Genomic DNA, 115343 nt, shown 5'->3' with positions numbered 1-115343 from the left:
ATGCGGCAACAAACAGCTTGAAGCTCGCGCAAAATATTCAGCCTAAAATGGTCAGTGCATTAGGCACAAGAGACCGTGGCGTGAAGACAGCTGGTTTCTATGTGATTAAATATTCTAAGATGCCAAGTGTTCTCTTAGAAACTGGTTTTGTTTCCAGTCCAGTTGATTCAAATATTTTGAAATCTGCTACTTATAAAGATCGATTAGCGTCAGGTATTTCAAGCGGTGTTTCAGGCTATTTTAGATAAGAAAACATACAGATGAGGGGTGCCGAAGATACTCCTCTTAGGCTGCTCGAGAAACGACTCTCGGCAGCCTTTTTTCAAAAGTACATGAAGTGTTTCCTGGGTTCCAGGATGAAGGGTTCAAAACCAAGGAGGTTGACTTCATGCGTTCTTATATCAAATGTTTTGTTTTAATTGTGGTTTCACTATGTTTATATGCACCATCAGCATTTGCGCAGCACAATGTATCAAAGCTTGAGGGAAGTAATCGATATGAGGTGGCAGTTAACGCTGCAAAACGTGGCTGGTCGACAGCACCTACAGTTGTTTTAGTAGGCGGTGATGCTTATGCTGATGCGCTAAGTGCTGTGCCGTATGCCTTTCAGCAAGGAGCCCCAGTGCTGTTAACGAATACTAGCAGTCTTTCAGGTGCAACTAAGTCAGGTCTTCAGCAGTTGAAAACGAAGCGTGTCATCATTCTTGGCGGAACCGCAAGCATTTCTCAAAAAGTCGTAGCGCAGCTAAAAGCAATGAATCTATCCGTATCGCGAATACAAGGAAAGAATCGATATGAATTGGCGGCAAACGTTGCTAAGCAAATGAAGAGTGTTGATACAGCTGTGATTGTGAATGGTTCTGCTTATGCAGATGCTGTGGCGATTGCTCCATATGCTGCAAAACAGGGCTTTCCTATTTTATTAACCGATGCAAAAGGGCTGCGGCAGGAAACAGCCAATCTATTAAAAAGCAAAGCGGTGAAACGGACGATTGTGATTGGCGGGGAAACAAGTGTCAATCAAGCAGCCTATCAAAAGCTGCCATCACCCGCGAGAATCAGCGGAGCCAATCGGTATGAAGTGGCAGCCCGAATTGCTAAAACATACCCGATGAAGACAACCCAAACGTATATGAGTAACGGCTATGCATATGCCGATGCGGCAGCTGCGGCAAGTACGGCAGCCAAGCAAGGGCAAACCCTTCTTCTTACAGACGCTCAATCAGTGCCAGATGCGATTCGTCGTGTCATTGGGACTAAAAAGATTTCAACATTTACAGTGTTGGGCGGAACATCAACCATACGAACCAGTGTGATCACACAGCTGAAAAATCATGTGTTAGGTGAAACCATCTTTATTGATCCAGGTCATGGTGCGCAGGATGCTGGAGCGGTAGGAAATGGGCTGTTTGAAAAAAATGTTAATCTGGATGTTGCGTTAAAACTGCAAGCAAGGCTCAAACAAGCGGGTGCGCTGACGGTCATGTCTAGAACATCTGATACATTTGATTCCTTGCAAACACGTGTAAGCAAAGGATCACAGGCTGGTGCGGATGTGTTCATCAGCATCCATGCCAATGCAAATGATCATAGCGGTGCAAATGGAACAGAAACGTATTATGATGCGACGTATGCTTCGGCCAATAGTTTAAAGCTGGCACAAAAGGTACAGCCCCAGATGGTGAAAGCCCTTGGCACAAGAGATCGCGGTGTGAAGACAGCAGGATTCTACGTGATCAAGTATTCAAAAATGCCCAGCATCTTGCTTGAAACGGGGTTCGTAACCAGTCCGATTGATGCCAGTATATTAAAATCAACGACTGCCAAGGAGCGGCTGGCTTCAGGAATCGCAGCAGGTGTATCTCAATATTTTGAATAAAATAGATCGGATGAATGATATGTCAAGTTAAAAATACATTTCATTTCAGGTTATTTTTGTTATAATCGAAACATAGAGGGTGGATTTTTCACGTATTTGCCTTCCAATGACAGCAAATCGACAAATCATGAAGAGGTGACGATCTTGAAAAAATTAATCACAATGCCGTTTTTAGTTTTACTTCTAGGTGTAATGCTCACAGCATGCGGCACATCAAATCAGTCAAACGATAACAATACGGATAACAGCAAAAAAGAAACAACTGAAGCAGCAGATCAAAAGAAAGAAAATGCAACAGATGAAAAGGTGGAAGACAAGTCTGCAAGTGAAAAAGCAGATGATGAAAGCAAAGAAACAGCTGCTCAAACAGAAGACCAAGCAGGTCAATCTGATGAAGATGCAAAAGAAAGCTCAAGTAAGGAAATCACAAAAGAAGAAACGACAAATGATCAGTCAAAAGCTGAATCTAAAACAAAAAAAGAATCTACAACGAAGAAAAATGAAGTCACCAAAGAAGGCACATATGTCGGTTTGGCTGATGGACATACAATTGCTGTCAACATTGATGGAAAAGAAGTAGCCATTCAATTCGGAAATACATTTTCTAAACAAGTGAACAGCCTAAAAGAAGAATCAAAAGTGAAAGTAACTTATACAAAAGATGCAAACGGAACGCTTAGACTGAAGACGATCGAATCCGTAAAGGCAAAATAAAAAAAGACACGTAGACCCGCAGAAATGCGGGTCTTTTTTACGTTTAAAAGGGCATAACTTGATATAAGGGCACATTCTTAACACACTTTTACAAGACTTAACAGCCCATTTACATTTGCTTAATGTTGCTCTGCTAAACTGACTTTCATAGAACATCTCTTTACACAACAACTACTTTGAATGGTGAGGTGCAGGTCAGTGAGCGCAGAGAAAGCGATGAACCTTTACAGAGAATATGAAGTGAGACGAAACCACTCTTTTGCTTTAACAGAACATATGGTTCGATATTTATTTGCAAAACGTTTCATAGATGTCGTGTTCTCGTTCATCGGATTGATGTTGAGTACGCCAATCATTTTACTGTTTGCCCTTTTAATTAAGCTAGAAACACCAGGGCCAGCCTTTTATATGCAGGAAAGGGTCGGAAAAGACGGTGTCTACTTTAAATTATGGAAGCTCAGATCGATGAGAACCAACGCAGAAAGCGGAGGAGCGAAATGGGCGCAAAAAAATGACCCTCGTATCACCAAAGTGGGGGCATTCATCAGAAAAACAAGAATTGATGAACTGCCGCAATTTATCAACGTGTTAAAAGGAGAAATGAGTATTGTAGGTCCACGTCCTGAAAGACCAATGTTTACTGCCGAATTTAATCGGACGATTCCAGGCTTTACAAAAAGACTGACAGTGAAGCCGGGGCTGACTGGTCTTGCTCAAGTAAATGGGGGATATGAAATGAGTCCAAGTGAGAAATTATCACACGACTTACAGTATATTCAAAACTTGACATTTTCTCTCGACACGAAGATTATGGTAAAAACGTTAAAAGTCATCGTGACTGGTGACGGAGCCAGATAAGTAAAGTAGGGAAGAGAAATGGCAAGTATGAAAAATCGCCTGCTGGGCGGAGCAAAATGGACAAGCTTGTCCGCATTGATCATTACCATCATCCAAATTGCACAGTTCGCCTTTTTAGGAAACGTAATGTCACTGAAAGAATTTGGACTCGTTGGCATGATCACAACGGTCACAATATTTACACAGATTTTACTTGATCTAGGTATCGGTGCTGCGATCATTCAAAAGGAACAAACGACGGAACGTCAATTATCTACATTATATTGGATCAACTTGCTGACGGGAATTCTCTTGTTTTGTGTATTGATCCTCGCAAGTCCCTTGATTGCCGCCTTTTATGCCAGACCTGAGCTGGAAGGCTTGCTCAAGTTATTATCGATCATGTTTCTTATTGCACCAATTGGTCAGCAATACCAATATATGATGCAGAAAGATTTAGCCTTTAAAACCTTAAGTACGATTGAGACGATAGCGACGATCATTTCGCTGATTGTTCTACTGATTCTAGCCTTTTTTATTAATCCAATTGTGGCCTATGTGATCTCTCAAGTACTGCTTCAATCAGGAAAAGGACTCATGTATGCAGCGGCTTATTGGAAGAAGTGGCGCCCAGCACCCGTTTTCGCATTAGGGGAAGTGAAAGAGTTTTTCTCCTTCGGGGCTTTCCAGCTTGCGTCAAGACTAGTCAATCGGGCAGGCTCAAATATCGACATGATTTTAATAGGACGGTTTCTTGGAGCAGAAGCTTTAGGGATTTACAGCCTGGCTTATCAAATCGTCACAATCCCGGTGCTGAAAATTAACCCGATTGTGACGAGAGTGGCTTTCCCAGTTTTCGCAAAAAGTCAGCGTGATCATTCTAGGCTGCGTGAGGGCTTCCTCAGTATGACGAATATGCTCGCACTCATTAGTTTTCCACTCCTCATCGGTCTTGCTGCCGTATCAGATAGCTTTATAGAAGTGGTGTTTGGAGAGAAATGGCTAGTGGCGGTCCCGGTTTTGAATATTTTGTGCATTGTTGGTCTACTCCGTGTGCTGATGAATCCAAATGGTTCCATCCTTCTTGCAAAAGGAAGAGCTGACTTAGCTTTTTATTGGGATACAGGCATGCTCATCGTATATGGATGCGCCTTATATGCAGGAGTCCATACTGGCAGTCTATTGACTGTAGCTTGGGTCTACTCAGGGGTCAGCCTGCTGAACTTCATTGTCGGCAGGTGGCTGATGGCTTATGTCATTCAGCTAGATATGAAGTTGTATGTAAAATCACTCGTAAAGCCTGCTGTCATGACGCTGTTAATGGCCACCTGCGCAGTGACTGTTCATCAAGGGATGAAGCTGACATCAGCGGATATACTGCTTCAATTACTACTCACGATTGGTTTAAGTGCGGTTTTATATAGCTTGCTACTTGTCAAAATGTATCCGCAGATGGCAGGGAAATTATGGAGAAGAGGTCGTTCGTCATGAAGGTGCTATGGCTGACAAGTGTATATCCTAGTGAAAAACATCCAAGTGAAGGAGTCTTCCATGAAACGCAAGTGCAGGAGCTGGTCAAAAAAGGCGTAGAAGTGAGCGTGATTTGTCCTACTCCTGTCAATCCGCCCATCTTACGGATGCTTAAAGCTTCCTATCGTCAGAGAAAAGATCTTCCCGAGCAGGAAGTGAGGTGCGGCGTGCCGGTTTACAGACCGCCCTATACAGCGCTGCCTGGACAGCTAAAATGGGCTCAGCCGGGTAAACGAATCGCAGCTTCTGTCCTGCGCACAATGGAGCGTTATGAACTGTCACCGGATTTCATCCATGCGCACTTTGCCATGCCGTCTGGCGGCGCAGCAGCTGTGATCAAAAAGAAAGCAAACATCCCTTATCTTCTGACCTTACACGGCAGTGATGTGAACGTCTATCCAACCTATAGCCAAGGGGCGCTTGCAGCCTTTAAAGCAGCAGTAAAACAGGCGTCTGCTGTTCTCACAGTGAGTGAAGAGCTGGCAAAGAAAACACATGACATGACAGAGGTGGATGCACAATGTCTTCCGCTTGGAATTCCGCTCAAGTCATTTTCTAGAACACCAGAGGATCAAACAGCCATCAGAAAGCAGATCGGTTTACCGCTTCACGACAAGCTCGTCGTTTTTGTCGGCCGTTTAGTCAAAGAGAAAGGTTTGCTTGAATTAGCGGAAGCTGTCAGCGGGATGGAGGGTGTAAAAGCCGTCTTTGTCGGAAAAGGCCCCCTCGCAAAGGAGCTGGCCGAACGGGCGGGAGAATCCATTATACTCCCGGGGCAGGTGCCGAATGAACAAGTCAAACATTATTTAATGGCAGCTGACCTGTTTGCCCTTCCATCCTACAGTGAAGGAATGCCGACTGTCGTCCTTGAGGCGCTCGCTTTAAAACTGCCTGTCATCGCAACACGGGTTGGTGGTCTCCCATCACTATTTTCTACCTATCAACATCTGCTCATTGAACCGCGTTCAACGAGTCAGCTAAAAGAAGCGATTCACGCTTATCTTTATGAAAACAGATGGAACGAGCAAGTGAAGAACGATCTTCACCACATCGTCCATACAGATTATTCATCATCACATAATGCTACGCTCCTGATTCAGCAATATGAAAAGGTGCTGAATCAATCAACATCCACCGTTTAAACAGGATGAAATGTGCAAAGACTGATAGATAAACAGTTTGGAACGACCAATATGCTTTTACTGAGAGGATGAAACATGTTGAAGAAAATTGCTGTGATTGGAACAGGATATGTCGGGTTAGTATCGGGTACTTGTTTTGCTGATATCGGAAATCGCGTCATTTGTTGTGACATCGACGAATCAAAAATCAACAGCTTAAAAAGCGGTCTCGTTCCAATTTATGAACCGGGCTTAAAGGAATTGATTGAGAAGAATACAGAAGAGGGAAGATTGTGTTTTACAACCAATATTCCCGCTGCAATTCGAGAATCAGAGATTATTTATATTGCGGTAGGAACACCAATGACACCTCAGGGGGAAGCGGATTTAACATTCGTGAAAGCTGTGGCTCAAACGGTTGGGGAACACCTGAATGGCTACAAAATCATCGTGAATAAGAGCACAGTGCCAGTTGGAACAGGACGTCTTGTTCAAGCCATTGTTCAAAAGGCTTCACGCAGTAAATATCCATTTGACGTCGTCTCCAATCCAGAGTTTCTGCGGGAAGGTTCAGCTATTCAAGATACGATGAATATGGAGAGAGCGGTGATTGGCTCTACAAGTGCAGATGCATCCACGATCATTAAAAAATTGCATGATCCGTTTCAAACAGAAGTGGTTGAGACCAATCTAGAAAGTGCAGAAATGATTAAGTATGCGGCAAATGCCATGCTCGCCACAAAAATCTCATTCATCAATGACATTGCGAACATTTGCGAGAGAGTTGGTGCTGATGTGGAAAAAGTCAGCGAAGGCGTTGGGTTAGACAGCCGGATCGGGCATAAATTTTTAAAAGCAGGCATTGGATTTGGTGGTTCTTGTTTCCCAAAAGATACGATGGCTCTTCTCAAAATTGCCGAAACAGCTGGCTACCGGTTCAAGCTGATCGAATCTGTCATTGAAACAAACAACCACCAAAGAGCCCATCTTGTCAGCAAACTGATGAGTGTGTTCGGTGATATTAAAGGAAAAACGATTTCCGTTTTAGGGCTCGCATTTAAACCAAATACAAACGATATGCGTTCAGCACCAGCACTAGATATTATCCCAATGCTGAGAGAGCTCGGAGCTTTTGTCAAAGCCTATGATCCAATTGCTTATATAGAAGCAGAAAGAGAGCTTGGCCCGCAGGCGGTCTTCAGCAATGATCTCTATGAAACAGTGAAAGATACAGATGCTTGTCTCATCTTAACGGAATGGGATGACGTACAGAAGATGGATAAAGATCAGATCAAGCAGCTGCTTCGTTCTCCCATTTTAATTGATGGAAGGAATTTGTTTGATCCAGCAGAAATGAAAGAGAGAGGATTTATTTACCAGTCCATCGGCCGCCCAGGCGTATGGGAAACAGAATTGGTATCGAAGGCACAATAATAGGGGGAACTTGGATGAAGAAAGTATTGGTCACTGGGGGAAGTGGATTTATAGGATCTCATACGGTAGAGGCTTTATTAGAGAAAGGATATGAGCCTATCGTTCTTGATAACTTTTCAACTGGATCGAAGGAAAATATCGCTCATCTATCCGTACAATGCATTGAAGCAGATGTCACAAAATCAGAAACGGTCGATTTGATCAAACACATTGCACCAGATTATATCATTCATCTTGCAGCGCAAGTGAGTGTAGCCGTTTCGGTTCAACATTTCGTCTACGACGAAGAGGTCAATATTAAAGGCTCGCTGCATGTGATCAAAGCAGCGGCTGAAGCCGGGGTAGAGAAAGTGGTGTTTGCTTCATCGGCAGCAGTTTATGGAGACCCAGTCTATCTGCCGGTCGACACAGCTCATCCGCTACAGCCTGGTTCACCTTATGGCTTGTCGAAACTGACAGTTGAACGATACTTAGAGATGGCAAAATCACTCTATGATGTGGACTATTGTATTATGCGGTACAGCAATGTATATGGTCCGCGCCAAGACGCACTTGGTGAAGGCGGTGTTGTCTCAATTTTTTCTGATAAGTTTGCAAAACATGAGGCACCTTTCATCTTCGGAAACGGGGAACAAACAAGAGATTTCATCTATGTAGGCGATCTAGCCGCAGCGAATGTTGCAGCTTTAACAGCTCAATCAAACGTTTGTTTAAATATCTCATGTGGTCATTCCATCACGGTGAATGAGCTGTTTCAAACGATGAAGCGAGTCGCGAGATCAGATCTTGAACCGATTTATAAGCCTCAGCGCGCAGGAGATATTGTGCATAGTACATTGGAAAATGAGGAAACGAAACAAGTCTTAACATGGGAGCCTGTAGTGACTTTACAAGAAGGTTTGGCTCGCACCATTTCCTACTATGAACAGGAAGTAAAGGCTTAATCCCTCAAATCGGATGGGTTGCTTAGGAGGAAAATGGGTATGAGTGTGAAACAAACAGCATGGCAAATCATAATCGGATGTATTTTATTAATAGCAGGTATCGGGCTTGTACAAATGGCATCCGCACAGTCTATCGGGTTAAAGAAGATGGTGGTCATTCCGGTTTTGATTGTGGTGCTCATGGTGGCTGCTATATATATGAAGCTCTACATGAATGGTGAACACATATTCATGTCAGCCATTTACCTTTTAATTGCATTAACATTTCTCAATAATGCTTTTTTCTCTATTAGTGTTGGGTTCTTTAGTCTCTTTCTCTACCGCATCATGCTCTTGGCTGTCTTTGCTTTATTCATATGGCGGATGAGAGACAAAGGAACGTACATATCCCAGTGGCAGCAAATTCGTGTTAAAGGCATTCTTGGTTTTTTCGCTGCATGGTTTTTTTACGGGCTCATCTCACTGCTTTGGGCTCATTCGGTCACAGACGGCCTGAAATATATGTCTCTTCTTGCGATGGGAATGGGTTTTGTCTTTCTTGTGGTCATGTACATTCAGCGAATGGATCAGATCGTGACTTTTTATAGTATTTGGCTAGTCATGACTGTATTTGTGATGGGAATCGGGTTCTATAATCACTTGACCTTGAATCATTTACCGAATACCTCATTGTATCTTGGACCAGCGTACAAACAGCACTATCCTACGGCTGTCTTCTTTAACCAAAATGACTTTGCGACGTTTTTATCTATTAGCTTTTTCTTATATGTGGCGTGTATGCGCCAAATGAAAAATGGTTATATCAAAGCGTTCGGATTACTAGGAGCCATCTTAGCGCTGTATCTTATTTTGTTAACAGAATCGCGCGCCAGTTTGCTCGGCATATTAGCTGGAGCGGCAATCTATGTATGGTTACTGATGCCTCGCTTTTTAAAAAAGTGGTCCATCATGGCAGCAGGCGGGCTTGGTATCATCTGTATCGCCATTTTTTCAGCCAAAATCTATTCTGTCTTTGATGACTTGTTTCTCGCTTCTCAGGTCGCTCATTCTTTTAGCGAACCACTCCCGTCCAACATTGCCCGGGCGAATTTAATTAAAAACGCCTGGCATTTCTTTACGAATTCATACGGTTTCGGAGTCGGAGCGGGCAATGTGTCTTATTACTTAGCTCACTTTTCTATCTTTGATACAGATCAGGTCGTGGAAGTTCACAATTGGCTGCTAGAGGTGATGACGAATTTTGGGTTTGCCGTCATGCTAGGTTATATCTCAGTGTATGCCTATCTCATGTTCTCACTGTACAAACAATACCAATTGGCTGACACGAGATCAGCCAAGATGATCATTGAAGGTCTATTTGCTGCCATGCTGAGCTTTCTCGTCTCAAGTATCAGTCCGAGTTCGGTCTCGAATTTATATTTCCACTGGGTGTTTCTAGGTCTAGTGATCGCAGCGGTCAATATCATGAAAAATAAACAGCGCTTCAAGCCGTGGGCAAACGTGTGATGCTGAGTTTGTATGGCTACACTAGTGAAAAAGCAAATACGTCAATGTTGGGAGAATGAGCATGTCTGGTTTTATGTTAAGAATAGGGAAGCGAATGAAAAAATATATCGTCTGGCTTGTGCTGCTGCCTGTCGCATTAGCTGCTTTTGGTTTCTTTTTTGCCAAGGGGACAGTAGAACAGTCTAGTTACACAGCTGCTGTGACCTTGACGCTTGGGAAATATGACGACGGTGTGTATAACAATATGGAAGAAGTGACATCTCTATTAAAAAGTGATGCATTTCTGAATCAAGCACTCCGTGATGTAAAGGAAGAAGAAAGGCAGGATGTGAAAAATCGTTTGATTCTCACGAACCAGTCCGATACACAATTGCAGTTGTCGTTTACAGATGCTGATCAAGCTCGAGCTTTGGCGGTAGTGAAACAAGTGTCAGATACATTTTTAAAGCAGGACAAAGCCTTATTTACGAAAAGACAGCAAGTCATTGAAAGAAGACTATCCGCTCTTGAAGATGAATCTGTCAGCAATGACTCCAAAGTCGATAAAGAACGATTTTTATATGAATTGGAATCGACAAAGCTCGGGATGAAGCAGGCAAAGATTGTCGATCCTGCCCAAGTACTTGATGAAGGGAACAAAGGGATGTCAGCGAAAAAACGAGCACTGCTTGGACTTGTCATTGGCCTTAGCATCTCGCTTATGTTTGTGGTGTTACCTGAAGTGTTCAAAGAATCTTAATGATGAACTGGAGATGAGTCTTAGGTGAACAATCAACCGTTAGTATCAATTATTACACCGGCGTATAATGCGGAACGTTATTTAACGGATACAGTTCATTCCGTCCTTGCCCAAACCTATTCCAACTGGGAGCTGATCATTGCAGATGATTGCTCAACAGATGGCACAAGGAAGTTGTTAGGGGAATTAAGTCAGACGGACGACAGAATCAACGTCATTTATTTAGAGGAAAACGGGGGAGCCGCTATTGCTAGAAACACAGCCATCAAACAGGCGAAAGGCCGCTTTATCGCTTTTTTAGATAGCGATGATATGTGGAAACAGACAAAGCTCGAAAAGCAGGTCAAGTTTATGTTAGAAAATGATCATGCCTTTACTTTCACGGCATATGACATCATTTCAGAAAATGGAGAGCCGTTACAAAAAACCGTCACAGCGCCGGCTCAGTTGAACTACAATGAAGCTTTAAAAAATACGATTATCGGCTGTTTGACGGTGATGCTCGATCTTCAACAAGTAGGACACGTGGAAATGCCAAACATTCGAACAAGGCAGGACTTAGCCACATGGCTCTCTATTTTAAAAAAAGGATTTACTGCCTATGGAATGAGTGAGCCGCTCAGTGAATATCGCATCGTGGGAAACTCGATTTCTAGTAACAAGTGGAAAGCAGCGAAAAAAACATGGTTTGTCTATAGAGAAATTGAGCAGCTTCATTTTGTGAAAGCATCTTGGTGTTTTATGCACTATGCCACAAATGCTGTCAAAAAGCGTTTATAAACAGAAGGGAAAAAAGGTGATAAAGGTGAAAGCAGACTCGATCATACATGTGATTGTCGCAACGGGAGAATGGGGCCACGATGGCTTAAGGTACAGACGGCATCGACTGGCGGAATTTCTTGCATCTGATCCAGAAACGAAAGAGGTCATCTGGGTATGCCCATCTTCCACTCGTCATTCAACTCCCTTTCAGCCTATAACGGATCGAATGAAGCAAATGACCATTCCTGATGTGCTCAAGAGCAAGTTTTTTCGCTTTGGCCGTTATCAAGATATGTTTTATTTTCATAAATTATCTCCTCTTCTTGAGCATTTGCGTCAAGAAGAAAAGCAGGGCATAGCCGTCTGTTTATGGTATACGTTTCCGGGATTTCCGCTCTTATCTTCTTTATTTGAATGGAAACATATTGTGTATGATTGCAGTGACCTGTGGGGAGAGCCCATCAGCGGAAAAAACAACATTCTCTCTTATATGAGACAGCGAGTCATTGTAAAAGCTGAAAACCGCATTATTAAATATGCACACAGCATTACATGCTCTTCACAATACTTACATGATCAAATCAAAAAAAGGCTCATGGGTGAACCGAAAGATGTCTTTACAGTAGAAAATGGCGTCGAGTATGATGTGTTTGCAAAAAGCAACCTCCCTAGCAGGGAAGACGTGCTAGAGGGAAGAGAGGGAACGGTTCTTGGCTTTATAGGTGGGATCAAGCCGAAGCTCGATTTTGACATGATCGCTCAAGCTGCTCGCATGCAGCCAGATTGGACATTTTTATTTGTCGGTCCGGATGGAACGAATGGAGATCCATTTTTTCAGCATGCACTCAAACTGCCCAATGTCATATGGACAGGAGCAGTCGCACCAGAAGAAGTGCCTGCTTATATGAAATTAATTGATGTAGGGATGATGCCATACAAACAGTCTCCTTACAATCAAGCGGTTTTTCCGCTCAAGCTGTATGAATTTTTAGCTGCCGGAATCCCTGTTGTTGGTTTAAATCTTCCATCAACGGAAAGGCTAAAAGAGAATGATGTGTATGAATATGTAGAGGGCGAAGATCCAGCTCTCTTCGTCGAAGCCTGCCAGAAAGTGATCAGTAAAAAAGATGACATGACATGCAGACATCTAAGACAAAGCCGGGCAATGAAAAAAGATTGGCACGCACTGTTCACAAACATGGTGGAATTAACGAATATTAAAGAAAACGCATAATTCATTCAGGATTGTGCGTTTTTATTTGTTTCTTCTTCTTAGGGGGAGCTTGTGATCATCCTATATTCAATTGTATAATGGAAAGAGCGGCCAATATACAAAATACAGATTTCAATTTAGAAGGAGACTGACCTATGGATTACGAACGCGCCTTATTAGCGTTTTTTGTCTCTCTGGCTACAGTTTTAATTGTGACACCAATCGTCAAAAAGTTTGCAATTAAGATTGGTGCAGTGGACCAGCCGAATAAACGAAAAGTTCATGATAGAGTAATGCCTCGAATGGGCGGTTTGGCGATTTTTATTGGGGTAGCGGCTGGAGCACTAGCAGGCGGGCTGTTTCTACATAATAAAATTACAGCTATATCAGTTGGCGCTGTACTCATCGTCATTTTAGGTATATTTGATGATAAATATAATTTAAGTGCAAAATTTAAATTTCTTGTGCAAGTTCTCGTTGCTTGCTTAATCGTGAGCACGGGCTTAAAAATGGACTTTTTCTCTGTTCCTTTCTTAACAGATCGACTGGAGTTAGGATGGATGGCATATCCCCTGACTGTACTATGGATTGTTGGGATTACAAATGCGATCAATTTAATTGACGGATTAGATGGACTGGCTGCCGGAATTTCGGTTATCGGTTTAACCACGATTGCCGTCATGGCATTTTCTGCGGACAAGATCCTGATTCTTTCGTTATCTCTTGTCGTCATTGGCAGTACCATCGGTTTTCTTTTTTATAACTTCCATCCAGCAAAAATATTTATGGGTGATACAGGGTCGTTATTTTTAGGCTATATGATCTCGGTCCTGTCACTTTTAGGATTGTACAAAAGTGTTACTTTGTTTAGTGTTGTTGTCCCTGTAATTATTTTAGGTGTGCCTATTTTTGATACGACCTTTGCGATCATAAGACGAATATTGAATAAACAGCCTATCTCAGCACCTGACAAATCACACATCCATCATCGACTGATGGCCTTTGGCTTATCACATCGAATGGCAGTGATTGTGATTTACATGATTGGTTTAGTCTTCAGCTTAAGCGCGATTTTGCTGACAAGTGCCACCATTTGGCTGTCATTGATCATCATCTTTTTACTGGTCATGTTTATGCAAGTTATCGCTGAAGTCACTGGTTTGGTGAACGAAGAGTTTAAACCATTTACGAAATTCTACAAACGTATGGTCAAAAGACAATAAAAAACAGCCCGCTTCCAAGGAACGGGCTGTTTTCCTATTATTGTCCTGATGTGCTGGTCGAAGGGGCCTGGGTATCGGCTGACCCTGTTGCATCAGAAGATGAATCGGTTTGTGTATTTGTTTCAGTTGAGGACGATGACTCAGCAGGAAGCTTTAAATGCGTCCTTAACTCATTTTGCACCTCAGCCAAGTTGGTTTGATCTGGCTCAAAGAAGTATGTTCGATTTGGTCCTAAATAAAGGTCTGATCCTTTAATAGATAGTGTTTCAGTATCGTCTCCTTTGAAACCACTGTAAATTTGCTGTAGAGCAAGTCCTTCTGTGATGCGGAAGTTGGTTGTTATATGATCACTTACTTCTTTTGCGATATTATCCACGTTTGCAATGTTATGAGGTTTCGCCATTTGATCAATCATGGCACGTAAGATTTGTTTCTGACGATCGTTACGCCCGAAATCACCACGTGGATCTTGTTTTCTCATTCGCGCATAAGCAAGTGCCTCTTCCCCGTTTAAATGCATATTCCCTTTTTTAAAGTAAATCTTTTTCGATTTTTTGACGTCACTTTTTTCATTGAAGTCAAATGGAACGTCTATATCGATTCCCCCAACTTCATCAATGACATCCTTAAAACCGTCAAAGTCCACTGTTGCATATTTGTCAATTGGGATATGCAAGAATTGTTCGACAGTTTCAATCGTTTCGTCTTTACCGCCTTTAGCAAATGCCGCATTGATCTTTACTTTATTTCCCGTTGTGTCACTAGCAAGCTGTACTCGTGTGTCACGGGGGATACTGACCATTTTCATCGTTTTATCCTGAGGATTAATCGTTGCGACGATGAGTGAATCTGAACGGCCGTGATCACCATTTGTGGCGTAATCCTCTATACCAACAAATAGGACAGAGAAAGGTTTTTTCTTTATATCAATGACAGCATCACGGAGTTTCGATTTCTCCCCACGCTCTAATTCATCATAAGTTTTGTCAGCAGCTTGGAGTGTATTCACAATCTTATAAACTGCAAATCCGCCCATGCAGATGAAGAGAAGCAAAAATAAGACCAGAATCCGTTTGAAAATCTTTTTCTTCTTACTCTTTTTCTTTCGTACACGCACTTTTACTCGTTGTGCCATTCATCTGTCTCCTTTATCGGACCAACGTCCTTTTCTAAATAAATCAATTCGCCTTCTTTAGTAACACTCTTTCCATTAGTCAACTCAGTCATCCATTCAATGAACTGCTCTGTTTGTGTTTCTTCTACATACGTTTCAAAAATCACATCTTCTGCATAATGGATGTCTTTTAGCTGAAAAGATGAGGCTCTAAGCTCATTCTCTACCTTTCCAAGCCATGTATAATCTATTGTTGTGTGCATCGTACGCATTAAACAGCGTTCTACCATACCAACATGATTGATTGCTTCAGACACAGATTTTCCGTACGCGCGAATTAATCCACCGGCACCTAGCTTAATACCGCCGAAATAACGAGTGACGACAACAACTGTATCTTTCAGCTTGCGTTTTTTAAGCACTTCAAGCATGGGTACCCCTGCCGTACCGCTTGGTTCACCATCATCATTTGCTTTTTGAATCAGATCATGTTCACCGATCAAATAGGCGGAACAATTATGAGTGGCGTTCCAATGTTGTTTTTTTATGGATTGTATAAAGGCTTGTGCTTCTTCTTCTGAGACAGCACGTTGTATATGACAAATAAAACGTGATTTTTCAATGACGATCTCATGCTCGCCACGGCTTTTGACTGTGAGATAGCGGTTCAGCAAAAGACATACCCTCCTGACAAGCAAATTGTAAGGCTAGAGAAAATTTGCATTGGTTTTAGAATTTTAAAGCGTATTTTGTTATGATGATAGGAGCGGAAAAAGGGTCGTCATAAAAATTTCATGATTTATACGCATTCTTTCATTATAATTCGACATAAAATGCAGATCAATGACATTTATAATAAAAAAAGATGACATCACTGTTACGGGAGGGAAAAGCCATGACAACACCTAAAATGGATCCGAAGTTATTGGATTCAATCATCATGAAAATGCTAAGTACAGTTGATGGCAGTAAGGACGAAGTATTTAGAATCGGCGAACAGTCCCGTCAACAATATGAAAGCCTGGTAGAAGAGCTTAAGCAAATTAAACAGCAAGTCAACGAAGTCATTGATTTTGGGGATAAACTAGAAGTACATACGAGACATGCTAGAAATCGTTTATCTGAAGTCAGCAGAAACTTCAACAAATTCAGCGAAGAAGAAATACGAGAAGCCTATGAAAAAGCACATAACCTGCAAGTAGAATTGACCATGATCCAGCAGCGCGAAAAACAGCTGAGGGAAAGAAGAGATGATCTCGAAAGACGATTGTTAAGCTTACAAGACGTCATTGAACGTTCAGAAACGCTTGTGAGCCAGATCACGGTCGTCCTCAACTACTTGAACCAAGATTTACGTCAGGTCGGTGTTTTACTTGAAGATGCTCAGGCAAAACAAGATTTTGGACTAAGAATTATTGAAGCCCAGGAAGAAGAGCGCAAAAGGGTATCACGAGAAATCCATGATGGACCTGCTCAGATGCTGGCAAACGTGATGATGCGTTCAGAACTAATTGAACGAATTTTTAGAGACCGTGGAACAGAAGAAGGATTTAAAGAAATTAGAAGTCTAAGACAGAATGTGCGAAATGCACTGTACGAAGTGAGAAGAATCATTTATGATTTAAGACCGATGGCTTTAGATGATTTGGGTCTCATTCCGACACTTCGAAAATACTTAAACACAATTGAAGAATATGATGGAAAAACCAAAATTACGTTCCAGTGCATAGGTGATACAGAAAGCGAAAGAATTGCTTCTCAATTTGAAGTGGCACTATTTAGACTAGCTCAAGAAGCTGTCACAAACTCTTTAAAGCATTCTGAAGCTGAAGAAATCTCTGTGAAGGTTGAAGTGACGAAAGACTTTGTAACCTTAATTATCAAAGACGATGGAAAAGGCTTTGATATGAAGGATGTTAAAACAAATAAAAACAAATCCTTTGGGTTACTTGGTATGAAAGAGCGCGTAGACTTACTAGAAGGTAAAATGACCATAGACTCAAAAATAGGTCTAGGGACATTCGTCATGATTAGAGTACCGTTAACATTACAAAATAAAATTGTAAAATAGAGACAAAAGACATATTGACCATAAAGTTCAGGTGTAGAACAATAAACATGGGGAGGCGTAGCTTGTGACTAAAGTAAATATTGTAATTATCGATGACCACCAATTATTCCGTGAAGGTGTCAAACGGATTTTAGATTTTGAACCTACTTTTGAAGTAGTTGCAGAAGGAGACGACGGTGACGAAGCTGCACGTATCGTAGAACACTATCATCCGGATGTTGTCATTATGGACATTAATATGCCGAATGTAAATGGTGTGGAGGCTACAAAACAGCTAGTAGAGCTTTATCCCGAATCAAAAGTCATTATCCTATCTATTCATGACGATGAAAACTATGTGACACACGCATTAAAAACAGGAGCAAGAGGCTACTTGTTAAAAGAAATGGATGCAGATACCCTCATTGAAGCAGTAAAAGTAGTAGCTGACGGAGGCTCTTATTTACATCCGAAAGTCACTCATAACTTAGTAAATGAATTCCGACGCTTAGCAACAAGCGGCGTTTCAGCACATCCACAGCACGAGGTATATCCTGAAATTCGCAGACCACTTCATATCTTAACAAGACGTGAATGTGAAGTTCTTCAAATGTTAGCTGACGGAAAGAGCAACAGAGGTATTGGTGAGTCGCTCTTTATTAGTGAGAAAACAGTCAAAAACCACGTGAGTAACATTTTGCAAAAAATGAATGTAAATGACCGTACTCAAGCTGTTGTTGTAGCAATTAAAAACGGCTGGGTAGAAATGAGATAATGTTCCGGACAAGTACTCCTTTTTCGCCTGTTTTTAGTTCTCTCACATTCAAGTTAGAGAGCAATGATAGGCAGGTAAGGAGTCTTTTTCGGATATAGCGGGCTTGCCTATTGATTAGGCAAGCTTTTTTGATTAGTATTATAAATCTAGTGAAAAACAATGATCATTCTTTTTTAAAAAGCAACTTAACGGATAAGGAAGGTATTTAAGAATGAAAATAGCCGTTGTAACAGACAGTACTGCTTATATACCACAAGAACTACGTGATAAACATCATATTCATATGATCCCTCTGAATGTCATCTTTGGTACTGAATCATACCGTGAAGAAGTAGAAATGGATTGGAAGACATATTATGAAGAAGTCAAGAAACATAAAGATCTTCCAACAACCTCTCAACCTGCTTTCGGTGAACTTATAGAATTATATGAAAAACTTAGTGAAACATATGATGCTGTGATTAGTATACATCTGTCAAGCGGAATTAGTGGAACATACAATAGTGCGGCCTCAGCGAATGAACTAGTTGACGGAATCGACATTTATCCGTTTGATACAGAGACTAGCTGTATGGCGCAAGGTTTTTATGTGTTAGAAGCTGCTGAAAAAATCCAAGGTGGTGCTTCTCCAGAAGAAGTGATTTCCCATCTCAATTATCTGAAAGAAAATCAAAGAGCTTATTTTATGGTAGACGATTTAACTCATTTACAACGTGGCGGCAGATTAAATGGTGCTCAGGCTTTTATTGGAAGCCTCTTAAAGGTAAAGCCTATCTTGCATTTTGACAACAAGCTAATTGTCCCTTTTGAGAAGATTCGTACACGCAAAAAAGCCATTTCACGTATTTTTGAATTATTTGATGAAGATGCATCACGTGGTGTTCCAATGAGAGCAACTCTGATACATGGTAATAGAGAAGAAGAAGCAGATGAATTAATTGCGCACTTATTAGAAAAGTATCCTCATGTTGAATTTTATAAAAGCTACTTTGGTGCCGTGATTGGCACTCATCTAGGCGAAGGTTCTTTAGCACTTGGCTGGATCATCAGGTAGATATCAAAATCCCCTTTTCTCATGGAAAAGGGGATTTGTTTTTCTATTTTTACAATTAGACGAAAGGTCTTCTCTTTGTACATAATGGGTCAACATGAATGGAAAGGTAGTGCGTGAAATTGAATCTGGAAAAAGCAATGGAACTCAGTCACAAGCTACAATCAAGGCACCTTCTTCCTGTTGAATGTCAATGTACACAGTCCGAATTGGAGTGGCTGGAGAATCAAAGATTTATCCATAGAACACCTGCTGTCGATAGGGTGTCGAGTGGTTTGATCTGCTGCCGGTGCGGTGTATCAAACAAGCGCTACTTTGCCCTCTCTCCGTGTGAAACATGTAAAAAAGAATGTGTATACTGTAGATCCTGCATCATGCTGGGAAAAGTAAGTGAATGTGGCTTTCTCTACGAATGGACGGGTCCACAAAAGAAAGAAACAAGACAAGTTGAATTAACATGGCAGGGAGAGCTTTCTAAAGGGCAAAAGAGAGCGTCCGATAGGCTAGTAGAAGCAATCCAAAACAAATTTGATCTGCTCGTTTGGGCTGTTTGTGGTGCGGGGAAAACGGAGGTGCTTTTTCACGGAATAAAATATGCGTTAAATAACGGAATGAGTGTTTGTATTGCGACGCCTAGAACCGATGTTGTAATTGAGCTTGAACCTCGAATGAGAAAGGCATTTCAAGGACTGAATATAGCTGCACTTTATGGCGGGAGTTCTCAAAGATTTCAAATGGCACCGCTTATGATCGCTACAACTCATCAGCTAATGAGATATAAAAACGCTTTTGATGTCCTCATTGTAGACGAAGTCGATGCTTTTCCTTATTCAATGGATGAACGGCTTCAGTTTGCTGTTTTAAAATCAATGAAAAAAACAGGAGTTAGAATTTACTTAAGTGCCACACCATCTAAAAAAATGCAAAAGGATGTTGCTCGTAGACAATTAGAAGCGATCAAAATTCCTCTGCGCTTCCACCAAAAACCGTTGCCTGTCCCAACATTTCAATGGGTTGGAGATTGGAAAAAGAGATTAAAAAGAAATCGGCTTCCAGCATCTACAATGAACTGGCTGCATGAACATATCACAAAGAAAAAAAGAGTGTTACTCTTTGTTCCTTCTATTTCTACTATGAAGAAGGTAACTCATATTCTTCAAGTTCAAGATGTGAATGTACAGGGTGTTTCTGCGGATGATCAAGAAAGGAAGCAAAAAGTCCAGCATTTCAGAGATCATAGGTACGATGTATTGGTTACAACAACTATTCTAGAAAGAGGCGTTACCATCCAAGATGTTCAAGTGGGCGTATTAGGTGCGGAATCTCCTATTTTTACAGAAAGTGCACTTGTCCAAATTTCTGGTAGAGCAGGGAGACATCCAGATTTTTTTAACGGAGACGTGTACTTTTTTCATTTTGGTTTAACGAGAAGTATGAAACAAGCAAAGAAACATATCGTAAAAATGAATAATTCAGCTGAAAAAGAGTTTTCTGAAAAATAGTGTGGGTTCAACTAAATCATGGTACATTATATTCACAAAACACAAATGGCAGGAGAGACAAAATATGCTACTCAACGCAAAAGAAATACTACTTAAAGAAATTCTCTATCAATATCTCAACCAATTAAACATGATTTGTCATTGTGAAAAATGTATAGAAGATGTATTAGCCATTTCTCTAAATCAAGTGAAACCGCAATATATAACAGATATCGATAAAATATCCTACAGTAAATCCGAGATGGTGGATAAACAGAAAAATACGGCGATGCTCGTCATTCTGACAGAAGCTGCTTCAACGGTCACTACATATCCAAGGTGCGAAAATCATTTGCCGTTGAACAAAGAAAATCGTTGATTTGTCCAATTTGTGAGAGCCATTTTGTGGCTGCTTTTACATGGAAATCATTCCTACTATTAAATGAAGATCGTTTATGTGTAGCATGTAAGAACCACCTGATGAAGATTCAAGGTCCTACTTGTCCTAAATGCGGAAGAGCCCAATCAAATGATCAATTGTGTCAGGATTGTTCAAGGTGGAATAAACGACGGGATTTTGCTGAGATTCTTGTGATGAATCGATCTGTTTATGCTTACAACGACTTTATGAAAGATATTCTAGCTCGATTTAAATTTCGAGGTGATACGGCTTTAGCTGATCTATTTAAAAAAGATGTACAGTCAGCGTTTAAACGTTCTTTTTCAATCAAAGAACCGGTCCTTGTCCCAATTCCTTTGAGTAAAGAGAGATTAAAGGAAAGAGGATTCAATCAGTCAATGATGCTTGCTTCCATGATTGGCGGACCTATATTGGAGCCACTTATAAAAGTACATCAAAGTAAGCAGTCTAAGAAAAGAAAAAATGAACGTTTACATCAACAGAATTTGTTCCAATTAAGGCAGTCAAACCCGATCGTTCTAAAGGATGTCGTATTAATCGATGACATTTATACAACTGGGGCGACAGTCTATCATGCAGCAAAAATTTTAAAAGAAGCAGGCGCCAAAAGTGTTTCCTCTTTTACGTTGATTCGTAGTTAAAAATCATGACAATCAACCGATATTAAGAAAAGAAAATAACGTAAGGGGTTTTGGTTATGAATCAATTGGCAAACTGTCCACAATGTAATCAGTTATTTTTAAAAACCACCATCCAAACGGTTTGTAACAAATGCTTTGAAGAAGAAGAACGTTCTTTTGATATCGTTTATAAATTCTTGCGTAAGCAAAGTAATAGACAATCAACCATTGCTGAAATAGTAGACGCAACAGAAGTTGATGAAGAATTAATCCTGAAATTTATCCGTTTGAAAAGACTTCAAATTAGTCAATTCCCGAATATCAATTATCCTTGTGAAAGATGCGGCCAACCGATCAGGAAAAACAAGCTGTGTAGCCATTGTGAAAAGGATATAAAGACGCAAATCAGCCAAATGGACCAAGAAGAAGAGCGTAAAAGGGAGATTGAATCTAGGAAAAAAGACACCTATTATGCCATTAATCCTAAAAACGACTGATTCCCTAAACTAAGTTGCAGTTTGGTCGATAAAATGGATAGAATCAAGACAGACTGTAACGGAAAGCGAGAGGAATCCCGTGAAAATTAATCGATATGGAACACAACCAGTAAATCCTTACAAGAAAACATATGAGAAACAAACGTTGCAATCGAATCAAGCAAAATCAACTGACAAAGTCGAAATTTCTAAAAAGGCAATCGAAATGCAAAAGGTGCCGAATATCATGAAAGAACGTCAAGATAAAATAGACCAAATTAAAAAAAGCATTGAAGCCGGAACATATCAAGTAGATACAAAAGGCATTGCAGATAAAATGTTGAATTTTTATAAACAACAATAACAAAAGGGAGTAGCGTGAATGTCAGTAAAAATAATGATTGAAGAACTGCACCGTCTCTACGGATTACATGAACAGCTTCTAAAGCTGTCTAAGAATAAAACAGAAATGCTGAAAAATAACGAGATCGATGCTCTTTCAGAGGTTCTGAACCTTGAGCAAAAATATATTCAGGCCATTTCACAATTAGAAGAAAGGCGGATTGAAGCAGCAGTTCAATTTTTACAAAGTGATCAATCGCCGACAATCACCGCATGTATCGAAAAAGCTACAGGAACGGATCAAGAAGAGCTTATTTCGTTATATGAGAAGCTGAATGACATCATGGTGGAACTGAAAGATGTAAACGAACTGAACAAACAGCTTATTCAGCAGTCACTTCAATTTATTTCACTGACATTCGATCTTGTGAATCCTAACAAAGAAAATATGAATTACGGACAAAATGGTCTTGAGAGTTCAAAGCCTAAACAGCATAGGGCTTTGTTTGATTCAAAGGCGTAAACAAGGAGGATATCTATGGGTTCTACATTCATGGGACTAGAAACGGCAAAAAGAGGAATCACAGCCCAGCGTGCAGGGCTGTATGTCACATCAAACAACGTATCCAATGCAAATACTGATGGCTACTCAAGACAGAGAGTTACCTTTAAAGCAGAGAATCCTTACCCAGTGATTTCAGTTTATGATGGCAAGACATACGGCCAAATGGGGACAGGTGTCCAAGTTGGAACTGTTGAAAGAATTCGAGACAGCTTTTTAGATCTTCAGTATAGAGATCATAACAATAACTTGTCTTATTATGCGACGAAGTCTGATGCTCTTTCACAAATGGAAGGAGTGATGAATGATTTGACAGATGAAGGCTTAAATAGAGCCTTTGATAATCTCTGGAAATCATTACAAGTCTTATCAGAATCGAAAAATGCTGATACTGCTTCAGCCCGTACAGTTGTTAAGACAAGTGCTCAGGCTTTAGTAGATCAATTCCGCCTGCTAAATTCTTCTTTAACAACGATACAAAAGAATTTGAAAACTGAACTCGATTCAACGGCAAAAAATGTGAACACCCTATTAACTCAAATTGATGAAGTGAATAAACAGATTGCAACAGTTGAGCCAAATGGTTATCTTCCCAATGATCTTTATGATACGCGAGACGCTCTTATAGATCAGCTTTCCTCACTTGTTGATATTAAAGTGAGCTACAACCCTTCTGGAGGAAATGCTCTGGAAATTGCTGAAGGAACCGTTAACATCGACATTATCGGTGCTAATGGACAATCTGCTGGAACAATTTTAAATGGCATTACCAATGAAAAATCTGAATTGCAACTTTCCTATGATAATACGACAGGACTTGTTAACTCACTCCAATTTGGAACGACAACCATCGCAGCTGATCAATTACAAGTGAATGGTAAAGTAAAAGCACTTGTTGAGGCGTATGGCTACATGTCTAATGGAGCTGAAAAAGGCATGTACCCAGATATGCTTGCTGAGCTGGATGAAGTAGCAAAAGTATTTATGGATACTTTTAACGATGTCCATAAGCAAGGGTACACGTTAAATGGCACAAGTGGACAAGACTTTTTCGATATTGAGAATAACAATGATTTGAATAAAGGCTTGGCAGCACGTATCAAAGTGAGTGACGTGATTTTAGCATCGACAGATAACATTGCTGCATCTCTTAATCAAACGCAAGGTGATGGTTCGAATGCTACGAAATTAGCTAATATTCAAAACTTAAAGCTGCCAATCGGCGGAACTACCACAACGATTCAGGATTACTATCAGAATGTCATTGCCGAAATGGGGATACAAGCTAAAAAGAACATGACCCTTGAAAGCAGTTCAGCAGCTCTTGTGAATTCAGCCAATGAACGCAGGATGTCAACTAGTTCTGTATCTATTGATGAAGAAATGACGAACATGATCCAATTTCAGCATGCGTATAATGCAGCTGCAAGAATTATGACGTTACAAGACGAAGTATTAGATAAAATAATAAACGGCATGGGAGTCGTAGGAAGGTAGGGTAACTGATGCGAGTCACGCAAGGTATGATTTCTCAAAATTCACTTCGAAATATTAGTAAAAGTTATGAAAAACTCTCTAAAATTAATGAGCAGGCACAGTCTGGAAAACGTTTCACAAAAACGTCTGATGATCCTGTTGCAGCAGTGAAAAGTCTTCAGTATAGTACAGCCATGTTTCGAAATGAGCAATACCAAACTAATTTAAATGAGGCACGAAACTGGATTGATACATCTGAAACAAGTGTCACTGAAATAATTGATATCATGTCAAATATACGAGATAAAGTACTCGATGCGGCCAATGGAACAAAACAGCCAGAAGATTTAGCTGCTATCGGAGTGGAAATTGGTCAGATGAAGAATCAAATCATTGATGCAATGAACACGCAGATGTTAGGTAAGTTTGTTTTTAATGGGACGAATACAAATGTTAAACCAGTTGTAGAGAATGCAGATGGTACGTTTACATTTAACTTTGAAAACTATACAGATGCAAACGTGGTTCAATCGAACATTTCTGATGGAATCACATTAAATGTGAATTCAAATCCTCTTTCAGCTTTTGGTGGGCAATCTGCCAGTGGTCAAAATGTCATTGAAATGCTGACTGATTTAGAAAACTCATTAAAAAATGGAACGTTTACAAATTCTGATGATGCATTAGGAAATATCGATCAGTTTAAAGAAGTGATGAGTGCTGAGCGTTCAGATCTTGGGGCTAGATCCAATCGTATCGACTTAGTCGGGAGCCGTTTGACTTCGCAATTTGAAGTGCTGAAAAAGGCTAAATCAGATGCCGAAGATGTAGAAAGTGAGAAAGCCATTCTTGATCTTCTTCAACAAGAGACTGTAAATAGAGCTGCTTTAGCGACGACAGCTAAAGTGATTCAGCCATCCCTTGTCGATTTCTTAAGATAAGAAAAAGCATCCGTTGGGTGCTTTTTTGCATCATGGAGGTGAACCTATGCAAATCCCTAGATTGTTAATGGAGCAAACTTATGCAAAGCTGCAAATGTCGACAACCCCTTCCAGGCAAGAAGTAGAGCAGCCAAGAGCTGAGCTTGAGATTCAGCAGCCAAGAGCTGTCATGAATATCACAAGGACACCGTCGAAATTAACCATAGATCAAACCGAGGCATTTGCCGATATGGATATTAAGTCGATTTTTAGACGTTCAGAGGAATGGGCTGCGGAGGGGAAACGTGCGATTGGAGAAGGAATGGGGCGTAGAGCGGAAGAAGGAAGTGAACTCATCAAGATCGAGAATGGTGGGAATGCGATTGCTGAGTTTGCGAAAATCAATGGCAGTCCTCCAGCAAAACAATTCAACATCGGTGTGATTCCTTCATTTTTTAGTGTGAAAATTCACTATCAGCCATCTGAACTTAAAATTGATGTGGAGCCGCAAAAAGCTATTATAGAGGCAACACCTCATAAACCAATTGTTAACTACCAGCCAGGTAAAGTTCATATTGATATGTTACAATACCCAGAATTAAAAATAGAAGTTGACGAAACAGGTCAAAATGGTGATAAGGTATAGTTAAGAAAAATGAAAAAGGTCGTGAATTATGATCATTCAAACAAAATACCATGGTGAAGTGACGATTAAAGAGGAGCAAATCATTCACTTCTCTAATGGGATACCAGGATTTCTGGATCAAAAACAATTTGTCATTTTACCTTTATCAGAGGAATCCCCATTTTTAGTTCTCCAATCTTTGGAAAATGCGGAACTAGGCTTTATTGTCAGCAGCCCATTTTTGTTCTTCAATCAATATGAATTTGACTTAGAAGAATCGGTTGTAGACATTCTTGGGGTGGAAGATGCCAATGATGTGGAAGTCATGGTTATTTTAACAATGGGATCTTCTATTGAAAAAACGACAGCCAATTTAAGAGCGCCTATTATTGTAAATCGGAAAAACATGAAAGCCAAGCAGGTCATTTTGCATGATTCAGCCTATCATACAAAACATTTGCTAGAGGTGGCTTCCTCATGTTAGTTCTATCTCGTAAATTAAATCAATCGATTCAAATAGGCGACGATATTGAAGTCAAAATTATTGCGATCGAAGGCGATCAAGTAAAAGTCGGAATTGAGGCTCCTAAGCATATTGATATTCACAGGAAGGAAGTATACCTGTCTATTCAAGAAGAAAACAGCCGTGCTGCTAGCTTGTCCTTCGATCTACTTTCTCAATTATCCTCACAAAAAAAGTGAGGATTTTTTTATCCTATTTGTCGATCCTCCTCCGTGTGAAACCGTAGAAGTACACCATCTATATGAAACTTTAACAAATCGGTCCATCTATATTTAATTTAAAAATTCAAAGCCGATATAAAAGATAGATTAAAGCACAGGAGCTGAATAACTATGTCTGTTGGTAAGTTGACTTCGATAGAGCCACTGATTGATGCATTTCAAACCCGTGTTACGAATCATCAGAATGATAATGCAAACAACGATTTACAAGCAAATGGAAAAGTCGTTTCAAAAGAAGAAATTGAAAAAACGCTTCAAGGAGCAAATAAGCTGATTGAACCTACTCAATTTCATCTTCAATTTGAATTACATGAAAAACTCAATGAATATTATGTCAAAGTCGTAGATAACCAAACCGAAGAAGTCATTAGAGAGATTCCTTCCAAAGAATGGCTTGATTTCTATGCGGCAATGACAGAGATTGTCGGTTTATTTGTCGATAAAAGAATGTAATTGAAGGGAGAACATAAACCATGGTTAATCGAATTACTGGATTTTCTAATGTATTTGATATTGATGAAATCGTCTCAAAGTTAATGAAAACTGAGCAAGCACCACTTGATAAAATGACACGTCAGAAACAAACACTTGAATGGCAAAGAGACAGCTACCGCGAGGTCAATTCAAAGGTCAAAGAATTAGATGATTTGATCAACAGTTTAAACTTAACGCGTCCAAGTACATATGGCGCAAAAAAGGTGACAAGCTCAAATGAATCTGCTGTCACAGCAACTGGCTCAACAAATGCTTCTTCTGGCTCGATTAATGTGACCCAATTAGCGACAGCATCCGTATTCAAATCTTCTAGTCCATCTGGATTTACTGCTTCAAACGGTACGTTTACGTTTGAGGTGACGACACCAGATTCTACAACACCAAAAACAGTGACCATTAATACGACTGATACAGATACCCTTGATACAATCGTGACAAAATTGAACAGCTCTCAACTTGGTGTCACGGCTTATAAAGGCCAGATCTTTGATGGAACCAACTACGTAGATACGATCGCTCTGACTTCGCGTACGACTGGTGAAGGTGTCAGTATTAAGGCAGCGGATGGCAATTCCGCTTCATTTTTAACTCAACTAGGCTTCCAAGTGGATGGAGATAACAAATTAGTTGCCACCACTCAAGGACAGAAAGCGCAATACGAAATTAATGGTCTCAAAATGGAAAATAACAATAATACTTTCACGCAGGCTGGTATCACATATGAGCTGAAAGGAACAACAGATAAGCCTGTCAGCTTGAACGTTTCAACAGATGTCGATGCCATCTTTGATAAAATTAAACAATTTGTTGATAAATACAATGAACTTGTTGAACAGGTCAATGGTAAAGTGAATGAAAAACGAAACAGAGACTATTACCCATTAACGGCTGAAGAGAAAAAAGCCATGTCTGACAAAGAAGTCGAGCTATGGGAAACAACAGCTAAGTCGGGCTTGTTGAGAAGTGATTCTATTTTACGATCAGGTACTGCTAAATTAAGAAGTGATTTTTATGCCGAAATTACGACAAGCGATGCGAATAAAATTCAAATCACCCAAATCGGCATTACTACATCATCGAAATATAAAGATGGTGGAAAGCTTGAAATTAATGAAGAAAAACTAAGAAAAGCCATTGGAGAAGACCCACAAAAGGTCAGTCAAATGTTTATCTCTGGTTCTTTAAATGTCGATTCTAAAGATAAAGACAAAGCACAGCAGCAATATAAAGAACAAGGAATCATCTATCGTGTCAAAAATTCTTTAACAGCCTATACAAAGAGTATTCAAACAAAAGCTGGTAGTACAACAATGGAGCTAAAAGAATACGGACTTGGTAAGGACCTTGATTCTTTGACTCAACGAATGAGCACATTCCAAGATCGTTTAAAAATGGTGGAGGCTCGTTACTACAAAAAGTTTAACGCCATGGATAGTGCGATTCAAAAGCTAAACAACCAATCTGGCTATCTTTCTCAACTGCTTGGACAATAATTGGAGGTTTATAACATATGGCAATTCAGAACCCTTATGCCGCCTATCAGAAAAATTCTATTGAGACCGCAACACCGGCCGAGTTAACGCTTATGCTTTATGAAGGATGCTTAAAGTTTATTAGACTAGCAAAGCATGGCATTCAAAAAGAAGATGCTGAAATGAGAAACTTGAACCTGAAAAAGGCTCAAAACATCATCCAAGAATTAAATGTCACCTTAAATCGTACGTATGATGTATCAAAGAGCATGGCAAGTATGTATGACTACATCTATCGAAGACTGATTGAAGCCAATCTGCAAAATGACGAAGAGATCCTGAATGAAGTAGAGCAATATGTGACTGATTTCCGAGATGCTTGGAAGGAAGTCATTCAAACCGATCGAAAAGGGCGTCACCACTCTATTGGGGGATCTCTATGAGTATTGTGGACCAACTGCACGACCAAACGTTAAAAATGGCAGCGGAAATAGAGGCCAATCCGCAAAGCGAAACACTCGTTGAAGACTTTGATGCTTTTTTAGTTGAGAGAGACGAACTAATGAGAGATATTCAACATGAGCTTTCCGTTCAAGAAAAAGAGAAAATCAAAGAAATCATTCAAACAGATCAACTGATGGCCAAGCAATTAACGGAGATTCAAAATGGGATCAAGGCGGATATTCAAGCCATTCAACGTAAGAAAACAAAACAGCTGAATTATCAAAATCCGTATCAGCCCATGACAAGTGACGGCGTATACTACGATAAACGGAAATAAATAGGTGAGACCTGTGGCGTATCGTTCAGATGACTATATTTTATTAACCACATATTATGACCTTCTATATACGATAGAAGAGAGTCTAAAATATTTAGATGAAATTGAGAAGGATTTCGCTAAAACAGAAGGGGATCGGATCTTTAATGATCTGATCCATGCCTTCTTTCATTTAGAGACAACACACCCGCTTCTGCTTTCAATTATTGAAAATGAGCACTTTGCCAAGACGATTCGATCGTTTGACCAAATTTTTTTAAGTTTCGATATACTAGCTTTCTATACATTCCCTTCAAATCACTTCCAGTCATTCCTTACATCATATTTTATACCTGAATATAGAAAGTGGATGGATGAAATACATGCCTGTATGAGGCCGTATGTCATTCATTAATTTTTGTTCAATTCAGACCATTCGGAGGAATTTATGAGACTAAAAAATCAATTTTTATTTGGGCTTATTGTCATATGTATATTGTTTGTCAGTATTTTAGGATTTTCTAGCTTTATCTACTACAAAACAGATCAATCGTATAAAGCACTTCTCACCAAAGAAGTGAAGCTGTACCAGACCTCGCTGGAATTAGAAGCACTGCTGCAAAAACAGGAAGCACAAATTAAAACGTATGTGGTTGTGCAGGATAGGAAAGTCTCACAAAATATTGAAGATACCTATGTTGATATTAATAAAAAAACAGGTGATGCTTTAAAACTGAGTACAGTCAAACAAGCAAAAAAATTGTTAGAAAAGATTTCTCAGAAGAATGAGCTTTACTATGAATCCACGAAAAGGCTATTTATCTCATTGAATACTAACAATCAAAAAGAATTCAACACCCGCCTCAGTCAAGAATTACAACCTATCGAACAAGAAATACATACCTTTACAAAAGAATTTGCCCAAACACAATTGAAACAGCGGGATCAAAAAATCAGTCAGCTCAATGAAGAAAGTAACCAATTATTGCTGACACTCATTCTCGTTAGCGCAGCGATTATAGTCGGCTTTTTAGTCATTGGCACAAGGTTTGTTCATCGTATGACAAAACCGATTGTCTCTGTCACACATGCAGCAAGAAGAATGGCAGATGGTGACCTCACACTTGAAGAGATTGAAGTAACCTCTAAAAATGAAATTGGCCAGCTCGGTACGGCTTTTAACCAAATGACAGCTCATTTGCGTCAGCTCATCCTACAGGTGCAAAATGGATCAAGGCAATTAGCTGATTCTGCTGCGCAATTTGAAGAAACCATCAGTCAAACCATTTCGGCTAGTGAACAGACGTCTAGCTCGATTGAACAGGTCAGTGAAGCTTCACGTGAACAATCGGATGCAGTAGGAAAAGTAGCTTCGGCGATTCAAGAAGTCTCGACTGGTATGCATAATGCGGCTGAACATACGTCTGATGTTTCGGGTCACTCAATTTCAGTGACTGAAAAGGCTGAAGAGGGCGCATCCCTCATTCAACAATTTGTGAAACAAATGAGTTCTATTAAGGAATCTGTGAATGAACATCATTCTACAATGGCCAATGTACAAGTACAGTTTACCGGCATTCAAGACCTGCTGGGGAATATTCATGCCATTGCAGATCAGACAAATTTACTTGCTTTAAACGCAGCCATTGAAGCAGCAAGGGCTGGGGAACATGGACGAGGTTTTGCGGTTGTTGCAGATGAAGTCAGAAAGCTGGCGGAAGAATCAAGTCAGCTGACTGATCAAATTAGTCAGTTACTCGCCAACGTGAACAAAGATACTGAAAGATCGTCTCAATCTATGACGAAAGTGGAACGAGATGTAGCAGAAGGTGTGAAAGTATCGCAATTGTCTGAACAGAGCTTTCAAGAAATTCTGGAATCCATCCGTGATATCTCGATGAAAGCAGAGGAGCTTTCTGCCACGACAGAGCAAATCTCAGCTAGTACAGAAGAAATTTCTCAAACAATTGGTGTGATAGAAGAAGGAGCCAAGCGAAATTCTGAGGAAACAGAGTACATGTCGGCGGCTGTTGAAGAATCACTAGCGGCGAATGAGGAAATGAAAGCAGCTGCGGAAGATTTAAAATCTTTGTCTCAATCACTGAAAACATCTATTTCATCTTTCAAGATTTAACAGTGCGATGGTCTTTTTCAAGAATCAATCGAATATATATTCATCACCTATCAAGTAAAAGCTGAAGCACCGCAGGATTCGACAAATTTCAATAAAAATTCACATTTTTTTTACGTTTGAGCAGGAGAAAAGGAGGGAAAAGTAGAAATAAGTTTACATATCCTTAATTTTAAAGGAGGCGTTCTTTACATGAATTACAATGTCCGAGGAGAAAACATCGAAGTAACACCTGCACTAAGAGATCATGTCGAGAAAAAAATTGGAAAGTTGGAGCGTTATTTTGAGTCAGATGTTGATGCTTCAGTCAACGTGAACTTGAAATTTTACAACGATCAAGAATCTAAAGTTGAGGTTACCATTCCAATGACTGATCTAGCACTTCGAGCAGAGGTGCATAATGAGGATATGTACAATGCAGTAGACCTAGCAACCAGTAAATTAGAACGTCAAATTAGAAAACATAAAACGAAAGTGAACCGTAAATTCCGTGAGCAAGGTGCGAAAAAGCATTTATTTGCTGGAGGAAACGGTGCTTCCGAAGTAGCAGTTCAAGATGACGAAGAAATTGATGAAACAGAAATCGTCAGACAAAAACGCTTCAATCTAAAACCAATGGATAGCGAAGAGGCCATTCTCCAAATGAACATGTTAGGTCACAGTTTCTTTGTCTTCACAAATGCTGAGACAAATTTGACCAATGTGGTATACCGCCGAAATGACGGTAAATACGGACTCATTGAGCCGAACGCTTAATCATTCGTTCCTTTTGATCCGAAAATGACCTAAAAAAAGTAAACCCGTTCCCTTCATTAGGGGCGGGTTTTTTGTGCTAAATCATTGCAAATTCTTTGGAAATCAAGGAAGGTATGGTATGATAAATGCAGGTAAATATGGACCTGTCAAACTTTTGGACATGCCGAAAAATTGCATGAAATAGAGGAGCGTTATTATATGCTTGGAATCTTAAACAAAGTGTTTGATCCTACGAAACGTACGATCAGCCGATATGAAAAAAAGGCAAATGAAATCGAAGCTCTCGCTCAAGATTTCGAGAAATTATCTGACGAGGCTTTACGAAATAAAACGATCGAATTTAAAGAAAAACTTGAAAAAGGACAATCTGTAGACGACCTTTTGGTTGAAGCATTTGCAACGGTTCGTGAGGCTTCCCGCCGCGTGACAGGAATGTTCCCATTTAAGGTGCAGCTCATGGGGGGGATCGCCCTACATGAAGGGAATATCTCTGAGATGAAAACAGGTGAAGGGAAAACGTTGACATCAACGATGCCTGTTTATTTGAATGCTCTTTCTGGAAAAGGCGTCCACATTGTGACAGTCAACGAATATTTGGCAAGCCGTGATGCAGAGGAAATGGGCAAGATTTTCGAATTTCTTGGATTAACGGTTGGCTTGAACTTAAACAGTTTAGACAAAGATGAAAAAAGAGAAGCTTACGCTGCTGATATCACGTATTCAACAAACAATGAGCTTGGCTTTGATTATTTACGAGATAACATGGTGCTGTATAAAGAGCAAATGGTTCAAAGACCACTTCATTATGCCGTCATCGATGAAGTTGACTCCATCTTAATTGATGAAGCGAGAACACCTCTTATTATTTCTGGACAAGCTGCAAAATCGACGAAACTTTACGTACAAGCAAATGCCTTTGTTCGTACGTTAAAAATAGAAGACGATTTCACTTATGATATTAAAACAAAAAGTGTACAGCTGACTGAAAGCGGAATGACGAAGGCGGAAAAAGCATTCGGCATTGAGAACTTGTTTGATGTCAAACATGTCGCTCTTAACCACCATATCGCGCAGGCTCTTAAGGCACATGTTGCGATGCAAAAAGACGTTGATTATGTTGTGGAAGATGGTCAAGTCGTCATCGTTGACTCCTTCACAGGACGTTTAATGAAAGGACGTCGCTATAGTGAAGGTCTGCACCAAGCCATTGAAGCAAAAGAAGGTCTTGAAGTGCAGAATGAAAGCATGACACTTGCAACCATTACGTTCCAGAACTACTTCCGTATGTATGAAAAGCTATCTGGTATGACAGGTACAGCGAAAACGGAAGAAGAGGAATTCCGTAACATTTACAATATGCAGGTTGTCACAATCCCAACCAATAAACCGGTTGTGCGTGATGACAGACCTGATTTAATTTACCGCACGATGGATGGCAAATTTAAAGCAGTAGCTGAAGACGTCGCACAGCGTTATATGACAGGACAGCCGGTCCTTGTCGGAACTGTTGCGGTTGAGACATCTGAATTAATTTCAAAACTGCTTAAAAATAAAGGCATCCCACATCAAGTGTTAAACGCGAAAAACCATGAGCGTGAAGCACAAATTATTGAGGAAGCTGGACAAAAAGGTGCCGTCACAATTGCGACAAACATGGCGGGACGTGGAACAGACATCAAGCTTGGCGAAGGTGTGAAAGAACTAGGCGGTCTTGCTGTTATTGGGACAGAGCGTCATGAATCACGCCGTATTGATAACCAGCTCCGTGGTCGTTCTGGTCGTCAAGGAGACCCAGGGATTACTCAATTCTATCTCTCAATGGAAGATGAATTGATGCGCCGATTTGGTGCAGAGCGGACAATGGCGATGCTTGATCGCTTCGGCATGGATGACTCTACTCCAATTCAAAGTAAAATGGTCTCAAAAGCTGTTGAATCTTCTCAAAAACGTGTTGAGGGGAATAACTTTGATTCCCGTAAGCAGCTTCTGCAATATGATGATGTTCTTCGTCAACAGCGTGAAGTCATTTACAAACAGCGTTTTGAAGTCATCGATTCTGATAACTTGAAATCGATTGTGATCAATATGATTCAATCGTCTATTGAGCGGGCTGTTGGATCTTACACGCCGAAAGAAGAACTTCCAGAAGAATGGAAACTAGATGGTCTTGTTGAATTAATCAACACGAACTATTTAGATGAAGGTGCCATTTCGGTCAAAGATATCTTCGGTAAAGAAGCAGATGAGATCACCGAATTCATCATGGAGCGGATTAAAGAGAAATATGATGCAAAAGAAGAGACATTTGGCGATGAACAAATGCGTGAATTTGAAAAAGTCATCGTTCTTCGTGCAGTAGATTCGAAGTGGATGGATCATATCGATGCAATGGATCAGCTGCGTCAAGGAATCCATTTACGTGCATATGCACAAACCAATCCACTTCGTGAGTATCAAATGGAAGGATTTGCGATGTTTGAGCATATGGTCGCTTCAATTGAAGATGACGTCGCTAAATATGTGCTGAAATCAGAAATCCAAAACAACCTAGAACGTGAAGAAGTCGTTCAAGGACAAACAACTGCTCATCAACCTCAAGAAGGCGATGAGGAGAAAACAGTGAAGAAAAAGCCGGTGCGTAAAGTGGTGGATATCGGAAGAAACTCACCATGTCACTGCGGAAGCGGCAAGAAATATAAAAATTGTCATGGGAAGACAGAATAAGTAATGGAAAGAGGTGAAAACCTCTTTCTATTCATGTCAGCCCCCATACATCTATGAGGTGAAGGATATGGAATTAGTAGAAATTAGACAAGAGCTTGAAAATATGGCTAGCAGGCTAGCTGATTTTAGGGGGTCTCTTTGACCTAGAAACAAAAGAAGTCAAAATCGCAGAGCTTGAAGCGACGATGTCAGAGGCTGATTTTTGGAACGATCAGCAAAAGGCTCAAGGGGTAATCAATGAAGCCAATGCACTAAAGGATTCTGTGAACTCCTATCATGAACTCAGTGAATCGCATGAAGAACTACAAATGACACATGACTTATTAAAGGAAGATTATGACGAGGAGCTTCATGCAGAGCTTGAAAAAGAGCTGAAGAACTTAACGAAGCAGTTTAATGAATTTGAGCTACAGCTTCTTTTAAGCGAACCTTATGATAAAAACAATGCCATTCTTGAGCTTCACCCAGGTGCAGGTGGTACTGAATCACAGGACTGGGGATCGATGCTCCTCAGAATGTATACCCGCTGGGCAGAGCGCAGAGGCTTTAAGGTCGAAACACTTGATTACCTTCCTGGTGATGAAGCGGGAATTAAGTCTGTGACATTACTGATTAAAGGACATAACGCTTACGGTTACTTAAAAGCAGAAAAAGGTGTTCATCGTTTAGTCCGTATTTCTCCATTTGATTCATCTGGCCGTAGACACACCTCTTTCGTTTCCTGTGATGTCATGCCAGAATTTAATGAAGAAATTGATATCGATATTCGTACAGAGGATATTAAGGTGGATACGTATCGTGCAAGTGGTGCAGGGGGTCAGCACGTCAATACGACGGACTCTGCGGTTCGTATCACACACATCCCAACAAATGTCGTCGTGACGTGCCAAACGGAAAGATCCCAAATCAAAAACAGAGAACGTGCAATGAAAATGCTGAAATCTAAGCTTTATCAAAAACGGATCGAAGAACAGCAGGCGGAATTGGATGAAATTAGAGGAGAACAGAAAGAAATTGGCTGGGGAAGCCAAATTCGCTCGTATGTTTTCCACCCATATTCTCTTGTGAAAGACCATCGTACCAACACGGAGATGGGAAATGTTCAAGCGGTGATGGATGGAGATTTAGATTCCTTTATCGATGCGTATTTACGTTCAAAATTATCATAAAAACTCGGCTTCTTGCCGGGTTTTTTTAATTGTGAGAAAATATAATGAATATAAAGGAATACATATGCCATACTGACTCTATATCCTTTGTATGATGAAATTAGCAATTAAAGGGGGAAATAATTTGGGATTAAAACCATTACAAGAGACGTGGGATTTAGATGCCTTTTTTAAAGGAGGCAGTTCTTCACCAGAATTTAAGACATACCTGCAAAACATTCAGCAGCTATTAGATGAGTTACGACAAAAGGTAGATGCCTTTTCAAAAGAAGATACACAAATTGAAAAAAAGTTAACAGCTGTCCTTGAAACGTATGAAATCACATATAAAAAACTAGCGCAAGCAGGTTCATTTGTATCCTGTCTACAATCTCAAAATACAAAGGATATGAAGGCGGGCAGTCTCCGAGGGTCTATTGCCAAGCTGGAAGCTGAATTAGGAACCATTTTAGCAGGGTTTGATCAATCACTTGCTGAGATTCCTACTAGCCAGTGGGAAGAATTAATGGATTCAGCCGCTTTTTCAGATGTTCGTTACATATTAAATGAACGAAGAGAACATGTGAAAGATCAGCTGCCTGTTGAACAGGAAACACTCATTCAAAAACTAGCAGTAGATGGGTATCATGCGTGGGATGAACTTTATTCTAGCTTGGTGAACAAAATTACCATTCCATTTGAGCAAAATGGTGAAACACAAATGATCTCTGTAGGCCAAGCAGAAAATGCGATGGATGATTCAGATCGTGAAGTAAGAAAAGCCGTGTATCATAATTTAGAACATGCATGGACACAGGATGAACATTTGTTTGCAAGCACACTCAATCATCTCGCTGGTTTTCGTCTACAAGTATATGAAGCAAGAGGATGGGATCATATATTAAAAGAGCCCCTTGATATTTGCCGGATGAAACAAGAGACGCTCGATACAATGTGGTCTGTCATTGATGAACATAAACAGCCATTCATTGATTATTTACAACGTAAAGCTGACATGCTTGGGGTTGATAAACTAAGCTGGTTTGATGTGGGAGCGCCTATTGGAAGTGAGACAAAAACCTATTCTTATCAAGACGCAGCCGCTTTTATTATCAAGCATTTCGCAGGGTTTGGAAAAGAGCTTGCTGCTTTTACTGAAAAAGCTTTTAATGAACGCTGGGTAGAAGCTGAGAATCGCCCAAACAAACGAGTGGGCGGTTTCTGTACGAATTTCCCTGATAGCGGAGAATCACGTATTTTTATGACTTTCTCAGGGACTCCATCCAATGTAGCGACACTAGCACATGAGCTTGGTCATTCGTTCCATCAGGAAGTCATGCAGGATGTTCGGATGTTAAATCGTAAATATGCGATGAATGTAGCTGAAACTGCGTCGACATTCGCAGAAATGATTGTGGCAGATGCTTCATTAAAAGAGGCGGCCAATGAAGAAGAGCGTCTCAGTTTGTTAGAGGATAAGCTGCAGCGCAGTGTGGCATTCTTTATGAATATTCAATCACGCTTCTTATTTGAACAACGCTTTTATGAAGAGCGCAAACAAGGAGAAGTGCCAGCTGACCGCTTGAATGAGTTGATGGTAGAAGCACAGAAGGAAGCCTTTGGCGACTCTTTAGATGAATACCATCCGCATTTCTGGGCGTCTAAACTGCATTTCCATATTACAGGTGTCCCGTTTTATAACTTCCCTTACACCTTCGGGTACATGTTCTCTCTAGGTATTTACGCGAAAGCATTGCAGGCTGGGGCATCATTTGAAGAGAAATATATTGCGCTATTAAAAGATACAGCGTCAATGACTGTAGAAGATTTGGCATATAAGCACCTAGGTGTCGACCTGACTCAAAAAGCATTTTGGGAAGAGGCCATTTCACTGGCCGTGGCAGATGCTGAAGAGTTTTTAGAAGCGACGAAGGCATAAAAAATGAAAAGCTCCCATTACGGGAGCTTCAGCGTGTAGACAAACCCTCGCATTCGTTGTCAGTCCTGCGCTTCGGTGCTCACGAATGTCAAATTCGCTCCGCGCCGATGCTCGTCCTTCCTAGACTGCAAAGGTTTTCTATCACGCTGAAAAGAAGACAAAGGGCTAAAATCAAGTTCATTTTAGCCCTTTGTCAACAATCTGGCAGCTCCCATTACGGGAGCTTTTTTGCTGGTTTTACCCATTCCAGCATCGTCTGAACGATGTCTTTTTGTTGCGTGAGGACTGGAATGTCTGCAGGCTGATCCCCTTTTTGTTTGCCATACATCCCAAATTGAGCATGATTACCGCCTTTTATCTCATGATACACCGTTTGAGAAGGCAGTTGCTTTTTCGATTTTTTGATTTTTTCTCGTGTTGCGAGACCATCTTTTTCGCCTGAAATAGATAATACTTGCAAGGAAGCCTGTTTCAAATCATCTGATGCAGGATAGGAGGCAAGGAAAAAGAGGCCGTCCAGCTTGCTTTGATTTTTCTCTGCATACATAGCAGCAGCTGTTCCGCCTAGCGAATGTCCGCCAATGCACCAATGCTTGATGGCCGGATGACTTTTGAGGATATCGTCTGCTTTCTTCGTATTAAATATTGCGAAGGAAAATGGCATGTCTGGGATAAAGACCGAATAGCCTTTCTTCATCAGCGCATTCCCAAGATAGGCATACGCAAGAGGTTCAACTTTTGCCCCAGGATAGAGAATGATGCCAGTATCGCTTTTCGATGCTTCAAATGAATATACCCCGTTTTTATGATCGACCTGCTCAATGTTCATCTGCTTTTTTAACGCTTCCGATGGTCCATATGTAAAGCGGCTCCATGTATAGAAAGCACCAAAAGCTAAGATGATGAGTGCAAGTAATGTAATACCGGTGATCTTCAGTATTTTCTTCATCGTATGTCCCTTCTTTCTCATGTACATATTAAATATACCATCATTTACTCTTCTGCCAAACGGCAAGTACGCTGATCCGGCTGTGTGATAAAGTATTAATCCATTAGCACTGCATTTGGCTGTTATTTACAATCCGAATGAGAGGGCTTAAAATAGGTGTGCATTCAGAAGTAACGGAGGAAGAAAGAAATGAAGCAGGAACATTCTCAATTTTGGATTGAAGTGAAAAATTATTTACTCATTTTAATAGGATCAGCTATCGTAGCGGTTGGCTTTAATACGTTATTATTACCAAATCAGATTGCTGCTGGCGGTGTGAGCGGAATCAGTACCATTATGCAATCATTCGGCTTTGAAGCTGCATATGTTCAATGGGGTCTCAATATTCCGCTCTTTATTGCAGGCTTTTATTTATTAGGTGGAACATTTGGGGTAAAAACGCTCGTTGGTTCTGTTTTTTTACCTTTAATGGTGTTCTTAACAAGACACATTGCTCCTGTCACCCATGAAGCACTGCTCGCCGCAATATTTGGCGGTGTAGTGATTGGGATCGGAATTGGGCTCGTTTTCCTCGGCAATGGTTCAACGGGAGGAACGGCACTTGCGGCCAAAATCATCAATAAATATACAGGGCTGACGTTAGGTACTTGTTTAGCGATGATGGACGGTTTGATTGTTTTGGCGGCCATGACTGTTTTTGGGATTGAAGAAGGACTGTACGCTGTGATCGGAGTGTTCATTTCTAGTAAGACGATTGATGTCGTGCAGGCTGGCTTTAGTCACTCGAAGATGGCCATGATTATTACGGGTCATGAGGATGAGGTCAGACAGGCGGTGTTTGATCAAATTGATCGTGGTGTAACGAAGATTTCAGCAGTAGGTGGGTACACCGACCATGACCGGCCTATTTTAATGTGTGTTGTAGGGCAGTCACAATTCACAAAGTTGAAACAAGTGGTAAAAGCGATCGATGCATCAGCGTTTGTCATCGTCATGGATGCAAAAGAGGTGCTTGGTGAGGGTTTTAAAAGGGCGTAAACAAGGATATAATAACGTTGACCAAATGATTGTAAGGGAGGGAAATACATGAAAAAGAGCGGATTAACGCTTCTTTTTGTCGCTATGCTTTTTGTACTTGCGGCCTGTGTAGGAAATTCAAGCAGCAGTGACAAAGAAGGCAGTAAAAGTGCTTCAAATGTGAGCAGTGGTGAAGAGATTTATCAACAAAACTGTATTGGCTGTCATGGAAAAGACTTATCTGGCGGAGGCGGCCCAAGCCTGAAAGAAGTCGGGAAGAAATATAATGAAAGCCAAATTGCAGATATTGCCCAGAACGGTAAAGGATCTATGCCAAGCGGAATGGTAGATGAAAAACAAGCAAAAGAAGTCGCCAAGTGGCTTGCAGAGAAAAAATAAAACCTTTGTCTAATCGACAAGGTTTTTTTATTTTCTATTTGTAGAAAAAGACTTTTGGATAGTATGAAAACGTATTATATTAAATTTTATTTAAAAAATAAGGGTAAAAAGACACGTTTTTCGGTTTTTGTTGCTCTATTTACCTTTTATTTATAAGTTTTGAAATATAAATGTAATACCATTGCGTCGATTCATGACGTATAATTGGAGTTGTTGAAATTTAGACGATTCAATTTTTTCATCTTTTTGGATGAAAAGGACATAAATTGCTTGTGCGTATCGAATGGTATGTGCGTGACCATACATAACGTTTTTTGACGAGAAGTGTCAGAACATCATGATAAGCTGTTTGACAGCGAATAAGAAAAGATTAGGTGATTACATGATTGAAATGAAGGAAGTCTATAAGATCTATCCTAATGGCGTAAAGGCGATCAATGGAATCAATGTCTCTATCCATCCAGGAGAGTTTGTGTATGTTGTTGGTCCCAGTGGCGCTGGTAAATCCACGTTCATTAAAATGATGTATCGTGAAGAGAAACCAACAAAAGGGAAAATCTTAATTAATAACAAAGATTTAGGCTCGATGAAGGAAAAAGAAATTCCTTATGTGAGAAGAGAAATTGGCGTAGTATTCCAAGATTTCAAACTACTTCCAAGTCTTACGGTCTTTGAGAACGTGGCATTTGCTCTTGAAGTCATTGGTGAACAGCCAAGTATTATTAAGAAAAAAGTGCTTGAGGTACTTGATTTGGTGCAATTAAAGCACAAAGCTCGTCAATTTCCAGATCAGCTTTCCGGCGGTGAACAGCAGCGTGTATCGATCGCTCGTTCGATCGTCAATCATCCTGAGGTTGTCATTGCAGACGAACCGACAGGAAACCTTGATCCAGATACTTCATGGGAAATCATGAAGACACTCGAAGAGATTAATAACCGCGGAACAACAGTCGTCATGGCGACACACAACAAAGAGATTGTAAACAGCATGAAGAAACGCGTCATCGCGATCGAAGATGGAATGATTGTGCGTGACGAAGCAAGAGGGGAGTACGGAATTTATGATTAAAACTCTCTCGCGGCATTTACGTGAGAGCTTCCGTTCACTTGGAAGAAACACGTGGATGACATTTGCATCAATTAGTGCGGTCACTGTCACATTGATTTTAGTTGGGGTTTTTCTTGTTATTATGCTCAACTTGAATAACATGGCATCGAACGCTGAGAAAGAAGTAGAAGTAAAAGTTCTCATCGATTTAACTGCGAATCAAAAGCAGCAGGATGAATTAAAAGCAGAAATTGAGAAGATTCCTGAAATCAGTGATGTGAAATACTCATCCAAGGATGATGAACTAAAAGCACTGATTAAAAGCTTTGGTGAAAATGGACAATCTATGGGATTGGTTGATCAAGAAAATCCATTGAATGATGCGTTTATTGTGAAAACAACAGATCCCCACGATACACCAAAAGTAGCGAAGAAATTAGAAAACCTAAAAGGGACGTATAAAGTCACTTATGGAAAAGAAGAGGTCAGCCGACTCTTTAATGTTGTCGGAGTGGCGCGTAATGTCGGCATCGCACTTATTATTGGGCTTTTATTTACAGCGATGTTCTTGATTTCCAATACGATCAAAATTACGATTTTTGCTAGACGTAAAGAAATTGAGATTATGAAACTAGTAGGTGCAACGAACTGGTTTATCCGCTGGCCGTTCTTCATCGAAGGATTACTACTTGGTGTATTTGGCTCGATTATACCAATCGCTGTATTGCTTGGCACGTATCAATATGCTGTCGGCTGGGTGGCACCAAGGGTACAAGGTTCATTTATTTCAATGCTTCCATACAATCCGTTTGTCTATCAAGTATCACTGATCCTTCTATTGATCGGTGCCATTATCGGTGTGTGGGGAAGTTTAACGTCCATCCGTAAATTCTTGAAAGTATAAATCTATTTATATTGATGGCAGCACTCGAAGATTCTATAGAAGATGTGACCGGTTGATCCAATTCATCCGGTCGACTCTTCATGCAGGCAGTTGTCATGGGAGGGGAATATCGTTTTGAAAAGAAAGCTGATGATGGCTGGAATGGCAGCGTTTATTGGAACAACGTGGCTATACATTCCAGGGAACGAAAATCGTGCATTCGCATACGAAGACCTAGATCAAAAACGTCAACAAATTGAAGAGAAAACATCGAAGACTGAATCAACCTTGAAGAAAAAGAAATCAGAACTGGCAAAGCTTGAAAAGAAAGAATCAAAGCTCAAGCAAGAAATTGAAAAAATTGACCAAAAAGTAAGTGCCGCAACTGAAAAAGTCGCTGAAAAAGAAAAAGAGGTCAAACAGACGAAACAAGAGATCAAAAAACTAAAAAAAGAGATTGAAGTCATCAACGAGCGAATTGAAAAGAGAAAAGCGATTTTCAAAGATCGAATTCGTTCTATGCAAAAAAGTGGCGGTACAATCAACTATTTAGATGTGCTGCTAGGTGCTCGTAGCTTTAGTGATTTTGTCAGTCGTGTGGGAGCTGTTACAACCATCGTCGAAGCAGATAAAGACATGATTACAGAACACGAAAATGATTTGGAGCTAGTAGAGCAAAAAGAAGCAGAGCTAAATAAACAGCTAAGTGGACTTGAAACATCTTTGAAAGAGCTTGAAACGTTGAAAAAGGACCTATCTAAACAGCAAAAAGAAAAAGGAAAAGTCCTTGGTCATGTAACGGAAGAAAAAGAACATGCACATGATGAACTAGGAAAGCTTGAAAATGAACAAGAAATTTTAGCGAATCAAAAAGCGGCGGTAAAGTCTGAAGAGGCACGCCGTCAAAAAGAAGAAGCGAAGAAAGCAGAACAAGCAGCTGCTGAAAAAAATGCACCTGCACCAAGTGGAGGATCTGATCAAGTGTCAGATACACCAACAAGTAGCTCAGGTTTCATTAAACCAGCTGCAGGCCGTTTCTCATCAGGCTTTGGCGGACGTTCTGGCGGACAGCATTACGGATTAGATATCGCTGCAAAAGGCACTGTATCTGTCGTTGCAGCCGCATCTGGAACAGTCACGAACTCAAGCTACTCGTCGAGTTATGGGAACGTGGTGTTCATTACACATAACATCAATGGCCAAACGTATCAAACGGTATACGCTCATCTTTCAACAAGAAGTGTGTCAACAGGTCAAAGAGTCGAGCAAGGTCAATTCCTTGGATATATGGGCAACACAGGTCAGTCTTATGGCCAGCATCTTCATTTTGAAATTCATAAAGGATTATGGAATGGCGCGAAATCAAATGCAGTCAATCCAGCGCAATATATCCGCTGACAAAAAGCCGATAACAGCATGTTATCGGCTTTTTTCATGTAGATGAAATTAAAATAACAGCAGTAATCCGGCAATAATAGGTGTTAAAAGCACAGCGGATTTTAAGAGAGGTTTCGGCGCAAGGCGTGTAAATTTTGCCCCAATAAAAGCTCCTAATACGGTACCGATTAAGATCTGAACGAGCAGGATAAAGTCAACATAGCCTTCTGAAATATAACCAATTCCACCGCCAATAGAGATTGGAATAATCACTAGCATCGTTGTGCCAACAGCTTGTCTAATAGACAGCTTCAGCAAAATCAAAAGCCCCACTTGAATAAATGGTGCTGATCCGATACCGAACATCCCTGAAAGCATCCCTGATACAAGGCCTAATATAATGCCCCTGATCAGCAATTGGCGTGAAGAAAGCGGCTGCTGCTCAGCATCTTCTTTTAGGACAAACAATTTGATCATCATAAAAACAGCAGATAAAAAGAGCATACCAGCTGTTAAATAGTGCAGGCTATCCTCTGGAATAAAAGGAGCCACTTTTGCTCCGGCAAATGATGCAATACAAGCTAGTGCACCGACAATCAAACCTGATTTGAGCTGGATATTTCCTTCCCGGTAGTGGCTGTATGCACCAGATAAAGTCGTAAATGCCATAGCAGCTAAAGATGTCCCAAGTGCAGTATGGATTGGTACATCAAAGATTAACGTCAGCAATGCGATGACAAAACCAGCCCCGCCAGCTCCTACAAACCCTAGTAAAATTCCTAATAAAAGCATCGTCAATATAATATACATAGCGAAGACTCCTTCTCGATCGTAACAAAATAAAAATTACACCTAATGAAATGATTAGTCAAGCCTCCTTAGGAGAATGTCTTTACATGAAATCCCTTCTTCTGGCATATAATAACTCAGGTCATCAGGAAGAGTTGAAGAAGGAGGCCAAATATGAAAAAACAAATCGCATCCATCATGGCAAGTGTCATTCTCATCATCAGTGCAGGGGTTGTGACGCATAAAGAGGCGACTCAGGCGGAGTCACCGAAAGCGGCTGCTGCAGTGGCTGGACAAGCTCAATCAAGTGATCGAGCGAAGGAAAACGGAATGGAGAAAATTGAGAAAGCCTATGACCTCATTTCGAATGAATATGTAGAGGAAGTGGATCGTCAAAAGCTGCTTGAAGGTGCCATTCAAGGAATGCTTTCAACCTTAAATGATCCGTATTCAGTATACATGGACAAGCAAACCGCAAAGCAATTTTCGGATTCACTTGATTCCTCATTTGAAGGAATTGGGGCAGAAGTTGGAATGGATGAAGGAAAGATTATCATTGTCTCTGCCTTTAAAAAATCCCCTGCGGCAAAGGCGGGTCTGAAACCGAAAGATGAAATCATCAGCATTGACGGTGAGTCGATGAAAGAAAAAAGCCTAAACGATGCTGTACTGAAAATAAGAGGAAAAAAAGGAACGTCTGTCGCCTTGAAAATCAGACGAAATGGAATTGAAAAAGAGCTAACATTCCATATCAAACGAGAAGAAATCCCGCTTGAAACCGTAACGGCTTCAATGAAAGAGGTCAATGGTCATAAAACAGGCTATATTGCGATCTCTAGCTTCTCTGAAGATACGGCGAAGGATTTCACGGCAAGCTTGAATAAGCTCGAGAAAAAGGGCATGGAAGGCCTTGTGCTGGACGTGAGAGGAAATCCTGGCGGCTATCTACAAAGTGTGGAAGACATTTTAAAACATTTTATCACAAAGGATCAGCCATATATTCAAATTGCAGAACGGAATGGCGATCGAAAACGATATTTTTCAAAACGAAAAGAACAAAAACCATACCCAATCAATGTCTTAATTGATAAAGGAAGTGCATCTGCTTCTGAAATTCTGGCTGGTGCCATGAAAGAAGCAGGGAAGTATGAAGTGGTAGGTGACGTTTCCTTTGGTAAAGGGACTGTGCAGCAGGCGGTACCAATGGGAGATGGAAGTAACATTAAATTAACGCTGTATAAGTGGCTGACACCGAAAGGGAATTGGATTCACAAAAAAGGCGTTGTGCCGACCATTGCGATTCATCAACCAGATTACTTCACCGTTGGCCCGCTCCAGCTGAAAGAACCGCTTCAGCTTGATATGAACAATGAAGAAGTCAGACAAGCACAGACATTGTTAAAAGGGTTATCATTTGACCCTGGCAGAGTAGATGGATATTTTGACGAAGAAACGAAAAAGGCTGTACTCGCATTTCAAAGCACATACAATCTCGAAAAATCAGGCGTGATTGATTTAAAGACAGCGAAAATGATGAACAAGATGGTAGATGAAGTGAAATCTTATGAAAAGAATGATCTTCAGCTGCAAACTGCACTAAAAGCACTATATCTCAAAAAATAAAGAGGCGAATAAATGCCTCTTTTTTTTGGTTCATAAGTGTTACGAACATGTAATAATTTATTCTTAAAAATATATTATATCGAGAAATATATTCATTTATTTTACAAAAAACATAACATTCCTTCGAATTTACCCGATAACATATTTATATAAGAGACTTTCTGTTGATTTAAACATGTCATGAAAATGAAACTTTTGAAAGTTGTATGTTACATAAATAATTCTTACAATAAAAAGTAGCACTCATTTTAAATATTTTATTTTTTGCGGATATTCAGCTTAAGCATTGAGCTGTACCGAGGTTTGCGCTTTTCTTAAAAGAACTAGTAAATGGGGGTACACAATTGAAAAGGGCAAGTATTGTGAGAGAGAAAAAATATTACGAGTTGGTAGAGGAGCTTAAGAGTCGTACGAAAGATGTGACGTTTTCGGCTACAAAGGCATTAAGTCTACTCATGCTGTTAAGCAGGTACTTGGTCAATTACACAACGGTAGAATCAGTCGACGAGATCGATGAAGACTGTGCTGAGATATACTTCAATTATTTAATGGATAATCATAAGAGACTTGGTATAAACTTAACCGACATCAAGAGGTCCATGCAGCTTCTCGGCGGCATACTAGATGTAGATGTAAATCACTATTTAAAAGATTTTTCACTGTCGAATGTCACACTTTGGATGAATCAGGAGAAATAAACCTGATGTCAAGCATCGATTTATTTGATAGAATAAGAGAAAATGCTTGACTTGGGCGGTGAACGATAATGAGCTCGGAGTGGATGGGAGCCGGATTAAAAGCGGTCGGTCTGTTTTTAATCCATCCTCTTTTTTATTTTATGATATTAATCAGCCTATTATATGGCTACATCCGCGTAAAGCGGGAGAGAAAAGCGTTTCAAACAAGAATAGAAGATGTTTACGATGAACTGAAATTTACATATTCAAAGGGATGGGTTCCAGGAATTTGTCTATCGATCATATCTGTAGGCTTAGGGATTTCCCTTCCGCCTGGATTCATCGTGCTGATTGCAGCGATGACCATCGTTTTCTCTTTATTCTTTAAGGCGAGTGCGCTTTCGTCTGCATACACACTCGGTTTCAGTTTTATTGCGGCATTTGGACTGATGTCTGTTCAAGTGAGCCATTCTTGGCTGCCGCAGCTTTCAATGATGAATGCATCAGCCGTTGTGATCCTGTTAGGGCTACTGTTAATGACCGAAGGCATCTTAGCCTATCGAACGGCGCATTTACGTACATCGCCTGCAATGGTGATGAGTGCGAGAGGACTTTTGATCGGCCAGCAGCGAGCGAACCGTCTGTGGCTTCTACCACTTGTTTTGCTGATGCCGGCAGGTGAATGGACTTCTTCTCTGCCATGGTGGCCTGTGCTTCAAGTGCACGATCAAAGCTTTTCATTTATTGTGATCCCGTACATCATCGGCTTTGGCCAGCGTATTCAAGGATCGCTGCCAATTGTGAGTATTCAAATTACGTCACGACGTATTATGATGCTCGGTCTAGCTGTTGCTGCAGTAGGTGCGGCAAGTATTTGGTTTGAGCCGATTGCGTGGGGAGCTGTTGTTCTAGCGATTGCAGGAAGAGCCTTTTTATCATGGAAGCAGAGGGTGAATGACAACGCTGCACCATTCTTTTTCTCTAAGCGGAATCAAGGGCTTATGGTGCTTGGTATCATTCCGAATACCCCTGCGGCTGATTTAAAGCTTGAGATCGGAGAAATGATTACAAAGGTCAATGGAATCGAGATCAAAACCGTTTCAGAATTTTATGAAGCACTACAAACCAACCGTGCTCTGACAAAGCTCGAGATCATTGGTCTCAATGGTCAGACAAGATTTGAGAAACGCGCCTCTTACGAAGGGGAGCATCACCAGCTTGGTATCTTGTTTGTGAAGGACGATCCACAGCAAGAGCCAACGGCGATTTCATCTTAAAAAAAGCTGCTAGAGATGGCAGCTTTTTTCTTTTGGGCGCGTTTCTCTCCCATAGGATTCGCCCCATTCACGCATGGCAAAGATAATGGGCTTTAACGTATTTCCAAGAGAAGTCAGTGAATACTCGACACGAGGAGGAACTTCCTCATAGACTTCACGGTGAACAATCCCGTCTTGTTCAAGTTCTCGTAATTGCAACGTCAGGACACGCTGCGAAATTCTTGGCAGAAGCCGGCGTATTTCGTTGTAACGCTTTGGACCGCAAGTCAAATGATAAAGGATGACGCCTTTCCATTTCCCTCCGATGACATTTGTAGTGATAGACACGGGACAGCCATGATTCACAATACTGACTGGATTGGATGGTGCACTCATCTCAACATTCCTTTCTTAAACGAAAATGGTCATAAACGAACATGTTTGTACCTAACGAACAAAAATGTGCGTACTTGAATCAATGGAAGTTTTTCTTTTACCATAGAGATAGACATCACACATTCGGGTTGTTTGTTTTCCTATCATAACAATTTCTATGAGGGAATGGAAAGAAATTGGATTGTGGGAACACACCTGTTCATTAGAAAGGATGAATAACATGCGAGACAAAGAGCTATTAAAAAAAGAAATCATTGAGGCGTATGAATTCCGTCATGCGACAAAAGAGTTTGACCCAGCGAAAAAGATTCCAGAGGATGATTTTGCATTTATTTTAGAAACAGGAAGACTTTCTCCAAGCTCTGTAGGGTTTGAGCCTTGGAAGTTCCTCGTTGTTCAAAATGAAGCATTTAGAGAAAAATTAAAAGAGTATACATGGGGGGCGCAAAAGCAGCTTCCAACTGCCAGCCATTTTGTGATCATCTTGGCAAGAACAGATGCCCGCTATGATTCAGCATATGCAGAATACATCAACAAGCAAATCAAAGGAATGACAGACGAAACGTTTGAAATGGTCAAGGGGCGCTACAGAGAATTTCAAGAGAACGATCTTCATCTACTAGAAAATGACCGTACATTATTTGATTGGGCTTCAAAACAAACGTATATTGCCTTAGGTAACATGATGACAGCTGCGGCACAGATCGGCATTGATTCATGCCCAGTTGAAGGATTTAGCTACGATCACATCCATCGTATCTTAGAAGAAGAAGGGTTACTGGAGGATGGTCAATACGACATCTCTGTCATGGCAGCCTTTGGTTATCGTGTCACTGAGCCAAAACGCGGCAAAACACGTCGCCCGATGGATGAAGTAGCTGTTTGGATTCGTTAATCGCTGTTTGTCTGAAAAAGGCTGTTGACAATTGCGTGGTTAGTCAGTATATTTAAAAAATAAAATCTTTGACGAATATACAAATTTGACTATAAACGCTTTGACTTGAGAATAGTAAATGAACATCCGTTTTTTAAGAGAGCTGCGGGTCGGTGCAACGCAGTAAAACGAATCATTGAACTCGCTCAAAGAGCGGTAAGACTGAATGAATAGTAAGTCTTTACGTGTGACCTCCGTTATCGGGTTTTAAGTTGGATTCAGCCATGGCTGAATTAATAAGAGTGGTAACGCGGTTGCAAGGTCAGTCGTCTCTTCCAGGAGATGGCTGGCCTTTTTATATGCTTTTATCTCATATTTGTCTGAAGATTCAAATTTAAAGGAGCTATAGAAAATGGAAAAGGAACATGTGCAGTTAAAACGAACAATGACATCAAGGCATATTATGATGCTTGCGCTTGGCGGTGCCATCGGTGCTGGTCTGTTTAAAGGAAGCAGTTCTGCCATTGATATTGCGGGTCCTGCTGTCATTTTGGCATACATGATTGGTGGTCTTATTTTATTATTTATTATGCAAGGACTTGCCGAAATGACCGTTGCACGACCTGGAGCAAGAACATTTCGTGACTTGATTGAACCTGTGTTAGGAAAGTACCCGGCCTATTTCTTAGACTGGATCTATTGGAAGATGTGGGTGCTGAACATTGCAGCAGAAGCGATTGTGTCGGCCATCTTTATTCAGTACTGGTTCCCACAAGTGCCAATCTGGATGCTTGTGTTAATCATTTCACTTGTAGTCACAATCATTAATGTTTGCTCAGTCAAAATGTTTGCTGAGACAGAGTATTGGTTAGCTTCTATTAAAATTGCTGTCATCATCTTATTTATTATCATTGGATTTACCATGCTATTTGTCTCATTCGGACAGCATGCAGCACCTGGTTTGTCTAACTTAACGGATCACGGTGGATTTTTCCCAAATGGTACTGGCGGATTAATTGCAGCAATGCTGGTTGTCGTGTATTCATATGGTGGGACGGAGATGATTGGGGTCACTTTAGCAGAAACAAAAAAACCTGAAAAAGTCATACCAAAGGCCATTCAAAGTACGTTTGTACGCATCATCGGTTTTTATGTACTGCCGTTCTTTATCATTGTCAGCTTAATCCCTTGGAATCAAGTAAACAATGAGCAAGTAAGTCCATTTGTGACAGTGTTTGCAACGATCGGAGTACCGTATGCCAGTGACATCATGAACGGCATTATCTTACTAGCGATTTTGTCTTCTATGAACTCTGGCTTGTATGCTTCATCACGGGTGCTTTATACACAGGCAATGGATGGCCGTGTATGGAAAGGATTCTCCAAGCTGTCAAAACAGCAGGTGCCTGTTCGAGCCATCCTTGTATGTACATCTACTTTGTATGCAGCTGTATTGATTTCTCTTTTTGTAGGAAGTCAAACGTTTAATTACTTGATGGGCTCTTTAAGTTACACAGTTCTATTCATCTGGTTTATCATTGCCGTCGGTCATTTGAAATCTCGAAGCATCGCACAGCCAGGCGGATATCGCGTGAAGCTGTATCCTTTCACAACGTGGTTTTCCGTTATTGCGATCATGGCCATTTTTGTCGGCGTTGTATTCAATACACCAATTGTTCAAACGCTGGTCACAATGGGCATTTATTTAATCATTACACTTTCTTTCTTTATTAACAGAAAACGGTTTGAAACAGCCGTCTAATTTATTAAAAAGCGTGCAGGACCTTCTGAAGGGTCTCGCACGCTTTTTTTAATGCTGTTTATATTGCTTGAAATGGACAGGGGATTGAACGGGATGTGGCTTTGCCTGAAGGCCATAGCTCTCCCTGACGATATAAAGCGGCCGGTCCTTGGCTTCATCGTAGATTCGGCCGATATACTCTCCGATCATGCCTAACATAAAGAGGATGATCCCGCTAAAGAATAGCTGAATGACAATTAATGAACTCCAGCCGGTGATGGTGCTGTTAGTAAAAAGCTTTAAATATAAGACAAGAAACATCGAAATGAAGCCAATAGCTGAAAGGACAATGCCTGCCACGCTGGCCAGCTTTAAAGGTTTGTAAGAAAAAGATGTGATCCCATCCATCGAGAGCTTGAGCATCTTTTTGAGAGGGTACTTTGTTTCTCCTGCCAACCGCTCATCCCGAACATATTCTACCGCAATCTGTTTGAAGCCAACCCAGCTCACTAATCCGCGGACAAATGGGTTTTTCTCGCGTATTTTTCTCATTTCATGACACACTTTACGATCCATCAATCTAAAGTCGCCGGTGTCAATAGGAATATCTACTTCGGTGATTTGACGTAGCACTCGGTAGAAAAGGGAAGCCGTGTACTTTTTGAAAGCTGTTTCGCCTTTTCGTTGCGTGCGGACCGCGTATACGACCTCATAGCCTTCCTTCCATTTTTCAATCATGTCTAAAATCAATTCAGGTGGATCTTGTAAATCCGCATCAATCACTACGACAGCTTCTCCCTTTGCATAATCCATTCCCGCTGTAATGGCAATTTGATGCCCAAAGTTACGAGAAAAATCAATAAGTCTCACATGCGGATCAGTCTGGCAGTACCCTTTAATCAGTTCAGCTGTTCGATCCATACTGCCGTCATTGACGAAGAGAAGCTCATATGCTTCTCCCGTCGAATCCATGACGGTCTTGAGGCGCTGATACGATTCATGGATCACAAGTTCTTCATTATACACTGGGACTACAACAGAGTATTGTATGTTCTTTTCCATCAGTCATCGTTCCTCCCTTTTAATAGATGAATTAATCAACGGATAGTTCATAAAGAGTACCGCTCTCCATTCCGCCCATTCGTCCATTTGACTGATCATTTTGTTCGGATTGTTGGCTGCCTGTTTGCTGGTTCGTTTTGGATGTAGAGCTATTCTGCCATTTAGAAGCAGTTACTTCTTTGCCATTTTTTTGAATCCAAGTAAGAATGTCAGAGCTGCCGCCTCTCATACCAGAAAGATAGAAGTATTTGATTTTGCCGTCTTTAACGAGCTGTTTGAATTCATTAAGCGTGAGAATGTTATCAGATCCACTAAATCCACCTAATGCCATAACAGCTTTTCCTGTTTTAATAATGTAAGGCGAAGCAGTGGTTGCATCTGTTGTCCCGAATAGGAATTCTTCTCCCGTATTGTTTTTCTCAAGATAGCTGATCAGCTTTTCATTGACTTGTGAACTCATGCTGCCACTTGAAGTTGCAAGCTGAGGACCAGCCTCTGGCAGCATACTGTTTCCTCCGTAAAGAAGAGGTGTGCTTGCCCAGTATAGTGGTGCGATCAGCATCCCAAGGATGGCAATGAGAGACATGAATTGTTTTAGTTTTTCTTTCCCTTTTATCAAGAGTAGAGAAAGGGTGGTTCCAACACCAATGATACCGACTGCAATGCTTAGTCCAAGACCGATCGTGCTTGTAAAAGTGGATAGGATAAAGATTTCAAATGCGGTTGTGACGAATATCGCAATTGGCAGTAGCCATTTTTTAAAGCCAGTTCCCGTTTGAAACAATTGAGTCATAGAAACCCATCCGGCTCCTGCTAAGACAGCAATTGGCGGTGCCAGCATGATTAAATAATAGTGATGGAAAAATCCAGCTACACTGAAGAATGCAGCAACAGGTATAAGCCAAGCTAACCAAAATAGTGTTTCTTTTTGTTTTGTATTGAGGCGTCTTCTTTCAAAGGCTGTCGAGAAGAAGATACCATTCGCACCGAAGAGCGCAAATGGAAGCAGCCAGCTGATTTGATCGGACAGTTCAGATTGGAACAGACGTAATGGCCCTTTTGTTCCTGTTCCAAACATGCCAGAACCATTTCCCATTTTTCCGCCCCCGCCATTTGGCGGTCCATCACCATTACCGCCTGAAGGCATATCAGGTGGTGTTGTGCCGTTTGCATTGCTTGGTGGTCCTTGCATTGAAGGCTGTTCCTGACTGGATGATTGGTTTGAATTGTCTGAGTTGTTTTGAGTTCCATTTGATGGCGGCTGAGGCATGGTGGATGAATCATTGTCATTTTGCTGATCACCCTGCTGTGAAGGTGGCTGTCCCTCACCTTGATTTGTGCCGCCTCCGCCAGACTGTTGACCAGTCAACCGCTGCAGACCATTGTAACCAAAGGCTAATTCTAGTGCTGAGTTCGATTGACTTGATCCCATATAAGGACGATTGTCTTTGGAAGTGAGATCAACCGCTATAGACCATGAAGCAGATACACCTAAAAGAACAATCATTGAAATCATCAGCGATAACAACTTTTTCTTCCATGTCGTTCGATAGGCAATGATGTAAAACAGGACGAGAGCCGGTACAATCATATACGCTTGTAGCATTTTTGTATTAAAACCGACACCGATCATTGCAAAAGAAGCAATCGCCCAAAGCACTTTCTGCTGTTTCACAGCCTTGAACATCATGGCTGTTGCGAGTAAAAGAATAAAGACGAGTAAGCTGTCAATGTTATTTGTACGAGATACAGCAACTGCGATTGGTGTACACGCCATAATGAGTGCTGACAGTCTTGCTGCAGCCTGGCCAAATGTAGGTTTGACTAGGCGGTAGATTAAATAAACAGATCCAATGCCAGCTAAAGCTTGGGGTAAGATCACACTCCAGCCATGCAGGCCGAAAATTTTGGCACTGATCGTTTGCAGCCAGAAGGCGAGCGGTGGTTTATCCACCGTGACATAACCTGAGGGATCGAACGAAGCAAAGAAGAAATTATGCCAGCTTTGCATCATACTTGTGACCGCCGCTGTATAATAAGCGTTCACCGTATCGTCGTTCCAAATGTTATAAATGTTTAAAATGGCAGATAAAATCAATATGAAAAATAAATAAAGATCAAATTTCTGAAAGCGTCTAATCAAAAGCTTGTCACTCCTTTTTCTTAACTTGAAAAAAGTGTAACAAGCAAATATGAATAAAATGTTAATAAAAAAAGGCCAATTCTTTATTTTTCTGTTGAATAAAAACAGCTCTAGAAAAGAGCTGTTTTGTTTAAGATGTCATCTTATTTTATGAGGAGACAGGCGGAGTTTCAGTGCTCTCTGCACTTGGTAATTGTATAACAGCGGTCGTACCTAGGCCTTGTTCAGATTGAAGAACGAACGTGCCACGATGTTTTTTTATAATTTGATAAACAATGGCTAGTCCAAGACCAGAGCCGCCATCTTTTCTTGTGCGGGCTTTATTCACTCGATAAAAACGCTCAGAAACATGAGGGAGATCTCCTTTTGGAATTCCGCTGCCTTCATCTGTGATTCTCAATTCAGCAGTTTGTTGGTGAACGAATAATTCAATCGAAATCGATTTTCCTGATGGCGTGTAATGGATGGCATTGTCCAATAAATTACGAACGACTTGCTCAAGTCGATCGCTATCACCATAAATAATACAATCTTCTTCGAGTTCTCGGTTGAACGAGATTCCCTTTTGACTAGTAATGAATGTCATTTGATCAAGAACATCATGAATAAGCTGCGCAAAGACGATTGGTTCCATCGTTAGTGGGTAAGATTCCCCCTCTAACTGTGCGAGATCAAGAAGGTCATGGACGAGCCGGCTTAATCGTGTGGATTCGTCTTGAATAATCTGCATGCCTTTCTTTTGATCAATAATGCCTTCTTCAATTCCTTCAGCATAGCCTTTCATATAACTTAAAGGCGTTCTCAGTTCGTGGGAGACATTGGCAAGGAACTCTCTGCGATGTTGTTCAACTTTTTCTAAGGTAGAGGACAGTTTATTAAAGGAACGGCTCAGCTGATTTAACTCATCCCCTTTTTTGGTCACAGCCATGCGTTTTGAAAAATCACCAGATTCCATTTCCATTGCAATTTCTTTCATTTGATTGATCGTCCTTACGACTTTATTAGAACTTTTATATCCAATAAAGAAAATCAAAAGCAGGATAATTAAAATAGAGATGCCAAGCGTTAATCGAATTTGAACAAACGGTTCATACACATCAGATAAAGGCATAGAGAGGAAAATGGTTCCTGATAAATCATTTTTGTTTGAGAACACAGGGATGGCAATCCCGAGAATATCTTGATGAAACTGGGGGTGTTCTCTAATTAACACAACTGTTTTCCCCTGAAGAAGCTTTTGGCGTTCTTTAAACGTAATGAGGTTATCGTTTGTATTCGTATCAAAAGGAATACCGCTTGAAAGCTCCATAGGATCATCAGTAAAAATAACACTTGCCTGACTTGAGTCATTTGCCCACTTCATTCTGTCAGTAAAATATGTGTCTTTCCCGTGTTTGTGATAGATTTCTGCCAGTTTCTTTCCTTGTAAACTTAAAGAGTCAATCTGTTTATCTATATATAAGTGCTGGTATAAGTAATAAGTCAGGGCAAGAGCTGAGGCAGCAACGATGCCTATAACTGAAAGGATTAAGAAAAGCACTTTCCTTTTAATAGATAATGGCTTCATTTGTCCTCCTCAAACTTATAGCCGACACCCCAAACGGTTTTAATATAACGTTCCGCTTCCTTTAATTTCAGTCTTAGTGTTTTAATATGTGTATCGACTGTTCTTAAAGAGCCACTAGGTGAGTGTGATTCCCACAATTTTTGATAGAGCTGTTCACGGGAAAAGACTTGGCCTTGATTGAGAAGAAGAAACATAAGTAAATCAAATTCTCTTCTTGTTAAATTGATGGGCTTTTGCTTGAGATAGACTTGTCTGCCGTCTTGATCGATCTCCAAGTCACCAATCATGATTCGACTGCGCTTTAAAGAAAGACCTCTAATTCGTCTTAATGTCGTTTCAATTCTAGCTGCAAGCTCACGTAGACTAAAAGGCTTCATGATGTAGTCGTCTGCTCCAATTTCCAGCCCCTTAATGCGATCCTCTTCATAACTTCTAGCTGTTAAAAATAAAATGGGGATTTGGGAGGTTTGCCTGATGCGCTGGCAGACTTCGAATCCATCCATATCTGGCATCATAATATCCAATACAACAAGGTCAATGGCCTCTTTTTCAAGCTGATGTAAGGCGCCCGTGCCATTATTTGCAGTTATCACGTGAAAGCCTTGTCTCTGCAAAAAGGATCCGATTAACTCAAGCATATCTAATTCATCATCTACTATTAAAATATTCATCTGTTCTTTCATTTCTTTTCCTCCAACATGATAGCATAAGGTCCTGCTGGGATGTTCAGTCGGTTCTTCAACATGAATGTATGTTTGTCGATGACGGATACTGAATTGTCATCTAAGTTACTGACATATATAGATGAGGAATCAGCAGTGATATAATTCGGATTTTGACCGGTCTCAACAGAGGAAAGCAGTTTGTTTTTCTCGGTATTTACTTTATATAGTGTATGGTCTCCATGACATAATACATATAAAGTAGAAGAGTTTTTTTCTGGAAAAAATGCGACTGGCATAACACCTAGTTTGATTTCTCGCTGTTTTTTACCTGTTTTAGGGTCGTAAGCAAAAATGCTCTTATTTAATGTGCCCGGTTTACCGTGTCCTCCAACCCAAATGGAATGCCCATCAAAATGAATGCCAGATGGCCGTTCTAGGACGGAAATCGTTCGTATCTTTTTTTTCTTTTCAATATCAATGACTGAAACAGAATGACTTTTTGCATTTAAAACAAACAACGTTCCTGAAGAAGACAACGCCATAGAAGAGGGTAATGTCCCGGTCTTCACAGTTGCTTTTATTTTCTTGTGCACTGTATCGATAAAATAAACGACATTTTTCTCTGAATCGGTCACAAGTAAAGTGTTGGTCTCCGCATCATACGCAAGTGAAGTCAGACCTTTATTCACATCCATATAGTCCGCTGCTGTTCCTTTTTTTAAATTGATTTCTATAAGAGATTGTCCTTCCTTACTTGATGCAATGATCACATCTTTGTTGATGTGAACAAGATCAGTGAGAGGATGTTTTAAATCAACGGAAGAGACAATTTTATTTTTTTGTAAATCAACGATTGAAAAGGAGGCTTTTTTTAGTTGAGAAATGACAGCAATTGATTGAGAGCTGCCAGGTGGCGTAAATTGCTGGTCTTTTCCGCAGCCTGCTAGGAAAAATAGTAGAGCTGACAAGCATATTAAAAAATATTTCACTCGTTTCATCCTTCTGCTCCTTTGGTGCTCTATTTTCAAAAAGCATAACATAAAAATTGTGAAAAAAAATCGAAGTTATGAATGCTGGAAGATATGAAAAGAAGTTTTTAGGTGGGGAAGTAGAGGTAAATGAAAGCTGAAATTTCATTTTCGTTTATTCATATGACATTTTTTCATGAGTAAAAGCTCGTTTTCACAGTTTGATCATTGTATCCATAATCGGTTACAGTAACAAATAATCATAGCTCCCCCGCCCTAAATAGAGCGAAGGAAGTCATTAAGCAGAGTGTTCAGATGAATGAGAAGTGGGTTTCGTTTTTAGACGATGAGAGAGGAGGAAACCAAGAATACCTGCGCCCATTAATACGATAAATAAAGATTGAAAACCACTTAATATACCAATTAAAGTAGATGAAATGATACTTCCGAAATAACGAAAGGTAGAAAAAATCCCAGATGCAGAGCCGGATAAACTCTGATCAACAGATGTTAAAGAAGCCATCTGCATGCTAGTCATGCCAATACCTGATGAGATCCCCCCAGCGACTAATGTGATGATAAGGAGTGGTAAATTTGGGTAGCTGCTTAGTGTGATAAGCATAACACCGGATAAAGTAAGGCATAGAAATGAAAATCGAATCATTTTTTTGGCACCTTTTATTGGATGGAGCTTTGCTCCGAGTAATCCACTAATAGACATACAGAGTGAAAAGATCGAAAGGAAAATCCCACTTTGTGTATGAGAAAGCGCGAGTTTTTGCTCCATAAACAGCGGCATGATGAGAAGAATCGCGTACATCACAAAATTACTAAGCATGATAGAAAGGTTAGCGTTCGTAAAAGTACTGTTTTTAAATAGTGTCAAATCAATGATGGGATTTGTAACTTTCCGTACGTGTTTGAAAAATAAAGGAATGGAAATGACCGCTAGAACGCCATAGATCATGTATTCGTTTAATACTTGGCTTTTAGTAAACAAAATGAGTGTGGCGATCCCGATTGTTAAGTATAACGAACCGATGATATCTACATTGGCTTGTAAACGTGTATGTTTCATCTTCGGAATCATAAAAACGCCTGTCACAAGTGTGAGAATCAAAAATGGTATATTCACTAGGAAAATGGAATGCCAGTCAAAGCTCTGAATGAGAATAGAGCCGATAAAAGGTCCAAGTGCGGCACCAATTCCCGCTCCAAAACCGAAAAAACCCATAGTTTTAGAAAGCTTTTCATGTGATACTGTTGCACGAATTAAAGCAATGCTGTTCGGCGTTAATATAGCTCCGCCTGCCGCTTGAATTGATCGGAAGCTAATAAGAAAAGCAAGATTAGGTGCGAAAGCACATCCAATGGAGCCAATCAAAAAGAGTATCACACCAGCTAAATACATGCTGCGGTGGCCGTATATATCTCCCAGCTTACCCGCAATAGGTTGAGTGACTGCCATGACAATTAGATAAATCGTGACCACCCAAGTAATGTTTGATATGGATTGTTCGTAATAAGTTGATATAGATGATAGAGCGACTGCGATCATGGTTGAATTGACTGGAACTAAAATAGCTCCAAGCAGCAAAGAATAAATGATCAAGTTCTCTTTTTTAAGATTCAATGTGTTTACCACCTTTGTAAAAAAGAAGAATTTCACCCAATTAAGTGGGGGAAATTCCTCTCATGAAAATGTGTGTGCATGTCTCAATAAAGTCTTCTTTTTTTGTTAAAACAAGCTGAATGTCTTGCTCTAGCTGTTGAATGAAAAAGCCAAAATACGTGCTAATAAATATATCTGCATAGATGTCTTCTTTTCCTTCTAATACACGATGCTGAGCACTCATTTTTTTGAAATAATGAATCAGCATGTCTCTCAATTCTTGAGGATAAATTTTTTCATGGTCTGTTAAATCTTTAAACATAGCGGGTTCTCTCATGCTGATATAGATAAATTCTTTTTTTGAAGTCAAATCTTCAAGGAAATAGCTACCGAGAAATTTTAAATCGGTGTATAAATCGTCTTTAAATTCTGCTTCAAGGGTTTTGGTCGGTGTTGATTTCATTTTCATAATGGCAGCAATCACGCCGCGTTTGTTTTTAAAGTTACGAAAAATTGTCGCTTCACTTACATTCGCTTTTGTCGCAATTTCTTTTGTCGTTGTTTTTTGATAGCCCTTTTCAGACAATAATTCCATTGTTGCGCGAATGATCCGTTGATTTGTTGATTTTAACAAGCATACTCACCTCAGGTTATGAATGTGTTTGCAACAAAGTAAGTATACCGATAAAATCTGTGACCGCCAATATGATTCAAACAGTGACGACTATGCCCGTGAATGCTGATTTAATAACTGGATACGCCCATTGGCTCCATCTACTGTCACGAGGTCACCGGATTTTAGTTTTTCAGTTGCGATCCGTGTACCTAGGACAGCCGGTATCATATATTCTCTAGCGATAATAGCGGAATGGGACAAAATGCCGCCAGAATCGGTGATGACTGCTTTTGCGTCTCTAAATAAGCTGGTCCATAAAGGTGTCGTTGTTTTACAAACTAAAATGTCATCTTTTTCAAATTGTGAAAATTCATCAGCAGATGTAATGACTCTGACTCTTCCAGAAGTAATGCCGCTAGATGCACCAATTCCATAGATTGCATCGTCTGTGTTGTTTTCATTTTCCCTTAGCGAACCGAGCATTCTTTCTACTTGCTGTAATTCAGCTTCAGAAGGCGTTCCTGTATAAGCTGGTGGTTGGATGGATTCATTTTCCTTCATTTCAATTTTTCTTTGCTGAATGATCGAATCGTATGTGGTCGAAGTTGTGAGCGCATTGAGTACTTCATCATCGTAAAGATACCAAAGGTCTTCTTGATGAGGGATCGCTCCTTTTTGAACAAGAAGTTCACCAATTTTTAAGAGATAGAGTCTCGCTTTTGCATCTAACATGGCATCAATGTAAAAGTGATGATCATCTCGAATATTGGCTGCATGGAGTGCAAAATGATAAAGTTCCTCAAATTTTGTTTTAAACGCTTTATCTGTCACTTGACTGATAAACTGTTCATACGTTTCTTGCCTTTTGATCACGGCTTGTGCAAATTCTTCATCAAAATCAGATTGGTTCCGAATGTTGTTTCTAATGATGTCCAAGACAAATTCAGGATTTTCCACCCATGTTTCCTCTGTGAAATCATGGCTTTTAACAGACCGCCAACCATAGACTTGGAGAAAAGCTTCTACGTCGGAAATGAAGTTTTTTCCTTTATCTGTGTGATTGAGGGCAAATAATAGTTCAGCATTCGTTGAATGATCTTTAAATGCCTGAAGAAGCTCGGAATCTTGAAGAACGTCTTTTGCCAAGTGAGATAGTTTTTGATCTGTTTCAAGAGACTTGTTCATCACACCTATCATCATTTCATGCAGCAGAACGACTTGTGTTTGATCCCCAGTATATGTGACAAGCATGTCTTCAATGATCGCTGATAGAATGACTTGAGGTATGACAATATCAAAATGGTCGTCATACGCTCTTAGATAAATCTCCTTTAATTCTTGAAAGCCATTAATGGCTTCCTCAATTGTTAGCGGTTGAGTGATTTGCCGATCAAGTTTTTCGTATAATGGGAACAAGTCTTGCTCTAAAATGTGATACATTCTTTCGCTTAAACGAGGAAACAGTTCGAATAGACTCTCGTCAAAAACTGGTTCAGCTGACGCTTCTGGCATAGACGGTGAAGAATACAAATGGCCTCTATAAAGCTTGATATCTTTAATATTAAGGTCTGGTACTTGATACTTCTCTCCGTTTTTCTTCATCCCGTTTTTTAAAGCAGGTATGATCAAACTTGAAAAAAGAGGACTTGTGGGTCCAGGCATATGATCGTCCATTGAGATCCAGAAGTCTTGCAGCTCTTCAGGTTTCATTTGAAAGGCTGCACCTGAGGAGCCATTTGCTGTATTGGTAAAAGCAGCAGTAATCGGTCTTGCTTGAAGTAAATAAAAAGTACCATTTGACATGCCGAATTCGATATCTACTCCATGTCCATAAAGTTCTTCTACTTGTTTTGTCATTTTCGTGATTTGGATCAATTGATCATCTCGAAGACAAAATTGGCCAGCCATCTCCTCACCTACGGGTTGTTCAATGACGCCCTCTTGACAGGGGACAATTTGCACTTCTTTTGTTCCTAGTGATTTTTCAATAGAGTACGTTTCTTTGTTTACAATAAATGTATCTGGCGTCACAAGGCCGGAGACGATGGCTTCTCCTAGTCCATAGCTTGCAGTCATCATGACTTCGTTTGTTTTTCCTGATACAGGATTCTCACTAAAGATGACACCAGAGATGTCAGAATGGATCAATCCTTGTACAACAACAGCCATGAGCGGCATCTCTTCCTCGTTCTCAATCATCTCTTCCTTATATTCTGTGACTCTTGCTGCGAAGTAAGACGACCAACATTCTTTGACGGCTTGCAAGAATTCTTCATTTTTTTTGATATTTAAATAGGTCTCGTATTGACCTGCAAAGGAGGCGCCTTCGAGATCTTCCGCAACAGAAGAGGATCGCACTGCAACGGATGGATATGTTTTCAACAATGATTGAAAGGATGAAAGTAATTCTGTCTCCATTTGTGAAGGAAACGAAGCTTCTGTGATTTTTCGGGCAAGGTTTTGATCAGTTGGATGGAAATTGTGATATGAAAGAAAGCTTGCAAAGCTGTTCGTTTTAATAATAAATCCATCTGGAACTGGCAGTCCGTGATTGTTTAATTTAATTAAATTCACGCCTTTTGCCCCTGCGAGTGATGCGGATTCTTCAGCCGCATGAAATAATACTGAATACATGGGAATGCCCCCTTATCCAAATAGCCAATGGTTTCATTTGTCTCTTTTTGTTTTTTTTAAATGATAGTGCGCACTATCATTTTCATCATAGAATTTATTGGATGTAACTGTCAAAGACGTAAAGACCTATCTTTAGAAAGGGGACGTTTTCACTAATTTTCCTCCTCATCTATATCAAAAGTCTTCACCCGAGAAGAAAAAAAGCTAAAATCGAAAACTGTGAATTGTTCATTATGCCAATCTTTACTATAATCAAGGGAGTAGACCATGTAGAGGGAGGGTTTTTGTGATTACAAAAGCCATATTTGCACTTGTTTTTCCTTTCTTGCTCGTTATTTTATTTTCAAAGGTTACTTATAATCATTACGTTGGCATTGCATTAACAGCAGCGCTTTTATTTGCTTCGTATATGAAAGGCTATACAGAAACCTACTTTATCGTAGGATTAGATATTATTTCTTTAGTGGCCGGGGCATTGTTTATGGCCAAGAAAGAAGTCGAAAAAAGAGAGAAGGCTGAAAAACATCATTGATGTGATCCCTCTTGATGAAAAGAAAATGTTTTTGATACAGGAGCTGTGCTTACGATTTCTAGTGAGTGCAGCTTTCTTTTTTGTGGTTTTTCTGCTGATCGAATATCTCGCTCCAAAATGTTCCATACTGAAAGGAAGGTTTCTTTAGAGGGTTATGAGCCACGGCAGAGAGGGTATGGTTGTATTGGAAATAAAAATCAAGTCAGACACGAACTTTAGTTCGTATTTTTGTGTTCTTTTATGATAATATATTCATTAGATAGATTTCGTAACGAAACGGAGGCTTTGATGTGAGTGACCGCTTTGAATTAGTTTCTAACTATCAGCCCCAAGGGGATCAGCCAAAAGCCATTGAAAAGCTTGTGGAGGGCATCCATCAGGGGAAACAGCATCAAACGCTGTTAGGTGCTACAGGTACGGGAAAGACCTTTACTGTATCCAACCTGATCAAAGAAGTGAACAAACCAACACTTGTCATTGCGCATAACAAGACACTTGCCGGACAATTATACAGCGAGTTTAAGGAATTCTTTCCAAATAATGCTGTTGAATATTTTGTGAGTTATTATGATTATTACCAGCCTGAGGCGTATGTTCCTCAAACTGATACATTTATTGAAAAGGATGCCAGCATTAATGATGAGATCGATAAGCTAAGGCACTCCGCCACATCCTCATTATTTGAGCGGAGAGATGTCATCATCATTGCCAGTGTGTCCTGTATTTATGGCTTAGGTTCTCCTGAAGAATACAGAGAGCTTGTGCTGTCTTTACGAACTGAAATGGAAATTGAACGCAATCAGCTGCTGCGTAAGCTTGTGGATATTCAGTATTCTCGTAATGATATAGATTTTCAGCGCGGAACCTTCAGAGTTCGAGGAGACGTCGTTGAAATTTTTCCTGCTTCACGAGATGAGCATTGTATCAGAGTGGAGTTTTTCGGTGATGAAATTGAACGTATTCGTGAAGTAGATGCTCTCACTGGAGAAATTCTCGGTGATCGTGACCACGTTGCTATTTTCCCAGCATCTCACTTCGTCACAAGAGAAGAAAAGATGGAAAAAGCGATTATTAATATTGAAAAAGAGCTTGAGGAACAGTTGGAAAAGCTTCGTGAAAACGGAAAATTGCTTGAAGCACAGCGTCTTGAGCAGCGGACAAGGTATGACCTAGAGATGATGAGAGAGATGGGCTTTTGTTCAGGGATTGAGAACTACTCAAGACATCTCACCTTACGTCCGCCTGGTTCTACACCTTACACATTGCTTGATTATTTTCCGGATGATTTTATGATTGTTGTCGATGAGTCACACGTGACCATCCCGCAAATTCGCGCCATGTACAATGGGGACCAGGCAAGAAAACAAGTGCTTGTTGATCACGGATTCCGTCTGCCGTCAGCACTTGATAATAGACCACTCACATTTGATGAGTTTGAAAAGCACATTAACCATATTGTGCATGTATCCGCAACACCGGGCCCATACGAGCTTGATAAAACGCCAGAGGTCGTGGAACAAATTATTCGTCCAACCGGTTTGCTTGATCCAATCATTGAAGTCCGTCCGATTGAAGGACAAATCGATGACTTAATTGGGGAAATTCATGCAAGGGTTGAGAAAAATGAGCGTGTGCTTGTGACGACTTTAACGAAGAAAATGTCTGAGGATCTGACAGATTATCTGAAAGAAATCGGAATCAAGGTCAATTATCTGCACTCAGAAATTAAGACACTAGAACGGATTGAGATTATTCGTGATTTACGTCTCGGAAAATATGATGTGCTTGTAGGGATCAACCTTCTTCGAGAAGGCTTGGATATTCCAGAGGTGTCGCTCGTGGCGATTTTAGATGCGGATAAAGAAGGCTTTTTACGTTCAGAAAGATCCCTCATCCAGACGATTGGCCGTGCTGCAAGAAATGCAGAAGGCCGAGTGATTATGTATGCAGACAATATGACGAAATCAATGGACATTGCCATACAAGAAACAAAGCGGAGACGTGAGCAGCAAGAAGCGTATAATGAGAAATTTGGTATCACTCCGCAAACGATCCATAAGAAGATTCGAGATGTGATCAAGGCAACAAAAGTACATGAGGATTCAGAAGAATACGAAACAAAAGCAGCACCAAAGTTGTCAAAAATGAGCAAAAAAGAACGAGAAAAAGTGATCGAAAACGTCGAGAAGGAAATGAAAGATGCAGCAAAAGCGCTTGATTTTGAAAAAGCAGCAGAATTAAGAGATCTATTGCTAGAGCTAAAAGCGGAAGGATGAATGCCTGATGGCTATGGAACGAATAGAGGTGAAAGGGGCAAGAGCCCACAACCTTAAAAATATTGATGTCAATATCCCGCGCGATCAGCTAGTGGTCATTACGGGTTTATCTGGTTCGGGAAAATCGTCGCTTGCCTTCGATACCATTTATGCAGAAGGTCAGCGCAGGTATGTTGAATCACTGTCAGCCTATGCACGTCAATTTCTTGGTCAAATGGACAAACCAGATGTAGATGCGATTGAAGGGCTTTCTCCAGCGATTAGTATTGATCAGAAAACGACAAGCAGGAACCCTCGATCAACGGTTGGGACTGTTACAGAAATTTATGATTACTTGCGTCTATTATATGCTCGAGTCGGAAAACCGATTTGTCCTATTCATGGGATCGAAATTACATCACAGACGATTGAGCAAATGACAGACCGTATTTTAGAGTATCCAGAACGAACGAAACTACAAGTGCTTGCTCCGATCGTATCTGGACGCAAGGGAACACACGTGAAAGTACTTGATCAAATTCGGAAGCAAGGCTACGTTCGAGTCAGAGTTGATGGCGAGATGGAGGACCTGTCAGAAGAGATTGAGCTTGAAAAGAATAAAAAGCATTCAATTGAAGTGGTGATTGATCGAATTGTCGTGAAAGAAGGCGTGGCGGCACGGTTGTCTGATTCTCTTGAAACGGCACTCCGACTTGGTGAAGGCCGCGTGATGATTGATGTGATTGGACAAGAGGAGCTGTTATTTAGTGAGCATCATGCTTGTCCGCACTGCGGATTCTCTATTGGGGAACTTGAGCCAAGAATGTTCTCGTTTAATAGCCCTTTCGGTGCCTGCCCAAGCTGTGATGGGCTTGGTTCTAAACTAGAAGTAGATCCAGAGCTTGTGATTCCGAATAAGGATTTGACTTTACGGCAGCATGCCATTGCCCCATGGGAGCCTCAAAGCTCACAATATTACCCGCAGCTTCTTGAGGCCGTATGTACACACTATGGAATTGACATGGATATTCCAGTAAAAGATATCCCGACGCATTTATTTGATAAAATTTTATATGGCAGCGGCTCTGAGCTGATTTATTTTAAATATGAAAATGATTTTGGCCAGGTCCGTGAAAATGAAATCGAGTTTGAAGGTGTGCTTCGTAACATTGAACGGCGTTACAAGGAAACGAGCTCCGATTATATTCGGGAGCAAATGGAAAAATATATGGCCAATCAGCCATGCCCGACCTGTAAAGGATATCGCCTGAAAAAAGAAACGCTTGCGGTTCTCATCAATGGCAAACATATCGGAGAAATGACCGATTTGTCTGTATCTGATGCCCTTGATTTCTATAAGAAAATTGAGTTGTCTGAGAAAGATTTGCAGATTGCCCAGCTCATTTTACGTGAAATCAAAGAGCGCTTATCCTTCTTAAATAATGTCGGATTAGATTATCTGACATTAAGCCGGTCTGCTGGCACATTATCAGGCGGGGAGGCGCAGCGGATTCGTTTGGCGACACAAATCGGATCAAGACTGACAGGCGTTCTTTATATTTTAGATGAACCATCGATTGGTCTGCATCAACGGGATAATGACCGGTTGATTGGGACATTGAAAAACATGCGTGATATCGGAAACACACTGATTGTCGTAGAACATGATGAAGATACGATGCTTGCCGCTGATTATCTCATTGATATTGGACCAGGAGCAGGGGTTCATGGAGGAGAAGTGATTTCAGCTGGAACGCCAGAAGAAGTCATGAAGGACCCAAAATCGTTGACTGGACAATATTTATCTGGTGAGAAATTCATCCCGCTTCCGATTGAGAGACGAAAGCCTGACGGGCGCTTCATTGAAATTAAAGGGGCAAAAGAAAACAATCTTAAAAACGTGAATGCGAAGTTTCCTTTAGGTGTCTTTACCGCTGTGACGGGTGTATCAGGATCAGGGAAAAGTACACTTGTGAATGAAATTTTATTGAAATCCCTTGCCCAAAAACTGCACAGAGCAAAAGCGAAGCCAGGACAGCACAAAGAAATCAAAGGAATGGATCACTTAGACAAAGTCATTGATATTGATCAATCTCCAATTGGCCGTACACCAAGATCCAATCCTGCTACGTATACAGGTGTATTTGATGACGTGCGGGATGTTTTTGCGCAAACCAATGAAGCGAAGGTACGAGGCTATAAAAAAGGGCGATTCAGCTTTAACGTGAAAGGTGGACGCTGCGAAGCGTGTCGTGGAGATGGCATTATTAAAATTGAAATGCACTTTTTACCTGATGTATATGTGCCTTGTGAAGTGTGTCACGGGAAACGTTATAACCGCGAGACGCTAGAGGTCACGTATAAAGGGAAAAATATTTCCGATGTGCTTGAAATGACGGTAGAGGACGCACTTCAATTTTTCGAGAATATCCCGAAAATTAAGCGGAAGCTGCAAACGATCTTTGATGTTGGATTAGGATACATTACACTTGGGCAGCCTGCCACGACATTGTCTGGTGGAGAGGCGCAGCGTGTGAAATTGGCATCTGAGCTTCACCGCCGTTCAAACGGAAGATCCTTGTATATTTTAGACGAACCGACAACCGGTCTTCATGTGGATGATATTGCTAGGTTGTTAAAAGTGCTCCAACGCTTGGTCGAAAACGGGGATACGGTATTGGTCATTGAGCACAACCTTGATATTATTAAGGCAGCCGATTACCTTGTTGATCTAGGACCAGAAGGCGGTGCTGGTGGAGGAACGATTATTGCTTCAGGAACACCTGAACACATTGCTAAAGAAGAAGCTTCTTACACCGGTCGATACTTAAAACCGATTTTAGAGCGTGATCGTGAGCGAATGAAACAGTTAGTCAAAGAAACAGAAAGTGTGACATCCTCATAAAGAAAAACCCCTCGGAAAGAGGGGTTTTCCTTTTATTGCACATCTTCCTTTGGCATTAAGTTACTGAGGTGCGTTAAATCCTTTAAAATATGAGTGCTGCTACTATCGAGCAGTACTTTTAAATAACGGATATCACCATACTTCGGATGAGACGGATGAATGGCCTCTAGCTCCTTGATCATATCGCTGTTCATGCTTTTCTGTTTCTGTATAAGGTCTAAAAGCGTTTGTGCCGTGTGGTTAGCATTATGATGATCTGTCAAAATAATTACCCCCTATAATGATAATCACCATCTTTTCAACATATTTTAAAGGGTAATCCATGAAGAATCTACACTTAGGTGCAAAAAGAAATAATTTGTGTCTAAGGTCATATGTAAATCGAATGAGTTTGAAACTTTTTATACGCCATAAACGTATGAGTTAGAAAGGAATTTTCATCATGAAGGAGCGAATATATATGAACAGAGATCAGTCGATCATTGCATCTATTTGTTATTTTAGTGTATTTTTCATGCCGTTTATTGTACCGATCGTGGCATATTTTGTAGTGGATCAAAAGGAAACGAAACGGCATTCGCTGCGTGCATTGTGGTCACATGTTTTGCCAGTCGCAGCGTGTGTGCTGCTGGTTTTTGGATCTATCCCCTTTTTATTGACGACACAGGCAAGCGACTCACTCATCCCAGTGTTCACCGTTCTCATCCTGTCCTTTTTAGTCGCCATTGGCTTTTTGATCTCTGTCATTTGGAATATCATTCAAGGTATTAAAGTGCTTCAATCCATCAAATCGTAGGAGGGCTTTGTATGAATGAAAAAGAACGCATTTTAAAATTAGTAGAAGACGGGACATTATCTGCAAAAGAAGCAATTACGCTACTTGAAAAATTAGAAGAAAATCAGTCCATTTCACTAGAAAAATCAACGGCTGATCATACCTTTCATGAAGAAAAAGCTGGCACAGAGAATAAAGGAACTGGTACTGAAAACCTCGGTGCAAAGCTGTTTGGATGGTTAGATTCGGCGGTGAAAAAGGTCAAAGATGTAGATCTTGATTTGAACTTTGGACAGTCCGTCGACGTTGAACACATTTTTCAATTCAAAGACGCGGCACTGTCTCATTTAGATATTCAATTGGCAAACGGCAGTCTCAATTTGATGCCTTGGGATGATGGGGATGTTCGGGCAGAGTGTCATGCGAAAATTTACCGTGCAGAGGATGGAGAGCAGGCAAGACAGCAATTTCTTCAACATCTGGATTGCGGGCTTGAAGGGGACAAATTTTTTATCCGAACTGAAAAGAAGACCATGAAGGTCAATGTCACCCTGTATGTACCACGTATCCAATACGATAAAATCAAAGTCAAACTGTTTAATGGACCGATTCGCGGGGAAAAACTAAAGACAAAAGAACTGGCTGCAAAAACAACAAATGGCGTCGTCTCTTTTGCCTCTTTACAAGCAGAAAAAGTCGGGATTGAAACAGCAAATGGACAAATCAAACTGGCTGATCACGAGTGTGGTATGATTGAAGTAGAAACCATTAATGGGCTCATTGACCTGCGCGGGAAAAGTGAATCAATTGATGCACAGAGCTTCAATGGGAACATTGCTGTTCAGTTGTCAGATGAGAAATGCCGTTCGATCTATGCAAAAACGACAACAGGCAGTGTGGACGTTCAGATTCCGCGTGCTTGTGCAGTGACTGCGGAGCTGAAAAGCAATCTCGGATCGATCTCTCATGAACTGCTTGATGCAAATATGATTAAAGAGAAAAATGAAACACTGCAAAAAGAGAAAATGATCAAAGCCAATCAACAGGCGGAGCACAATATATCCATTTTTGCAGAAACAAAAACAGGCTCAATCCAAGTAAAGCACCAATCAGACAAGGAGTGATTCTACATGAAGAAGCTTTATCGTTCAGCGACAGATAAAAAAATAGCGGGTGTTGTCGGTGGACTTGCTGAATACTTAAGTGTCGATGCATCCCTGCTTCGTATTTTAACGGTGATCATCGGATTTATGACAGCATTTATGCCGATATTCTTGATCTACTTCATCTGGTATTTTGTTGTTCCGGAAGAAGGCACTAACTAAATGCTTAGATGGATCGTTAGTATTTTCGTCAACGCATTACTTTTAATCGTCATTGCTGGATATTTTGATTCAGGCATTCTGCCAGGCCTTGGTAGTGTGTATATTGAAGGTTTTGGCGCTGCGATTGTAGCAAGTATTATTTTGTCCTTGCTCAATATTTTAGTGAAGCCGTTTTTGATCATTTTAACGCTGCCAGTGACAGTACTTTCACTAGGATTGTTCCTCTTTGTCATTAATGCCATCACACTGATGATGACCTCAAGCTTTATGGGAGATAGTTTTAACATTGATGGGTTTGGAACGGCCATTTGGATGGCTGTCATTTTATCCATTTTCCATCTGCTCATACAAAAAGGAATCGTGGAACCGTTAGCGAAAAAAAGCTAACGGTTTTTTTGTGTGAATTTATATCGTTTCCCCGTTCCATCTGTCATAAAAACCGTCTTCAGGAGACACAATATCCGAAGGGAGGCGGTGCACGATGGTGAATGTGAGCAGACAAATCATTCTTTTGCTTTTTTTGAGCATTCTTTTTTGTTTCAGTCAGCCTGCTTCAGCAGGATCTTTGACACAAACACAAGTGAACATACGAAATAAGCCCTTTTCACCTTTTATCTTTGATCAATTTCAAGTAGATGTCCGTCCGGTTCAAGGGAAAAAACGTGATCTTCAATTTCGGGCATCTATTAGTCAGTCAGAGCAAATTTTGTCTGCAAACTTGTACTATAAACAGAGTGATGAGCTAGGATATCGATTGATCCCAATGGAACGATTGCCGGGGATGAAACCAGAATTCACAGCGAAAATCCCGACAGATCAATTGTGGAATCCAACAGTTCATTACTATACAGAATTCTTGACGCAGAAGTCTGTCATCAAAACAACCGAACAAGCAGTTCACTTAAACGGATTTGAAGAGGATCTCTCACAAATTCCTGAGCTATTGATGACAGAAATCGTCGTGAATTCAAAAAACCGCAAAGGCAAGGATGCTTTTGAATTCATCGAGGTGTATAACACAACACATGCACCCATTTCACTTCGACATTACCAGCTTCGCTATCGCAATCCAGCGCAAGGCGTGGAGATGGATGATATATATTCATTTCACACAAGTCCTATCACCATTTCTCCTGGAAAACCGTACGTATTTTGGCTTAGAAAAAAAGGGCAGGAGCATTTAACGGTAGCGGACTTTAATGCGATGTACAAAAGTCATTTAAAAGAGGGCGAGCATCTATCGGTCATTGAGAGTAAAGGATTGTCCAATTCTAAATCCCGTCTTGTTTCTATCACAACAAATATAGGAGAAGAGGTATCGTCGGCATCCTATCGTTTAAAGCCTTCATTGTTTAGCGAGCACAGATCGTTACTGTTCAAGTATCCAATGGATGGTACGACACAAATGAAGCTGATCTCGAAAGTGGAGGAAGAGCCAACACCCGGAAAAGTGTTAAAAGCACAAATTCCAACTGAAAAAAAAGAAATATCACAAGATGTTCATAAACCTGTGATCGAAGATATGACAGACAATCAACCGATAAAACCAACTGAAGGCATTGAAATGAGAGCAGATGTGCAGGATGATCAGTCCGTCAAAACGGTCAAATTGCGATATCGAACCAATCGTCATGAAGATTTTAAAGAGGTGCTGCTTCAAAAGGATCATAATGATCGGCTGTTTCACCATATTATTTATTCACCTGAGCTCATCGGTAAAGAACGATTGGAATATCAGATTGAAGCGTCAGACGGCGAAAATCAAGCAATGACAATGAAAAAAACAATTGATGTGGAACAAGTAAGCAAAGCTCACGGCCTTCGATTGAATGTAGAAGAAGGAGATACGGTTTCTGGCGTATTTCACTTAAAAGCAACAGCAGATCAGAAAAAAAGCATACAATTAATGATAGATGGAAAACCGATTCGACAAGTATTCCCTGCACTTGAAGCAGATCCATATCTTGCATTTGATGTCAAAGGGACAAATTTATATTTTAAGAATGGTGTATCTATAGGTAAGCACTTACTTTCCATTTTTGATGATTCGACAAAAGTGTATCGCACCTATACAATACCAATACCAGAAAAACACTTAGAAAAGGCAGGTCCACAAACGATATCATTCCATGCTGGGACGAAGTCATCGCCGTTTGACCGATTTCCTGGAGAGAATCACGATGATTTTGAATTGAAAAATGTCCAGATGATTTTATCGAATGGAACTCAAATTCTGCCTCTAAATGCGAGCCGGCATGAGGAATGGAAGATGGGCGACGGTGGCAGCGCTAAGAAGGTAAGAGCATTTCAGTTTCAAATCCCGAAGCAAGCATATGCTTCAAGCTATATTCAGTGGGATACAAGAAGGCTGAAAGAAGGAGTACATGTTGTTCAGGCTAAAACCGCAGACGAATCTCAATCTGTACGTGTGAAAGTCGATAACACGGGTCCGAAAATCAAGAGTAATATACAGGCAAATGACCAATATAAAGGCGTCTTTACGTTAAAGGCAAAGGTGACGGATCGTTGGAGTGACATAGTGGAGATGAAGGCATATTTAGATGGAAAACCGATCTCTTTGCCTTATCAGACGTCCTCTAGCGAATTAGAACCTGGGGAGCACACATTGAAGATAAAAGCAAAAGATGCCGCTGGAAACAAATCAACTTTGAAAAAGGTTTTTAAGACGGTACATGAACACCCTGAAACGCCAGAGAGAGTGTCAGATAGGACAAAAAAGGAATCATCTAAGCAAACAGTGCTAACCAATGATCCTACTAATGATCAGTTAGATTACTCCTTTTACCGTGCCTATCAATATACATCGCTGCATCCGTCCATGAAGATTTTCAAATATGCAGCGGAAACAGAGCCGCCAAAACATTTAAATGAAACAGGGGAAATGATTTTTTCTGATCGAGAAAGAAATCGCATTGCATTTGCTGATGGTAAATCGGTGGAAACGAAAGATCTACAGCATTTTCCTTATCATCGCTTTCAAATCAAGGTTCATCACGATGTACGTGAAAAGGATGTTGTCGAGGCTGTATGGAAAGGAAGCTCATTATCAGGGAGAAAGGTAACGATGTACGCTTGGAATCATCAGCAAGAAAAGTGGGATAAAATCACTCATCACTTTGCCAAGGATGAAAAGGAATTTTACCTGAAAGGGCTGCTGTCAGTCAGACAGTATATGAAAAATCAAACGTTTGATTTGCTTGTACAAGATGAGATCAGTAAGACGTTAAAGCCTTATAAGATGGTGTGGATGTCTGATACTCAATATTATGCCAGAAGTTATCCTCATATCTTCAAAAAAATGGTCGAGTGGATCAGAGATCAAAGGGACCCATTAAATATTCAATATGTGTTCCATACAGGTGATATTGTGGATGATTCAAAGGATAAGCAATGGAATCGTGCCGATACATTTATGCGTGTGTTAGATCAGCATCAGATTCCTTACGGTGTATTAGCTGGTAATCATGATGTCAGACACAAAGACGGCCATTATAGGGAATATGGGAGATACTTTGGAGCGAAACGCTTTGAAGACAAGCCATATTACGGTGAATCTTATCAAAACAATCGAGGTCATTATGATCTTATCTCTGCTGGTGGCAATGATTATATGATGGTGTATATGGGCTGGGGGATCAAGCAAAATGAGATTGACTGGTTAAATCGAGTCATTTCTGAACATCCAGATCGCATTGTCATTTTAAATTTCCATGAGTATTTGTTAGTGAGCGGCAATCGAAGCCCAATTGGAGATTTGATCTTCCATCAAGTGGTAAAGCGTCACCCGAATATTGTCGCAGTATTTAGTGGCCACTACCACGGAGCCAGTCGAAAAGTAGATGAGATTGACGATGATCATGATGGAAAAGTGGACAGAAAAGTATATCAAATCCTTGCAGATTACCAGTCAGGTCCTGAAGGCGGTCAAGGTTTTATGCGGCTGATCACTGCGGATCAAGAAAAAAATAAGCTTCATTTCACCACATACTCACCTTACTTGAATCAAGAACATTTTTATGATCCAAAAACGTATGGAGATCAAGATGAATTTTCAATTGATGTCGATTTAACACCAAAAATGAAATCCGTTAAAACCAATTATTTTGAATTGAATGTCTACACAAACGTTCTTCTTGGAGAAGTCAAAGGTGTGAAAAGTGGTAAAAAAGCAACCTTTGAATGGAAAGGGTTAAAGCCAAATCAAGAATATTATTGGTACACTGTCGCAAAAGACCGTTTCGAAGGGAAAGCGATTTCGCCTATATGGAAAATTCATACAAAAAATGATGATCAATCAACATTTCTTAGGAAATAAAAAACTGTGCTTTCAGGAGCACAGTTTTATCTTTCCATTGTGTGAGTGAGCTTGTATCGATCCCCTCTATAAACGGACATGACATACTCGAATGGAAGGTCATTTTGAAAATAAGTTGTTCTTGCAATGGAGAGAACAGGGTCCCCTAATGAAATAGACAGCACGTTAGCTTCTTCCTTTGAAGCAACATTGGCTTCAAGCTCCTGCTTGGCATGGGCAATGGTTAGACCTGTGTTCGCTTCTATATATTCATATAAAGATCCAATTAAATGGTCCTTTGTGAGCTCGCCAGCAAATTTTTCAGGAATATAACTCGTTTCAATAGCCATTGGTTCATCGTTTGCAAGGCGGATTCGTTTTAATTCATAGACATCTTCACTGTTCGACAGCTGTAATGATTGCAGCAAGTGCTCTGGGCATGCGACTTTTTTGAAATCAATCAACTGACTTGAAGCTTTGAGCCCACGTTGACGCATATCTTCTGTAAAGCTTGTTAAGCCTTGAAGCGGTTGTTCAAACTTCTTTCGGCTAACAAATGTTCCTTTTCCTTTTTGCCGGTATAAATATCCTTCGTTCACAAGGTTCGATAAGGCTTGTCTGACAGTCATTCGGCTAATACCAAAGCGTTCGGCATATTCTCTTTCAGAAGGAATGAGTGTATCAGGTGCTAACGTTCCATCCTCAATCTGCTTTTTCAAGTTCTCCATAATCTGATGGTACATGGGGATAGGTGATTGCTTATCAATAAACATGTGAAAATCCTCTCGTGTTTAGCGTAGTGAACCAGCTTCTCGATCAATAAAAATCGTCACATCTTCATGAAGTTTCAGAGCAGATGCAGGGAAGTCTGGGTGAATCTCTGTTCGTTCTAAATATTGTATCACGTCCGCTTTTGATTTTCCTGATGCGAGAAGGAGAATTTTTTTACTTGAAAGAATGCTTGCAATTCCCATTGTAATGGCATGTGTAGGTACCTCATCTATAGAAGAAAAGTACCTTGCATTGGCTTGGCGAGTGTGTTCATCTAATTGGACGACATGCGTCTTTGAGTCAAAGGGAGTACCAGGTTCATTAAACCCGATATGTCCATTTTGTCCGATACCAAGTAGCTGAAGGTCAATGCCCCCTAAATCTTCAATGAGCTGATCATACCTTAAGCACTCTTCTTCCAAGTGAGCAGCAGCACCATTGGGGAGGAAATATTGATCTGATGGGAGATCAATATGGTCGAATAAATGACGCTTCATGTAAGTCATATAACTATTTTCATGATTTGGATCAATTCCCACGTACTCATCCAGATTCACTGTTCTTGCTTGTTTGAAAGACAATTGTTCTGTTTGATGCAACTGAATTAACTCTTTATAAGTGTCGATTGGTGTGCCGCCAGTTGCCAAACCGAGAACCGCATCTGTTTTTGATTCAATGGTACGTGCAATGAAAGCAGCTGCTGCTTTTCCTAATTGATCTTTATCTGCAAATTCGATGATGTTCATCAGTGTGTGGCCTCCTTTTTTTCATAAACGATTTGTCCATGGCAGATCGTCATCATGAGTTCGCCAGCTTCATCCCAAATGACCAAGTCTGCCAGTTTTCCAACTTCGATCGAACCGAGCTGATGATCGATCCCGAGCTGAGTGGCTGCATTTGTTGAGGTCATTTGAGCAATTTCTGTCCATCCACATTGTGTGATCTGTCTCATACGTTTGACCCCATCTTTCATTTGTAAAATCGATCCTGCAAGTGTTCCATCTGCCAGCAATGCTTTTTCACCGCTGACTGTCACAGTCTGTCCGCCAAATTCGTAGGTTCCCTCTCCAAGTCCTTTTGCACGCATTGAGTCTGTAATCATGATCAAACGTTCACTACTCTTTGCCAAATACGCAAGCTTTACGGAAAGAGGATGTGAATGAATGCCATCTGTAATCAGCTCAGTCAAAAGCTTTTCGTTTGTAAGCGCAGCCCCTGCAACATTTGGCTCACGATGCTGAAATGAACTCATCGCATTATAAAGATGCGTGACATGACGCGCACCGTGCTTTGCTGCTAGTTCAATCATGTCATGATGAGCATTTGTATGTCCAATAGAAGGAATGATATTTTTTTCTTTTAGTAAGGAAAGAAATGCAAAATCAGTATCTTCCTCAGGTGCAAAAGTGACAATTCGAATCAGCTGATCAGATGCACTCAGCCATTTCTCAAAAAGAGGAAGGTTAGCCTGTGTAATCCATTGAGCTGGCTGCGCACCAGCTTTATCTTTAGAAATAAAAGGACCTTCTAGATGAATGCCTAAACATTGTGCCTGACTTCCAGCCTGCTTTTCATTATAGGGTCTCCACTGTGCGACATTTTTAAGTGCTTGCTCAATCTCTTGATGATTTTGTGTAATGGTTGTTGCTAAAAAGCTTGTCGTTCCTTCTGCGGGTAAGTGATCAGCAAGTGTATTCATGGCTTCTGGTGTCGCATCCATCATATCTGCACCATATCCCCCATGGATGTGAATATCAATCATTCCGGGGAGTAAATAAAAGTTTTCCCGGGAAATATATACTTTTTCATAATTTCCTGTCGGCGGTGATGTTGAAATATAGTCGATCTTGCCATCGCGTAAACCGACAAAACCGTTTTCAATGATTTCTGTCTTTGTCACAATATGAATATTGGAGAGCAATAAAGAACTGCTCATGATTGTGCCCCCTTATTCTCGTCGTTAGATTCAGTTTACCTTTTTTAAGTATAGTTGTCTATACCAGTAAATGTGGTGAAACAGGATCAGGATAAAATACTATTTTGGGTTCATCATTGAAAGTGATAAAATAGAGCTGTATTTCTGAAACGCCTGTGATAAAAGGAGGAAGAAGCGTGCCGAAAGTTCGTACGAAGGACATAATGGAACAATTTCATCTTGAACTGGTAAGTGGGGAAGAAGGGATTAATCGTCCCATTACAATCAGTGATCTTTCCAGACCAGGTATTGAAATGGCTGGATATTTTACATATTACCCAAAAGAAAGAGTTCAACTTTTAGGGAAGACAGAGCTTTCTTTTTTTGAACAGCTCCCAGAACGCGAACGAAAGCAGAGAATGATGTCTCTTTGTACAGATATTACCCCTGCCATTATTTTGTCACGAGATCGTGAAGTACCAAAGGAATTGATCGAAGCTTCAAATGAAAATGGAGTGCCGGTTTTACGCTCAAGCTTAAAAACGACAAGACTTTCGAGTCGATTAACGAACTTTTTAGAAAGCAAGCTTGCACCAACGACTGCGATTCATGGCGTACTCGTAGATGTATATGGTGTAGGTGTACTGTTAATTGGAAAAAGTGGCGTAGGTAAAAGTGAAACGGCTTTAGAATTAGTGAAGAGAGGACACAGGCTGGTTGCAGACGATTGCGTGGAAATCAGGCAAGAGGATCAGGATACGTTAGTTGGAAGCGCACCAGAGCTGATTGAGCACCTTCTAGAAATCCGTGGATTAGGCATTATTAATGTGATGACCTTATTTGGAGCGGGCGCTGTCAGAAGCTATAAGAGAATTACGATTGTTATGAACCTTGAGCTTTGGGAACAAGGCAAACAGTATGACCGTTTAGGACTTGAGGAAGAAAAAATGCGAATCATCGATACAGATGTACCAAAGCTGACCATCCCTGTACGTCCGGGACGAAATTTAGCGGTCATCATCGAGGTAGCTGCTATGAACTTCAGATTGAAACGAATGGGACATAATGCAGCGGAACAATTTACAAGTAAACTTGCCGATGTCATTGAAGACAATGGCCAGGATGAATAGGAGCTGTCTATATGAATGAAGCAATTCAACCAATTGATCCGATTGCTTTTCAGCTCGGACCTATTTCGGTTCATTGGTATGGTGTGATTATTGGGGTCGGAGCTCTGCTTGGACTCTGGCTCGCATTAAGGGAGTGTGAAAAAAGAGGCATCAATAAAGATATGTTTATTGATCTCATCTTATTTGCCATTCCTATCGCCATTATTTGTGCACGAATTTATTATGTATCCTTTGAATGGGATTATTATCAGCAGCACCCAAATGAAATCATCAAGATTTGGAATGGTGGAATTGCCATACATGGCGGACTGATAGGGGCGGTGCTGACAGCGATTGTCTTTACTAAAGTGAGAAAGGTGTCCTTTTGGAAAATCGCCGATGTCGCAGCGCCTAGTATTTTACTAGGGCAAGCCATCGGGCGCTGGGGGAACTTTATTAATCAGGAAGCGCATGGTGAGGCTGTTTCAAGAGCCTTTTTAGAAAATTTGCACCTGCCTGAGTTTATTATTAATCAGATGTACATTGACGGGACCTACTATCACCCTACGTTCTTATATGAATCATTATGGAATATCGCAGGCGTTTTGATATTAATCTTATTACGTAGAACATCATTGCGTCGAGGCGAAATGTTCTTGTCTTATTTAATCTGGTATTCAATCGGCCGTTTCTTCATTGAAGGAATGAGAACAGACAGCTTAATGCTGACTGAGCATCTTCGAATTGCACAGATGATTTCGATTGCCATATTTGCAGTGGCTGTTTTGCTGATTGTGTTTAGAAGAATCAAGGGATATGCATCTATACGGTATAAAGAGAACAACTCATCAAATTAAGCAAGGGGGATAAGAGATGGGGGAGACATGGAAAAACGGCTTGAAAGCAGGGTTATCGACAACTTGGACACTTGGAAAAGTCATTTTTCCGGTTACCATTCTCGTTAGTATCTTGCAGCATACACCTGTGATGGATTGGATGATACAATTCATCCGTCCTTTTATGGGCCTGTTTGGTCTTTCAGGGGAAGCGGCCATTCCGCTTGTTTTAGGAAATATGCTGAACTTGTATGCGGGTATTGCAGCCATCTTGACATTAGAGCTGCCTGTGAAGGAAGTGTTCATTTTAGCGGTCATGCTCTCCTTTTGTCACAACTTGATCATCGAATCAACAGTGGCGGCGAAGGTTGGGCTACGGGTGTCTGTCATTTTGCTGGTGAGAATCAGTCTTGCCGTCGTGTCAGCAATTGTCATTCACCTCGTTTGGCAGGGAGGCGAGGAGCCGGCGCAATATGGTTTGCTGACAGCTGCTCAGTCGGCTGATGTGCCTTCTAGCTGGTATATGATCATACTTCTTGCTTTACAGAAAGCTGTTCTTGGTGTGCTGCAGCTGGCTTGTATTGTCATTCCTCTCATGATCATCATTCAATTTATGAGAGACTTAGGGTGGCTCCATACGCTGTCTAAGTGGCTGTCTCCTTTTACGAGAATGCTTGGAATGAAAGAAAATACGTCTATGACGATGGTGGCTGGTTTAACCATTGGTCTTGCCTACGGGGCAGGCGTCATGATGAAGGCAGTGGAAGAGGACGGTGTCAGCAAAAAGGATTTAACGCTTGCTTTCATTTTCCTTGTGGCGTGTCATGCGGTGGTCGAAGATACACTCATTTTCATTCCTTTAGGTATTCCAGTCTGGCCGCTTCTTCTTATTCGCCTTATTTCTGCTATTTTATTGACAGCTGCCATCAGCTATATCTGGCGGAGGCGCGAACATACAGCTGTTAGAAAGGAAGCCATATGAACCAATCAACTATTAACACAGTGCTATTTGATTTAGATGGCACATTAATCAATACAAATGAATTAATTATTGCTTCATTTCAGCATACGCTTGATCATTATTACCCTGGTCAATACAGCCGTGAGGATATCCTTCATTTCATTGGTCCATCATTATTTGATACATTCTCTGCAATGGATCCGAATCTGACAGATGATATGATCCAAATGTATCGAACGTTTAATCATGAACAGCATGATCTGCTTGTGACGGAGTATGAGACGGTGTTAGACTCGTTGAAAATTCTTCAGGATCAGGGATTTAAGCTTGGTATTGTGACAACAAAAATACGTGATACGGTTTTAATGGGATTAAAGCTGACTGGATTGGAGCCATTTTTTGAGGTCATTGTCACACTTGATGATGTACAAAATGAAAAGCCACATCCAGAACCAGTTCAGCTGGCATTATCCAAGCTCGGCAGTGATCCGCATGAGGCGATCATGGTTGGCGATAACTATCACGACATTTTATCTGGTCAAGCGGCAGGGACGAAAACAGCAGGTGTTGCTTGGTCTATTAAGGGAGAAGAAGCCCTGTTAAAGCATCGCCCTGATTATATGCTGCAGAAAATGAGTGATCTCTTGGCGATTGTTGGAGCTGATTAAGTTGAGAAAAACAGATCGTTATCCTGTCAAAGGGGTCAATTCGCTTAGACAAGTCTATCGGACGGTCCCCTTTCTCAAGGTTGTGAAAAACTTTATCTTTATTCAAATGGCAAGGTATACGCCTTTTATGGGAATGAAAAATTGGATTTATCGCACCTTCCTTCGAATGAAAGTCGGAGAGGATACGGCGTTTGCTTTAATGGTGATGGTCGATCTCATGTTTCCTGAGAAAATCACTGTCGGTCGAAATAGTGTGATTGGCTATAACACGACCATTTTGTCCCATGAGTATTTGATTAAAGAGTATAGGCTTGGGGAAGTCTATATTGGTGATGAAGTCTTAATTGGGGCAAATTCAACGATTCTACCTGGAGTGACAATTGGTGATGGTGCGATTGTATCGGCAGGAACTCTTGTGAACAAAGATGTTCCGGCAGGCTCCTTTGTTGGAGGTAATCCAATGCGGATAATATATACAAAAGAGGAAATGGAAGCACGTCAATCTACGTCTGCTGAGTAGCTCGGCAGACTTTTTTGTTGACATTCTAACATGGTGTAACTATAATGATTACAACAGAGGTGAGAAAACATGAAAATCAGCAGCAGATTTACTGTCGCTGTCCATATTCTGGCCTTGCTATCACTTGAAAAAGGATCATTACAGACATCGGAGGATATCGCAGGAAGTGTCAATACAAATCCAGTGGTGATTCGCCGTATCATGAGTAAGCTCAAAAAAGCAGGCCTAATCTCAACGAGTCTTGGCAAAGGCGGTTCTCAATTAAACCGAAGTGAGGATGACATTACACTGCTCGATGTGTATAAAGCGGTTGAAGTGGTGGATGAGGGAGAGTTGTTTCAAATTCATGAAAGTCCTAACCCTGACTGTCCGATCGGTGCAAATATTCAAGCTGTACTAGAATTAATTTTGTGCCGTGCACAAAGTGCGATGGAGCAAGTGCTTGCTGAGATCAAATTAAGTGAACTAACGCAGGTTTTAATCAAAAAAATTGGATGATCTATTCAATTTTTTTTACCTCTGTTGTAACTATTGTGGTTACATCTTAAGTGATCAAAATAACCTTATATTGTAGGAGGAATTTACATGAACATTGGAATCATTGGCGCAACAGGTAAAGCAGGACAACACATTTTAAAAGAAGCTCATTCGAGAGGGCACGAAGTAACGGCAATCGTTCGAGATGCACAAAAAGTGACTAATTCATCAGCAGCTGTTTTAGAAAAGGATGTTTTTCACTTAGAGGTAGGAGACGTCAAAGGCTTTGATGTGATCGTAAACGCATTTGGTGCGCCAGCAGGACAAGAGCACCTTCATGTAGAAGCAGGGAAAAAACTCATTCATCTCTTGAAAGAGACACCAGAAACGCGTTTAATCGTCGTGGGAGGTGCTGGAAGTTTATTTGTAGATGAGGCCAAAACAACTAGACTGATGGACACACCGGAGTTTCCAAAGGAATACTTTGCTACTGCTTCACAGCAAGGAGAAAATTTAATAGATCTTCAAAAGACCGAAGGATTAAAATGGACATTTTTAAGTCCAGCAGCCTTCTTTGATCCAGCAGGCAAACGGACAGGTGCTTATGTGAAAGGCAAAGACCATCTTATCGTCAATTCGAAGGGTGAAAGCTATGTGAGTTATGCTGACTACGCCGTTGCGCTTGTCGATGAGATAGAACAAGCTGCTCATGTTGGAGAACGTTTTACTGTGGTTTCTGAAGCAGAATAAGTAGAATAACATGCGTTTCATTGTCGCTAAAAAACGATGAGTGAGGAGTCTGTCTTATGAATGATCAAGAAAAATCTTTTATCTATGTATGGGATGCGTATTGTGGCTGGTGTTATGGATTTTCAAACAGCATCCGTACTTTACACGGAAATCACCCTGAGATACCACTGACACTTGTATCGGGCGGTTTATTTGTAGGAGAGCGTCGTCTACCGATAAAGAATTATCCACACATTTCAGAAGCAAACGAGCGTATCAGTCAGCTGACAGGTGTCGAATTTGGAGACCGTTACGAAGAGTTGCTAGAAAACGGAACATTCATTTTAGACTCTGAGGCTGCTGCAATTGGATTTTCAGCATTAAGATCCATCGCACCAGAGCATGCATTGTACTTGGCTTCATCTATGCAAAAGGCCTTTTATCAAGACGGAAAAAGCCTAAGTGATGAAGAAACTTATAGAGATATCGCTATGAAACACCAACTTGACCCTGATGTATTGGTTGAACGAATGAATGAGACAGAAACGATCAATGATGCGTATGCCGATTTTGCAAAGGTTCAGCAATTGAACGTGAATGGCTATCCTACACTTTTACTAAAAAAAGGGGATGAATACATCAGCCTTGGTGGGGGTGCGATGACGGCTGAAAAGCTTGAAGACCGTCTGAAGGAAATACTAAAAAAATAAATCATTCAAAAACATCCTCCATTCGTATGGAGGATGTTTTTGATGCATGTGTGAATTCTCTTCAATGGGAGAAGTGGTTTATGCTTTAATGATAATCGCCTGGCTACCCATCTGTTTCCAAGAATCCTCAAACTGTTCACGATCGACTTTTTGATTCTTCTCTCCGTAAGGGTTATTTAAGTAGACATGATCTTTGTCGTAGCCAGTGATGACCACGCTATGCATATTAAAGCTGATATCTATTTTTCCATTTGGTGTATTCCATGTTTCAATGTTATCTGTTTTGGCAAAGGTCGAAGTTGTAATGACCCAGACAGGATAACCTTTTTCAAGTGATTGGTAAATGGCTTTTTTAACTGGCTTGCCGGTCAAGTCCACCGCTTGATTACCTGCATATTTTTTCGCAAGCTGATAAATGGGTTCATGGTACACACCAAGACCTGGCCCATTCTCCATATCGCCTACAAACCCGTCATGAGGGTCTCCTTTTAAGCCATTCTCATAATTGAGTGGGATACGCTTAATCTCGTTTGCCAATGCGTTTTTCGTTATATGCTCATAGCCGCTGTAATGAAGAAGCATGGCTAAGCTCGTGACTTCGCATCCGTTATAAAGCTTTGGTGCATCCATTTGATTAAAGAGGATGACGTCCATGGCTTTTTTATTTCCTTTTAAACTAGAATGTGTCGTTTCTGTTTTCTTCGTAGAACGTGTTTCTTCTGCTGCTAGTGCGGTATCATTTTCTTTTTCTTTGGCTTCTTGCGGTGACGTTGTTTTCTTGACTTGGTCGAATTGTGAAACGTAAATAAAGCCGAAATAAACAAGACATGCGCACAACAAAGTTAAGATTAATGTCTGGATGAATTTCACTGTAATCTCCTGTGTTATTCAATATTTTTAAGTATTATAGCATGTTCCTAAAGCAAAGAGATCAAAAAGGATTAGGTGTCATTTTAATGTAATATATGAACAAATGATTAAGGAAAAAAAGGGGAAAATAAAAATGATTGATTTAATCACTTTATTTTGTTAGCATATTATCATATTAGCGAACTAAAGGATTCGGAATTTTTCGTTTTAATGTGTTGGAGGTGCGGAAGAACATGTTCATGTTTGAAAAACCATATGGTATGCGAGATTCATTACCAGGATTGTATGAGACGAAGAAAAGAGTCAGGCATTCTTTAACAGAGGTCATGAATGGTTGGGGTTATCGTTTAATGGAAACGCCAACGCTTGAATTTTACGATACAGTCGGTGTTCAATCTGCGATTACAGATACGCAGCTGTTTAAGCTTCTTGATCAAAATGGTCAAACCCTTGTGCTTAGACCTGATATGACGGGACCAATTGCGAGAGTGGCGGCTTCAAAGCTTCACGAACAGGCGTATCCGCTTCGAGTCGGTTATGCAGCCAACGTGTTTCGGGCACAGGAAAGAGAAGGCGGAAGACCTTCTGAATTTGAGCAGGTCGGTATTGAATTGATCGGTGATGGTTCGATTAGTGCAGATGCTGAAGTCATAGCGCTTGTTGTGTTTGCATTAAAAAATGCCGGACTTCAATCCTTCAAAATTGCGATTGGGCATGTGGCTTTGGCAGAGACCTTGTTTTTAGATGTACTAGGGAATACAGAGCGGGCGAACGTATTGCGCCGATTTTTATATGAAAAGAATTATGTGGGCTACAGGCAGCATGTCAAACAATTGCCTCTCTCATCCATCGATAAAACAAGGCTGCTCCAGCTTTTAGAGCTGCGTGGCGGTCAAGAAGTGACCGAGCAGGCTGAAGAAATTGTGGTCTCACAAGAGGGAAAAGAAGTGCTGGCGGAGTTAAAGGCGCTGTGGGAGACACTTGAAGATTACGGCTGTACAGAATATATCCGTTTGGATTTAAGCATGGTCAGTCATATGAGCTACTATACGGGAATTTTGTTTGAAGTATTTGCAGATCATGTTGGGTCTGTGATCGGAAGTGGAGGAAGGTATGATCAATTGCTTGCTCACTTTGATGCACCCGCACCCGCTACAGGCTTCGGACTTCGATTAGACCGTCTTCTTGAGGCACTCGACGCAAAAGAAATAAATGAGCCCCAAGAGGCTGTGATTTTTAGTAAAGAACAACGGCTTGAAGCATTTGATTTTGCAGAAAAAGAGCGGACAAAAGGCAAAAGGATTGTTCTCCAAGACTTAGCAGGTATTGAAAATATCGATGCCATGACCAAGGCATTTGAGCAAGTGACTTATTTTATCGGCGCTAGAAAGGAAGAGCAAAATGGGTAAAGTGTTGACAATGGCAATGCCAAAGGGGCGGATATTTGAAGAAGCAGCAGGGCTATTAAGACAGGCTGGATATCAGCTGCCGGAGGAATTTGAAGATTCAAGAAAACTAATCATTGATGTGCCGGAAGAAAATCTCCGCTTTATTTTAGCGAAGCCAATGGATGTGACGACATATGTAGAGCACGGTGTAGCGGATGTGGGCATTGCAGGGAAAGACGTCATGCTTGAAGAAGCACGGGATGTGTACGAAGTGCTCGATTTAAACATTAGCAAATGTCATTTAGCTGTAGCAGGCTTGCCGGGAGCCAGCTGGGGCGGTGTTGCGCCGCGTGTGGCCACAAAGTACCCAAATGTCGCTTCTTCTTATTTTAGAGAACAAGGTGAGCAGGTGGAGATCATTAAGCTAAATGGTTCCATTGAATTAGCACCGCTCATCGGACTTGCCGATCGAATTGTTGACATTGTCTCCACCGGTCAAACACTTAAGGAAAATGGGCTTGTCGAAACGGAACATATTTGTGACATTACGTCACGTTTTATTGTCAATCCTGTGAGCTATCGAATGAAGGATGCGGTAATCGATGAAATGGCGCAGCGTCTGGCAAGAATCATCGAAGGAGAAGGGGAGGAAACATCATGAACATCACCTACATACAAGAAGGTGAGACAGACACTCTCTCACTCAAGCGTTCTCTAGATACAGGAACGGAAGAGCAGCGACTGGCTGTTCAACGAATTATCGAAGAAGTGAGAAAAAATGGTGACGAAGCCGTACGGTCTTTCACGAAGCAATTTGACGGTGTCTCTATTGAACAGTCACTTGTGACGGAGGATGAAAAGACAAAAGCCTACGAACGTTTGGACCCGGAGATGATCCAAATCATCCAAACGGCGATCCGGAATATTCGAACATACCACGAGCGTCAGCTGACCTCCTCTTGGTTTTATCACCAAAAGGACGGCTCAATGCTAGGTCAGAAAGTAACACCGCTCGATGCGGTCGGTGTATATGTCCCAGGCGGAACGGCCGCTTATCCATCATCTGTTTTAATGAATGTGATCCCAGCACTTGTTGCCGGCGTTGAGCGAATTGTCCTTGTGACACCGCCAGGAAAAGACGGCCGTCTGTCTGACGCTGTTCTAGTAGCTGCGAAGGAGCTGGGCATTTCAGAAATGTACAAAATGGGCGGTGCTCAGGCGATAGCCGCTCTTGCATATGGAACGGAAAGTATTCAGCCTGTTGATAAAATCACCGGTCCAGGAAATATTTATGTAGCACTTGCCAAACGGGAAGTATTTGGTCAAGTAGACATTGATATGATTGCGGGTCCAAGTGAAATTGCTGTTTTAGCAGATGAAACGGCAACTGCACATGAGGTGGCAGCTGATTTGCTTTCACAGGCAGAGCATGATGCATTGGCATCTAGTATTTTGGTGACACCATCTAAGGTACTGGCTGAAAGAGTGCAAGCAGAGGTGCAAGCGCAGCTTGATACTTTGCCAAGGAAATCAATTGCAGCACAATCTATTCAAGACCATGGTTATATTTACGTAACAGAATCTTTGGATCGTGCAGTTGATATCGTGAACCAGTTAGCCCCAGAGCATTTAGAAGTGCTGACGGCGTATCCAGAATCACTACTTGGTCAAATCAAGCATGCTGGAGCAATTTTCTTAGGGCGTTACAGCCCAGAGCCGGTAGGGGATTACTTCGCAGGACCGAACCATGTGCTGCCAACAAACGGGACGGCAAGATTTTCTAGTCCGCTCGGCGTCACGGATTTCCAAAAGAAAACGAGCATCATTTCATATAGCAAAGAAGCCTTTGAAACACATAGGGAAAGCATTGCGGCTTTTGCAAGATTAGAAGGGCTTGAAGCACATGCCAGATCGATTGAAGCGAGAAAGCGGGAGGAATCAAAATGAGACAGGCGGAAACAGCGAGACAGACAAATGAAACGAACATTTCGTTAGCGCTAGAGATTGATGGCGAAGGAAAAGCAGATATTCAGACAGATGTCCCTTTTATGACGCACATGCTCGACTTATTCACAAAGCACGGTCACTTTAACTTAACTGTAGATGCAAAAGGAGACACAGATGTCGATGATCACCACACAACAGAAGATATTGGCATTGTGCTTGGGCAGATGTTGAAAGAAGCGCTCGGTGATAAAAAAGGAATCAAGCGCTACGGCTCTAGTTTTGTTCCAATGGATGAAACACTCGCCCAAGTAGTCGTGGATTTAAGCAATCGTCCTCATTTGGAAATGAGAGCCGATTTCCCTAGTCAGAAGGTCGGCACCTTTGATACGGAGCTGGTTCATGAGTTTCTTTGGAAATTTGCCCTTGAAGCACGAATCAATCTGCATGTGATCGTTCACTATGGAACCAATACCCACCATATGATTGAAGCCATTTTTAAAGCGCTGGCACGCGCCTTAGATGAAGCAACAACCATTGATCCGCGTGTGAAAGGGATTCCGTCGACAAAGGGGATGCTCTAATGATTGGCGTCATTGACTATGGAATGGGAAATTTGTTTAGCGTATCAAAAGCACTGGAACGAGCAGGAGCGTCTTATATCGTGTCTTCTGAAGCAGAGGAGCTGAAAAAGGCAGATGCGTATATTTTGCCAGGAGTCGGTTCATTTCGTGATGCGATGCAGCTGTTAAGACAGACAGGACTTGAGGCGTTTATCCACCAAGTCGTGCAGGAAGGAAAGCTGTTATTTGGCATTTGCCTTGGCATGCAGTTGTTGTTTGAAGAAAGTGAAGAAGCAGGAAAAACAAAAGGGCTAGGCCTTTTAAAAGGACGTGTCGTTCTTTTGAAGGATCGTGATCAGGATGGACAAAGGCTGAAGGTGCCTCATATGGGCTGGAATGAGCTCACATTTCATCAGCCCTCTCCATTGTTTAAAGGTGTGCCAGAAGGATTTGCATACTTTGTTCACTCGTATTATGTGAGTGGCATGAATCCAGAAGACCTATTGGCAAGTGCACCCTATGGTGTGCAAGTACCTGCCGTTGTTGGGAAGGGGAATGTGTTTGGAACGCAGTTTCACCCTGAAAAAAGCAGTACAACAGGAATGGCACTGTTGAAACAGTTTATTCAATTAGCAAACGAACAGAGGGTGAGCAAATGAGTGATTTTACATTATATCCAGCAATTGATATGAGAAATGGCAAATGTGTACGACTTGTGCAAGGAGACTATGACCAAGAAACCATTTATGGAGATTCACCGTTAGACATGGCGAGACTGTTTGCAAATGAAGGAGCAAAATGGATACATCTCGTTGATTTAGATGGCGCAAAAGCAGGAAAACGCGTGAATCACGAGCATGTGCTATCGATTGCTTCCTCATTAGATGTGAATGTCCAAATTGGCGGCGGCATTCGGACAGAAGAAGATGTTGCATTTTATTTAAACAATGGCGTATCGAGAGTCATTCTTGGCAGTTCAGCGGTGTCAAACCCGGTTTTTGTGAAAAAAATGCTGGCGCAATATGGAGAGAAAATCGCCATTGGCATTGATGCACGAAACGGTTTTGTATCGACTGAAGGCTGGCTTGAAACGTCGGAAGTGAAGGCGGAGGAACTTGGTCAGGAACTGGCAAAGGAAGGCGCAGAGGTCTTCATTTTCACGGATATTCAAATGGATGGCATGCTGTCTGGTCCAAATGTGGAAAGTACGGTTCGATTAGCAGAAGCAACTGGCAAACAAGTCATTGCCTCAGGTGGTGTCAGTGCAGTGAGTGATCTGCAAAAGCTGTCAGCACAAAAGCAGACAGGTGTGTCTGGTGCAATCATTGGCAAGGCGCTGTACACAAAGCAATTTACTTTAGCTGAAGCGTTTGAAGGGCTTGACAGCATATGATGACAAAACGAATCATTCCATGTCTTGATGTAAAGGAAGGGCGTGTGGTCAAAGGTATCCAATTTCTAGGGTTGAAGGATGCTGGTGATCCGGTCGAATTAGCGCAGATCTATGACGAGGAAGGTGCGGATGAACTCGTCTTTCTTGATATATCTGCCTCTCATGAAGGCCGAAAAACGATGGTGGATGTGGTCAAACAAGTGGCATCCACTCTCGCTATCCCGTTCACGGTGGGCGGCGGGATTAACCACCTTGATGACATGAAGCGTATATTAAGAGCGGGGGCAGACAAGGTGTCTGTGAACACAGCGGCTGTTTTAAGACCGGAGCTAATAACAGAAGGAGCCGACTTTTTTGGTTCACAGTGCATAGTTGTTGCGATTGATGCGAAATACGATGAAGAGAAACAAGCATACATGGTCTATACGCACGGAGGACGCCGTCAAACGGATTTAGAAGTGAGTGACTGGGCGAAAGAAGCCGTGCGAAGAGGAGCAGGCGAGATCTTGCTGACTAGCATGGATGCCGATGGTGAGAAAACGGGCTTTGAGCATCGTTTGACGAAGCTTGTATCAGAAGCAGTCACAGTGCCAGTTATTGCTTCAGGAGGTGCTGGCAATGCGCAGCATATGCTGGAGGCTTTTACAAAAGGTGAAGCTGATGCCGCACTCGCAGCCTCTATTTTCCATTATAAAGAAACCTCCATTCAAGAGGTGAAGACATATTTGAGAGAACACGGGGTGAAGGTAAGATGAAACAGGCAAACGAATTAACCTTTAATGATGCAGGTCTCATTCCTGCCATTGTACAGGATGCTCAAAGCAAGGAAGTTCTTACTTTGGCGTATATGAATCAGGAATCCTATGAAAAAACATTAGAGACAGGGGAAACATGGTTTTTTAGCCGGTCGAGAAATGAGCTTTGGCACAAAGGAGCCACATCTGGACACACCCAGCGTGTTACATCTATTCGCTATGACTGTGATCAAGATGCCCTGCTTGTTCTAGTGACACCAAGCGGCCCAGCCTGCCATACAGGCAGCTATAGCTGTTTTTCAGAAGATGGCGTGAAACAGCAAAGGGGAGAACAAGACCGCTTTGCCATTTTAAATGAAATTGAACAGGTCATTGCGAAGCGGCAGATGGAAATGCCAGAAGGAGCTTATACAACCTATCTCTTTGAAAAAGGAGTCGACAAAATCCTGAAAAAGGTAGGGGAAGAAGCTTCTGAAGTCATCATTGCAGCGAAGAACCGTGATCAAGAAGAATTGAAATGGGAAACAGCAGATCTCCTTTATCACCTTCTTGTGTTATTACGTGAACAGCAGCTGCCTCTTGATGATGTATTAAAGGTATTGAAAAAGCGCCATCAAGGGGAATGAAAAGCTGGGGGTACCCCCGGCTTTTTGCTTTTAAATGAAAAACAAATCCTTCCTTTCCTTTTGTTCTATGTGACGACTCATGAAGTATGTTATACTACACACGGTACACTGTTCGAAATGGAGGGTATCGGTGAGTAAATACACTTCTCAAAATAATCACACACAAGTCGTCCAGCTATTCCAAGATGGGCATTACTTTTTTCATAAAGGTCTAAAAGCATATAGAGAAAGAAATCTGTCTAGGGCAAGTAAGCTGATACAGCGGGCCATCGTACTTGAGCCTGAAAATGTAGAAATGCTGTCGCAGCTTGCCATTATTTATACTGAAATGGGTCATTACCAACAATCAAATGAACTGCTTGATTTTATCCTTGAACACTTGGATGAGAATATGTCAGAGTGTCACTACTTTAAAGCCAATAATTATGCGAATCTCGGTTTGTTTCAAGAGGCATATAGATGCGCCACTGCTTATGCTGCGCTGGAAGAAGACGGGGAATTTGCAGATGAAAATGACGATCTCCTCGATCTGCTTGATATGAGTGACGATGTTGATGAAGATTTTCCTTATGATCAGGATGATCTGATTGTAAAGCAGGATCAAGCCAACCATTTGCTAGAAAGCGGCAGGCTGGATGAAGCAATCGAGATGCTGGAACAGATGATTGTTGAGTATCCAGAGTTTTGGTCAGCGTATAATAATCTCGCTTTGGCCTATTTTTATTCTGGCCAAATCGATCAGGCAAAAGAAATGTTGAACCGGGTCCTTCATGAAAATCCCGGTAATCTGCATGCCCTTTGTAATCAGCTTGTTTTCTATCATTATGAAAAAGAAGAAGAAAAGGTCAATCTGTTAGCGAAGCAATTAACGCACGTGTATCCAATATTAAGTGAACAGCGTTATAAGCTTGGCGCGACATTTGCCCTTGTTGGAGAATTTGAATGGGCATTTAAATGGCTTTATTCTTTGTATAAAACAGGTTTCCAAGGCGATAGTACGTTTTTATACTGGCTAGCAAGTGCGGCCTATTATACGGGTCACAAAACACTGGCGCAAACCGTCTGGGATAAGATGGTGGAAGAAGATATTGATGCAGATGAAATCAAGCCGTGGCAAGACAAACCAGAGGAGTCTGAGCCAATGGTTTCAATTGAGGAACGACTCACTGCCTACTATGTCAGCAAACAAAAAGGTGAACGTGACGTCTTGCAATCTGTTCTGGATTCCCGCGCTGCGAAAACGGCCTTTGAACAGCAGTTTATTGAGTTACTTTTATATGAAGGTCAAATGGAAGAACGATCGTTTTCAGAAGATGCGGTCTTCGCAAAACAGGCGGCATCTGCTTTGGAAGAAGCGGTGCAGCCTGATAGCCACATGCCATATTTTTGGTTATTCCATATTATTCAGCAAGCACGCGCTTCAGGCGTAGAGAAGAACAATGCCAGTGCATGGGCAGCAGCTTCTTATTATCTATGGATGAATGAACAAGAAGAATCAGCTGTCAGCAAAAAAGAGATCGCAGCTTCTTTTCAGATCAGCGTTCAAACGCTGTCAAAATATGAGAATGTTATTTGTACGTTCATGGTTTGAATAGGTAAATAGATTCAGATAACAGCAGCATGGCCGAAAAGGTCATGCTTTTTTCTTGGATAAAAAGGTGGGATTTGCTAGGATTTGGCGAAGTATGACAATCTCGACATCTATTTGAAACATAAATGTAATAAAAATATTAGCTCATTTTGTCGATGTGTCATGTATAATGAAACTCGTGGATTAAAACAAAGACATATATTTAAATATTTTACTATACATAATGCAACACCTAGTGATAGAAACAATCTGGTCAACATCTGACTGATTCATCAGGAAGAAAGACACAGGAAGCACAGATTGGTCGCAGAGAATTTGCTGCTTTCTCATGTCGCTTGGGAAATTGTCAAAGGAGGAACTATACGTGAAAAAGTTTATTACTTTCGGTTTAGCTTCGGTGATTGGAGCGAGCGGTTTATTTATTCCATTTACTCATGAAGCAAATGCACAGAACTTTGAACAAAAGAAACAAGAACTAGACAGCAAGCAGTCAGAGGTAAACAAGAATCTTCAAAAGAAAAAAGAAGAGCTTTCAAAGCTTGAGGCAAAACAAGAGGCACTTGCGCTAAAGTTAAAAGAAATTGACGAAAAAGCTTTAAAAACAAGTGATCAAATCGAAGAAAAACAAAAAGAAAACGAAAAAACAAAAAAAGAAATCAAAGCACTGAAAAAAGAAATTGCTGATACAGAAAAACGTATCGAAGAAAGAAACGAATTCTTGAAAAAGCGTGTACGTGCGCTTCAAGAAAGCGGTGGTTCTACGAAATACATAGATGTATTACTAGGAGCAAAAAGCTTTAGCGATTTCATCAGCCGTGCAGGTGCTGTATCTACATTAATCAACGCAGACAGCGAAATCATTAAAGAACAAGAAAGAGACAAAGCGGAATTACAAAAGTCTGAAAACGAATTAAACACAAAGCTTGAAGATGTTCAAAAGACGCTTGCAAAGCTTGAAACACTTCAAACTGACTTAAATAAACAGCTTGATGAGAAAGACAAGCTATTCAAGCAAGTGAAAAAGCAAAAAGGAAGTGCTTCTTCTCAAATCAGCGAGTTAAACACTGAGGCAAACAGCATTGCATCTGAAAAAGACGCAACAATCGCTGCTCAAAAACAAGCTGAAAAAGAAGCAAGAGAAGCTGCTCAAAAAGCAAAAGAAGAAAAAGCACAAAGACAACAGCAGCGTCAAGCAGCTGTTCAAGCTGAAGACAACAGCTCTAATAACGACAGCGGTTCTTCTTCAAATAACAGTGGATCTTCAAATAACAATAGCAGCAGTTCACCGAGCAAGAAGCCATCTTCTGGCGGTGGATCACCTGTCAGCAATAACGTAGGCGGAATCGAAGGTGCGATCAGCACAGGTTCTACCATTGTAGGACAATCTCCATATAAATGGGGCGGCGGCAGATCACAAGCCGATATTGACGCACGTCGTTTTGACTGTTCTTCATTCGTTCGCTGGGCATTTGCATCAGCAGGCATCAACCTTGGACCAGTTGGCGGTACAACAACAGATAAGCTTGTAGGTAAAGGAAGAGCTGTAAGTGCATCTGACATGAAACGCGGAGACCTTGTGTTCTTTGATACGTATAAAGTAAATGGACATGTTGGTATTTACTTAGGAAACGGTACATTCTTGAACGATAACAGCTCTCGCGGTGTTTCAGTTGACTCTATGAGCAACGTTTACTGGAAAAAAGCATTCAATGGCGTTGTAAGAAGAGTCGTTGAATAAATCATTACTTACTATATAACCGTAAACAGGCTTCCTTAAACAGCAGTTTAAGGAAGCTTTTTCTTTTTTTGAAGATATGAGCAAATGATTCGCTTATTATCCGCAGATTTAATAGGATATGGGTAAGGAATAAAAGCTAAGAGTGGAAATGATGCTCTCTGTCATGAATGGAAGCATCACCCAAGGGCATTCTAATAAGAAATGCTAGCAGCAATTGAAGAGGGAGTGACAGTTGTGTCAGAAGAAAAAATCTACGATACGATCATCATTGGAGCGGGTCCTGCCGGAATGACAGCCGCTGTTTATACATCACGGGGAAATCTTTCAACACTGATGATTGAAAGAGGAATTCCAGGCGGCCAAATGGCGAATACGGAAGATGTCGAGAACTATCCGGGCTTTGAAAGCATCTTAGGGCCGGAACTTTCAAATAAAATGTTTGAGCATGCAAAGAAATTCGGTGCCGAGTATGCGTATGGCGATATTAAAGAAATTGTAGATGGTGAAGAGTACAAAATCGTCAAAGCTGGTTCAAAAGAATACAAAGGACGCTCTGTCATTATTGCGGCAGGTGCTGAATACAAAAAAATCGGTGCACCAGGCGAAAAAGAACTTGGCGGCCGCGGCGTATCATACTGCGCTGTATGTGACGGTGCCTTCTTTAAAAACAAAGAGCTTGTCGTGATTGGCGGAGGAGACTCAGCAGTAGAAGAGGGTGTTTACCTCACTCGCTTTGCATCTAAAGTCACAATTGTCCATAGACGCGACAAACTACGTGCCCAAAGCATCTTACAAGCACGTGCATTTGATAATGAAAAAATCGACTTTATTTGGAACAAAACCGTCAAAGAAATCAATGAAGAGAACGGGAAAGTCGGCAGTGTGACATTAATTGATACCGTGACAGGTGAGGAAGAAGACTTCAAAACAGACGGCGTCTTTATCTACATCGGTATGCTGCCGCTGTCTAAACCATTTGAAAATCTTGGAATTACTAATGCAGAGGGCTACATCGAGACAAACGAAAGAATGGAAACAAAAGTTGAAGGAATCTTCGCAGCTGGAGACATTCGTGAGAAAACACTTCGTCAAATCGTCACAGCAACAGGTGATGGAAGTATTGCAGCACAGAGTGCACAGCATTATGTAGAAGAGCTTGCTGAAAAGCTAAAAGCAATGAAATAAACAGCTGTCGTAAATCCTTAATATTGCGTCACGGGCTTTTAACTGGAATGTAACACGGGTGAAACAATTATCCGTTATGATGAAACTAGTAATTGACCCCCTTTTATAAGGAATACATGTTTGGCACGGATGTGAATCCGTGTCCTTTTTTTTGCTTAAAATCAGAAATTCACGAGATGTTCACAAATGACGCATGGAGAACCGTTAGATGTTGTAAAATAAAGAATATATAAAGTGCCCGTCACCATATTCATACGAAAACCTGTCTGTTTTCAGTGAAGAACGGGCATGTTCATTGTGGGAGTCATGATGAACCTGTATAATAAGAAAAAGACATAAAAGAGTAGGTGACAGCTGATGCAACGAGTAACCAATTGTGTGCTGCATCACGAAGATCAAGTTCTCTTGCTGCAAAAGCCAAGACGAGGCTGGTGGGTAGCACCTGGCGGCAAAATGGAGAGCGGAGAATCGGTCAAGGATTCAGTCGTTCGAGAATTTAGAGAAGAAACAGGCATTTATATTTTAAATCCGCAGCTAAAAGGCGTGTTTACCTTTATCATAAAAGAAGGCGATCAAATCGTTCAAGAGTGGATGATGTTCACCTTTATGGCAGATTCCTTTACAGGAAAAAACGTATCAGAGTCGGAGGAAGGCATTTTAAAATGGCATGATGTAAAAGATGTGCCCAGCTTGCCGATGGCTCCAGGAGATTCCCATATCCTTGACTTCATGTTGAAAGGGAAAGGACTTCTCCACGGCACTTTTACGTATACACCAGATTTTGAGCTGATTGCTTATCGATTAGATCCTCAAGGAGACTAATAAATGAACCGTTTTCATAAAGAAGGAGAGGGAGCAGGCATGAATACGCACAAACAAGATGATATTCAGCTTGTGATTATTACAGGAATGTCAGGTGCGGGGAAAACCGTTGCCATCCAAAGCTTTGAAGACTTAGGTTACTTTTGTGTGGATAACTTACCGCCATCACTTTTACCGAAGTTTCTAGAGCTCATGAAGGAATCCAATTCAAAGATGAGCAAGGTGGCCCTTGTGATGGATTTGCGCGGACGCGAATTCTTTGATAGCTTAATTGCTGCCTTAGATGAGATGAGTGATATCGGCTGGATCACACCAAGGATTCTATTTTTAGATGCAAACGATAAGGTGCTAGTCTCAAGATATAAAGAAACGAGACGTTCTCATCCCCTTGCGACAACAGGTTTGCCGCTCGAAGGAATTGAGATGGAACGCGATCTGTTAGAAGAGTTAAAAGGCCGGGCTCAAATGATTTTTGATACATCGGATTTAAAACCCAAACAGCTTCGAGAAAAAATTGTCGCACACTTTGCCACGAGCCAAGGGCAGGTGTTTACAGTGAATGTGATGTCCTTCGGTTTTAAATACGGTCTGCCAATTGATGCTGATCTTGTATTTGATGTGAGATTTCTGCCGAATCCTTACTATATTGAGAGTATGCGTCCACAGACCGGAAATGATGAAGAAGTACGCTCCTATGTCATGAAATGGAGCGAGACACAAAAATTCACAGAGAAACTAATTGACCTTCTCAGCTTTATGCTTCCGTCTTATAAACGAGAAGGGAAAAGTCAGCTGGTGATCGCTATTGGCTGTACAGGCGGACAGCACCGATCAGTGACGCTAGCGAACTACTTATCGGAGTATTTTAAAAATGACTACTATACTCATGTCACTCACCGGGACATTGAAAAGAGAAGCAGAAAATAGATGACGACACTTCCAAAGGTGGTCATTCTTGGCGGAGGCACTGGCTTATCTGTTTTACTTAGAGGATTAAAGACAAAGCCAGTGGACATTACCGCCATTGTGACGGTAGCTGATGATGGAGGCAGCTCAGGCAGACTGCGGCATGATTTGAATATTCCGCCTCCAGGCGATATTCGCAATGTCCTTGCAGCTCTCTCTGATGTTGAACCGCTTGTAGAAGACTTATTTCAGCACCGTTTTAATAAAGGGAATGACTTAACAGGCCACTCTCTCGGCAACCTCATTCTTGCGGCTATGACGAATATAACCGGTGATTTTTTTCATGCCGTCACAGAAATGAGCAAGGTCTTAAATGTGAGAGGAAAAGTATTGCCAGCAGCGAATTCAAGTGTTGTTCTTCATGCGGAATTAGAAAACGGGCAAGTGGTAACGGGAGAATCAAAAATCCCAACCTATGGTGAGCGAATTAAACGAGTGTTCCTCACACCCGATACGATTGAGCCGCTCCCTGAATCGATTCAAGTCATTCGTGAAGCCGACTTGATCGTCCTTGGACCTGGCAGCTTGTATACAAGTATCTTGCCAAACTTGCTTGTACCGCATATTGGAGAAGAAGTGATTCGATCTAAGGCAAAAAAAGTCTATATTTGCAATGTCATGACACAGCCGGGGGAAACGCTTTCCTACAGTGCAGCTGATCATGTGCAGGCACTAAACGATCATATGGACCGACCATTTATCGATACGATATTTGTGAACAATAAAGAAATTCCAGAAGAAATCAAAGCAAAATATGCAGAAGAACAGGCGCAGCCTGTACAATTCGACACAGATGTACTCAAAGCCATGGGACTAGAAGTCATCCCAGGGGAAATTATTACATATGACCAGTATGTGATTCGTCATGATACGCTGAAAGTAGCTTCGCTGCTCGTCGATTTGCTGCATCAGAAAAAATAGGAATGGGGGTGGCAAGGATGTCATTTGCATCCGAAACAAAAAAAGAGCTGACTAATCTGGAAGTGAAGGACTGCTGCACAAAAGCAGAGCTTTCTGCCCTCATCCGTATGAACGGTTCATTATCTTTTTCTAATCGAAAATTGATTTTAGATATACAGACAGAGAACGCAGCCATTGCAAGACGTATTTATACCCTTTTGAAAAAGAAATACGATGTGACTGTCGAGCTGCTCGTTCGTAAAAAAATGAGATTAAAAAAGAATAATGTGTATATTGTCAGACTGGTAGAACGAGCGAAAACCATTTTAGAGGACCTGAAGATATTAGGTGAACAATTTGTATTTGAACGCAACATTTCAGAAGAACTTGTGAAGAAAAGATGCTGCAAGCGATCCTATATGAGAGGTGCTTTTTTAGCAGGAGGTTCTGTGAATAATCCAGAAACCTCTTCGTATCACCTTGAGATTTTTTCACTATACAAAGAACATAATGATGCTCTTTGTGAGCTCATGAATCAATTCCATCTTAACAGTAAAACACTTGAACGCAAAAAAGGCTTTATCACATACATGAAGGAAGCGGAGAAAATTACGGAATTCTTAAGTGTTGTGGGTGCTCATAACTCATTGCTTCGTTTTGAAGACGTGCGCATCGTCCGAGATATGAGGAATTCTGTGAACCGGCTCGTCAATTGTGAAACAGCAAACTTGAATAAAACGATCGGTGCCTCACTGCGCCAGGTTGAAAATATTCAATTCATTGACGAAAAGATTGGACTAGACGCCCTGCCAGATAAGCTGCGTGAAATTGCGCAACTGCGTATTGACTACCAAGAAGTCACATTAAAGGAACTTGGCGAAATGGTGGAAAGCGGCAAGATCAGCAAATCAGGCATTAATCACCGTTTAAGAAAGCTAGATCAAATTGCAGAACAATTAAGAAACGGACAAGCTGTTACACTCAAATAGGGAAATAAAAAAGGGAGGCAGATCATATGGTGGAAAAAACGGTCACAATTCAGCTGAAAACGGGTTTGCAGGCACGTCCGGCTGCTTTGTTCGTTCAAGAAGCCAATCGTTTTGGTGCTGATATTTTTCTAGAGAAAGATGGGAAAAAGGTCAATGCGAAGAGTATTATGGGACTGATGAGTCTTGCGATCAGCTCTGGGGTCACCGTCAAACTAATAGCTGATGGAGCAGATGAACAAGAAGCCATCGATGCGTTAACGGATTTTATCAATCAAGAAAACTGAGTCTCTTTCAAGGGCTCAGTTTTTTTAGGAGGGAAAGTTGTGATTCAATCAGCTTTTTTACAGAAAATTGGATACGAAGCCGCGTCCATTACCTTTGATCAATTGCCGGATTTACTAAGGAAGATGGCTTATACCTTTCCTTTTGAAAATAGATCTGTGGTGGGTAAACACGCCTATGCTTTGGATCAAGAAGGTTTGAAGCATCATCTTCTGGAAGGCAGCAGAGGTGGGCTTTGCTATGACCTCAATCCGCTCTTATATTATGTCTTAAAAGAGGCAGGTCTCGCCGTAAAGCTCGTTCAAGGGACCGTATATAACAAAGAAGCAGAGAAGTGGGCACTGGATGGGACGCATGTAGCCATCGTCCTTCAACATCACCATGAGTGCTACCTCATTGATGCAGGATTTGGTGTGAATTTACCCCTTCAGCCCGTCCCTTTTACAGGTGAATGGGTGGAAGCACCGTCCCTTCGTTTTCGCGTGAACGCAGAGGAAACAGAAAAAGGAACCCATCTACTCCAATTGGATAGGGGAGCAGGTGCTGAAACAGGTTATGCTTTCACATTAAAAGAAGTCGGTGAAGATACACTTGTGCAATTGCGGCATGAGATTTATGAAAATGAAGCCTCTCCTTTTAACAAAAGGCTGCTTGCATCCAAACTGACACCAACAGGTCGTGTGATCGTGACAGAGGATCATGTCACGATACATGAACAGGAAGAAGTATCGAAAAACTTGCTTCCTCAACCTTTTGAAGTATATGTACAAACACATCTTGCACCTAAATCATAGAGACAGTTTGCTTGAATGGTTGTCTTTGCGGATAGACAAACTCTTGTACCTACTGTCGCGCTTACGAATGTTAAATGTGCACCCCGGCTTGCCTAGCTGAATCGCTCATCCCCCTTTAGGCGTATGACTCACCGCTCATAATTGCTGTCAAAAAAGCCGGGGTTAGTATCGTACTTTATCAAGTGCTTTTCATCATTCTATTCCCCTAATATAATGAATCAATATAAGTGAACATGGAGGGATGCCAAATGGATGTATCGCAAAAATCGTTGAAAACAATGATAAGCAACACTAAACTAACAAAAAAGGAAGAAGAAATAGCGGAATACATTTTAAATAATGTAAGAGAAGCATGTCTTGTTACTTCAATAGAACTAGCTCATAGATTAAAAGTGAGTAATGCTACAGTTGTTCGATTCCCGAAAAAGTTAGGCTTTTCTGGATATAGTGACTTTCAAAAATATCTTAGAGAACAGTACTATGACAAAAGCTTAGCCATTTCTGATGATGTGACCATTCCCTCTGAAAGATTAAAATTAAGTTATGATAAAGTGATACAGTCAGATTTACTGAATGACAATTTAAAAATTCTTGAAAAAAATATATATTCTATTTCAGAGAAAAATTCATCTGAAGAGTTTAACAAGGCAATCAATTATATCATTGACGCTAGAAGAGTTTATATTTTAGGTAGTAGAGCTAGAACTGGGTTAACCGAAATAATGGGAGTTTTCCTAAATCAGATCATTGATCATGTAGTGATTAATAGTCAACAATCGTTTACTCCGTTTGATTCCTTAGCTTCATGTAGTCAGGATGATTGTGTCCTTATTTTTTCATTCCCAAGATACTCTGAAGTAGACTTTGCAGCAGCCAAAATGGCAAAAGAAATCAATGCGAAAGTTGTCATCATTACTGATAAAGCCACAGCACCTATAGCACATTTTGCTGATGTCCTACTTTTAGTTTCAGTGGATAGTAATGCATTCTTCAATTCTTACACACCTGTATTATTTTTAGCTGAGTTAATATGTACACATGTCAGTCGAGCGACAGTCGCTCATAGTGAGGAAAAATTAGAAAGAATTAATAAACATATTAGCCAGTTTGGTATGTATTAATAAAAAGTATAGTTGATATAAATATGATATGACCTTTGCAGGTGTATTTGAATTCTTTAAGGGAGGTCAAGCTTGTATGACTACAATCATGTATGACTCCAATAAAGTAGATTCGCAAAAAACGACCCACCAGTTTTTTTAATTGGTGGGTTATTGTTTGTTTACTTTACATGACTAATGGAGAAATTCTGAGAAACTGTGCATGTGTTGAGAAGATAAAAAATGGAACAGGACTAGGAAATGATAAACTTATATTTTATTTTTTGAAAATTTCAAAAAAATATTGTTATTAACAAAATGGTTATGATAAAATCAAAATGAAATAAATTCTTCATATTTTTTTAAAAAAGAATAAATGAAAACGCTTGCTTGTGTGGCTGGTTCTTCATGCTGATTTCTATAAAGTGTATTAATTCAAGTGATTTGGAAGAAATATTTAGTGTGAAAAAAAACCGGCATGTTTTTTAACAAGATAACTGACAGAAAAAGAAGCTTATATCATCATAATGATGAAGAAAATTATTCATTCATATTATTTTGAAGAATTTCAAAAAACATTTTATGTGTTGTAAAGGAGGAAGTATGTTGAATGATTATAAAGTAGGGAAATTAATGGATCAGCAGCTATTAAAGGAATTACGTGAAAAATTTTCGTTTCTATCCTTTGACCCAGACTATGGGGAAAGACTTTTTTTTGATAATTCAGGAGGCTCTTTAAGGTTAAAGGAAGCCATCAAGGTGAAAGAAAAGATTGATTTGTTACCGGATTGTCCAGAAAGGTACCATCAAAGAGCAACAGATCTGAATGATATGATGGACAAATGTAAGAATGATGTATTGAGTGTCATGTTCGGAGCTGAGTCAGGTTCTTTAATAACAGATTTAACAGCTTCTCAAGCCATGTTTAAAATGGTCTCAACTATTATTGAAAATGTTGAGGGAACGAATGCCGTCACGACTAATATTGAACATCCTTCTGCGTATGACTCATTAGAATTTTACTGTCAAAAGAACAATAAAGAATTTAGAGTTGCTAAAGCAAATGTGAATACAGGCTTTGTTGATCCCGAAGCGATCGCTGATAAAATTGACGAGAATACGATTTTGTTAAGCGTCATTGCTTCCAGTAATATTTCAGGAAATATCATGGATCTTGAAGGAATGATAAAAGCTGCTAGAAAGAAAAAACCAGATTTATATATTATTGTTGATGCAGTTCAGCATATGCCGCATGGGACTCTTCATGTAGAAAAGCTTGGTATAGACGGAGCAAACTTTGCTCCATATAAGTTTATGGCGTCAAGAGGTATTGGGTTCGCTTATGTTTCAGACAGATTATCGAAACTTCCACATCAAAAATTACTAGCAAAGGATGATCGTGAATGGGAACTTGGTTCACCAACACCTTCGCTATTTGCATCTATGTCAGCTGTTATCGACTATGTATGTTGGCTGGGTTCGTACGACAGTATTGAAGAAATGTCTAGAAGAGAGAAGTATCTAAAGGGTATGAAAAAAATAGTTCTTCACGAAAGAGCACTACTCCATCGACTTCTTGAAGGCAGTGATCAGATCGAGGGATTGAGATATATGAAGAACGTAAAAGTTTTTGCGGATGACCCTGATTTAACGAAAAGAGATCTCATCGTTGCGATGGGAATTCAAGGGATAGATGATGAACAACTAAGAAAGGATTATCAAGATCGAGGAATTACCGTTTATGAACGAGTGAATACTAGTGTCTACTCAAAACGTATACTCGAAGCCATTGGATTAACTGGTGCGATAAGGGTTTCACCGTTCCATTGTCATACAGAAGAGGACATCGATCAATTTTTATGTGTAACCAAAGAGTTATCTGAAACGAAGAGAATGAGCAAACTCATCAACTAGGGGGGAACTACTAATGAAGAAATTAGGTCTCGGTACAAAAGTATTTATTGGGTTTGTCATCGGTATATTGCTAGGTTTAATCTTTAAAGAAAAAATATTAATCATTAAACCTATTGGGGATATATTCTTAACACTCATTAAAATGATCGTGGTTCCGCTCATTTTTTTCTCCATCACTTCTGGAATCTTTAGTATTGGTGATGTTCAAAAATTAAAGAAAATCGGAACAAAGACGCTGATTTATTATATTGGAACGACTTTAATAGCAGGTGGAATCGGTCTTTTGGTTGCGCATATATTTAAACCGGGGAATGGAATTGATATTGATAGTATCAAGACATCGTCTGAATATAAAGCTGCCAATATTCCTACTTTTGGAGAGACGATATTAGGTCTATTTCCATCAAATCCTGTTCAGGCTCTAGCAGAAGGAAATCTCATGCAAATTATCATCTTTTCTATTTTCTTAGGGATATCCATCGTTTTAATAGGAAATAAATCAGTCACCCTTAGACATTTTTTTGAAGAAGGTACACAGGTAATGTATAAAATGACAGGAATCATCATGGCATTTTCACCTATAGGTGTGGCTGCTTTAATGGCTTGTACGATTGGGGAATACGGTTTGAAAATATTTGGGCCTTTGGGCAAATTTATTTTAGTTGATTATATCGGTTTGATTTCTGTCATCATTTTGATGTACTTGTTTATGTTAAAATTCATAGCGAAAATTCCCTTATCCAAGTTCTTTAAGTCAATCGGTAAAATTTGGGTAGTGACTGCGAGTACGACAAGCAGTTCTGGAACTTTACCTGTTACTATTTCTGTGACGAAAGAAGATTTTAAGGTGAAAGAGGAACTAGCGCAATTTACCCTTCCTATTGGAGCAACGATGAACATGAATGGTGCCGTTGTGTATTACTCTGCTGCCATCATTTTTGTATCCCAAATATATGGGATTGACATGCCAATTAGCCAGCAACTACTAGTCATATTAATGACAACTTTAATATCAGTTGGATCGCCCGGGATTCCTGGAGGTGGTATCGTTATGACCATTATGCTGTTAACTACATTAGGACTCCCTATGGAGATAGTTGGAATGATTGCTGGGATCTATAGAATCATCGATATGGGACACACCTCACTTAACGTGACAGGTGACGTAGTCAGTACACTGTGTATTGCGCGTAGTGAAAATATGATTGAAGATGAACAACTAAATGTGAATAAAATAAACGATATAAAATATTAAACGAGTTGATGTAAAGGTATAATTAACTTAATATTCTGTTTATTAAAAATAACATGATTGCTTAGTGATATATCTCATTTAGCAATATCAGTTGACACAACGTTTGCAGCCCGCAAGCAAACATGATAAAAAAGACAGCTCATCAAAGGGCTGTCTTTTTCATTGATTAACGAATCCTTGTAAATGTCGCATAGTGATCGGTCGTTTTATAAATGAGCCAGTCACTTGAATACACAAGGCGGTCAGCATTACGGAAACCGGAGACGTAGTTGATGTCGGCTTCACGCCATGTACGGCCGCTAGCTGATGGAAGGCGTCCCTCCCGATTAGAGAATACGTCTCCACCGATGCTTTTGCCTGGCGCGACTTCAGCTAAATTTCCTTTTGATGCCACCCATCCGAGGGCGCTCGCTTGTGATTTGGTGATGTAATTATCAGGTAGTCGTTTATAGCGGATTAAGTAATCTGCTACACCGTCAAAGGTATTAATGACGGCAAGGGTACGAAGGTCTGGTGCAAGCTGTACGGAAGCAGTCTCATTTGTGGCTGTTGGTGTAAGTGGTGTTTCTGCATGGACTTGCTGCGGGATAAATCCAGAAAACAGAATGGCAGCAATCAGAGCGAACAGAGTAAAAATCGAACTTATTTTTTTCATCTTGATCCTCCTCAAAAGGAAATGGGATGCCGTCCTCTTGATGCTTGTCTACCTCATATTATAGCACCGGCATATGAAGAGAATGTAAAGAATCAGGGTATTGGAAAAAATGAGGCTTTTTGACCTACTGTCTCTAGATGACATAAACAAAAAGACGCAGTTCCCTGCGCCTTTTTTCAATTAAGATGAGGCAAGCTCCTTCACAATATCAACAGGGGCTTTACCGTCAATTCCGTGAATCACATTATGAATGGCTCGTTTCAGCATAAGATCTCTTGTCGTTTCAGTAGCGGAACCGATATGCGGGGCAAGCGTGACATTGTCCATCTCTTTGAAAGGATGATCTTCCTGAAGCGGTTCTTGCTCATACACATCCAGACCAGCTCCTTTAATCCACCCTTCCTGCAGTGCTTGAATGAGGCTTTTCTCATCGACGGTTTTTCCTCGGGAGATGTTCACGAATAAAGCTGTCGGCTTCATTAATTTCAATTCCCGCTCTCCTATCATATGGTACGTCTCATCCGTCAGTGGTGTGATTAACACAATGATATCAGCTTGCTTCAGCAAGTCATCCAGTGCACAATATACAGCGCCATATGCCGATTCGGTTTTCTCGTTTCGGCTCCGGTTGTGATAGAGAACGTTCATATCAAAACCATGAGCGGCTCGTTTGGCTACTTGCTCACCGATTCGTCCCATCCCAATGATCCCAAGCGTTTGATGATGGACATCAATGCCGAATATATCTTCCTCTTGAACAAATTTTGTCCATTTTCCCTTGCGGATAAAACGATCAAGCTCGGCAATTCTCCTCGCAGAAGAGAGAATGAGCGAAAAGGCAAGATCAGCAACGGTATGATCGAGTGTATAAGGCGTGTGCGTACCAATCACGCCTCTTTGTCTCATGGCTTCTAGATCAAAATTGTCATAGCCGACTGAATTATTGCTCACCACCTTGAGTTGGGGTGCGTGATCTAATAAATCTTGATCAATTTTCGTACCAGATGTTAAAAGGCCATCAGCCTTCTGCAGCTTCTCAAATAACAGATCTCTTGGGATCGGGTCCTTTGACTGCCATACCTCGTATGTACAATGTTCCTTTAGCATGTCTTCAAAAGAGGCAGGTAAGGGTTTGGCGACAAAAATATGTGGTTTCATCATCAACTCGCTCCTTTCACATGGTCATCTTTCTCTTTTTATTATAAAGCAACCATTTTGGCAGTACACGTTTGAATATGAGTTGCTCAATATTTAATATACTGAAATAACGGAAAAGGAGAGATTTTTATAGTGAAAGAGTAAATGACATGGCCATCTGATGTCTTTTTACGATGTAGAAAAACGAGTGATTAGTAGATGAGTCATAGAAAAATGCTAGATGTTTCGAGAGATAATCTGACAAACTGGAAAATAGATCGAGACTTTTTGATAGAAAATTTATTATATTTGCAGTGTATTAAACGGGATGGTCATTTTCTACTAAACCTTTTCATCGTCTTTTGGTGAAATGAGAGCTATCGTTTGTAAGCAAAAGCCGCATATCCCCTGTGCTGAAGCGGAACAAAGAGCAAAATAGAGAAAATGCTTACATATTCTCTCATCGTTTTCTCATTTTTTTCTTTTTTTTCTATCATTTTTCTTCTCTATGCTTGAGAACACACAAGGGAAAAGGAGGCCAGGTAAGGCGTTACAATCACTTAAAAAAGATAGGAGATGACAGGATGGGATCAACATTAGAACAGATTCTTCAGCACAATGCAGATTTTGTGAAAGAGAGACAGTATGAGCCTTTCAAGGCGGGAAAATTTCCTGAGAAGAAATTGGTTATATTAACTTGTATGGATACACGCCTGTTGGAATTATTACCGCAATCCATGGGGCTTCGTAATGGTGATGCGAAGATCATTAAAAATGCAGGAGCCATCGTCACACATCCATTTGGCAGTGTCATGCGGAGTATTTTACTAGCCATTTATGAGCTGAAAGCAGAGGAAGTATGCATTGTCGGCCATCATGAATGCGGAATGGCAGGCCTTGCGGCAGACCCTTTACTTGAAAAGGCAAAAGCACGGGGAATTGAGGAAAAGTGTTTGAGCATTGTGAAAAGCGCAGGTGTCGATTTAAAGGGCTGGCTGACAGGCTTTGATTCAGTGGAAGAGAGCGTATCCCAAAGTGTGAAATTAGTCAAAGAGCACCCGCTCATGCCAAGTGATGTAGCTGTTCATGGACTAGTGATTCATCCGGCAACAGGAAAGCTGGATGTCGTTATAAAAGATAAACAGATCGACCCACAGTATACCTAAATCATCTACACATACTTGAAGGAGGCCAACACATACCATGCGTTTTTATGGAAGATTTGAAGGTTATGATTCATCAAAGTTTAGACGCGATTTAATCGCTGGGCTTGTCGTGGGCGTTGTGGCAATTCCTTTAGGCATGGCTTTTGCCATTGCATCTGGTGTCGGACCAGAATACGGATTATACACAGTCATCGTTGCCGGCATTTTGATTTCATTGTTTGGTGGTTCAAAGTATCAGATCGGCGGACCGACCGGGGCATTTGTTCCAATTTTATTCGGGATCGTCAGTCAGTACGGTATTGAAAACTTACTCATTGCTGGTTTTATGGCAGGCTGTATGCTTGTATTATTCGGAATATTCAAACTAGGGAAGCTCATGAAATTTATTCCTCGTCCGGTTATCATCGGCTTTACTGCCGGCATTGCTGTCATTATTTTTTCAGGACAGATTGCCAACTTCCTCGGATTAAAGGGTGTTGAAAAGCATGAAAGCTTTTTCCTCAATATGAGAGAAATCGTGGTCCATCTTGGTACCGCAAACAGTTTCGCCATTCTCACAGCGATTGTTGGGCTCATCGTGATTTTGGCGGCACAAAAATACATTCCCAAAATACCTGGTGCTCTATTAGGTCTACTTGTTTCAACATTTATAGCTGTTCTCTTTTTTCAAGGACAAGTTGAAACCATCGGCTCTGCGTATGGCGAAATCCCTCGTCAGCTGCCAACTTTCGCTTTTCCTGAATTGACGATTGAAAAAATGATTTATCTGCTGCCGCCGGCTATTGTCATTGCCCTTTTAGGCGGCGTGGAGTCCATCTTGTCAGCTATGGTTGCTGATAATATGAAAGGCTCAAAGCATGACAGCAACAAGGAGCTTGTCGGGCAAGGAATTGCCAATATGGCGGCACCGCTTTTCGGAGGGATCCCAGCGACGGGAGCGATTGCTCGTACGGCAACAAACATTAAAAATGGTGGAGCAAGCCCCATTTCAGGAGTCGTGCATGGTGTTGTTGTCTTGCTCATCTTAATGTTATTTGCACCATATGCATCGATGATTCCACTTGCTGCCATGGCACCGATTTTGATGTTTGTGGCGTGGAATATGAGTGAGAAAAAAGAGTTTATCAATATTGTCAAAGTCAAAAATGCGGATTCCCTTGTGCTTGTCGTGACCTTCCTGCTAACGGTCATCGGTGATTTGATTATAGGGGTGACTGCAGGTCTCATTTTAGCGTTTATCGCCTTTATCAAAAAAATGAGCCAGACAACGAATATCCACACAAATGTCGCTGTTCCTCAAATCGAAACGGCGGCTGCCTTAGAAAGGGAGACCGATCAGAAAGGGGTTAGTATGTATTCGATTGAAGGGCCACTCTTTTTCGGTACAACCGATTCATTGGAAAATTCGATTTTGGATCATGTTCAGACAAAGCCGAAAACACTCATTTTGCTTATGAACAAAGTGAATTATATGGACACCTCAGCAGAAGCGGTTCTGATGAACATTTCCAATCGTTTAAAGCATCACAATGGAAAATTGATGATTGTAGGGCTTCAATCACAGCCAAAAGAGCTTTTGCATCGTACCGGACTTTTCCATCACATTGGAAAGCAGCATTTCTTTGAACGAACGGACGATATTTCACCACAGCAGCTATAAAAGGCTAAAAAAAGCACGTGACATGTCAGTCACGTGCTTTTTACCTGCTCTTTTTCACTAGAAAACCGTTGTGTGAGTTTCTGTTGATGGGAAGAGAAGACCTCTTCTACTGTTACATCATAGAGATCAGCTAGAACAAGTAGATTTCCTAAGACATCTCCCATTTCTTCAATAAGGTCCTTCCTTAACGCGGCGTCCTCCTGTGTTTTCTCATCAGGTCGATCGCGTCCAATTTCGACCGCCCTGACTGCGCGAGCGAGTTCACCTGTTTCTTCCATCAGGAAACCTAACCTGATAAACGGCCCGTATTCTGTCCAATTTCTCATTTTGTAGAAATCTTTGATCCATTTTTCCATTTCAGTTGTTTGCATTCTCTTTATACAGCTCCTTATATGGTGTTCATCTTCTGATTTTACACTATATATAGATGGAGCGGCTGTTTCTTTACAATGAATTATAGTAGAATGAGTGGGTGAAGAAATCATAGAGAGAGATGGAGCTGTTTTGATGAAAACGATTTGTGTGTTTGCTGGTTCGAATCCAGGTGTGAATGACATCTACAAACAAAAAGCTGTCGAGCTAGGGGCTTATATGGCAGAGCAAGGAATCCGCCTTGTATACGGTGGCTCACGAATTGGCTTAATGGGAGCTATAGCGGATGAGGTATTGAAAAACGGCGGGCAAGTGATCGGAGTCATGCCAAAAGGGCTTTTTAGAGGAGAAGTTGTGCATCAAGAGCTCACTGAACTCATTGAAGTCAAAGGGATGCATGAACGAAAAGCGAAAATGAGCGAGCTGGCCGATGGGTTTATTGCCATGCCAGGTGGTTTTGGTACATATGAAGAATTATTTGAGGTGCTATGTTGGGCGCAAATTGGCATCCATCAAAAGCCAATCGGATTGTATCAAGTGAATGACTATTTCAATCCGCTCATAGACATGGTGAAGTTTAGTGTAAAGGAAGGTTTTTCGAATGAATCACACCTTCAATTGCTACATGCCTCTGGAGAACCGGAAGAATTGATTTCACAGATGGCTTCCTATCAAACACCGTCTCTTCAGCAGAAATGGACGGAGCTGTCTTAAAATAGATGCATAACAAAAAACCGTCTGTTCAAAGAGCAGACGGTTTGTTTTGTGATTATTTTTGTTCTTCTGTATTACGGGTCAAGACTTTGTCAATGAGTCCGTATTGAAGTGCTTCTTCCGCTGTTTTGAAGTTGTCACGATCTGTATCGCGCTCAATGACTTCAATTGGCTGACCAGTACGTTCAGCAAGTACTTGGTTCAGTTTATCGCGTAAAGAAAGGATTCGTTTTGCCGCAATTTCAATTTCTGTTGCTTGACCTTGCGCACCACCTAGTGGTTGGTGAATCATCACTTCACTATTTGGAAGGGCATAACGCTTACCTTTTTCACCAGCAGCAAGCAGGAACGCACCCATAGATGCAGCCATACCAATACAAATAGTTGATACCTTTGGTTTAATAAATTGCATCGTATCATAAATGGCCATACCAGCTGTGATCGAACCGCCAGGGCTGTTAATGTAGATAGAGATATCTTTTTCTGGATCCTCGGCTTCTAAGAAGAGAAGCTGTGATACGATGGAGTTGGCAACATTGTCATCGATCGCAGAACCAAGCATGATAATACGGTCTTTTAAAAGACGAGAATAAATGTCGTAAGCTCTTTCCCCACGATTTGTTTGCTCAATGACTGTAGGTATTAAATTCATAATGTTCCTCCTTCACCTTTTAGGTAAGTATGTAATTCAATGATACATTTTTGGTCAATAAAGGTCAAACAAAATGCTGACCTAAAATCAAATACCCCTATCCATTTTCCCCAAAACTCTTCCACTTCAAACCATCATATGAGTATATGTATGGGAATGAAGAAAATGCATCGACAGGGATAGCGATTAATCATTGCTTTCTTGCAGCATTTCCCTTATAATTTGATATGCTGACGTTTAAAAACATATCGTGCGCTCGTAGCTCAGTTGGATAGAGCGGTGGTTTCCGGTACCACGTCTGCCGGGGGTTCGAATCCCTCCGAGCGCGTCTATAGTATCCGATAGGATTGGATTTATAATTTGTGAAAAAGCTGAAAACCCTTTGAAATAAAGGGTTTTTTTGTTTTTTATGAGTGGTATTGTGTGAGTAAATTGAGAGGAACTTCACTATTTATTAGAGAGTTCATTTTGTATCGAAAAGCACAGATTAAAATTGTTAAAAAGACAAATTTTCTTTATGATAGCAATCAAGTAAACTTAATCTATTATTGGAGTATAAAGTCAGTGCATCAATATTCTCAAAGCTTGTTCAACGAAAAGGGCAGAATTCCTTAATAAGGAGGCACTAATGAATTGTGAAAGTGTTTTACATCAAATTGAAGTAGCTGTTAAAACATTAATAAAAATAGTCAGTCAATTAGAAGAAGCTGATTTACGAAAAAGACCAACACCTCATAAGCAGTCTATCGGAGAGTTGCTGGAACACATTGCGATTATTTGTGAAGCTGACTGGCGTATTGCGAATGAGGCGACCCAAGAAGAGATGGAAACATTTTATGCTAATGTATCATATAAAACTGTAAAGTCGATAGAAAAAGGCTTAATGACTAATTTTCATTCATTAAAAAATAATTATATGAAATTATCGGACACAGAACTACTGTCTCGTACCACTTCCTATTGGGGTGTGACATATACAAGGTATGAATGGTTGTTAGAGATATTAGCACATGTTTATCATCATAGGGGACAATTACATGCTATGCTTGTTCACTGTTACAATCAAGACCCCAAAATTTTAATGTTTGAATGATGTTCTTCAACTAAAGGGTGTTTTACTTTAATAAGACCCTGTAATAACACCTATCGTGTCGGGGGATACATTCTCCACGTGTGCATTTGACCTGGTTCACGATAGAAAAAGGTTTCTCGAACCCTCTCCATCAGAAGAGGGTTTTTTTGTGTGGCGCTCACTTCTAAAACTTTACATCTAAGCCACACTGTTTATGTTATAATTAATAATCATTCTCAATTAAAGGTGGTTTCGTAAGTGAAAAAAATGATTTGGCTTATGAGTCTGCTGGCAGTATTGTTGGTGGCTTGCGGGCAGAAAGACAATAAAGAACAAGAATCAAATACTCGTACATATACAACTGAAACGGGTGAAAAGATCACCATTCCTGACAAGCCGAAACGAATTGTTGTGTTAACAGCACAGCTTGGAAATTTTAAAAAGTTAGGTGTGACACCTGTTGGCATGACAGATGTTTATCCTAAATCATCCTTTTTAGATGAAACAGGTGTGAAGAGGGTGCCGATAGAAAATGTGGAGGCAATCGCCAAACTGAAGCCTGATCTCATCATTGCTTATTCACAAAATGATCAAGTTGAAAAATATAAAAAGATCGCAAAAACAATCACTTTCACAACAAGTGAACATAGCTTTAAAGAGATGCATATTGAAATCGGAAAGATTCTTGGAAAAGAATCGTTAGCGAAAAAACAAATACAAGAAATGGACGAGCAGCTGAAAAAAGACGGCAAAGAGGTCAAAGCAAAAATTGGTGAAGACAAGACGTTCTCCATCATGGATGTGCAGCCTAAGCAAGTGTATTTATTTGGTACAGACTTTGGCCGCGGTGGGGAGGTCATCTATCAAGGGTATGGATTTAGCCTGCCTGAAAAAGCGGATAAGGCTCTTCCGAAAGAAGGGTATCTCGGTATTTCATTAGAAGAGATGAATGAGTATACAGGTGACTATTTACTTGTACCAACAAAGGATGGAAAAGCACCGAATCCTGATATCACAGGCAGCGGTGTATGGAAGAAGAATAAAGCAGTGAAACAAGGACATGTTTTATCCTATTCAATCAATGAATTTATCTATGCTGATCCAATCTCAATTGAAAAACAGTCTGCTGCGTTTAAACAAATGCTACTTAAAAATTAATAAAAAGAAGACAAAGCACTTAAACAGGAGGCTTTGTCTTTTTTTCTGCTATCCTCTTAAAATACTAGCCATAAGACTCATTTCTGCTCTTTTCAGGCGTATTTGTTGAGCCCGATCACTGTATAAGATTAACATGGAAGGGAATTGACAATAAGGAGAGGATTCTTGTGGCGAAGGTTTTAATGATTACGTTCCCAGCTGAAGGACATGTGAACCCAATGTTAGGAATGATAAGAGCATTTGTTGATCGAGGTGATGAAGTGCATGTGGTCACAACTGAACATTATCAAAAGCGGATCAAACGCTTAGGCGCTCACATACATATACATCCAGATTATATTCGGACATTAAGTGTGGAAGAAGACGATTTGGAATCCATGCAGCCATTTTTTCATGCCATGCTACAAACGTCATTAGACATTTTAGAAGTGGTGGAAACTCTTTCTCAACAGCATTCATTTGATTTGGTCTATTTTGATATGTTTGGAGCAGGTGAGCTTGTGCGGGATTACTTACAGATTCCAGGCATCGGTTCGAATCCTTCTTTTGTGCTGCAAGAGGCACATTTTGATACACCTCTATACAGAAAGGATGAGAAGGCGGCTCATCTGTTAGAAGAAATACATGAACGTTTTGGCGTTCAGCCAACACATTTGATGCAATTCATGAAAAACCGCGGAGAACTGAATATGGTGTATACAAGTGAATATTTTCAGCCGTCTGTTGATGCATTGGATGATTCGTTTGTCTTCATTGGACCGAGCTTTCTAAAACGTGCTGACCAGCATGATTTCCCGTTAGAAACGCTTGAGCGAGAGAAGGTCGTCTTTATTTCAATGGGAACGGTTCTAGGAGATACTGAAGCATTCTTTAATATGTGTATTGATGCCTTTGCCGACTTTGATGGAAAAGTGATTCTCGCAACTGGTGAAAAAATCGACATGTCTCTCCTAAAAGAAGCGCCATCTCATTTTCTCATCGAGCCTTATGTGCCGCAGCTTGAAGTCCTTGAACTGACAGATGTGTTTGTGACCCACGGCGGGATGAATAGTGTCAATGAAGGTATTCATTATCATGTTCCAATGGTTGTCATCCCAGTTGACAAAGATCAGCCGATGGTGGCAAAAAGACTGACGGATCTCTCTGCTGCTCGTGCACTCGATAAAGACGAGCTGACAGCAAAGCAGTTGAGAGATACTGTAGAAAGTGTACTGGGAAGTGACACGTACCGTGCTGGAATTGAAAAGATTGAAGAAAGTTTCCAAACAGCAGGTGGAACAGAAAAAGCATTACGTGTCATTGATCAGTTTATGCAAGCGAAACAGACTCAATCATGAGTCTCTCAGCGTGTAGACAAACCCTCGAATTCGCCCGCAGGTCTGTGCGCTGGTGCTCGCCCTTCCTAGACTGCAAAGGTTTTCTTTCACGCTGAAAAGAAGACAAAGAGCTAAAATAAAGATCATTTTAGCTCTTTGTCAACAATCTGACAGACTCAATCATGAGTCTGTTTTTTCGGTGAAAAAAGACATTGTATTTCCCAGATCTGTATGCTAATATTCAATTCGTAATCATTTCGATTAATAATCGTAATGATTACGATAAAATGAACATTTGGGGGAAGTACATATGAATCATCAACCTGATTACATAAAGAAAAAGGACGAGAAAAAGCAGTCCTTTGTGACATATATCTTGATGCTGTTTTCAGTCATGGCTTGTTTTCTATTGGCATCTTGTTCTGAAAATAAGACCTCTTCCAGTTTAAGTGGAAGAGAAGATGATGAACTGGTGTATGCAAGTACAAAAGATATAAGAGACATTAATCCCCATCTATATGGCGGGGAGATGGCCGCTCAAAATATGGTGTTTGAATCGCTTGTTGTGAATACGGAAAAAGGCATTCAACCTGCCCTGGCCCAAAGCTGGGATATTTCTAAAGATGGAAAAACCTACACATTTCATCTTCGAGAAAACGTGACTTTTTCAGATGGTGAGCCATTTAATGCGAAGGCTGTCAAAATGAATATTGATGCAGTTGTCAAAAATATTGAAAAAAATGCTTGGCTCAATCTCGTGTCAGAAATTAAATCCACAAAGGCTGTAGATGAACATACTTTTGTTCTCACATTGAAGGAGCCCTATTATCCAACATTAGAAGAACTTGGTTTAACACGTCCATTCCGTTTTATTTCTCCCAAAAGCTTTATTGATGGCACCACATCAAAAGGCGTCAAAGGTTATGCAGGTACAGGTCCTTATGTGTTAAAGGAACATAAGAAAAATCAATATGCCATTTTTGAAGTGAATCATCACTATTGGGGAAAGAAGCCAAAGATTTCAACAGTGAAATGGAAGGTCATGCCGGATCACCAAACGATTTTACTCGCTCTGCAAAAAGGGGAGATCGACCTCTTATTTGGAGCTGATGGTGACATGATCGACGGAGATTCATTTCAGGCTTTAAAAGAAGCTGGTCAATATGGGGTAACCGTGAGTCCTCCTGTTGGATCAAGATCTATTGTGATCAACTCCAATCAACCAATAACACAAGATCCAAAAGTAAGAGAAGCATTTCAATATGCCATTCAAAAAGAGATGA

Annotated in this window: 111 protein-coding genes, 1 tRNA gene, 1 pseudogene and 1 other annotated feature (2 of these 114 only partly in view); of the genes and pseudogenes, 91 read left to right on the top strand and 22 right to left on the bottom strand. The window is 40.7% G+C overall.

What is annotated here, in order from left to right; genetic code table 11:
* The 13 genes from FBF75_RS07490 to FBF75_RS07430 form a co-directional block, all read left to right on the top strand.
* Positions 1-248, top strand: the 3' end of a protein-coding gene (locus tag FBF75_RS07490) for an N-acetylmuramoyl-L-alanine amidase (protein ID WP_008348299.1). The gene continues 1243 nt to the left of window position 1, outside the view; the window shows 248 of its 1491 coding nt (coding positions 1244-1491); its start codon lies off the left edge, out of view; the stop codon is at positions 246-248.
* 140 nt (positions 249-388) lie between these two features.
* On the top strand, positions 389-1879 hold the full coding sequence (locus FBF75_RS07485) for an N-acetylmuramoyl-L-alanine amidase (RefSeq protein ID WP_136944588.1): 1491 nt from the start codon (positions 389-391) through the stop codon (positions 1877-1879).
* 144 nt (positions 1880-2023) lie between these two features.
* Positions 2024-2593 carry a hypothetical protein gene (locus tag FBF75_RS07480; protein ID WP_169476074.1) on the top strand — a complete coding sequence of 190 codons (570 nt, stop codon included), beginning with the start codon at positions 2024-2026 and terminating at the stop codon, positions 2591-2593.
* A gap of 198 nt (positions 2594-2791) precedes the next feature.
* Entirely contained in the window at positions 2792-3451 is a 660-nt protein-coding gene (locus FBF75_RS07475) for a sugar transferase (protein WP_008348294.1), read from the top strand.
* An 18-nt stretch (positions 3452-3469) separates the two neighbouring features.
* The gene (tuaB, locus tag FBF75_RS07470; RefSeq protein WP_167403838.1) at positions 3470-4921 is read left to right on the top strand and encodes a teichuronic acid biosynthesis protein TuaB; all 1452 of its coding nucleotides are present in this window, start codon (positions 3470-3472) and stop codon (positions 4919-4921) included.
* Positions 4918-6102: a teichuronic acid biosynthesis protein TuaC gene (tuaC, locus tag FBF75_RS07465; protein WP_058213544.1), complete on the top strand. Its 1185-nt coding sequence runs from the start codon at positions 4918-4920 to the stop codon at positions 6100-6102. The genes tuaB and tuaC overlap by 4 nt, the downstream gene beginning before the upstream one ends.
* A gap of 75 nt (positions 6103-6177) precedes the next feature.
* Positions 6178-7515 carry a UDP-glucose 6-dehydrogenase TuaD gene (gene tuaD, locus FBF75_RS07460; RefSeq protein ID WP_108611025.1) on the top strand — a complete coding sequence of 446 codons (1338 nt, stop codon included), beginning with the start codon at positions 6178-6180 and terminating at the stop codon, positions 7513-7515.
* Between the two features lie 14 nt (positions 7516-7529).
* Positions 7530-8459: an NAD-dependent epimerase/dehydratase family protein gene (locus FBF75_RS07455; protein ID WP_017357857.1), complete on the top strand. Its 930-nt coding sequence runs from the start codon at positions 7530-7532 to the stop codon at positions 8457-8459.
* 39 nt (positions 8460-8498) lie between these two features.
* Positions 8499-9965, top strand: coding sequence for a teichuronic acid biosynthesis protein TuaE (gene tuaE / locus FBF75_RS07450; RefSeq protein WP_099496875.1), 1467 nt, complete (start codon positions 8499-8501; stop codon positions 9963-9965).
* Positions 9966-10026: 61 nt separating this feature from the next.
* The gene (gene tuaF / locus FBF75_RS07445) at positions 10027-10704 is read left to right on the top strand and encodes a teichuronic acid biosynthesis protein TuaF (protein WP_017368144.1); all 678 of its coding nucleotides are present in this window, start codon (positions 10027-10029) and stop codon (positions 10702-10704) included.
* Positions 10705-10728: 24 nt separating this feature from the next.
* Complete coding sequence (gene tuaG, locus FBF75_RS07440; RefSeq protein ID WP_008348281.1) at positions 10729-11484, top strand: teichuronic acid biosynthesis protein TuaG; 756 nt, start codon at positions 10729-10731, stop codon at positions 11482-11484.
* Entirely contained in the window at positions 11453-12700 is a 1248-nt protein-coding gene (tuaH, locus tag FBF75_RS07435; protein ID WP_099496874.1) for a teichuronic acid biosynthesis protein TuaH, read from the top strand. The genes tuaG and tuaH overlap by 32 nt, the downstream gene beginning before the upstream one ends.
* A gap of 134 nt (positions 12701-12834) precedes the next feature.
* Complete coding sequence (locus FBF75_RS07430; protein ID WP_007499956.1) at positions 12835-13902, top strand: glycosyltransferase family 4 protein; 1068 nt, start codon at positions 12835-12837, stop codon at positions 13900-13902.
* A gap of 37 nt (positions 13903-13939) precedes the next feature.
* On the opposite strand, the gene FBF75_RS07425 is transcribed toward FBF75_RS07430, so the two are convergent.
* Both FBF75_RS07425 and FBF75_RS07420 read right to left on the bottom strand, forming a co-directional pair.
* Positions 13940-15037 (bottom strand): LCP family protein, encoded by a 1098-nt coding sequence (locus FBF75_RS07425; RefSeq protein ID WP_007499958.1) that lies wholly within the window; start codon positions 15035-15037, stop codon positions 13940-13942.
* Positions 15022-15690, bottom strand: coding sequence for a YigZ family protein (locus FBF75_RS07420; protein ID WP_017357860.1), 669 nt, complete (start codon positions 15688-15690; stop codon positions 15022-15024). Before FBF75_RS07420 ends, FBF75_RS07425 begins: the two co-directional genes overlap by 16 nt.
* Before the next feature lie 221 nt (positions 15691-15911).
* On the opposite strand from FBF75_RS07420, the gene degS reads away from it, so the two are divergent.
* From degS to FBF75_RS07300, 24 genes are all read left to right on the top strand, one after another.
* Positions 15912-17087: a two-component sensor histidine kinase DegS gene (gene degS / locus FBF75_RS07415; RefSeq protein WP_035389673.1), complete on the top strand. Its 1176-nt coding sequence runs from the start codon at positions 15912-15914 to the stop codon at positions 17085-17087.
* A 64-nt stretch (positions 17088-17151) separates the two neighbouring features.
* Complete coding sequence (gene degU, locus FBF75_RS07410; RefSeq protein ID WP_008348273.1) at positions 17152-17841, top strand: two-component system response regulator DegU; 690 nt, start codon at positions 17152-17154, stop codon at positions 17839-17841.
* Between the two features lie 211 nt (positions 17842-18052).
* Complete coding sequence (locus FBF75_RS07405) at positions 18053-18895, top strand: DegV family protein (protein ID WP_024719242.1); 843 nt, start codon at positions 18053-18055, stop codon at positions 18893-18895.
* A 119-nt stretch (positions 18896-19014) separates the two neighbouring features.
* The gene (locus FBF75_RS07400) at positions 19015-20394 is read left to right on the top strand and encodes an ATP-dependent helicase ComFA (RefSeq protein WP_136944704.1); all 1380 of its coding nucleotides are present in this window, start codon (positions 19015-19017) and stop codon (positions 20392-20394) included.
* A 64-nt stretch (positions 20395-20458) separates the two neighbouring features.
* A complete protein-coding gene (gene comFB / locus FBF75_RS07395) occupies positions 20459-20752 on the top strand; it encodes a late competence protein ComFB (protein WP_035701582.1) in 294 nt (97 codons plus the stop codon).
* Positions 20753-20853: 101 nt separating this feature from the next.
* A complete protein-coding gene (locus FBF75_RS07390; RefSeq protein ID WP_471674829.1) occupies positions 20854-21435 on the top strand; it encodes a ComF family protein in 582 nt (193 codons plus the stop codon).
* A gap of 56 nt (positions 21436-21491) precedes the next feature.
* Positions 21492-21911, top strand: coding sequence for a TIGR03826 family flagellar region protein (locus FBF75_RS07385; protein WP_017357864.1), 420 nt, complete (start codon positions 21492-21494; stop codon positions 21909-21911).
* Positions 21912-21990: 79 nt separating this feature from the next.
* The gene (flgM, locus tag FBF75_RS07380; protein WP_003213252.1) at positions 21991-22254 is read left to right on the top strand and encodes a flagellar biosynthesis anti-sigma factor FlgM; all 264 of its coding nucleotides are present in this window, start codon (positions 21991-21993) and stop codon (positions 22252-22254) included.
* A gap of 18 nt (positions 22255-22272) precedes the next feature.
* Positions 22273-22755 carry a flagellar protein FlgN gene (locus tag FBF75_RS07375; RefSeq protein WP_017357865.1) on the top strand — a complete coding sequence of 161 codons (483 nt, stop codon included), beginning with the start codon at positions 22273-22275 and terminating at the stop codon, positions 22753-22755.
* Positions 22756-22770: 15 nt separating this feature from the next.
* Positions 22771-24291: a flagellar hook-associated protein FlgK gene (gene flgK / locus FBF75_RS07370; RefSeq protein ID WP_017368142.1), complete on the top strand. Its 1521-nt coding sequence runs from the start codon at positions 22771-22773 to the stop codon at positions 24289-24291.
* Positions 24292-24299: 8 nt separating this feature from the next.
* On the top strand, positions 24300-25211 hold the full coding sequence (gene flgL / locus FBF75_RS07365; RefSeq protein ID WP_017368141.1) for a flagellar hook-associated protein FlgL: 912 nt from the start codon (positions 24300-24302) through the stop codon (positions 25209-25211).
* Positions 25212-25257: 46 nt separating this feature from the next.
* Positions 25258-25836, top strand: a complete 579-nt coding sequence (locus FBF75_RS07360) for a DUF6470 family protein (protein ID WP_035701576.1) — start codon at positions 25258-25260, stop codon at positions 25834-25836.
* Between the two features lie 28 nt (positions 25837-25864).
* On the top strand, positions 25865-26299 hold the full coding sequence (gene fliW, locus FBF75_RS07355) for a flagellar assembly protein FliW (protein ID WP_007499985.1): 435 nt from the start codon (positions 25865-25867) through the stop codon (positions 26297-26299).
* On the top strand, positions 26293-26517 hold the full coding sequence (gene csrA, locus FBF75_RS07350; protein WP_008348252.1) for a carbon storage regulator CsrA: 225 nt from the start codon (positions 26293-26295) through the stop codon (positions 26515-26517). Before fliW ends, csrA begins: the two co-directional genes overlap by 7 nt.
* Positions 26518-26670: 153 nt before the next feature.
* On the top strand, positions 26671-27012 hold the full coding sequence (gene flaG, locus FBF75_RS07345) for a flagellar protein FlaG (protein ID WP_017368137.1): 342 nt from the start codon (positions 26671-26673) through the stop codon (positions 27010-27012).
* Between the two features lie 20 nt (positions 27013-27032).
* Positions 27033-28547: a flagellar hook-associated protein 2 gene (locus FBF75_RS07340; RefSeq protein WP_129547914.1), complete on the top strand. Its 1515-nt coding sequence runs from the start codon at positions 27033-27035 to the stop codon at positions 28545-28547.
* Positions 28548-28564: 17 nt separating this feature from the next.
* The gene (fliS, locus tag FBF75_RS07335; RefSeq protein ID WP_008348247.1) at positions 28565-28969 is read left to right on the top strand and encodes a flagellar export chaperone FliS; all 405 of its coding nucleotides are present in this window, start codon (positions 28565-28567) and stop codon (positions 28967-28969) included.
* Positions 28966-29307 carry a flagellar protein FliT gene (gene fliT / locus FBF75_RS07330; RefSeq protein WP_008348246.1) on the top strand — a complete coding sequence of 114 codons (342 nt, stop codon included), beginning with the start codon at positions 28966-28968 and terminating at the stop codon, positions 29305-29307. Before fliS ends, fliT begins: the two co-directional genes overlap by 4 nt.
* Before the next feature lie 13 nt (positions 29308-29320).
* Positions 29321-29701 carry a DUF8042 domain-containing protein gene (locus tag FBF75_RS07325; RefSeq protein WP_008348244.1) on the top strand — a complete coding sequence of 127 codons (381 nt, stop codon included), beginning with the start codon at positions 29321-29323 and terminating at the stop codon, positions 29699-29701.
* A gap of 33 nt (positions 29702-29734) precedes the next feature.
* Positions 29735-31420: a methyl-accepting chemotaxis protein gene (locus FBF75_RS07320; protein ID WP_136944586.1), complete on the top strand. Its 1686-nt coding sequence runs from the start codon at positions 29735-29737 to the stop codon at positions 31418-31420.
* A gap of 189 nt (positions 31421-31609) precedes the next feature.
* Positions 31610-32173, top strand: a complete 564-nt coding sequence (gene hpf / locus FBF75_RS07315) for a ribosome hibernation-promoting factor, HPF/YfiA family (RefSeq protein ID WP_007499992.1) — start codon at positions 31610-31612, stop codon at positions 32171-32173.
* A gap of 198 nt (positions 32174-32371) precedes the next feature.
* The gene (gene secA / locus FBF75_RS07310) at positions 32372-34897 is read left to right on the top strand and encodes a preprotein translocase subunit SecA (protein ID WP_035701569.1); all 2526 of its coding nucleotides are present in this window, start codon (positions 32372-32374) and stop codon (positions 34895-34897) included.
* Positions 34898-34964: 67 nt separating this feature from the next.
* Positions 34965-36066, top strand: a protein-coding gene (prfB, locus tag FBF75_RS07305; RefSeq protein WP_096881918.1) for a peptide chain release factor 2 whose coding sequence is annotated in 2 segments (ribosomal slippage) — positions 34965-35036 and positions 35038-36066 — 1101 coding nt in all. Because the reading frame shifts where the segments join, the coding sequence is not laid out codon by codon here.
* 124 nt (positions 36067-36190) lie between these two features.
* The gene (locus FBF75_RS07300) at positions 36191-37984 is read left to right on the top strand and encodes a M3 family oligoendopeptidase (RefSeq protein ID WP_017368134.1); all 1794 of its coding nucleotides are present in this window, start codon (positions 36191-36193) and stop codon (positions 37982-37984) included.
* 214 nt (positions 37985-38198) lie between these two features.
* Here FBF75_RS07300 and FBF75_RS07295 read toward each other — a convergent pair whose 3' ends face one another.
* Entirely contained in the window at positions 38199-38933 is a 735-nt protein-coding gene (locus FBF75_RS07295) for an alpha/beta family hydrolase (RefSeq protein WP_136944585.1), read from the bottom strand.
* A 189-nt stretch (positions 38934-39122) separates the two neighbouring features.
* On the opposite strand from FBF75_RS07295, the gene FBF75_RS07290 reads away from it, so the two are divergent.
* The 5 genes from FBF75_RS07290 to FBF75_RS07270 all read left to right on the top strand — a co-directional run bounded on the left by FBF75_RS07290 (position 39123) and on the right by FBF75_RS07270 (position 43678).
* Complete coding sequence (locus FBF75_RS07290) at positions 39123-39971, top strand: YitT family protein (RefSeq protein ID WP_017368132.1); 849 nt, start codon at positions 39123-39125, stop codon at positions 39969-39971.
* Positions 39972-40019: 48 nt separating this feature from the next.
* Entirely contained in the window at positions 40020-40349 is a 330-nt protein-coding gene (gene cccB, locus FBF75_RS07285; RefSeq protein ID WP_136944584.1) for a cytochrome c551, read from the top strand.
* Between the two features lie 382 nt (positions 40350-40731).
* Complete coding sequence (gene ftsE / locus FBF75_RS07280) at positions 40732-41418, top strand: cell division ATP-binding protein FtsE (RefSeq protein WP_008348229.1); 687 nt, start codon at positions 40732-40734, stop codon at positions 41416-41418.
* Positions 41411-42301: a permease-like cell division protein FtsX gene (gene ftsX, locus FBF75_RS07275; protein WP_024719915.1), complete on the top strand. Its 891-nt coding sequence runs from the start codon at positions 41411-41413 to the stop codon at positions 42299-42301. Before ftsE ends, ftsX begins: the two co-directional genes overlap by 8 nt.
* Before the next feature lie 114 nt (positions 42302-42415).
* Entirely contained in the window at positions 42416-43678 is a 1263-nt protein-coding gene (locus tag FBF75_RS07270; RefSeq protein WP_046344577.1) for a murein hydrolase activator EnvC family protein, read from the top strand.
* Between the two features lie 48 nt (positions 43679-43726).
* On the opposite strand, the gene FBF75_RS07265 is transcribed toward FBF75_RS07270, so the two are convergent.
* Positions 43727-44467: a sulfite exporter TauE/SafE family protein gene (locus tag FBF75_RS07265; protein WP_017368130.1), complete on the bottom strand. Its 741-nt coding sequence runs from the start codon at positions 44465-44467 to the stop codon at positions 43727-43729.
* A 153-nt stretch (positions 44468-44620) separates the two neighbouring features.
* Between FBF75_RS07265 and ctpB the strand changes: the two genes are divergently transcribed.
* The 3 genes from ctpB (at position 44621) to FBF75_RS07250 (ending at position 48023) form a co-directional block, all read left to right on the top strand.
* Positions 44621-46069, top strand: a complete 1449-nt coding sequence (gene ctpB, locus FBF75_RS07260; protein WP_072367409.1) for a carboxy-terminal processing protease CtpB — start codon at positions 44621-44623, stop codon at positions 46067-46069.
* A 344-nt stretch (positions 46070-46413) separates the two neighbouring features.
* Positions 46414-46767, top strand: coding sequence for a swarming motility protein SwrAA (locus FBF75_RS07255; RefSeq protein WP_007500014.1), 354 nt, complete (start codon positions 46414-46416; stop codon positions 46765-46767).
* A gap of 68 nt (positions 46768-46835) precedes the next feature.
* The gene (locus tag FBF75_RS07250) at positions 46836-48023 is read left to right on the top strand and encodes a PDZ domain-containing protein (protein ID WP_240688361.1); all 1188 of its coding nucleotides are present in this window, start codon (positions 46836-46838) and stop codon (positions 48021-48023) included.
* Positions 48024-48032: 9 nt separating this feature from the next.
* On the opposite strand, the gene FBF75_RS07245 is transcribed toward FBF75_RS07250, so the two are convergent.
* Complete coding sequence (locus FBF75_RS07245; protein WP_017357877.1) at positions 48033-48398, bottom strand: winged helix-turn-helix transcriptional regulator; 366 nt, start codon at positions 48396-48398, stop codon at positions 48033-48035.
* A 220-nt stretch (positions 48399-48618) separates the two neighbouring features.
* Between FBF75_RS07245 and FBF75_RS07240 the strand changes: the two genes are divergently transcribed.
* A complete protein-coding gene (locus FBF75_RS07240) occupies positions 48619-49293 on the top strand; it encodes an NAD(P)H-dependent oxidoreductase (RefSeq protein WP_045033987.1) in 675 nt (224 codons plus the stop codon).
* Positions 49294-49384: 91 nt separating this feature from the next.
* Positions 49385-49609 (top strand) — a binding site (T-box leader).
* A 75-nt stretch (positions 49610-49684) separates the two neighbouring features.
* Positions 49685-51034 (top strand): amino acid permease, encoded by a 1350-nt coding sequence (locus FBF75_RS07235; RefSeq protein WP_136944583.1) that lies wholly within the window; start codon positions 49685-49687, stop codon positions 51032-51034.
* A 48-nt stretch (positions 51035-51082) separates the two neighbouring features.
* Here FBF75_RS07235 and FBF75_RS07230 read toward each other — a convergent pair whose 3' ends face one another.
* From FBF75_RS07230 to FBF75_RS07195, 8 genes are all read right to left on the bottom strand, one after another.
* Positions 51083-52075: a glycosyltransferase family 2 protein gene (locus FBF75_RS07230; protein ID WP_008348213.1), complete on the bottom strand. Its 993-nt coding sequence runs from the start codon at positions 52073-52075 to the stop codon at positions 51083-51085.
* Between the two features lie 31 nt (positions 52076-52106).
* Positions 52107-54218, bottom strand: a complete 2112-nt coding sequence (locus FBF75_RS07225) for an ArnT family glycosyltransferase (protein WP_136944582.1) — start codon at positions 54216-54218, stop codon at positions 52107-52109.
* A 148-nt stretch (positions 54219-54366) separates the two neighbouring features.
* On the bottom strand, positions 54367-55785 hold the full coding sequence (locus FBF75_RS07220) for a HAMP domain-containing sensor histidine kinase (RefSeq protein ID WP_046526817.1): 1419 nt from the start codon (positions 55783-55785) through the stop codon (positions 54367-54369).
* The gene (locus FBF75_RS07215) at positions 55782-56468 is read right to left on the bottom strand and encodes a response regulator transcription factor (RefSeq protein WP_024719907.1); all 687 of its coding nucleotides are present in this window, start codon (positions 56466-56468) and stop codon (positions 55782-55784) included. The genes FBF75_RS07220 and FBF75_RS07215 overlap by 4 nt, the downstream gene beginning before the upstream one ends.
* Complete coding sequence (locus tag FBF75_RS07210; protein ID WP_019743412.1) at positions 56465-57448, bottom strand: YncE family protein; 984 nt, start codon at positions 57446-57448, stop codon at positions 56465-56467. Before FBF75_RS07210 ends, FBF75_RS07215 begins: the two co-directional genes overlap by 4 nt.
* 268 nt (positions 57449-57716) lie before the next feature.
* A complete protein-coding gene (locus tag FBF75_RS07205; RefSeq protein ID WP_136944581.1) occupies positions 57717-59051 on the bottom strand; it encodes an MFS transporter in 1335 nt (444 codons plus the stop codon).
* A gap of 40 nt (positions 59052-59091) precedes the next feature.
* The gene (locus tag FBF75_RS07200) at positions 59092-59664 is read right to left on the bottom strand and encodes a TetR/AcrR family transcriptional regulator (protein WP_019743410.1); all 573 of its coding nucleotides are present in this window, start codon (positions 59662-59664) and stop codon (positions 59092-59094) included.
* A gap of 90 nt (positions 59665-59754) precedes the next feature.
* The gene (locus FBF75_RS07195) at positions 59755-62280 is read right to left on the bottom strand and encodes a PEP/pyruvate-binding domain-containing protein (protein WP_136944580.1); all 2526 of its coding nucleotides are present in this window, start codon (positions 62278-62280) and stop codon (positions 59755-59757) included.
* 286 nt (positions 62281-62566) lie between these two features.
* On the opposite strand from FBF75_RS07195, the gene FBF75_RS07190 reads away from it, so the two are divergent.
* The 3 genes from FBF75_RS07190 (at position 62567) to uvrA (ending at position 67972) form a co-directional block, all read left to right on the top strand.
* Positions 62567-62812 carry a CsbA family protein gene (locus FBF75_RS07190; protein ID WP_008348197.1) on the top strand — a complete coding sequence of 82 codons (246 nt, stop codon included), beginning with the start codon at positions 62567-62569 and terminating at the stop codon, positions 62810-62812.
* A gap of 290 nt (positions 62813-63102) precedes the next feature.
* A complete protein-coding gene (gene uvrB / locus FBF75_RS07185; protein WP_108611017.1) occupies positions 63103-65088 on the top strand; it encodes an excinuclease ABC subunit UvrB in 1986 nt (661 codons plus the stop codon).
* 7 nt (positions 65089-65095) lie between these two features.
* Positions 65096-67972 (top strand): excinuclease ABC subunit UvrA, encoded by a 2877-nt coding sequence (uvrA, locus tag FBF75_RS07180; protein WP_099496862.1) that lies wholly within the window; start codon positions 65096-65098, stop codon positions 67970-67972.
* A gap of 32 nt (positions 67973-68004) precedes the next feature.
* Here uvrA and FBF75_RS07175 read toward each other — a convergent pair whose 3' ends face one another.
* A complete protein-coding gene (locus FBF75_RS07175; RefSeq protein WP_008348188.1) occupies positions 68005-68235 on the bottom strand; it encodes a hypothetical protein in 231 nt (76 codons plus the stop codon).
* Between the two features lie 197 nt (positions 68236-68432).
* On the opposite strand from FBF75_RS07175, the gene FBF75_RS07170 reads away from it, so the two are divergent.
* From FBF75_RS07170 to FBF75_RS07150, 5 genes are all read left to right on the top strand, one after another.
* On the top strand, positions 68433-68768 hold the full coding sequence (locus tag FBF75_RS07170; protein WP_017357888.1) for a membrane protein: 336 nt from the start codon (positions 68433-68435) through the stop codon (positions 68766-68768).
* A gap of 11 nt (positions 68769-68779) precedes the next feature.
* Entirely contained in the window at positions 68780-69871 is a 1092-nt protein-coding gene (locus FBF75_RS07165; RefSeq protein ID WP_007500040.1) for a DUF4097 family beta strand repeat-containing protein, read from the top strand.
* A gap of 6 nt (positions 69872-69877) precedes the next feature.
* The gene (locus tag FBF75_RS07160) at positions 69878-70072 is read left to right on the top strand and encodes a PspC domain-containing protein (protein WP_008348183.1); all 195 of its coding nucleotides are present in this window, start codon (positions 69878-69880) and stop codon (positions 70070-70072) included.
* Entirely contained in the window at positions 70073-70459 is a 387-nt protein-coding gene (locus FBF75_RS07155) for a phage holin family protein (protein ID WP_007500042.1), read from the top strand.
* A 94-nt stretch (positions 70460-70553) separates the two neighbouring features.
* Complete coding sequence (locus FBF75_RS07150) at positions 70554-74408, top strand: lamin tail domain-containing metallophosphoesterase family protein (RefSeq protein WP_136944579.1); 3855 nt, start codon at positions 70554-70556, stop codon at positions 74406-74408.
* Positions 74409-74434: 26 nt separating this feature from the next.
* On the opposite strand, the gene FBF75_RS07145 is transcribed toward FBF75_RS07150, so the two are convergent.
* From FBF75_RS07145 to nagA, 3 genes are read right to left on the bottom strand one after another with little or no spacing between them, the layout of a single operon-like run.
* Entirely contained in the window at positions 74435-75160 is a 726-nt protein-coding gene (locus FBF75_RS07145) for a GntR family transcriptional regulator (protein ID WP_025208040.1), read from the bottom strand.
* An 18-nt stretch (positions 75161-75178) separates the two neighbouring features.
* Positions 75179-75904, bottom strand: coding sequence for a glucosamine-6-phosphate deaminase (gene nagB / locus FBF75_RS07140; protein ID WP_008348174.1), 726 nt, complete (start codon positions 75902-75904; stop codon positions 75179-75181).
* Positions 75904-77094 carry an N-acetylglucosamine-6-phosphate deacetylase gene (gene nagA, locus FBF75_RS07135; protein WP_108611014.1) on the bottom strand — a complete coding sequence of 397 codons (1191 nt, stop codon included), beginning with the start codon at positions 77092-77094 and terminating at the stop codon, positions 75904-75906. The genes nagB and nagA overlap by 1 nt, the downstream gene beginning before the upstream one ends.
* 176 nt (positions 77095-77270) lie before the next feature.
* On the opposite strand from nagA, the gene hprK reads away from it, so the two are divergent.
* The 8 genes from hprK to FBF75_RS07095 all read left to right on the top strand — a co-directional run bounded on the left by hprK (position 77271) and on the right by FBF75_RS07095 (position 83083).
* Entirely contained in the window at positions 77271-78203 is a 933-nt protein-coding gene (hprK, locus tag FBF75_RS07130; protein WP_003212943.1) for an HPr(Ser) kinase/phosphatase, read from the top strand.
* A gap of 11 nt (positions 78204-78214) precedes the next feature.
* On the top strand, positions 78215-79039 hold the full coding sequence (lgt, locus tag FBF75_RS07125; protein WP_046344550.1) for a prolipoprotein diacylglyceryl transferase: 825 nt from the start codon (positions 78215-78217) through the stop codon (positions 79037-79039).
* 16 nt (positions 79040-79055) lie between these two features.
* Complete coding sequence (locus FBF75_RS07120; protein WP_073412805.1) at positions 79056-80000, top strand: nucleoside recognition domain-containing protein; 945 nt, start codon at positions 79056-79058, stop codon at positions 79998-80000.
* On the top strand, positions 79997-80647 hold the full coding sequence (gene ppaX / locus FBF75_RS07115; protein WP_136944578.1) for a pyrophosphatase PpaX: 651 nt from the start codon (positions 79997-79999) through the stop codon (positions 80645-80647). The genes FBF75_RS07120 and ppaX overlap by 4 nt, the downstream gene beginning before the upstream one ends.
* 1 nt (position 80648) lies before the next feature.
* Positions 80649-81167: an acyltransferase gene (locus FBF75_RS07110; protein WP_136944577.1), complete on the top strand. Its 519-nt coding sequence runs from the start codon at positions 80649-80651 to the stop codon at positions 81165-81167.
* Between the two features lie 69 nt (positions 81168-81236).
* Complete coding sequence (locus FBF75_RS07105) at positions 81237-81665, top strand: Rrf2 family transcriptional regulator (RefSeq protein WP_003213266.1); 429 nt, start codon at positions 81237-81239, stop codon at positions 81663-81665.
* An 87-nt stretch (positions 81666-81752) separates the two neighbouring features.
* Entirely contained in the window at positions 81753-82394 is a 642-nt protein-coding gene (locus FBF75_RS07100; RefSeq protein WP_136944576.1) for an NAD(P)-dependent oxidoreductase, read from the top strand.
* Positions 82395-82450: 56 nt separating this feature from the next.
* Positions 82451-83083, top strand: a complete 633-nt coding sequence (locus FBF75_RS07095) for a DsbA family protein (RefSeq protein ID WP_136944575.1) — start codon at positions 82451-82453, stop codon at positions 83081-83083.
* 78 nt (positions 83084-83161) lie between these two features.
* Here FBF75_RS07095 and FBF75_RS07090 read toward each other — a convergent pair whose 3' ends face one another.
* Entirely contained in the window at positions 83162-83953 is a 792-nt protein-coding gene (locus tag FBF75_RS07090; RefSeq protein ID WP_058213565.1) for a C39 family peptidase, read from the bottom strand.
* A gap of 233 nt (positions 83954-84186) precedes the next feature.
* Between FBF75_RS07090 and FBF75_RS07085 the strand changes: the two genes are divergently transcribed.
* The 20 genes from FBF75_RS07085 to FBF75_RS06990 all read left to right on the top strand — a co-directional run bounded on the left by FBF75_RS07085 (position 84187) and on the right by FBF75_RS06990 (position 104158).
* Positions 84187-85362 carry an ATP phosphoribosyltransferase regulatory subunit gene (locus FBF75_RS07085; RefSeq protein WP_046344541.1) on the top strand — a complete coding sequence of 392 codons (1176 nt, stop codon included), beginning with the start codon at positions 84187-84189 and terminating at the stop codon, positions 85360-85362.
* Positions 85355-86002, top strand: coding sequence for an ATP phosphoribosyltransferase (hisG, locus tag FBF75_RS07080; protein WP_007500071.1), 648 nt, complete (start codon positions 85355-85357; stop codon positions 86000-86002). Before FBF75_RS07085 ends, hisG begins: the two co-directional genes overlap by 8 nt.
* Entirely contained in the window at positions 85999-87288 is a 1290-nt protein-coding gene (gene hisD / locus FBF75_RS07075) for a histidinol dehydrogenase (protein WP_008348152.1), read from the top strand. The genes hisG and hisD overlap by 4 nt, the downstream gene beginning before the upstream one ends.
* Positions 87285-87869, top strand: a complete 585-nt coding sequence (hisB, locus tag FBF75_RS07070) for an imidazoleglycerol-phosphate dehydratase HisB (RefSeq protein WP_008348150.1) — start codon at positions 87285-87287, stop codon at positions 87867-87869. Before hisD ends, hisB begins: the two co-directional genes overlap by 4 nt.
* Positions 87869-88507, top strand: coding sequence for an imidazole glycerol phosphate synthase subunit HisH (hisH, locus tag FBF75_RS07065; RefSeq protein WP_046344538.1), 639 nt, complete (start codon positions 87869-87871; stop codon positions 88505-88507). The genes hisB and hisH overlap by 1 nt, the downstream gene beginning before the upstream one ends.
* Positions 88504-89241, top strand: coding sequence for a 1-(5-phosphoribosyl)-5-[(5-phosphoribosylamino)methylideneamino]imidazole-4-carboxamide isomerase (gene hisA / locus FBF75_RS07060; protein WP_008348146.1), 738 nt, complete (start codon positions 88504-88506; stop codon positions 89239-89241). Before hisH ends, hisA begins: the two co-directional genes overlap by 4 nt.
* Positions 89238-89996, top strand: coding sequence for an imidazole glycerol phosphate synthase subunit HisF (hisF, locus tag FBF75_RS07055; RefSeq protein ID WP_008348145.1), 759 nt, complete (start codon positions 89238-89240; stop codon positions 89994-89996). Before hisA ends, hisF begins: the two co-directional genes overlap by 4 nt.
* Positions 89993-90622: a bifunctional phosphoribosyl-AMP cyclohydrolase/phosphoribosyl-ATP diphosphatase HisIE gene (hisIE, locus tag FBF75_RS07050; RefSeq protein ID WP_136944574.1), complete on the top strand. Its 630-nt coding sequence runs from the start codon at positions 89993-89995 to the stop codon at positions 90620-90622. Before hisF ends, hisIE begins: the two co-directional genes overlap by 4 nt.
* A gap of 130 nt (positions 90623-90752) precedes the next feature.
* On the top strand, positions 90753-92213 hold the full coding sequence (locus tag FBF75_RS07045) for a tetratricopeptide repeat protein (RefSeq protein WP_060781450.1): 1461 nt from the start codon (positions 90753-90755) through the stop codon (positions 92211-92213).
* A 364-nt stretch (positions 92214-92577) separates the two neighbouring features.
* The gene (locus FBF75_RS07040) at positions 92578-93951 is read left to right on the top strand and encodes a C40 family peptidase (protein ID WP_136944573.1); all 1374 of its coding nucleotides are present in this window, start codon (positions 92578-92580) and stop codon (positions 93949-93951) included.
* A 234-nt stretch (positions 93952-94185) separates the two neighbouring features.
* Positions 94186-95136 carry a thioredoxin-disulfide reductase gene (gene trxB / locus FBF75_RS07035; RefSeq protein ID WP_136944572.1) on the top strand — a complete coding sequence of 317 codons (951 nt, stop codon included), beginning with the start codon at positions 94186-94188 and terminating at the stop codon, positions 95134-95136.
* Positions 95137-95493: 357 nt separating this feature from the next.
* The gene (locus tag FBF75_RS07030; RefSeq protein ID WP_008348133.1) at positions 95494-95958 is read left to right on the top strand and encodes an 8-oxo-dGTP diphosphatase; all 465 of its coding nucleotides are present in this window, start codon (positions 95494-95496) and stop codon (positions 95956-95958) included.
* Between the two features lie 39 nt (positions 95959-95997).
* On the top strand, positions 95998-96885 hold the full coding sequence (gene rapZ, locus FBF75_RS07025; RefSeq protein WP_024719879.1) for an RNase adapter RapZ: 888 nt from the start codon (positions 95998-96000) through the stop codon (positions 96883-96885).
* Positions 96886-97845, top strand: a complete 960-nt coding sequence (locus tag FBF75_RS07020; protein WP_136944571.1) for a gluconeogenesis factor YvcK family protein — start codon at positions 96886-96888, stop codon at positions 97843-97845.
* Positions 97846-97862: 17 nt separating this feature from the next.
* Positions 97863-98813, top strand: a complete 951-nt coding sequence (whiA, locus tag FBF75_RS07015) for a DNA-binding protein WhiA (RefSeq protein WP_008348125.1) — start codon at positions 97863-97865, stop codon at positions 98811-98813.
* Between the two features lie 26 nt (positions 98814-98839).
* Positions 98840-99097 (top strand): HPr family phosphocarrier protein, encoded by a 258-nt coding sequence (locus FBF75_RS07010; protein WP_008348124.1) that lies wholly within the window; start codon positions 98840-98842, stop codon positions 99095-99097.
* A gap of 39 nt (positions 99098-99136) precedes the next feature.
* Complete coding sequence (locus FBF75_RS07005) at positions 99137-99889, top strand: arylamine N-acetyltransferase family protein (protein ID WP_136944570.1); 753 nt, start codon at positions 99137-99139, stop codon at positions 99887-99889.
* Positions 99890-100137: 248 nt separating this feature from the next.
* The gene (locus FBF75_RS07000) at positions 100138-101010 is read left to right on the top strand and encodes a MurR/RpiR family transcriptional regulator (protein WP_039963728.1); all 873 of its coding nucleotides are present in this window, start codon (positions 100138-100140) and stop codon (positions 101008-101010) included.
* Positions 101011-101592: 582 nt separating this feature from the next.
* Positions 101593-102903 carry an aminotransferase class V-fold PLP-dependent enzyme gene (locus FBF75_RS06995; RefSeq protein ID WP_240692319.1) on the top strand — a complete coding sequence of 437 codons (1311 nt, stop codon included), beginning with the start codon at positions 101593-101595 and terminating at the stop codon, positions 102901-102903.
* Positions 102904-102916: 13 nt separating this feature from the next.
* The gene (locus FBF75_RS06990; protein ID WP_136944568.1) at positions 102917-104158 is read left to right on the top strand and encodes a dicarboxylate/amino acid:cation symporter; all 1242 of its coding nucleotides are present in this window, start codon (positions 102917-102919) and stop codon (positions 104156-104158) included.
* 166 nt (positions 104159-104324) lie between these two features.
* On the opposite strand, the pseudogene FBF75_RS06985 reads toward FBF75_RS06990, so the two are convergent.
* Positions 104325-104651 (bottom strand): annotated as a pseudogene (locus tag FBF75_RS06985) (ribonuclease); the annotation flags it as partial.
* Between the two features lie 342 nt (positions 104652-104993).
* Positions 104994-105971: a 2-hydroxyacid dehydrogenase gene (locus tag FBF75_RS06980; protein ID WP_240692318.1), complete on the bottom strand. Its 978-nt coding sequence runs from the start codon at positions 105969-105971 to the stop codon at positions 104994-104996.
* 563 nt (positions 105972-106534) lie between these two features.
* On the opposite strand from FBF75_RS06980, the gene FBF75_RS06975 reads away from it, so the two are divergent.
* On the top strand, positions 106535-107116 hold the full coding sequence (locus FBF75_RS06975) for a beta-class carbonic anhydrase (protein ID WP_025208023.1): 582 nt from the start codon (positions 106535-106537) through the stop codon (positions 107114-107116).
* 37 nt (positions 107117-107153) lie between these two features.
* Positions 107154-108776, top strand: coding sequence for a SulP family inorganic anion transporter (locus FBF75_RS06970; RefSeq protein ID WP_136944566.1), 1623 nt, complete (start codon positions 107154-107156; stop codon positions 108774-108776).
* A gap of 29 nt (positions 108777-108805) precedes the next feature.
* On the opposite strand, the gene FBF75_RS06965 is transcribed toward FBF75_RS06970, so the two are convergent.
* Entirely contained in the window at positions 108806-109147 is a 342-nt protein-coding gene (locus tag FBF75_RS06965) for a MazG nucleotide pyrophosphohydrolase domain-containing protein (RefSeq protein ID WP_017368102.1), read from the bottom strand.
* A 136-nt stretch (positions 109148-109283) separates the two neighbouring features.
* Between FBF75_RS06965 and FBF75_RS06960 the strand changes: the two genes are divergently transcribed.
* Positions 109284-109862 carry an LOG family protein gene (locus FBF75_RS06960; protein ID WP_060781447.1) on the top strand — a complete coding sequence of 193 codons (579 nt, stop codon included), beginning with the start codon at positions 109284-109286 and terminating at the stop codon, positions 109860-109862.
* A gap of 55 nt (positions 109863-109917) precedes the next feature.
* On the opposite strand, the gene clpP is transcribed toward FBF75_RS06960, so the two are convergent.
* The gene (gene clpP / locus FBF75_RS06955; protein WP_007500118.1) at positions 109918-110514 is read right to left on the bottom strand and encodes an ATP-dependent Clp endopeptidase proteolytic subunit ClpP; all 597 of its coding nucleotides are present in this window, start codon (positions 110512-110514) and stop codon (positions 109918-109920) included.
* A 252-nt stretch (positions 110515-110766) separates the two neighbouring features.
* Between clpP and FBF75_RS06950 the strand changes: the two genes are divergently transcribed.
* From FBF75_RS06950 to nikA, 5 genes are all read left to right on the top strand, one after another.
* Positions 110767-110842, top strand: a tRNA-Arg gene (locus tag FBF75_RS06950).
* A gap of 300 nt (positions 110843-111142) precedes the next feature.
* Complete coding sequence (locus FBF75_RS06945; protein WP_136944565.1) at positions 111143-111607, top strand: DinB family protein; 465 nt, start codon at positions 111143-111145, stop codon at positions 111605-111607.
* Between the two features lie 246 nt (positions 111608-111853).
* On the top strand, positions 111854-112744 hold the full coding sequence (locus FBF75_RS06940) for an ABC transporter substrate-binding protein (RefSeq protein WP_240692335.1): 891 nt from the start codon (positions 111854-111856) through the stop codon (positions 112742-112744).
* 167 nt (positions 112745-112911) lie between these two features.
* Positions 112912-114081, top strand: a complete 1170-nt coding sequence (locus FBF75_RS06935; RefSeq protein ID WP_136944563.1) for a macrolide family glycosyltransferase — start codon at positions 112912-112914, stop codon at positions 114079-114081.
* Between the two features lie 289 nt (positions 114082-114370).
* Positions 114371-115343, top strand: the 5' portion of a protein-coding gene (nikA, locus tag FBF75_RS06925; RefSeq protein ID WP_025208017.1) for a nickel ABC transporter substrate-binding protein. The gene runs 671 nt beyond the window's last position; 973 of the gene's 1644 nt are visible here — the first part of the coding sequence; it begins with the start codon at positions 114371-114373; the stop codon falls past the right edge of the window.

It is taken from the genome of Bacillus sp. S2(2019), from assembly GCF_005144805.1.
In the GTDB taxonomy this organism is placed as follows: Bacteria; Bacillota; Bacilli; order Bacillales; family Bacillaceae; genus Bacillus; species Bacillus altitudinis.
This window is presented reverse-complemented; position numbering and strand designations above follow the sequence as displayed.

What these genes read in the sequence shown, in the direction of transcription:
- nagA (WP_108611014.1), bottom strand. Translation starts at nt 77,094, where the DNA reads ATGAGCAGTTCTTTATTGCTCTCCAATATTCATATTGTGACAAAGACA.
- FBF75_RS06995 (WP_240692319.1), top strand. Translation starts at nt 101,593, where the DNA reads ATGTTGAATGATTATAAAGTAGGGAAATTAATGGATCAGCAGCTATTA.
- hisG (WP_007500071.1), top strand. Translation starts at nt 85,355, where the DNA reads ATGGGTAAAGTGTTGACAATGGCAATGCCAAAGGGGCGGATATTTGAA.
- hisB (WP_008348150.1), top strand. Translation starts at nt 87,285, where the DNA reads ATGAGACAGGCGGAAACAGCGAGACAGACAAATGAAACGAACATTTCG.
- FBF75_RS07085 (WP_046344541.1), top strand. Translation starts at nt 84,187, where the DNA reads ATGTTCATGTTTGAAAAACCATATGGTATGCGAGATTCATTACCAGGA.
- degS (WP_035389673.1), top strand. Translation starts at nt 15,912, where the DNA reads ATGACAACACCTAAAATGGATCCGAAGTTATTGGATTCAATCATCATG.
- hisA (WP_008348146.1), top strand. Translation starts at nt 88,504, where the DNA reads ATGAGTGATTTTACATTATATCCAGCAATTGATATGAGAAATGGCAAA.
- FBF75_RS07405 (WP_024719242.1), top strand. Translation starts at nt 18,053, where the DNA reads ATGAAAATAGCCGTTGTAACAGACAGTACTGCTTATATACCACAAGAA.
- uvrA (WP_099496862.1), top strand. Translation starts at nt 65,096, where the DNA reads ATGGCTATGGAACGAATAGAGGTGAAAGGGGCAAGAGCCCACAACCTT.
- secA (WP_035701569.1), top strand. Translation starts at nt 32,372, where the DNA reads ATGCTTGGAATCTTAAACAAAGTGTTTGATCCTACGAAACGTACGATC.
- ftsE (WP_008348229.1), top strand. Translation starts at nt 40,732, where the DNA reads ATGATTGAAATGAAGGAAGTCTATAAGATCTATCCTAATGGCGTAAAG.
- clpP (WP_007500118.1), bottom strand. Translation starts at nt 110,514, where the DNA reads ATGAATTTAATACCTACAGTCATTGAGCAAACAAATCGTGGGGAAAGA.
- FBF75_RS07320 (WP_136944586.1), top strand. Translation starts at nt 29,735, where the DNA reads ATGAGACTAAAAAATCAATTTTTATTTGGGCTTATTGTCATATGTATA.
- FBF75_RS07390 (WP_471674829.1), top strand. Translation starts at nt 20,854, where the DNA reads ATGAAGATTCAAGGTCCTACTTGTCCTAAATGCGGAAGAGCCCAATCA.
- FBF75_RS07375 (WP_017357865.1), top strand. Translation starts at nt 22,273, where the DNA reads ATGTCAGTAAAAATAATGATTGAAGAACTGCACCGTCTCTACGGATTA.
- FBF75_RS07240 (WP_045033987.1), top strand. Translation starts at nt 48,619, where the DNA reads ATGCGAGACAAAGAGCTATTAAAAAAAGAAATCATTGAGGCGTATGAA.
- FBF75_RS07245 (WP_017357877.1), bottom strand. Translation starts at nt 48,398, where the DNA reads ATGAGTGCACCATCCAATCCAGTCAGTATTGTGAATCATGGCTGTCCC.
- FBF75_RS06980 (WP_240692318.1), bottom strand. Translation starts at nt 105,971, where the DNA reads ATGAAACCACATATTTTTGTCGCCAAACCCTTACCTGCCTCTTTTGAA.
- flgL (WP_017368141.1), top strand. Translation starts at nt 24,300, where the DNA reads ATGCGAGTCACGCAAGGTATGATTTCTCAAAATTCACTTCGAAATATT.
- FBF75_RS07250 (WP_240688361.1), top strand. Translation starts at nt 46,836, where the DNA reads ATGAGCTCGGAGTGGATGGGAGCCGGATTAAAAGCGGTCGGTCTGTTT.
- hpf (WP_007499992.1), top strand. Translation starts at nt 31,610, where the DNA reads ATGAATTACAATGTCCGAGGAGAAAACATCGAAGTAACACCTGCACTA.
- tuaE (WP_099496875.1), top strand. Translation starts at nt 8,499, where the DNA reads ATGAGTGTGAAACAAACAGCATGGCAAATCATAATCGGATGTATTTTA.
- ctpB (WP_072367409.1), top strand. Translation starts at nt 44,621, where the DNA reads ATGAAAAAACAAATCGCATCCATCATGGCAAGTGTCATTCTCATCATC.
- hisH (WP_046344538.1), top strand. Translation starts at nt 87,869, where the DNA reads ATGATTGGCGTCATTGACTATGGAATGGGAAATTTGTTTAGCGTATCA.
- hisF (WP_008348145.1), top strand. Translation starts at nt 89,238, where the DNA reads ATGATGACAAAACGAATCATTCCATGTCTTGATGTAAAGGAAGGGCGT.
- FBF75_RS07100 (WP_136944576.1), top strand. Translation starts at nt 81,753, where the DNA reads ATGAACATTGGAATCATTGGCGCAACAGGTAAAGCAGGACAACACATT.
- csrA (WP_008348252.1), top strand. Translation starts at nt 26,293, where the DNA reads ATGTTAGTTCTATCTCGTAAATTAAATCAATCGATTCAAATAGGCGAC.
- FBF75_RS06975 (WP_025208023.1), top strand. Translation starts at nt 106,535, where the DNA reads ATGGGATCAACATTAGAACAGATTCTTCAGCACAATGCAGATTTTGTG.
- cccB (WP_136944584.1), top strand. Translation starts at nt 40,020, where the DNA reads ATGAAAAAGAGCGGATTAACGCTTCTTTTTGTCGCTATGCTTTTTGTA.
- FBF75_RS07020 (WP_136944571.1), top strand. Translation starts at nt 96,886, where the DNA reads ATGACGACACTTCCAAAGGTGGTCATTCTTGGCGGAGGCACTGGCTTA.
- whiA (WP_008348125.1), top strand. Translation starts at nt 97,863, where the DNA reads ATGTCATTTGCATCCGAAACAAAAAAAGAGCTGACTAATCTGGAAGTG.
- FBF75_RS07430 (WP_007499956.1), top strand. Translation starts at nt 12,835, where the DNA reads ATGGATTACGAACGCGCCTTATTAGCGTTTTTTGTCTCTCTGGCTACA.
- FBF75_RS06970 (WP_136944566.1), top strand. Translation starts at nt 107,154, where the DNA reads ATGCGTTTTTATGGAAGATTTGAAGGTTATGATTCATCAAAGTTTAGA.
- tuaC (WP_058213544.1), top strand. Translation starts at nt 4,918, where the DNA reads ATGAAGGTGCTATGGCTGACAAGTGTATATCCTAGTGAAAAACATCCA.
- FBF75_RS07155 (WP_007500042.1), top strand. Translation starts at nt 70,073, where the DNA reads ATGCTTAGATGGATCGTTAGTATTTTCGTCAACGCATTACTTTTAATC.
- fliT (WP_008348246.1), top strand. Translation starts at nt 28,966, where the DNA reads ATGAGTATTGTGGACCAACTGCACGACCAAACGTTAAAAATGGCAGCG.
- FBF75_RS07000 (WP_039963728.1), top strand. Translation starts at nt 100,138, where the DNA reads ATGGATGTATCGCAAAAATCGTTGAAAACAATGATAAGCAACACTAAA.
- FBF75_RS07455 (WP_017357857.1), top strand. Translation starts at nt 7,530, where the DNA reads ATGAAGAAAGTATTGGTCACTGGGGGAAGTGGATTTATAGGATCTCAT.
- FBF75_RS07195 (WP_136944580.1), bottom strand. Translation starts at nt 62,280, where the DNA reads ATGTATTCAGTATTATTTCATGCGGCTGAAGAATCCGCATCACTCGCA.
- FBF75_RS07095 (WP_136944575.1), top strand. Translation starts at nt 82,451, where the DNA reads ATGAATGATCAAGAAAAATCTTTTATCTATGTATGGGATGCGTATTGT.
- tuaD (WP_108611025.1), top strand. Translation starts at nt 6,178, where the DNA reads ATGTTGAAGAAAATTGCTGTGATTGGAACAGGATATGTCGGGTTAGTA.
- FBF75_RS07210 (WP_019743412.1), bottom strand. Translation starts at nt 57,448, where the DNA reads ATGAAACGAGTGAAATATTTTTTAATATGCTTGTCAGCTCTACTATTT.
- hisIE (WP_136944574.1), top strand. Translation starts at nt 89,993, where the DNA reads ATGAAACAGGCAAACGAATTAACCTTTAATGATGCAGGTCTCATTCCT.
- lgt (WP_046344550.1), top strand. Translation starts at nt 78,215, where the DNA reads ATGAATGAAGCAATTCAACCAATTGATCCGATTGCTTTTCAGCTCGGA.
- FBF75_RS07105 (WP_003213266.1), top strand. Translation starts at nt 81,237, where the DNA reads ATGAAAATCAGCAGCAGATTTACTGTCGCTGTCCATATTCTGGCCTTG.
- FBF75_RS07485 (WP_136944588.1), top strand. Translation starts at nt 389, where the DNA reads ATGCGTTCTTATATCAAATGTTTTGTTTTAATTGTGGTTTCACTATGT.
- FBF75_RS06990 (WP_136944568.1), top strand. Translation starts at nt 102,917, where the DNA reads ATGAAGAAATTAGGTCTCGGTACAAAAGTATTTATTGGGTTTGTCATC.
- ftsX (WP_024719915.1), top strand. Translation starts at nt 41,411, where the DNA reads ATGATTAAAACTCTCTCGCGGCATTTACGTGAGAGCTTCCGTTCACTT.
- FBF75_RS06940 (WP_240692335.1), top strand. Translation starts at nt 111,854, where the DNA reads ATGATTTGGCTTATGAGTCTGCTGGCAGTATTGTTGGTGGCTTGCGGG.
- FBF75_RS07170 (WP_017357888.1), top strand. Translation starts at nt 68,433, where the DNA reads ATGAACAGAGATCAGTCGATCATTGCATCTATTTGTTATTTTAGTGTA.
- FBF75_RS07295 (WP_136944585.1), bottom strand. Translation starts at nt 38,933, where the DNA reads ATGAAGAAAATACTGAAGATCACCGGTATTACATTACTTGCACTCATC.
- FBF75_RS07215 (WP_024719907.1), bottom strand. Translation starts at nt 56,468, where the DNA reads ATGAAAGAACAGATGAATATTTTAATAGTAGATGATGAATTAGATATG.
- FBF75_RS07265 (WP_017368130.1), bottom strand. Translation starts at nt 44,467, where the DNA reads ATGTATATTATATTGACGATGCTTTTATTAGGAATTTTACTAGGGTTT.
- FBF75_RS07385 (WP_017357864.1), top strand. Translation starts at nt 21,492, where the DNA reads ATGAATCAATTGGCAAACTGTCCACAATGTAATCAGTTATTTTTAAAA.
- FBF75_RS07340 (WP_129547914.1), top strand. Translation starts at nt 27,033, where the DNA reads ATGGTTAATCGAATTACTGGATTTTCTAATGTATTTGATATTGATGAA.
- FBF75_RS06960 (WP_060781447.1), top strand. Translation starts at nt 109,284, where the DNA reads ATGAAAACGATTTGTGTGTTTGCTGGTTCGAATCCAGGTGTGAATGAC.
- FBF75_RS07360 (WP_035701576.1), top strand. Translation starts at nt 25,258, where the DNA reads ATGCAAATCCCTAGATTGTTAATGGAGCAAACTTATGCAAAGCTGCAA.
- tuaB (WP_167403838.1), top strand. Translation starts at nt 3,470, where the DNA reads ATGGCAAGTATGAAAAATCGCCTGCTGGGCGGAGCAAAATGGACAAGC.
- FBF75_RS06945 (WP_136944565.1), top strand. Translation starts at nt 111,143, where the DNA reads ATGAATTGTGAAAGTGTTTTACATCAAATTGAAGTAGCTGTTAAAACA.
- FBF75_RS07010 (WP_008348124.1), top strand. Translation starts at nt 98,840, where the DNA reads ATGGTGGAAAAAACGGTCACAATTCAGCTGAAAACGGGTTTGCAGGCA.
- FBF75_RS07160 (WP_008348183.1), top strand. Translation starts at nt 69,878, where the DNA reads ATGAAGAAGCTTTATCGTTCAGCGACAGATAAAAAAATAGCGGGTGTT.
- FBF75_RS07145 (WP_025208040.1), bottom strand. Translation starts at nt 75,160, where the DNA reads ATGTTTATTGATAAGCAATCACCTATCCCCATGTACCATCAGATTATG.
- flgK (WP_017368142.1), top strand. Translation starts at nt 22,771, where the DNA reads ATGGGTTCTACATTCATGGGACTAGAAACGGCAAAAAGAGGAATCACA.
- fliS (WP_008348247.1), top strand. Translation starts at nt 28,565, where the DNA reads ATGGCAATTCAGAACCCTTATGCCGCCTATCAGAAAAATTCTATTGAG.
- FBF75_RS07220 (WP_046526817.1), bottom strand. Translation starts at nt 55,785, where the DNA reads ATGAAGCCATTATCTATTAAAAGGAAAGTGCTTTTCTTAATCCTTTCA.
- tuaH (WP_099496874.1), top strand. Translation starts at nt 11,453, where the DNA reads ATGCCACAAATGCTGTCAAAAAGCGTTTATAAACAGAAGGGAAAAAAG.
- FBF75_RS07230 (WP_008348213.1), bottom strand. Translation starts at nt 52,075, where the DNA reads ATGGAAAAGAACATACAATACTCTGTTGTAGTCCCAGTGTATAATGAA.
- FBF75_RS07425 (WP_007499958.1), bottom strand. Translation starts at nt 15,037, where the DNA reads ATGGCACAACGAGTAAAAGTGCGTGTACGAAAGAAAAAGAGTAAGAAG.
- ppaX (WP_136944578.1), top strand. Translation starts at nt 79,997, where the DNA reads ATGAACCAATCAACTATTAACACAGTGCTATTTGATTTAGATGGCACA.
- FBF75_RS07030 (WP_008348133.1), top strand. Translation starts at nt 95,494, where the DNA reads ATGCAACGAGTAACCAATTGTGTGCTGCATCACGAAGATCAAGTTCTC.
- FBF75_RS07150 (WP_136944579.1), top strand. Translation starts at nt 70,554, where the DNA reads ATGGTGAATGTGAGCAGACAAATCATTCTTTTGCTTTTTTTGAGCATT.
- rapZ (WP_024719879.1), top strand. Translation starts at nt 95,998, where the DNA reads ATGAATACGCACAAACAAGATGATATTCAGCTTGTGATTATTACAGGA.
- hisD (WP_008348152.1), top strand. Translation starts at nt 85,999, where the DNA reads ATGAACATCACCTACATACAAGAAGGTGAGACAGACACTCTCTCACTC.
- tuaF (WP_017368144.1), top strand. Translation starts at nt 10,027, where the DNA reads ATGTCTGGTTTTATGTTAAGAATAGGGAAGCGAATGAAAAAATATATC.
- FBF75_RS07120 (WP_073412805.1), top strand. Translation starts at nt 79,056, where the DNA reads ATGGGGGAGACATGGAAAAACGGCTTGAAAGCAGGGTTATCGACAACT.
- comFB (WP_035701582.1), top strand. Translation starts at nt 20,459, where the DNA reads ATGCTACTCAACGCAAAAGAAATACTACTTAAAGAAATTCTCTATCAA.
- FBF75_RS07235 (WP_136944583.1), top strand. Translation starts at nt 49,685, where the DNA reads ATGGAAAAGGAACATGTGCAGTTAAAACGAACAATGACATCAAGGCAT.
- flaG (WP_017368137.1), top strand. Translation starts at nt 26,671, where the DNA reads ATGTCTGTTGGTAAGTTGACTTCGATAGAGCCACTGATTGATGCATTT.
- FBF75_RS07165 (WP_007500040.1), top strand. Translation starts at nt 68,780, where the DNA reads ATGAATGAAAAAGAACGCATTTTAAAATTAGTAGAAGACGGGACATTA.
- nagB (WP_008348174.1), bottom strand. Translation starts at nt 75,904, where the DNA reads ATGAACATCATCGAATTTGCAGATAAAGATCAATTAGGAAAAGCAGCA.
- fliW (WP_007499985.1), top strand. Translation starts at nt 25,865, where the DNA reads ATGATCATTCAAACAAAATACCATGGTGAAGTGACGATTAAAGAGGAG.
- FBF75_RS07290 (WP_017368132.1), top strand. Translation starts at nt 39,123, where the DNA reads ATGAAGCAGGAACATTCTCAATTTTGGATTGAAGTGAAAAATTATTTA.
- FBF75_RS06965 (WP_017368102.1), bottom strand. Translation starts at nt 109,147, where the DNA reads ATGCAAACAACTGAAATGGAAAAATGGATCAAAGATTTCTACAAAATG.